Source organism: Cryobacterium sp. SO1 (assembly GCF_004210215.2).
Lineage (GTDB): Bacteria > Actinomycetota > Actinomycetes > Actinomycetales > Microbacteriaceae > Cryobacterium.
The window spans coordinates 3798594-3913547 of the sequence record NZ_CP067394.1 but is presented as its reverse complement, the minus strand read 5'-3'; the positions used below and the strand labels follow the sequence as shown (position 1 = coordinate 3913547).

The 114954-nt window shown below is 67.1% G+C and carries 101 protein-coding genes and 1 tRNA gene (1 of these 102 cut by a window edge); 49 read left to right on the top strand and 53 right to left on the bottom strand.

The window, feature by feature from the left end; genetic code table 11:
- Positions 1-107 carry the end of a phosphotransferase gene (locus BJQ95_RS18590; RefSeq protein ID WP_240694635.1) on the top strand. 649 nt of this gene lie to the left of the window's left edge, so 107 of the gene's 756 nt are visible here — the last part of the coding sequence; its start codon lies off the left edge, out of view; its stop codon occupies positions 105-107.
- Positions 108-277: 170 nt separating this feature from the next.
- Here the strand turns inward: BJQ95_RS18590 and BJQ95_RS18585 are convergent, their stop codons facing one another.
- Positions 278-478, bottom strand: coding sequence for a hypothetical protein (locus tag BJQ95_RS18585; RefSeq protein ID WP_130176712.1), 201 nt, complete (start codon positions 476-478; stop codon positions 278-280).
- Positions 479-691: 213 nt separating this feature from the next.
- On the opposite strand from BJQ95_RS18585, the gene BJQ95_RS18580 reads away from it, so the two are divergent.
- The gene (locus BJQ95_RS18580) at positions 692-1048 is read left to right on the top strand and encodes a hypothetical protein (protein WP_130176713.1); all 357 of its coding nucleotides are present in this window, start codon (positions 692-694) and stop codon (positions 1046-1048) included.
- A 51-nt stretch (positions 1049-1099) separates the two neighbouring features.
- Here the strand turns inward: BJQ95_RS18580 and BJQ95_RS18575 are convergent, their stop codons facing one another.
- Complete coding sequence (locus tag BJQ95_RS18575) at positions 1100-1564, bottom strand: MarR family winged helix-turn-helix transcriptional regulator (protein ID WP_130176714.1); 465 nt, start codon at positions 1562-1564, stop codon at positions 1100-1102.
- Positions 1565-1687: 123 nt separating this feature from the next.
- Between BJQ95_RS18575 and BJQ95_RS18570 the strand changes: the two genes are divergently transcribed.
- Both BJQ95_RS18570 and BJQ95_RS18565 read left to right on the top strand, forming a co-directional pair.
- Entirely contained in the window at positions 1688-2659 is a 972-nt protein-coding gene (locus BJQ95_RS18570; RefSeq protein ID WP_130176715.1) for an aldo/keto reductase, read from the top strand.
- Positions 2660-2700: 41 nt separating this feature from the next.
- Positions 2701-3807 (top strand): Gfo/Idh/MocA family protein, encoded by a 1107-nt coding sequence (locus tag BJQ95_RS18565; RefSeq protein WP_256041463.1) that lies wholly within the window; start codon positions 2701-2703, stop codon positions 3805-3807.
- 197 nt (positions 3808-4004) lie between these two features.
- On the opposite strand, the gene BJQ95_RS18560 is transcribed toward BJQ95_RS18565, so the two are convergent.
- The 3 genes from BJQ95_RS18560 to BJQ95_RS18550 form a co-directional block, all read right to left on the bottom strand.
- Positions 4005-4280, bottom strand: coding sequence for a hypothetical protein (locus BJQ95_RS18560; RefSeq protein WP_130176717.1), 276 nt, complete (start codon positions 4278-4280; stop codon positions 4005-4007).
- A complete protein-coding gene (locus BJQ95_RS18555) occupies positions 4280-4573 on the bottom strand; it encodes a hypothetical protein (protein ID WP_130176718.1) in 294 nt (97 codons plus the stop codon). The genes BJQ95_RS18560 and BJQ95_RS18555 overlap by 1 nt, the downstream gene beginning before the upstream one ends.
- 109 nt (positions 4574-4682) lie before the next feature.
- Positions 4683-5099: a hypothetical protein gene (locus BJQ95_RS18550; protein ID WP_130176719.1), complete on the bottom strand. Its 417-nt coding sequence runs from the start codon at positions 5097-5099 to the stop codon at positions 4683-4685.
- A gap of 127 nt (positions 5100-5226) precedes the next feature.
- Here BJQ95_RS18550 and BJQ95_RS19610 point away from each other — a divergent pair, with 127 nt between their 5' ends.
- The 3 genes from BJQ95_RS19610 to BJQ95_RS18540 all read left to right on the top strand — a co-directional run bounded on the left by BJQ95_RS19610 (position 5227) and on the right by BJQ95_RS18540 (position 7753).
- Complete coding sequence (locus BJQ95_RS19610; RefSeq protein ID WP_205750052.1) at positions 5227-5496, top strand: helix-turn-helix domain-containing protein; 270 nt, start codon at positions 5227-5229, stop codon at positions 5494-5496.
- A gap of 149 nt (positions 5497-5645) precedes the next feature.
- Positions 5646-6305: a protein rep gene (locus BJQ95_RS18545; RefSeq protein ID WP_130176720.1), complete on the top strand. Its 660-nt coding sequence runs from the start codon at positions 5646-5648 to the stop codon at positions 6303-6305.
- Between the two features lie 599 nt (positions 6306-6904).
- The gene (locus BJQ95_RS18540; RefSeq protein ID WP_130176721.1) at positions 6905-7753 is read left to right on the top strand and encodes a GTP pyrophosphokinase family protein; all 849 of its coding nucleotides are present in this window, start codon (positions 6905-6907) and stop codon (positions 7751-7753) included.
- Between the two features lie 352 nt (positions 7754-8105).
- Here the strand turns inward: BJQ95_RS18540 and BJQ95_RS18535 are convergent, their stop codons facing one another.
- Positions 8106-8657: a hypothetical protein gene (locus BJQ95_RS18535; protein WP_130176723.1), complete on the bottom strand. Its 552-nt coding sequence runs from the start codon at positions 8655-8657 to the stop codon at positions 8106-8108.
- Positions 8658-8889: 232 nt separating this feature from the next.
- Between BJQ95_RS18535 and BJQ95_RS18530 the strand changes: the two genes are divergently transcribed.
- A complete protein-coding gene (locus BJQ95_RS18530; RefSeq protein ID WP_130176724.1) occupies positions 8890-9459 on the top strand; it encodes a recombinase family protein in 570 nt (189 codons plus the stop codon).
- An 89-nt stretch (positions 9460-9548) separates the two neighbouring features.
- Entirely contained in the window at positions 9549-10688 is a 1140-nt protein-coding gene (locus BJQ95_RS18525; RefSeq protein WP_130176725.1) for a hypothetical protein, read from the top strand.
- A 67-nt stretch (positions 10689-10755) separates the two neighbouring features.
- On the opposite strand, the gene BJQ95_RS18520 is transcribed toward BJQ95_RS18525, so the two are convergent.
- Entirely contained in the window at positions 10756-13113 is a 2358-nt protein-coding gene (locus tag BJQ95_RS18520; protein WP_130176726.1) for an AAA family ATPase, read from the bottom strand.
- A 9-nt stretch (positions 13114-13122) separates the two neighbouring features.
- The gene (locus BJQ95_RS18515) at positions 13123-17883 is read right to left on the bottom strand and encodes a type ISP restriction/modification enzyme (protein WP_130176727.1); all 4761 of its coding nucleotides are present in this window, start codon (positions 17881-17883) and stop codon (positions 13123-13125) included.
- Between the two features lie 926 nt (positions 17884-18809).
- Between BJQ95_RS18515 and BJQ95_RS18510 the strand changes: the two genes are divergently transcribed.
- Positions 18810-20015 carry a site-specific integrase gene (locus tag BJQ95_RS18510; RefSeq protein WP_130176728.1) on the top strand — a complete coding sequence of 402 codons (1206 nt, stop codon included), beginning with the start codon at positions 18810-18812 and terminating at the stop codon, positions 20013-20015.
- 112 nt (positions 20016-20127) lie between these two features.
- Here BJQ95_RS18510 and BJQ95_RS18505 read toward each other — a convergent pair.
- Positions 20128-20201 (bottom strand) — tRNA-Gly (locus BJQ95_RS18505).
- Between the two features lie 84 nt (positions 20202-20285).
- On the opposite strand from BJQ95_RS18505, the gene dcd reads away from it, so the two are divergent.
- The 3 genes from dcd to BJQ95_RS18490 all read left to right on the top strand — a co-directional run bounded on the left by dcd (position 20286) and on the right by BJQ95_RS18490 (position 22815).
- On the top strand, positions 20286-20891 hold the full coding sequence (dcd, locus tag BJQ95_RS18500) for a dCTP deaminase (protein ID WP_130176729.1): 606 nt from the start codon (positions 20286-20288) through the stop codon (positions 20889-20891).
- A gap of 112 nt (positions 20892-21003) precedes the next feature.
- Entirely contained in the window at positions 21004-21525 is a 522-nt protein-coding gene (locus tag BJQ95_RS18495) for a hypothetical protein (RefSeq protein ID WP_130176730.1), read from the top strand.
- Positions 21526-21597: 72 nt separating this feature from the next.
- On the top strand, positions 21598-22815 hold the full coding sequence (locus BJQ95_RS18490) for a DUF2254 domain-containing protein (protein ID WP_130176731.1): 1218 nt from the start codon (positions 21598-21600) through the stop codon (positions 22813-22815).
- A gap of 4 nt (positions 22816-22819) precedes the next feature.
- On the opposite strand, the gene BJQ95_RS18485 is transcribed toward BJQ95_RS18490, so the two are convergent.
- On the bottom strand, positions 22820-24010 hold the full coding sequence (locus BJQ95_RS18485; protein ID WP_240694636.1) for a haloacid dehalogenase type II: 1191 nt from the start codon (positions 24008-24010) through the stop codon (positions 22820-22822).
- A 27-nt stretch (positions 24011-24037) separates the two neighbouring features.
- A complete protein-coding gene (locus tag BJQ95_RS18480; protein ID WP_130176732.1) occupies positions 24038-24436 on the bottom strand; it encodes a MerR family transcriptional regulator in 399 nt (132 codons plus the stop codon).
- A gap of 187 nt (positions 24437-24623) precedes the next feature.
- On the opposite strand from BJQ95_RS18480, the gene BJQ95_RS18475 reads away from it, so the two are divergent.
- Together BJQ95_RS18475 and BJQ95_RS18470 are read left to right on the top strand one after the other, a co-directional pair.
- Complete coding sequence (locus BJQ95_RS18475; RefSeq protein ID WP_130176733.1) at positions 24624-26144, top strand: SulP family inorganic anion transporter; 1521 nt, start codon at positions 24624-24626, stop codon at positions 26142-26144.
- Between the two features lie 227 nt (positions 26145-26371).
- The gene (locus tag BJQ95_RS18470; protein WP_240694637.1) at positions 26372-27691 is read left to right on the top strand and encodes a TrkH family potassium uptake protein; all 1320 of its coding nucleotides are present in this window, start codon (positions 26372-26374) and stop codon (positions 27689-27691) included.
- Positions 27692-27697: 6 nt separating this feature from the next.
- On the opposite strand, the gene BJQ95_RS18465 is transcribed toward BJQ95_RS18470, so the two are convergent.
- Positions 27698-27814, bottom strand: a complete 117-nt coding sequence (locus BJQ95_RS18465; protein WP_256041462.1) for a hypothetical protein — start codon at positions 27812-27814, stop codon at positions 27698-27700.
- Positions 27815-28078: 264 nt separating this feature from the next.
- Here BJQ95_RS18465 and nrdD point away from each other — a divergent pair, with 264 nt between their 5' ends.
- The 7 genes from nrdD to BJQ95_RS18430 all read left to right on the top strand — a co-directional run bounded on the left by nrdD (position 28079) and on the right by BJQ95_RS18430 (position 37296).
- On the top strand, positions 28079-30328 hold the full coding sequence (nrdD, locus tag BJQ95_RS18460) for an anaerobic ribonucleoside-triphosphate reductase (RefSeq protein WP_240694638.1): 2250 nt from the start codon (positions 28079-28081) through the stop codon (positions 30326-30328).
- A 1-nt stretch (position 30329) separates the two neighbouring features.
- Complete coding sequence (nrdG, locus tag BJQ95_RS18455) at positions 30330-30965, top strand: anaerobic ribonucleoside-triphosphate reductase activating protein (protein ID WP_130176735.1); 636 nt, start codon at positions 30330-30332, stop codon at positions 30963-30965.
- Positions 30966-30993: 28 nt separating this feature from the next.
- On the top strand, positions 30994-31797 hold the full coding sequence (gene heR / locus BJQ95_RS18450; RefSeq protein WP_130176736.1) for a heliorhodopsin HeR: 804 nt from the start codon (positions 30994-30996) through the stop codon (positions 31795-31797).
- Between the two features lie 70 nt (positions 31798-31867).
- Positions 31868-33046 (top strand): ROK family transcriptional regulator, encoded by a 1179-nt coding sequence (locus BJQ95_RS18445; RefSeq protein ID WP_130176737.1) that lies wholly within the window; start codon positions 31868-31870, stop codon positions 33044-33046.
- Between the two features lie 144 nt (positions 33047-33190).
- Positions 33191-34711, top strand: coding sequence for a multiple monosaccharide ABC transporter ATP-binding protein (gene mmsA, locus BJQ95_RS18440; RefSeq protein WP_130176758.1), 1521 nt, complete (start codon positions 33191-33193; stop codon positions 34709-34711).
- 38 nt (positions 34712-34749) lie between these two features.
- The gene (gene mmsB / locus BJQ95_RS18435; RefSeq protein WP_130176759.1) at positions 34750-36060 is read left to right on the top strand and encodes a multiple monosaccharide ABC transporter permease; all 1311 of its coding nucleotides are present in this window, start codon (positions 34750-34752) and stop codon (positions 36058-36060) included.
- 126 nt (positions 36061-36186) lie between these two features.
- Entirely contained in the window at positions 36187-37296 is a 1110-nt protein-coding gene (locus BJQ95_RS18430; protein ID WP_130176738.1) for a sugar-binding protein, read from the top strand.
- Between the two features lie 123 nt (positions 37297-37419).
- Here the strand turns inward: BJQ95_RS18430 and BJQ95_RS18425 are convergent, their stop codons facing one another.
- Together BJQ95_RS18425 and BJQ95_RS18420 are read right to left on the bottom strand one after the other, a co-directional pair.
- Positions 37420-38193 (bottom strand): isocitrate lyase/phosphoenolpyruvate mutase family protein, encoded by a 774-nt coding sequence (locus tag BJQ95_RS18425; RefSeq protein ID WP_130176739.1) that lies wholly within the window; start codon positions 38191-38193, stop codon positions 37420-37422.
- An 83-nt stretch (positions 38194-38276) separates the two neighbouring features.
- Positions 38277-38945, bottom strand: a complete 669-nt coding sequence (locus tag BJQ95_RS18420) for a GntR family transcriptional regulator (RefSeq protein WP_130176740.1) — start codon at positions 38943-38945, stop codon at positions 38277-38279.
- Positions 38946-39157: 212 nt separating this feature from the next.
- Here BJQ95_RS18420 and BJQ95_RS18415 point away from each other — a divergent pair, with 212 nt between their 5' ends.
- From BJQ95_RS18415 to BJQ95_RS18400, 4 genes are read left to right on the top strand one after another with little or no spacing between them, the layout of a single operon-like run.
- The gene (locus BJQ95_RS18415; protein ID WP_130176741.1) at positions 39158-40429 is read left to right on the top strand and encodes an NRAMP family divalent metal transporter; all 1272 of its coding nucleotides are present in this window, start codon (positions 39158-39160) and stop codon (positions 40427-40429) included.
- A gap of 16 nt (positions 40430-40445) precedes the next feature.
- The gene (locus BJQ95_RS18410; RefSeq protein ID WP_130176742.1) at positions 40446-41231 is read left to right on the top strand and encodes a LamB/YcsF family protein; all 786 of its coding nucleotides are present in this window, start codon (positions 40446-40448) and stop codon (positions 41229-41231) included.
- Position 41232: 1 nt separating this feature from the next.
- Positions 41233-42972, top strand: coding sequence for an urea amidolyase family protein (locus tag BJQ95_RS18405; protein ID WP_240694639.1), 1740 nt, complete (start codon positions 41233-41235; stop codon positions 42970-42972).
- Positions 42969-44693: a biotin carboxylase N-terminal domain-containing protein gene (locus tag BJQ95_RS18400; RefSeq protein ID WP_130176743.1), complete on the top strand. Its 1725-nt coding sequence runs from the start codon at positions 42969-42971 to the stop codon at positions 44691-44693. Before BJQ95_RS18405 ends, BJQ95_RS18400 begins: the two co-directional genes overlap by 4 nt.
- A gap of 105 nt (positions 44694-44798) precedes the next feature.
- On the opposite strand, the gene BJQ95_RS18395 is transcribed toward BJQ95_RS18400, so the two are convergent.
- On the bottom strand, positions 44799-45215 hold the full coding sequence (locus BJQ95_RS18395) for a DUF1761 domain-containing protein (protein WP_130176744.1): 417 nt from the start codon (positions 45213-45215) through the stop codon (positions 44799-44801).
- Between the two features lie 567 nt (positions 45216-45782).
- Between BJQ95_RS18395 and BJQ95_RS18390 the strand changes: the two genes are divergently transcribed.
- The 3 genes from BJQ95_RS18390 to BJQ95_RS18380 are packed head-to-tail and all read left to right on the top strand — an operon-like array spanning position 45783 to position 48051.
- Entirely contained in the window at positions 45783-46901 is a 1119-nt protein-coding gene (locus BJQ95_RS18390) for a DNA alkylation repair protein (RefSeq protein ID WP_130176745.1), read from the top strand.
- A gap of 50 nt (positions 46902-46951) precedes the next feature.
- Positions 46952-47551 carry a TetR/AcrR family transcriptional regulator gene (locus BJQ95_RS18385; protein ID WP_130176746.1) on the top strand — a complete coding sequence of 200 codons (600 nt, stop codon included), beginning with the start codon at positions 46952-46954 and terminating at the stop codon, positions 47549-47551.
- An 8-nt stretch (positions 47552-47559) separates the two neighbouring features.
- Positions 47560-48051 carry an FBP domain-containing protein gene (locus BJQ95_RS18380; protein ID WP_130176747.1) on the top strand — a complete coding sequence of 164 codons (492 nt, stop codon included), beginning with the start codon at positions 47560-47562 and terminating at the stop codon, positions 48049-48051.
- Here the strand turns inward: BJQ95_RS18380 and BJQ95_RS18375 are convergent.
- Complete coding sequence (locus BJQ95_RS18375; RefSeq protein WP_130176748.1) at positions 48048-48917, bottom strand: alpha/beta fold hydrolase; 870 nt, start codon at positions 48915-48917, stop codon at positions 48048-48050. The genes BJQ95_RS18380 and BJQ95_RS18375 overlap by 4 nt on opposite strands.
- Positions 48918-49000: 83 nt before the next feature.
- A complete protein-coding gene (locus tag BJQ95_RS18370) occupies positions 49001-49801 on the bottom strand; it encodes an isocitrate lyase/phosphoenolpyruvate mutase family protein (RefSeq protein WP_130176749.1) in 801 nt (266 codons plus the stop codon).
- A gap of 124 nt (positions 49802-49925) precedes the next feature.
- On the opposite strand from BJQ95_RS18370, the gene BJQ95_RS18365 reads away from it, so the two are divergent.
- The gene (locus BJQ95_RS18365) at positions 49926-50198 is read left to right on the top strand and encodes a hypothetical protein (protein WP_130176750.1); all 273 of its coding nucleotides are present in this window, start codon (positions 49926-49928) and stop codon (positions 50196-50198) included.
- A gap of 107 nt (positions 50199-50305) precedes the next feature.
- On the opposite strand, the gene BJQ95_RS18360 is transcribed toward BJQ95_RS18365, so the two are convergent.
- The 5 genes from BJQ95_RS18360 to BJQ95_RS18340 all read right to left on the bottom strand — a co-directional run bounded on the left by BJQ95_RS18360 (position 50306) and on the right by BJQ95_RS18340 (position 55154).
- The gene (locus tag BJQ95_RS18360) at positions 50306-51634 is read right to left on the bottom strand and encodes an MFS transporter (RefSeq protein WP_130176751.1); all 1329 of its coding nucleotides are present in this window, start codon (positions 51632-51634) and stop codon (positions 50306-50308) included.
- Positions 51635-51677: 43 nt separating this feature from the next.
- Entirely contained in the window at positions 51678-52184 is a 507-nt protein-coding gene (locus BJQ95_RS18355) for a GNAT family N-acetyltransferase (protein ID WP_130176752.1), read from the bottom strand.
- Positions 52185-52246: 62 nt separating this feature from the next.
- Positions 52247-52741: a 2'-5' RNA ligase family protein gene (locus BJQ95_RS18350; RefSeq protein WP_130176753.1), complete on the bottom strand. Its 495-nt coding sequence runs from the start codon at positions 52739-52741 to the stop codon at positions 52247-52249.
- A 62-nt stretch (positions 52742-52803) separates the two neighbouring features.
- Positions 52804-54417 (bottom strand): cell wall metabolism sensor histidine kinase WalK, encoded by a 1614-nt coding sequence (locus BJQ95_RS18345; protein ID WP_256041461.1) that lies wholly within the window; start codon positions 54415-54417, stop codon positions 52804-52806.
- The gene (locus BJQ95_RS18340) at positions 54414-55154 is read right to left on the bottom strand and encodes a response regulator transcription factor (protein WP_165384876.1); all 741 of its coding nucleotides are present in this window, start codon (positions 55152-55154) and stop codon (positions 54414-54416) included. The genes BJQ95_RS18345 and BJQ95_RS18340 overlap by 4 nt, the downstream gene beginning before the upstream one ends.
- A gap of 228 nt (positions 55155-55382) precedes the next feature.
- Between BJQ95_RS18340 and dnaK the strand changes: the two genes are divergently transcribed.
- Genes dnaK through BJQ95_RS18320 form a run of 4 tightly spaced genes read left to right on the top strand, consistent with a single transcriptional unit; the run spans position 55383 to position 59311 of the window.
- Complete coding sequence (gene dnaK / locus BJQ95_RS18335) at positions 55383-57251, top strand: molecular chaperone DnaK (protein WP_130176897.1); 1869 nt, start codon at positions 55383-55385, stop codon at positions 57249-57251.
- A complete protein-coding gene (locus tag BJQ95_RS18330) occupies positions 57251-57892 on the top strand; it encodes a nucleotide exchange factor GrpE (RefSeq protein WP_130176896.1) in 642 nt (213 codons plus the stop codon). The genes dnaK and BJQ95_RS18330 overlap by 1 nt, the downstream gene beginning before the upstream one ends.
- Positions 57885-58889: a DnaJ C-terminal domain-containing protein gene (locus BJQ95_RS18325; RefSeq protein WP_130176895.1), complete on the top strand. Its 1005-nt coding sequence runs from the start codon at positions 57885-57887 to the stop codon at positions 58887-58889. The genes BJQ95_RS18330 and BJQ95_RS18325 overlap by 8 nt, the downstream gene beginning before the upstream one ends.
- 8 nt (positions 58890-58897) lie before the next feature.
- Positions 58898-59311: a heat shock protein transcriptional repressor HspR gene (locus BJQ95_RS18320; RefSeq protein WP_130176894.1), complete on the top strand. Its 414-nt coding sequence runs from the start codon at positions 58898-58900 to the stop codon at positions 59309-59311.
- 52 nt (positions 59312-59363) lie between these two features.
- Here BJQ95_RS18320 and BJQ95_RS18315 read toward each other — a convergent pair whose 3' ends face one another.
- Positions 59364-60212, bottom strand: a complete 849-nt coding sequence (locus tag BJQ95_RS18315; RefSeq protein WP_130176893.1) for a helix-turn-helix transcriptional regulator — start codon at positions 60210-60212, stop codon at positions 59364-59366.
- Positions 60213-60313: 101 nt separating this feature from the next.
- On the opposite strand from BJQ95_RS18315, the gene BJQ95_RS18310 reads away from it, so the two are divergent.
- Positions 60314-60994, top strand: a complete 681-nt coding sequence (locus BJQ95_RS18310) for an SDR family NAD(P)-dependent oxidoreductase (RefSeq protein ID WP_130176892.1) — start codon at positions 60314-60316, stop codon at positions 60992-60994.
- Between the two features lie 102 nt (positions 60995-61096).
- Complete coding sequence (locus BJQ95_RS18305) at positions 61097-62038, top strand: LysR family transcriptional regulator (protein ID WP_130176891.1); 942 nt, start codon at positions 61097-61099, stop codon at positions 62036-62038.
- A 20-nt stretch (positions 62039-62058) separates the two neighbouring features.
- Here BJQ95_RS18305 and BJQ95_RS18300 read toward each other — a convergent pair whose 3' ends face one another.
- From BJQ95_RS18300 to BJQ95_RS18270, 7 genes are all read right to left on the bottom strand, one after another.
- Positions 62059-62361: a putative quinol monooxygenase gene (locus BJQ95_RS18300; RefSeq protein WP_130176890.1), complete on the bottom strand. Its 303-nt coding sequence runs from the start codon at positions 62359-62361 to the stop codon at positions 62059-62061.
- On the bottom strand, positions 62358-63227 hold the full coding sequence (locus tag BJQ95_RS18295) for an aldo/keto reductase (RefSeq protein WP_130176889.1): 870 nt from the start codon (positions 63225-63227) through the stop codon (positions 62358-62360). The genes BJQ95_RS18300 and BJQ95_RS18295 overlap by 4 nt, the downstream gene beginning before the upstream one ends.
- Positions 63228-63245: 18 nt before the next feature.
- Positions 63246-64247 (bottom strand): NAD-dependent epimerase/dehydratase family protein, encoded by a 1002-nt coding sequence (locus BJQ95_RS18290; RefSeq protein ID WP_240694649.1) that lies wholly within the window; start codon positions 64245-64247, stop codon positions 63246-63248.
- Positions 64244-65215: an aldo/keto reductase gene (locus BJQ95_RS18285; RefSeq protein WP_130176887.1), complete on the bottom strand. Its 972-nt coding sequence runs from the start codon at positions 65213-65215 to the stop codon at positions 64244-64246. Before BJQ95_RS18285 ends, BJQ95_RS18290 begins: the two co-directional genes overlap by 4 nt.
- An 84-nt stretch (positions 65216-65299) precedes the next feature.
- Positions 65300-66259 (bottom strand): hypothetical protein, encoded by a 960-nt coding sequence (locus BJQ95_RS18280; protein WP_130176886.1) that lies wholly within the window; start codon positions 66257-66259, stop codon positions 65300-65302.
- Between the two features lie 120 nt (positions 66260-66379).
- Positions 66380-67312 (bottom strand): carbohydrate kinase, encoded by a 933-nt coding sequence (locus tag BJQ95_RS18275; protein WP_130176885.1) that lies wholly within the window; start codon positions 67310-67312, stop codon positions 66380-66382.
- A gap of 142 nt (positions 67313-67454) precedes the next feature.
- Positions 67455-68018: a dihydrofolate reductase family protein gene (locus tag BJQ95_RS18270; RefSeq protein WP_130176884.1), complete on the bottom strand. Its 564-nt coding sequence runs from the start codon at positions 68016-68018 to the stop codon at positions 67455-67457.
- Between the two features lie 170 nt (positions 68019-68188).
- On the opposite strand from BJQ95_RS18270, the gene BJQ95_RS18265 reads away from it, so the two are divergent.
- Positions 68189-69859: a carboxylesterase/lipase family protein gene (locus BJQ95_RS18265; protein WP_130176883.1), complete on the top strand. Its 1671-nt coding sequence runs from the start codon at positions 68189-68191 to the stop codon at positions 69857-69859.
- Positions 69860-70056: 197 nt separating this feature from the next.
- On the top strand, positions 70057-70743 hold the full coding sequence (locus BJQ95_RS18260) for a hypothetical protein (protein WP_130176882.1): 687 nt from the start codon (positions 70057-70059) through the stop codon (positions 70741-70743).
- A gap of 38 nt (positions 70744-70781) precedes the next feature.
- Here the strand turns inward: BJQ95_RS18260 and BJQ95_RS18255 are convergent, their stop codons facing one another.
- From BJQ95_RS18255 to BJQ95_RS18245, 3 genes are read right to left on the bottom strand one after another with little or no spacing between them, the layout of a single operon-like run.
- Positions 70782-71189 (bottom strand): hypothetical protein, encoded by a 408-nt coding sequence (locus BJQ95_RS18255; RefSeq protein ID WP_240694648.1) that lies wholly within the window; start codon positions 71187-71189, stop codon positions 70782-70784.
- Between the two features lie 37 nt (positions 71190-71226).
- Positions 71227-72075, bottom strand: coding sequence for a DUF1206 domain-containing protein (locus BJQ95_RS18250; protein ID WP_130176880.1), 849 nt, complete (start codon positions 72073-72075; stop codon positions 71227-71229).
- Positions 72076-72080: 5 nt separating this feature from the next.
- Entirely contained in the window at positions 72081-75434 is a 3354-nt protein-coding gene (locus BJQ95_RS18245) for an SNF2-related protein (RefSeq protein ID WP_256041460.1), read from the bottom strand.
- A 99-nt stretch (positions 75435-75533) separates the two neighbouring features.
- On the opposite strand from BJQ95_RS18245, the gene BJQ95_RS18240 reads away from it, so the two are divergent.
- Positions 75534-76676 carry a class I SAM-dependent methyltransferase gene (locus tag BJQ95_RS18240; protein ID WP_130178930.1) on the top strand — a complete coding sequence of 381 codons (1143 nt, stop codon included), beginning with the start codon at positions 75534-75536 and terminating at the stop codon, positions 76674-76676.
- A 59-nt stretch (positions 76677-76735) separates the two neighbouring features.
- On the opposite strand, the gene BJQ95_RS18235 is transcribed toward BJQ95_RS18240, so the two are convergent.
- The 3 genes from BJQ95_RS18235 to BJQ95_RS18225 all read right to left on the bottom strand — a co-directional run bounded on the left by BJQ95_RS18235 (position 76736) and on the right by BJQ95_RS18225 (position 80896).
- Positions 76736-78394 (bottom strand): HNH endonuclease signature motif containing protein, encoded by a 1659-nt coding sequence (locus tag BJQ95_RS18235; protein WP_256041459.1) that lies wholly within the window; start codon positions 78392-78394, stop codon positions 76736-76738.
- 528 nt (positions 78395-78922) lie between these two features.
- A complete protein-coding gene (locus tag BJQ95_RS18230) occupies positions 78923-79534 on the bottom strand; it encodes a histidine phosphatase family protein (protein ID WP_130179380.1) in 612 nt (203 codons plus the stop codon).
- Between the two features lie 48 nt (positions 79535-79582).
- Positions 79583-80896, bottom strand: coding sequence for a glycosyltransferase 87 family protein (locus BJQ95_RS18225; protein ID WP_130179379.1), 1314 nt, complete (start codon positions 80894-80896; stop codon positions 79583-79585).
- Positions 80897-81103: 207 nt separating this feature from the next.
- On the opposite strand from BJQ95_RS18225, the gene BJQ95_RS18220 reads away from it, so the two are divergent.
- A complete protein-coding gene (locus BJQ95_RS18220; RefSeq protein WP_130179378.1) occupies positions 81104-82384 on the top strand; it encodes an MFS transporter in 1281 nt (426 codons plus the stop codon).
- A complete protein-coding gene (locus BJQ95_RS18215; protein ID WP_130179377.1) occupies positions 82371-83120 on the top strand; it encodes a MerR family transcriptional regulator in 750 nt (249 codons plus the stop codon). The genes BJQ95_RS18220 and BJQ95_RS18215 overlap by 14 nt, the downstream gene beginning before the upstream one ends.
- 3 nt (positions 83121-83123) lie before the next feature.
- On the opposite strand, the gene BJQ95_RS18210 is transcribed toward BJQ95_RS18215, so the two are convergent.
- The 4 genes from BJQ95_RS18210 to BJQ95_RS18195 are packed head-to-tail and all read right to left on the bottom strand — an operon-like array spanning position 83124 to position 89019.
- Positions 83124-84668, bottom strand: a complete 1545-nt coding sequence (locus BJQ95_RS18210) for an APC family permease (RefSeq protein ID WP_130179376.1) — start codon at positions 84666-84668, stop codon at positions 83124-83126.
- A gap of 45 nt (positions 84669-84713) precedes the next feature.
- Entirely contained in the window at positions 84714-85589 is an 876-nt protein-coding gene (locus tag BJQ95_RS18205) for a universal stress protein (protein ID WP_165385041.1), read from the bottom strand.
- On the bottom strand, positions 85586-87559 hold the full coding sequence (locus tag BJQ95_RS18200; protein WP_370688351.1) for a primary-amine oxidase: 1974 nt from the start codon (positions 87557-87559) through the stop codon (positions 85586-85588). Before BJQ95_RS18200 ends, BJQ95_RS18205 begins: the two co-directional genes overlap by 4 nt.
- A 29-nt stretch (positions 87560-87588) precedes the next feature.
- On the bottom strand, positions 87589-89019 hold the full coding sequence (locus BJQ95_RS18195) for a gamma-aminobutyraldehyde dehydrogenase (protein WP_240694967.1): 1431 nt from the start codon (positions 89017-89019) through the stop codon (positions 87589-87591).
- 274 nt (positions 89020-89293) lie between these two features.
- On the opposite strand from BJQ95_RS18195, the gene BJQ95_RS18190 reads away from it, so the two are divergent.
- The 5 genes from BJQ95_RS18190 (at position 89294) to BJQ95_RS18170 (ending at position 97523) form a co-directional block, all read left to right on the top strand.
- Positions 89294-90676, top strand: a complete 1383-nt coding sequence (locus tag BJQ95_RS18190; protein WP_130179373.1) for an LLM class flavin-dependent oxidoreductase — start codon at positions 89294-89296, stop codon at positions 90674-90676.
- Between the two features lie 243 nt (positions 90677-90919).
- Positions 90920-91834: a VOC family protein gene (locus tag BJQ95_RS18185; protein ID WP_130179372.1), complete on the top strand. Its 915-nt coding sequence runs from the start codon at positions 90920-90922 to the stop codon at positions 91832-91834.
- 428 nt (positions 91835-92262) lie between these two features.
- Entirely contained in the window at positions 92263-94425 is a 2163-nt protein-coding gene (locus BJQ95_RS18180; RefSeq protein ID WP_130179371.1) for an ATP-dependent Clp protease ATP-binding subunit, read from the top strand.
- Positions 94426-94543: 118 nt separating this feature from the next.
- Positions 94544-96229 (top strand): cell wall metabolism sensor histidine kinase WalK, encoded by a 1686-nt coding sequence (locus BJQ95_RS18175; protein WP_240694968.1) that lies wholly within the window; start codon positions 94544-94546, stop codon positions 96227-96229.
- 244 nt (positions 96230-96473) lie between these two features.
- Positions 96474-97523, top strand: a complete 1050-nt coding sequence (locus BJQ95_RS18170) for a zinc-dependent alcohol dehydrogenase family protein (RefSeq protein WP_130179369.1) — start codon at positions 96474-96476, stop codon at positions 97521-97523.
- 70 nt (positions 97524-97593) lie between these two features.
- On the opposite strand, the gene BJQ95_RS18165 is transcribed toward BJQ95_RS18170, so the two are convergent.
- The 9 genes from BJQ95_RS18165 to BJQ95_RS18125 all read right to left on the bottom strand — a co-directional run bounded on the left by BJQ95_RS18165 (position 97594) and on the right by BJQ95_RS18125 (position 107675).
- Positions 97594-98169, bottom strand: coding sequence for a nitroreductase family protein (locus BJQ95_RS18165; RefSeq protein ID WP_130179368.1), 576 nt, complete (start codon positions 98167-98169; stop codon positions 97594-97596).
- A gap of 123 nt (positions 98170-98292) precedes the next feature.
- Entirely contained in the window at positions 98293-99987 is a 1695-nt protein-coding gene (locus BJQ95_RS18160; RefSeq protein WP_130179367.1) for a long-chain-fatty-acid--CoA ligase, read from the bottom strand.
- Positions 99984-101054, bottom strand: a complete 1071-nt coding sequence (locus tag BJQ95_RS18155) for a low specificity L-threonine aldolase (RefSeq protein ID WP_130179366.1) — start codon at positions 101052-101054, stop codon at positions 99984-99986. Before BJQ95_RS18155 ends, BJQ95_RS18160 begins: the two co-directional genes overlap by 4 nt.
- A gap of 112 nt (positions 101055-101166) precedes the next feature.
- Positions 101167-102309 (bottom strand): ABC transporter permease, encoded by a 1143-nt coding sequence (locus BJQ95_RS18150; protein ID WP_130179365.1) that lies wholly within the window; start codon positions 102307-102309, stop codon positions 101167-101169.
- Positions 102306-103190, bottom strand: a complete 885-nt coding sequence (locus BJQ95_RS18145) for an ABC transporter ATP-binding protein (RefSeq protein ID WP_130179364.1) — start codon at positions 103188-103190, stop codon at positions 102306-102308. Before BJQ95_RS18145 ends, BJQ95_RS18150 begins: the two co-directional genes overlap by 4 nt.
- 124 nt (positions 103191-103314) lie before the next feature.
- Positions 103315-103821, bottom strand: a complete 507-nt coding sequence (locus BJQ95_RS18140; RefSeq protein ID WP_130179363.1) for a universal stress protein — start codon at positions 103819-103821, stop codon at positions 103315-103317.
- A 112-nt stretch (positions 103822-103933) separates the two neighbouring features.
- Entirely contained in the window at positions 103934-105445 is a 1512-nt protein-coding gene (locus BJQ95_RS18135) for an HNH endonuclease signature motif containing protein (protein ID WP_256041458.1), read from the bottom strand.
- A gap of 131 nt (positions 105446-105576) precedes the next feature.
- On the bottom strand, positions 105577-106296 hold the full coding sequence (locus tag BJQ95_RS18130; RefSeq protein ID WP_130179409.1) for a response regulator transcription factor: 720 nt from the start codon (positions 106294-106296) through the stop codon (positions 105577-105579).
- Positions 106293-107675: a sensor histidine kinase gene (locus BJQ95_RS18125; RefSeq protein WP_130179408.1), complete on the bottom strand. Its 1383-nt coding sequence runs from the start codon at positions 107673-107675 to the stop codon at positions 106293-106295. The genes BJQ95_RS18130 and BJQ95_RS18125 overlap by 4 nt, the downstream gene beginning before the upstream one ends.
- A gap of 125 nt (positions 107676-107800) precedes the next feature.
- Between BJQ95_RS18125 and BJQ95_RS18120 the strand changes: the two genes are divergently transcribed.
- Complete coding sequence (locus BJQ95_RS18120) at positions 107801-108454, top strand: TetR/AcrR family transcriptional regulator (RefSeq protein ID WP_240694972.1); 654 nt, start codon at positions 107801-107803, stop codon at positions 108452-108454.
- Between the two features lie 96 nt (positions 108455-108550).
- Positions 108551-111085, top strand: a complete 2535-nt coding sequence (locus BJQ95_RS18115) for an MMPL family transporter (protein WP_130179407.1) — start codon at positions 108551-108553, stop codon at positions 111083-111085.
- A gap of 182 nt (positions 111086-111267) precedes the next feature.
- Here BJQ95_RS18115 and BJQ95_RS18110 read toward each other — a convergent pair whose 3' ends face one another.
- The 4 genes from BJQ95_RS18110 to BJQ95_RS18095 all read right to left on the bottom strand — a co-directional run bounded on the left by BJQ95_RS18110 (position 111268) and on the right by BJQ95_RS18095 (position 114219).
- Complete coding sequence (locus BJQ95_RS18110) at positions 111268-111945, bottom strand: SDR family NAD(P)-dependent oxidoreductase (protein WP_130179406.1); 678 nt, start codon at positions 111943-111945, stop codon at positions 111268-111270.
- The gene (locus BJQ95_RS18105) at positions 111938-113329 is read right to left on the bottom strand and encodes a DUF6421 family protein (protein ID WP_130179405.1); all 1392 of its coding nucleotides are present in this window, start codon (positions 113327-113329) and stop codon (positions 111938-111940) included. The genes BJQ95_RS18110 and BJQ95_RS18105 overlap by 8 nt, the downstream gene beginning before the upstream one ends.
- A 190-nt stretch (positions 113330-113519) precedes the next feature.
- The gene (locus BJQ95_RS18100) at positions 113520-113864 is read right to left on the bottom strand and encodes a GAP family protein (RefSeq protein ID WP_130179404.1); all 345 of its coding nucleotides are present in this window, start codon (positions 113862-113864) and stop codon (positions 113520-113522) included.
- A gap of 22 nt (positions 113865-113886) precedes the next feature.
- Positions 113887-114219 (bottom strand): GAP family protein, encoded by a 333-nt coding sequence (locus tag BJQ95_RS18095; RefSeq protein ID WP_130179403.1) that lies wholly within the window; start codon positions 114217-114219, stop codon positions 113887-113889.
- Between the two features lie 57 nt (positions 114220-114276).
- On the opposite strand from BJQ95_RS18095, the gene BJQ95_RS18090 reads away from it, so the two are divergent.
- Positions 114277-114951 (top strand): nucleoside/nucleotide kinase family protein, encoded by a 675-nt coding sequence (locus tag BJQ95_RS18090; RefSeq protein WP_130179402.1) that lies wholly within the window; start codon positions 114277-114279, stop codon positions 114949-114951.
- Positions 114952-114954 lie beyond the last annotated feature (3 nt).

The window sequence follows — 114954 nt, the reverse complement described above, 5'->3', positions numbered from 1 at the left end:
CCGACATGTCGAGGCTGAAAGCCGTGGAGCTGGGCAAACCACATCTGCTGGACGAAGCCGAGGGGTACGCCCGTGACGCCCTGTTCCTCAGCGACTGGAACGGCTGACGGCGCTTCCGGTACCACTCCTCATCGACCTGCGAGAGCCGGGAGGGGATTGAGCTCCTCGCCGAGTCCGTAGTAGCGCTGGAAGTTCATGATCAGCGGCCGCCACAGGTCGGGATCGATCCGGTTCTTCGTGCTGCAAAGCCGGATCGACTCGTGCACGTGCACCCGGGTTAGCCGGGCCTTGAAGACGAACGTGTCGCCAGCGCCCGGACGGTGTCGCCGGGGCGCGAGTGCAGCTCGGCGCGGCCCATTTTGTCGGCCTCGTGCCGATAGCCCACGGCCGCGTTGTCGGCCGGGACCGGAAAACGACCGGTGGTCAGGGCCATCCGGTAGACGACGTCGACCTGATGGCTGGCCGGCAGGTTGATCACGCACTGGCCGGTGCTCAGGAGATTCTGCGCGGTGATCGGGCGAACGGATGCGGACAGCTGGCTGAGCCAGCACGGCGCCGACTACGGGCTCTGTCAGATCTACGCTAACGAGATGTGGCACTTCGAATTTGCAACGGAGCCGGGCGGGGACTGCCCCGAGCAGCTGCCGAACGCCGCCGGTTAGCGCTGGGTCGCCTGATAGCGTCGGGGATCATGTTGCCTGAGCACTGGATCGAACACCGCCGCGAGGATCGCGAGCCGGTGGGCTGGATCGTGCCAGAGGGCGACGGCTTCCGCCCGGTGGATCGCCTGGGTCGTTGGGTGACTGCGGAGCCGGTCGACTGGGTGGCGGCCGAGGAGATTCTGGAGGACCTGGGGATCGGCTTTCTCGCCGATCGGTACCTGCTGCGGCTGCCGGACGGCACCGAACGACCCGTGCGCATCAGCGAAGCGAGCGGCGACGGGATCACCGTCGTGGCCGACGAGTACGGTGCCGCGTCTGCGGTGGGGGCCAACAGCGACCGCTACCGGCTGCCCTTCCCCGCGCCGGACGAGCTCCGCACCGAGTGATCGCGGATCTCCCGGGCCGGGGTCACGAGAGCGCCACTACCGGCTCAGAAGTCACCGACCGCTGATGGCGGCATCGACCGCGCTCCCGATGCGGCGCAGGACTGCCAGCTCGTCAGGCTCGAGCCGGTCGATCAGATATTCACGCACCGCTGCGACATGCCCGGGAGCGGCGGCCACGACTTCCGCGAGGCCGGCATCGGTCAGGGTTGCGCTGGTGCGCCTGCCCGCACCGGGGATACGAGCGCGGGACATCAGCTCGCGCTTCTCCAGCCGGCCGACCACGTGAGACAACCTCGACAGCGATGACGCTGTCCGGGCGGCCAGGTGGCTCAACTGCATTGTCCGGTCGGGCTCCTCGGACAGGACGGAGAGGACCATGTATTCGAAGAACGTCATTCCGGACTCGCGCTGCATCCGTGCATCGAGCGCCGCCGGCAGGCTGATCATCAACGCGGAGTTGGCGAGCCAGGCCTCCCGTTCATCGGCGCGCAGCCATCTCGTCCCCAGTTCGTCCATTCCACCACCCTACACAACGTTATTGACGCATCAAGTTCATATATGGTGGTTGTTGATGCATCAAGTTGGGGCGGCTCAGACGAGACGCTCGCAGACAGGCGCCCCACCAGGACCGGAAGAGATATGAACACCAGCAAGCTAGGCAATCTCCGGGTCTCACGCATCGGCTTCGGGGCCATGGGGATGTCCGCGTTCTATACCGGCGCCAGACAGGGGGACGCCAGCTCGATCCGCACGATCCATCGCGCCCTCGACCTCGGGGTCACCCACATCGACACCGCCGAGGCGTACGGCCCGTTCCTCAACGAGGAACTGGTCGGTCGGGCGATCCGGGATCGCCGTGACCAGGTCGTCCTCGCCACCAAATTCGGGACTGTGTCACACGCCGGTCACTCCGGACTCAACAGCACACCGGCCAACATCCGCCTGGCGGTTGAGGGATCGCTGAAGCGACTCGGAACAGACCACATCGATTTGTACTACCAGCACCGGGTGGACCCGGACACCCCCATCGAGGAGACCATCGGGGCGCTCGCCGAGCTGGTCACCGCCGGAAAGGTCCTGCACATCGGACTGAGCGAGCCGAGCGCCACGACGATCCGCCGCGCCCATGCTGTGCACCCGTTGGCTGCGGTCCAGTCCGAATACTCGCTGTGGACGCGTGATCCGGAGGCCGAGGTTCTCCCCGTGCTTCGCGAGCTCGGGATCGGCCTGGTGCCCTACGCCCCGCTCGGACACGGATTCCTCACCGGTCACATCCGTTCGCTCGACGGCCTGGACGACAACGACTGGCGACGCACCAATCCGCGCTTCATCTGCGGCAACCTGGAACGCAATCTGCACATCGCTGACGAGGTGCAGGCGATTGCCGCGGAGGTCGGCGCAACCCCGGCACAGGTCGCCCTGGCCTGGTTGCTCGCCCAGGGCGAGGACATTGCCCCCATCCCGGGCACGACCAAGATCCCGCGGGTCGACGAGAACACGGCAGCGGTCGATGTGCACCTGACCGTGGAGCAGCTCGCCCGACTGGACGCTGTACCGGCTCCCTCCGGTCAGCGCCACCAGGAGAGCGACATGATGACCGTCAACCGCTGACCGTCACGCCCGACACACACCACACCAAACACACCACAGGAATGGAACTGAACATCATGACAGGACAGCAGATTAGGGTCGGCATCATCGGTGCAGATACCAAGGCGAGCTGGGCATCCGCCTCTCACATCCCCGCGCTGGCCGCGCAACCTGACCTCATCCTGGCGGCGGTGGCAACGCGCCACGAGGAGAGTGCCCGAGCCGCGGCCGAGGCTTTCGGCGCCGAGCGCTGGTTCTCCGACCCGCTGGAAATGATCGCCGATCCCTCGATCGACGTGATCACCGTCGCGGTGAAGGTTCCCGCCCATCGCGACCTTGTTCTTGCCGCTCTCGCGGCGGGCAAGGCCGTGTACTCGGAGTCCCCGCTGGGTGCAACACTCGAGGAAGCTGAGGAGATGGCGGCCGCCGCAGGATCCCTGCACACCGCGATCGGCCTGCAGGGCGCGCTCAATCCTTCCGTGCGTCGCGCGGCAGAGATCATCGCCGGGGGAGGTCTCGGCCAGGTGCTCTCGGCACGGGTCACAGGCACGACTTTCGGCAACGGTCCGGAGTCGATGAGCGCGTACGAGTACTTCGACAAGGCCGCGGCGGGCGCCGGCTTCATGCAGATTGCTGTCGGGCACGTCCTGCAGATCGTCGAGACCGTGCTCGGTGACATCACCGACATTGATGCGCGCACGGAACTCCTCTGGCCGGAGGTCACGCTTGCGGACACCGGCGAGACCACTGTTCGCGAGGTGCCCGATCACTTGGACGCGATCGTCAAGACGGTCTCCGGGGCGCCGGTCAACATCCAGATCCTGGCCGGCGTCCCGGTGCCGGACGCCGTTTTCGACCTGCAGGTGCGTGGCGCGGAAGGGTGGCTGAGGTTGACCGGCAACCACCCGGCGGGCGTGCAGGTCGGTGACCTGACATTGACGTCGAGCGTGGATTTCGCCGCGCCCGATGCGCCGGTTGCGAACGGCACCGGTCCAACGGCGGCAGCGATCTGGAACGGCGCGTCGATCAACGTCGGCGAGGTGTACGCCAGCCTGGCCCGTGACATCCGGAACGGGACGTATGAGACCCCAGGATTTGATCGCGCCGCTCACAACAGCCGCCTGGTCGCTCGCGTCCAGCAGGCCGCCACAACGGGCGTCCGGCAATGAGCAGGGGCGTTATGAAGCTTTGTGGAGCGGATGACGGGAATCGAACCCGCGCTATCAGCTTGGGAATTAGATCCAAGCTCTGTCAGGATGCCCTAAGTTCCGCGTGTTTGCAACGAAGCTGAGGGTTCGTATTGAGCGCGGTTTAGCGCTGTGTGCCCCTATTTAGCGCCCTTAGGGGCGCGCGAAGGGCACGGGATTTAGCTGTGGTTAGCGAAGTACTTGTCGCGCGCTTGGTTCAGAGTGGACTGAAGATCTGTGTCGGAGTCAGCCGCGCCCCAGAACATCTGGTGGTTCACCGCTCCCGACTTGTGGTCCACGAAGACGTCCCAGGGGACCTTGGTTCCCTTGGTGCCCGCAATGGCCCTGCCGAGCCCGGCCTGCTGGTCGCGGCCAGGCCAGAAGTAGCTCTGGCCGCCCTCGCTGTGGATGCCGACCGGCTCTCCGACCATTGTTTTCTGAATTAGGTACAGCATCAGAAGTCCTCCATCGCGATTTCTATGGCCGTGGCCTTGGCCTGATCCATTGGCTTCAAGAGGTACCGCCTCTCGTGGGTCGTGAGGACCCAGCCATCGTCCCGGATCTCGATGGCAGTGGGGATGAGAACGATGTCCTTGTTGGGAAGTGCCCAGCCGAGCAGGCCGATAACCGGCTCGTCCTTGACCTCGAAGTGCACGACCTCGAAGTGCTCCTTTCCCTCAGGGAGGACATACGCGGCACGGGCGGGGAAGGCCGCGTAGAAGCCTTCCAGACTCACTTGCTGGGCCATAGTGTCTTCACCTTCGTGATCGTCGTCTTTGAGCCAGCTTGGGAGATGAGCCGCTCCTCAAGGGGCAGTCCTGGGTGGGTGGCGAGAGTGACCGCTTTCAGCTCCTAAATCAGCTCCACTCGGAGGAGACGTCCCAGAACTGACCGGGGGCCAGCTTGCGCTCCGATATTTCTTTGTGGAGGTCAGCGTAGAACTTCTCTACTGCGGCCTGTTCGGCCTTGGGGACCGGGTAGTCGGCGATGAACTCCTCGACAGTGGTCTTCTGCGCGATGGCGACCTGGATCCTATTCATCATGTCTACGGTGAGGAATAGATGTTCGCCGAATGCTCTCGGATAGTCCTGCTTTGCCTTGTGGGCAGTGATCTCGTCTAGATCTACCCGACCGGAAAAGATATCGTCAGCGAGGTGGGGAGCGACATTTATCCATGTGCTGGTGCTGTCGTCCCACCGCTCCTGGCGATTGGTTGCTGGAGCCCACCGAAATAGCCTGCCGATGTCCTCTTTGACGTAGTAATCGAAATCCATGAGCGCCCCCCTGCTCTCATTTCTATTCTGTCGGGTCGGACGGCAATTGACCTAGCAGTTAGTGCTTTGGACCTACGTGCGGGCGACTCGGGATTGTGTCGTGGGGGCTTTGTCGTGGGCATTTTGAATGCTGGACACAACCGCTCGTAGTCACGGTGGTCGATCAAGCTTCAGCGGCGTAGCACTTGATATGAAACCAACTTCTTCTCCGCAGAATCCGAGGCTCCGCGACGTCCCTGAGGCGGCTGAATACCTGCACGTCAACATCCACTTCGTTCGACGCCTGGTACGAGACCGCAGGATCCCCTTCGTTAAGCTCGGCCACCTCGTACGGTTCGACACTCGGGACCTCGATGCCTTCGTTGACGCGGGTCGACGACCGGCAATCTCGGTCTAGCTCTGTCGATGGTCATCCCACCGCCAGAGGGCGGCACGCATCGGGTCCAGTTCAATAGATCCTCACTCTCTGTCCATCTCAATGACAGACCTAAAAGTGTTCTCCCTCTCACTGCAGCTCTTCAACAGTTCATCTTCGAGCACAGCGAGATGGAAGCAATGAAGCACTGCAGCAAACGTAACCCTTGCAAGCGGAGGTTCTGTCCATGGTGCGCTCGCCGCGTCACGGCAAGCACCCGCCGCAGTGTCCAGCCGCTGGCGCTCACCTACAACGAGGCCATCGCCTGGACAAGTACAACCGAGAGCTTTGGCACCTTCGACGAAGGCTGGGAGGCACAGCGTATGGTCGTGACACAGTTTCTCTCCAACCGCTGGCTCACGAAGCGCACGAGCGCCTGGATGCGCGAAACGGAAATCACACACTCTGCTGCCGGTTGGCACGTTCACACGCACTGGTTGCTGTTTCTGGAAACGAGCCGCCACGCAGAGGTTGCGCTCCTGCTCATCGACGTGCCCATCCGCTGGTGCGAAGCGGCCCGGCAGAAGGGCGTAGGAGCGTCCCTGCGGGGTCAGGACGTCAAGGTGCACTCTGACGTACGCGGCAGCGTCAAATACGCCACGAAGGGCATCATGACCGCCTCCAAGCGCGATGGGCACCAGACCCTCGCCGAGATCCTGGCGGAGTACCAGAAGGGCGACGCGGATGCAGCCGATCTCTGGCTGGAGTTCGCGAAGTTCTTCGCACAGAAGAAGCGCCGAAATTGGCGCGCCACCGGCGGTGCCTTCCGTGGCCCCGGTGGGAAGAGTTAGCCGAAGCTTCCGTCCCGCAGAGTTGGTGTGATCGAATTCTGAAGGATGCAGTCGGAGTGCTGGCTGCGGATTCAAACAGGGCTGTTGCTCGTTTTCAAAAAGGAATGTAATCCGAAGGCCAACGATTTGTGTAATCCGCTGATTACATGTGGCGACCTGGAGTCTGCCGTGGGCGGGCGAGACCACTGATGCCCTCCTCGATTGGACTTTGACGCGGTAGCCGAAACATCCACTACATGCATGCCCGTCCAACCACTAGACACGGAGGCAGAAGTTGTGTCGCTGTCTACGACTTAGACACGATCGGTTGGGCTTGATGTCTAGGTGCTGGACGCGCTGAATCCGCTGAATTGTGCCTCCCCTTCGGAGACGACGCAGACCCGCGGCGCTGCCACCTCACCCACAGCCGAGTGTTACCAGCCCCATGCTCCAGGTCGACTAGTGCGCAATGAGGCCGACCGTCTTCGGGAACGTGCTGGCGAGGCGGCTTGCGCGTTCGGGGGACCATTCGCGTGCGCGTCATGTGTCGATTGCGGCACGTTCTTTGCCAGACATCCGAATCGCCATTGCTGCCTGATTCGGCCCGATAGGTTCGAAATATGGATCAACGTCCCTGGTCAAACACCCAACTCAAGAGACTGGGGAAGTCGATTCGGTCCGGCGAACCGCTCCCTGCGAACGTTCCTTCCTTCGACGAAGTCATCGTCTGGTACAACGAACTGAACTCAAGCGTCCAGAAGAAGATTCAGGAGATCGACTGGACACCTCTTCTGGGTGCGCGCGTACCAGAGGTCACATCGAGAGCGAAAACGATCGACACTCTGCGCGAGAAGTTGGTGCGTCACCCTCGAATGTCTCTTGGCACAATTCAGGACCTGGCAGGCGTGCGATTTGAAGCCGAGATGACCCTCAGCGAGCAGGACGCCGTTGCGAATGCGATTGCCGGCCTGTTCAGGCACGAACCGGAGCCACCGTGCTTACACGACCTCCGCAATGATGCTCACAGCGGTTATCGAGCAGTGCACCTTTGGCTAATGCTGAGCGGCCCAGTCGAAGTGCAAATTCGCACTCATTTGCAGGGCGAATGGGCGAATATGTACGAGGCGGCCGGAGACCTATTCGGTCGAGGGATTCGATATCGCGAAATGCCTGAAGAGTCGGTTCCGAAAGCAATCGTTGAAGGTCTACAAAATCTCTCCACGAGTGACATCGCCAATTTGGAAGAGGAAGCGCAAGCGATTCAGCAGCTTGAGCTGCAAATTGCAGAGACCCCTCCAAAAACACTTCCGATTCTGCTGCGGAAGGGCACCAAGTCATACAGGGAGAGCCAAGCAAAGCGGGCTAGATTGGATCAACTACAGCAGAAATACGAAGCGCGTGAGTCACAAGTGCGCCTGGGCCTCTCCAATATTCGCGAAGCTTTGATCAACGCCAAGATAGGGAAATGACATGCCGGGCTATCTCGTCATTTACAACAGAAAGTCGCGAGACTGGAGTGTTCAGGAATTTGAAGGTCCGGACGGTCACAAGCAGGCGCTTTTGCGGAGGCTGGAACTTGAACATGAGCGGACCGATTTCGACATCGAAATTGCGTCCCTGAACAGCGAATCACTCGATAACGTCAAGAGGACTCACTCGCGATACTTTGAGGGACGCGAACGGCTTTTCGCATAGCCTGCATAACAGTCATAACCCTGCAGGCGAGGGTCAGCGCATGTTTCTCGCATTCTGCATGCGCGAGCTGAACTGGGCAGTGAGTAGCGACCGATCTAAGCCAATTAGATTTGACTCGATTCGCCACTAGGCCGTGTTTCTAACACGCACATTCACCGTACGAGGGACATGCCGTGGCCGACACCTCGGGAACCACCAAGAGCTTGGTTGGCTGTCCTCGGAGACAGGTGTCTGAATATCCATCTTTGATAGTCGTCCAGTGATCAGGCCAGATGACTGCCAGACGATATAGGCCAGTGAAACGATCAACCCGAGGTAGAACCACACCTCCACTCCTCTGATCAGGTTAAACAAGCTCCCCTCATCCCCAATTATGAGTACGAGCAGGACGGCCACGAATATCAGCCAGATCACGCTCACGCCGAGTGCAACGCTGGACACTGCAAAGTTCGTTCCGGTCATCTTGGCCCGATATTTGACCAGACGTTGAGCCTGGCGGAGTGCCGAGGCTTCGAACTCCGTCTTCTCGGCACCCGAAGGTAGTTGACTGGCAATCGCTGAATCCGCATTGAGCCGACGAGTCCACCGAACAGTGGGCCGGAAATTCGCGGCCACGAAGATCGCGGCTGCCGCAGCAACTCCCGCACTTGCATCGGCGAAGACGGTATCGAATGTCATACGCACAGGCTATTGGCTCCTGTCGGCGGCATACGACGGTGACCAGCAGAATGGGAAATGCCCTCATCTGGGCTCGATTCATTTCTTCTCAGAAATGGTCGTTTCTCTGCGACAAGGTCGAGGGGCTTCAGACGGGCGGAAACCGTGCGGATCAGTCTCTCAAAACTCATCTCTTTATTCACCGGCCTCTACGGGTTATGATAGACCAGTATTGATAATCCGGAGGAGTCCCATGGTTGATGTTGGATATGCACGGGTAAGCACGGCGGATCAGAGCCTCGCGCTTCAGGACAAGGCCTTCGCTGATGCGGGGATAACGAAAGTTTTCAGGGACCACGGCGTAAGCGGAACACTCGCCTCACGTCCAGAGCTGGACAAGGCGCTCGAATACGTGCGCGAGGGCGACGTACTCGTCGTGTGGAAGCTGGATCGCCTGGGACGAAGTACGAAGAATGTCCTCGAGACGATCGACCAGCTCAAAGCAAACGGAGTGGGCTTCCGCAGTATCACCGAGGGACTCGACACGACAGGTCCGATGGGGCAGGCAATGCTCACCGTCCTCGCAGCCTTCAATCAGTTGGAGCGAGATGTCATCATCGAGCGCACCCGCGCTGGCCTTGCGGCGGCAAGGGCGCAGGGACGAGTGGGCGGTCGCCCCAAGGTCCTGGACGTCAAGAAGACCAACACCGCCAGGACCCTCTATGAATCTGGCAGCCACACGGTTGCGGAGATCGCCGACATGCTCGGGGTTGGCACCGCAACGGTGTACCGATACTTGTCAGCAAATCCGACGGCCTCATAGGGCCGAGCGAGATTCGACCTCCGCGTTGAAATTGCTGGCGCAATCCGTGGCTGGGCGCAATTATGGACACAAGCGATGGGGGATCGTTCATGACGTTGTACGCAGTGCACTATGCCTGGATAGATGACCACGCAACCAAGGCTCCAGTAGGGATCTGGAGCGAGGGTGGTGTGTCGTTCTACCCCGCCGAGATGGAGAGCCATCGAAAAGGGGGCGGTCAAGCCGAGACCGAAGCAGCAAATATGCTGTGGCCCCATTGGGTCCAGAAGAGAGTTGAATTTGGGTCCACGTACGGAGCGAGCTGGCGTGCGATTGAGTCCGACGAGCCAATGGCCACGGTACTCGCGGAGGTGCAGTTCCTATTTTTCGCCGTGGCTCACCCAGTGAAGAAGATTCTGATCCCTGATGGTGAGAAAGAAGGAACAAAAGAAGATTTTGAGAGTCTAGAAGTAGCCCCTGACGCTTCGGAAGAAGAAGAAGAAGAAGGGGAAGGGCAAGGAAGAGAAAATCAACCGGCTCAACGTTTCATTCTCGCCCAGAGCTGGTGGGTAGGTGCCGAACTGGTCAGACGGCATCCTGAACTCATCCTGCACGAGAGCCATCCAGGCGGTGGCCAGTACGACGTTCTTGCGGCTTTCACATTGCCGCATGGCAAGGCCTTGACTCACGTCATGCTCAACAGGGCGGGCACGATTCAGGTGCAGATCCTCGACGGACACAACGGCGCACCGGAGATGACCAGGATCGGAACATGGGCGGAGGCCCTCAGCGCCCCGAATCCGCACGAAATGGTGAAGCGTATTGAGCATGCCGCGCAGTTAGCGACAACGACGAAGGCGAAGAGCGCTCCGCGGGCCCTCGCCTACCGATTCATCGCGACACTTCTCACTATGACGGTGAATGACCGGCATGTCTGGGACGCGAGAAACGACTTCATTGACACCTCCGGCGATGAATGGTGGCCTGGCGATCCCGAGGTGCATGGATTCACCGACGGCTTCCCTGGAGCGCGTGAGGACTTCCCATCCACTCCGGAGATTGGCCTGTGGCAGGAGCCGAATTCACACTTCTGGGCGCTTCTGCGCGATGAGAGTCCTGTGGCCCTCGTGAGCATCGAGGGGCGCGTCTACCGCAAGGGCGCTCGGCTCGACCTCGCCCACGAATATGCAGCGAACGGACGACGGATGCTTCCTCTGGTTGCTTGTATTCTCGGTGATCTCCTGGTCTGAGACGAGAAGGAAGCTGCAGCCATCTGAGCCCCCGAGGGACGGTACGACAGCGATCGATCAGAGTTGGCTAGGCCGCTGGGCGCTTCGCTATATCGGTTCCCAGTGCCGCTAGGAGGGGCGTGTGACCGACACCGACGGCCTTGCACATCTCCTCAAAATGGGAGCCGTCTGCGCGGCGCATGAAATCGAGCGCCGCCCTCAGTTCTGCCTCTACTGAAGGAAAGTCCAGGGCAGAGGTTGGGCGCGGTTCTTCTCTGTGTGACTGACTATGCATGAATTTAACTACTCGGCGGGATAGGACGCTGTCGATTGAAGACGCCCGCGTGATCAAATCGACTTTCTCTTGAAAGCTGCTTCCGTTTGGTGCCCGGAACGAGATGAAACCTTCGAGGAGCCTTCGGGCAGCGTTGCCCAGGAGTGGGAGCGTTTCATGGTCGCCGTCTCGGACGGCCTCAGCCACTTTGAGAAACAGATAGTGGTACTCGCTAGGGTGCTGCAGAAGGCTCGAAGGCATCTTTCGAAGCGTGCTGACGCGACTGTTACTTGTGGGGTCCACCGATGCGCGGATCTCCAGGATGGAGACCGCTGGGAACGCGCGCTCGTTCGAGTTGTTTTCGCGTATCTTCTTCTCTGAGCTTTTCCGGGCGTTCGCGCGCTGTCCGAGTTGGAGACGGAAGTACTCGTAGTCGTGGGTGAGCACGACGACTTGGGCAAACAGGTCTGTGCGTTCCTCGGCGAGAGCAAAGCCTGCGAAGAGCGACTCTTTGTCCATGCTCGACACTGGATCATCAATTACGACGATCGTCTGTGCGGGATCGATGCCTTCGCTCTCAAGCGACCGGAGGAAATACGCGAATGCAATCGCGTTTCGCTCGCCCTCGCTCAGCCGCTTCGCTCCTTTGTTTCCTCTCTGGACCAAGTAGCCCTTCCTATCCTTGGACACTGAGATTCTGAGATGTCCGTGTCCGAAATGCTCCCGAAGATCTGCGTCGATCTCGCTCGCCATACGACCCGTGTCTTCCTGGACTTCCTCAAGTACGCCAGCTCGCGTTTGGAGAGACTTCTCGCGCCGGTCGAGAGCTGAAGCCGCTCGATCCGAGAGCACAAGTCGACTCTCGCAGCGCCTGTATGCAACTCCGTGGGCTGCGCCGAAATGATTCTCTACGGCAGTCTGAGCTTGCTTCTTTCGCTCTGCTTGTTTGCTGCATGCCGCATTGTTCTCGTTGATCAACCGCAGTAGCTCGGTGGCGTTAGCTTCCAGAAAATCGGCGGTGAGAAGTTGTTCAGTGCTGAGGGGTTTGAGAGGGTCGGCCAGCCTCGATTCGATACGAGAGATGGCGGTTTCAATCTGTGTTTGGAGCGCCGTTCCGAGCTCCAGGAGTCTTGTCACTTCATTCTGGATATCGCCTCGGTGGTTTACGAGGAGCGAGTCTGCAGTGGGGAGAGCGTGGAACCAAGCTTTGATTGCATCGCGAATATCAGAGAGGTACACGACTGCATTCTTAAGGCGCTCCCGGAGGGCGTCCAGGGCTTCGCTGAAGTGTCGTGCATACGCGCCCAACGCTTCGACTGTAACGGTCCCGTCCTGACAGAACATGCAAGCGTCGTCCGCCTTGTGCAGTTGCACGCCGGCTTCGATCCAGTCGGCGAGAGTTGTGTTTGCCGCTAGGCGAGGAATCGACTCCGACTCCACAGTTACGCCCAACAACTCGTCGTTGATTGTCTCCTTGAGATTCTCTGCCAGAGTCGGCCAAGCCTCCGGTAAAGCAGCGCGATTCGACAGCGGAGATTTGGCGATCTCAGTTTCCTGCATAAGCTCGCTTGGACTTAGACAGACTGCGGAAGAATTGTGAAGACGAGCCTTGGCCAAGGTGACCTGAAACCTCGTGGGATTGTAGAACGCCGGGTCGCTCGCGCTGAGTGCGGCGATGACCTCACTTTTCACTTCCTTCTCAGTCGTCTCGCGTTGGGCAGCGAGCGACCGTTTCATGATTGTGAGACCCTCCCGGCGCTGCTTTAGCGTGGTGAGGGATGAGCGCACGCGCTCAAGATCGCGCGCAGCGGAGACGTTGGGTGCGCCGAGCTTCAGAATGGTCGGTGACTCGCCTGATCCGTCCAAAAAAAGGCCAAGCGACTCTTGAACGTAGTAACGGTTGTAGACGAAGAGCGCCCAAGGGAATCCTCGATCGCCGATCTGAACTGTACTTGTCGAGCCTTCTCTGCGGATCGACGCGGTCGTCGTTACACCTTCGGTATCACCGCCGCTTGACGCCAGGCGTAGCACTTCCGAAAATGTGGTCTTACCGCTTCCATTGCGCCCGTAGATGACCGTACGTCGGCCCAGCAAGCAAGCAGATCCAGCGTGATCAAAGGGTTTCGAATTAAGTCCACGAAAGGCCGCACTGGTGGTGAAGCTACGAAGCATCTAACGCGCCTACTCGACCAGATCTAGGGGCGGAAGGGACTTCACGATCTTCACTGTCTCGAGACTGACGGTGACGATGCGTGCAAGCAGGTCGAGGATATAGCGAGGGTTGTCCTGCTCTTCGGCCCAGTCGTTAGGGTCGTTGACGATCCCCGACGCCTTGTCGGTCTTCACCTCGTAGCGCTCAATGATCCAGTCAATTGCGGAACGTGAGCCGAGCACATACTCGTGCGCCTCTTCGGGGATTCCCGAGACGGTGATGCCGCTGTTGTAAATGACGGTGGTCTTATCTGCGGCGCGTCCTGACTTCGCGTACTTCATTTTCCCCACGCGGTAGCTTGCATTCACGCTTCGCAGCTCGTCGAGCGGATACGGGTCGACCGTCTCATAGTTGAGGTGCAGTGCCGAGAGCTTGCGTCCGGCATCGCTGAACGCCCTGAAATCTCTGACCTTCGGGATGCGCGGCAGCATTTTCTTCAGGTCGTTCGCGAACTGCTCGCGATAACTCTTGCTGTGCAGTACGCCATACACGTAGAAGAAGACATCGTCTTTCGTGACTTCGAGTCCAAAGCTCTTCTGGTATTCAGCCAGAATTTCGTCGGTGACGTTGTCAATTGGTCGATATCGCGGTCCGTCTTCGTCAAGTGCGGACAGTAAGTCGTCCTCGCTCGGTCGCTCATCGAACGTGTAGCGGGGGAAGAATTGACCGCCTTCAGAACCCCATAGATTCAGATCTGGCGGTGATTCGAGCGCAAGCGTCGAGAACGGTTTGGTTGCTCCCAGGCCAGGTATGTAGAAACCCCAGTTCTCAACCTCTTCGGAGGGGAAGGCTGCATGCATTCGGCCGACCCGATGATTCAGATCTCGATCGAAATAGAGCCACTCACGCGTAAACGGACGGTAACTTGCGATCACTGCGCGGGACGGCTGAAGCTCCAACCGTAGGCCTCTTGCAACTTTGGGAAGGAGGCTCGACGACCAACTTATCTTTCTAGGGTCGCGCCCGACAAAGTCCTGCGCCTGGACGGAGCGATCGCTGTTCGACCACTTCTCCGCTTCCTCGTTGAACGTATTCATCGTCGCTTCAACGTTTTTGAGCAGAGCTTTCTTGCTGAAGTTGTATACCCAAGCGTCCCGAGAAGTCCCAATGCCCATGCTGTAATTCCTCAGAAATGCAGGCTGGGTCTTGTCGCTTGTCGACACAAGGGCGGGGAAGGTGTCAAATGTTGTGCTTCGCTGGGCGATCCAGTCGCCCTGCGTGTTCGGTGAGATCTCTGACCATTCAATAGCGCGATAGGTTCCGAATCGACGAATCGTCTCGAGCTTGTCCTCGCGGCTCAGGCCCTCTCCAATATCTTTGTAGAAGATTCGTCCGGCACCGGTCTGTCCCGGATTCTTTATAAAGAGATAGATGGCGATTGTCGATTGGCTGCCTTCGCCAAAGACCTTCCCACCCTCCTTACGCCAATCACCACGCTGGTTTCCGCGCAGGTTGAATACGTAGAGGGAGCTGAAATCTGACTGGAGCGACTTGCGGATACCGTCCATCGAATTGGTCTCAATGAAGCTGCCGTTTGAAACGTAGGCGACGATTCCTTGCTCCCCGACGCGGTCAGTTGCCCATCTCACCGCCCGGATGTAAGAGTCGTACAGCCCCATCTTGTTGGTAGCGGACGACCTAGCCGCATATGTCGTTCGGATCTTCTCATCAAGGTCCGGATACTTAAAACTTTGGTTCTGATCGTTCTCAGATCGCTGCTTGCCAAAGTAGGGAGGGTTACCCACTACGACGCGAATATCCAGGGCTTTCTGGACCTCGGCGCGTTCGTTGTTCTCCGGGAAGACGCCGTGGTTGTCGAGTTCGTCGTCGGCCTCGTTCATCTGGAAGGTGTCGGTGAGGACGATTCCTTCGAACGGGACATACTCGCCACCGGCGAGGTCGTGGTAAGTCTCCTCGATATTGATCGCGGCGACGTAATACGCAAGCAACACGAGTTCGTTAGCGTGTAGCTCGTATCGGTACTTGTAGGCGAGGTCTTCGGGTTTGATGAGGCCGGATTGTAGTAGACGAACGATGAACGTGCCCGTGCCTGTGAACGGGTCGAGTACGTGGACGCCCTTGTCGGAGAGACTGGCTCCGAACTCAGTCTTGAGGGCGTCATCGACGGAGTGGATGATGAAGTCGACTATCTCGTTCGGGGTATACACGATGCCGAGTCGGTCGCTCGTTCCTGAGAACGCTGTCTGGAAAAACTTCTCGTACAGCTCCTTGACGATCTGCTGCTTCGCCGAGGCATCCGTGATTCCGGCAGCCCTGGTGCGAACGGAATCGTAGAACTTGTTGAGTTTTTCCGTCTCCTTGTCGAGGTTCTGTTCTTCCAGCGCGTCGATCATTCGCTGCATGACCTGCGAGACGGGGTTGTGGTCGCTGAAGGCATAGCTCTCAAAGAGGGCGTCGAATACAGGCTTGGTGATGAGGTGCTGGGACAGCATCTCGATTGCATCGCGCTCCGTGATGAAGGGATTTAGATTATCTTGCAGACCCTTGAGGAACCTGGCGAACTCGTCATGCAAGGCAGCGTCTGAGCCTTCAACCAAGGCTTTGATGCGGGTCATGTGGTCAGATGCGATGCCGGCCACGTCCTTTGCCCAGTTCTCCCAATAGCGGCGCTCGCCGACTTTCTGAACGATCTTGGCGAGGATGGCGTCTCGCCATTGGTCGAGGGCAGGGAAGTCGAGGGTGACCGCCCCGTTGTTTATATCCTCTTTGTCCTTGTCTTCGCCCTTGCCGCCTCCTCCAACGCCGATGACGGAGAGCTTGCCCTGGGTGGACTTGGTCAGGTCAATCTTGTTTACCATCGCGTCGAAGCGTTCGTCATGGGCGCGGAGAGCTTGTAGCACCTGCCAGACGACCTTGTATTTCTTGTTGTCGTTCAGAGCCGTCGCGGGGTCCATGTCTGCAGGGACCCCGATGGGCAGAATGACGTACCCGTACTTCTTGCCTTCAAGCTTGCGCATCACCCGGCCCACCGACTGGACGACATCGACGACGGAATCACGGGGGTTGAGAAACATCACCGCGTCGAGGGCGGGGACATCCACGCCTTCAGAGAGGACCTTGGCATTGGTCAGGATGCGAGCATTGCCCGCCCCGGGGTCCTGCTTGAGCCAGTCGAGTTCCTTGTTTCGATTCAGGACGTTGTAGGTGCCGTCAACGTGGTGAACCTCAACGCTAAGAAGAGAGTCGGAGTCTTCATCAAGCGCGTCGATCTCGGCCTCGACCACCCGCTCGAACAGGTTGGCGATCTTCTTCGATTCCGTGATATTCCGCGCGAAGGCGACTGCTCGCTTCATCGGCTCCGGGTCGAGGGCGAACTCTTCCGGCGTGAGAGAACGCTTTGAGAGACCGTTCCAACAGCCCACGATCTTCGCCGCGTCGTCGAGGGTCAACTCGTTGTTCTCGTCGGCCAGGAGACGCTGGAAGCGCGTGGAGATGTAGGACTCGTCAACGGCGAGAACGAGCACCTTGTAGTCGGTGAGGCGACCCATGGAGACTGCTTCACCGAAGCCGAGTCTGTGGAACTCTTCGCCATAGAACTCAGGGCTGTCCATGTCGGTAAGCACGGCCCCAGCCTCTTCAGCCTTCGACCGGCTTGCATCTGCGTAGATGCGCGGAGTGGCGGTCATGTAGAGCCGCTTCTTGCCTTTCATATAACTCTGGTTGTGAACGCGGACGAACGTCGATTCTTCTTCACCCGCGAGGGTCACGCCTGTGGTGCGATGGGCCTCGTCGCAGACGATGAGGTCGAAATCGGGGATGCCTTTGCCCTGCGCCTGAGCGACCACGTCGATGGATTGGTAGGTCGAGAAGATCACGGTGATCCCGTCGAAGCTCTCGGATACTTCGGAGAACTTTTCCACTAACTTGGTGGTGTTCGTCGTCGCTGGGTAGGCGAGGTCGGCGATAGGGATGTCCTCGTCGTTCTTGCGCTTGCCGACACTGACATCTGAGCACACCGCGAAAGAGCGTAGCGGGATGGCGGACTCGATTGTCCACTCCTTCAGAGTCTGGGACAGCAGCGAGATCGACGGCACTAGAAACAGCACAGTGCCGCCGCGCGGAACCAGCTGCTCGACGAGCTTCAGGCTCGTGAAGGTCTTACCCGTGCCGCAGGCCATGATGAGCTTGCCTCGGTCAGCCGACTTGAAGCCGGTCACGACCTTGGCGATTGCCTTCTCCTGGTGAGGGAACAGCTGCTTGGTAGCCTTCTTCGTTAGCCTCCCCGGCGTGCTGAGAGAGAACTGTCCCCAGTCGATGGATGAATCGTCTAGATCTTGAACGCGCAGGCGTTGCACTGGCGGATTCTGATTCTCGATCGCATCCTCAGCGTTGCTGCCCCAGGTGTCACTCGTCGAGATCACCACTCGCGCGGTGAACTCCGGCTTGCCGTCAAAGTTCTTGCTAGACGCAGCCAAGAACGAGTCGATCATTGGCTTGGTGACCGTTGTAGACGGGTCAAAGAATTTGCACTGGATCGCTGTCAGCTCGCCCGTGTCAAGAGCGCGAGCAACCAGGTCGATGCCGGTGTCCTTCCTGGTACCGCGCTGAGGGTATTGCGTCCACATCCAGACATCGCTGTAAAGCTGCGCGTACTGCGGCTCCGTCGTGAGATACGCCTGCATGAGCCGCTCAAAGCGGTCACCCTTGTCACGCTCGTCGTAAGAGACGGACCTCAGCTCATTAAGGATGTCGTGGATGCTCGCGACCATGTAGCGCCTCTTTCAAAATTGCCTGTACTGCCAAGGTATCGGTCGCTCACGACGACCTTGGTAGCCCCGGTACCCCCGAACGGGCATGGAGCCTTCTCCACAAGTCGACGGCCTGGCCGGCTGTCCACAATCTGTCCAGTGTCGCCATTTAGAGGGACAGGCTTTGGCACCCTGCGTAGAGGGAGGGCTCAATGAGCGAATGGGTTGCGCGCTATGAAGAGGGCTACATCACTGCGGACGGAGCGAGCATCACACTCGTCGACGAGATCCATCATGATCACCTGTGGGAGTCTCCCGAAGACGCAGTGCACCAATGGGCTGCGCGAGTGGACCTCCAAGGGTCGGGGGTCCAGCGCGTTGGAAACGGTCTCCAACAAACCGACGACGTTCGGGAGCGCCCCGAGTTTGACCGGTTCGGCGTGGTCAGCATCTGGAGGCGGGTCACTTTCGAACGAACTGCGGTCCCTGCCTCTACAAAGCAAATGTCCGAGGCGGATGGTACAGATGACCTGGGTGTCCACACGACGGAGGGAGGAGCGAGATGATCGACTGGTCTCAGCTTCGCGGGGTGATGTGGCAAGGACGGTGGGACGGCCTGGTCATGATCTATCAGGCACTAGTCACGAACGTGGCGACGCACTGGTGGTTCGGTCCACTGCTGCTGTTGATTCTTCTCACAACGACTCGCAGGGCATGGATTCGACTTCTTCGTTACGTGGGGTCCACCTTCGCTAGGGGCTATGCCGGAGACGGATGACTCACTCGGCGTAACCCCATCGACGGCTCCGCTTCCTCGGCAACCTTGACGGGCTTAGCTATCGGTCTCCCGGGGTCAATCTGCAACTTCTTAGTGAATTTGGCCTTCGCTGGGGAAAGCCTTGGTTCTCGCGACCTGATAGGCGTACCACCTATCAGGAATAACAGGCATGGAGGGCAATGACATGAACAATCCCAAGACGACACGAGCAAACTTCGGGACCGTGCGCCAGCTCAAATCAGGACGATGGCAGGCGCGATACCCGAGAGAAGACGGCGGCCCACGGATGCCGGGCCCGACCATGTTCAAGACCTCCAAGGAAGCACATGTGCACATCGCCAACGTCCAGTCCGACCGGGCTCGTGGCATCTACCACGACCCCCGCAAAGGAGAGCGCCTCCTTGCCATCTATGCCCAGGAGTGGATTGAAAACGGCGGGAGTCGAGGCAAGCTGGCTATCCGCACGACCGAGCTTTACGAAGACTTGCTGGTTCGCCATATCGCCCCGAACATCGGGAAGAGGGCAGTGGGTCAGATCACTCCTGCAATGGTCAGAGGCTGGTACACAGCGCTCGGAAAGGAACTTGCAGAGCGTGCCGCGCGACCTCGTGCAGACGGTGGCGAGCGCGTGGCATCCGGGAAGACCCGGCAGCGCCAGGCCTACGCCTTCCTGAAGGGCGTGATGAACACGGCGAAGACCGACGGGATGGTGGGCTCGAACCCATGCCAGATCATCGGAGCTGGGATGGTGCGCACCGAAGAGCGTCCATTCATGCCCATGGAGGACTTCACCCGTCTTCTGGAGTCCCATCCAGCCGACCTGCAGCCAGTCATCGCTCTGGCTTTTGGGGCGCACCTCAGGCTCGGTGAAGCCGTTGCGCTCCGACGTTCAGATCTCGATCTGGAGAAGGGCACCCTGAAGGTCGTTCGCCAGGCAGTCCAGACACGTCGGGCGGGGGTGGTCATCACTCCGACCAAGACCGAGGACACCCGTTCGGTGGATCTGCCACTTGTTACAGTCGAGGCCATGATCCTGTACTTGGCGTCGGTCCCTCGGGCTCTGCCTGCAGCTCCACTATTCACACGGTCCACCGGGAAGGTCCTCACGAGGGCACAGCTCCAGCACGCCTTCAAGAAGTCCCGTGATTCGACCGACCTGAGGCAGTATCACTTCCACGACCTCCGGCACAGCGGGCTCACCCTCGCCGCACAGAGTGGAGCCACCGTGCGCGAGTTGATGGCCCGAGCTGGGCATTCAACTTCCTCTGCTGCAATGAAGTATCAGCACGCGGCAGAGGAGCGCGGAAGGATCATCGCCGACGGCATGAGCGCGGCCATGAGAACTGGCATGAACAGGCCTCCGAAAACGGCCTGACGAGCGCCGTCTTCGGGACCTAGGGGCACGCGGAGGGCACGAAATCGACCAACACGATTGCATTCGCTACCAAGCGAAATGCAAAAACCCCGGCTGACCGGGGCTTATGCAGTGGAGCGGATGACGGGAATCGAACCCGCGCTATCAGCTTGGGAAGCTGAAGTTCTACCATTGAACTACATCCGCGCGAACTACATCCGCGCGTCCAAGCCGCCGAAGCCGCATGGAACCGTGCCAGCCTATCAAGACTTGCGCCGATAGGCTGGCAGCGTGCTTCTCTCGGATCGTGACATCAAGGCCCAGATCGACGCTGAGCGCATTGCGCTCACGCCCTACGACCCGGAGATGATCCAGCCGTCGAGCATCGACGTGCGGCTGGACCGGTTCTTCAGGTTGTTCGACAACCACAAGTATCCGTTCATCGACCCGGCCGAGGACCAGCCCGAACTCACCCGGCTGATCGAGGCCAAGGGCGACGAACCCTTCATCCTGCACCCGGGCGAATTCGTGCTCGGCGCCACCTTCGAGGCCGTCACCCTGCCCGATGACGTGGCCGCCCGGCTCGAGGGCAAGAGCTCGCTGGGCCGGCTGGGCCTGCTCACCCACTCCACCGCCGGGTTCATCGACCCCGGCTTCACCGGGCACGTCACCCTGGAGCTGAGCAACGTCGCCACCCTGCCGATCAAGCTCTGGCCGGGCATGAAGATCGGCCAGCTGTGCTTCTTCCAGCTCAGCTCCTCGGCCGAGAACCCCTACGGCTCCGCCGCCTACAGCTCCCGCTACCAGGGCCAGCGCGGCCCCACCGCCTCCCGCTCGCACCTGAACTTCCACCGCACCGACACGACCGCAACGGATGCCGGCAGCCTCGGCGCCTAAACCCCTCGCGAACTGAGAGAAAAGCCCATTTGGGGCGCGTTTTTAGGTGCTTAAGTCACAGTTCGCGGGATGTGGAACGTGGCGTTTACGTGGGGGCAGTAAAATCGGGGGCATGACCGACTCAGAGTCCCGCTTTGCCGAGGCGCTGATCGCCGACGGTCCCACCCCGGAGTACCCCGGACGCATGCGCCGATTCGGCCAGCTTGTGGGCACCTGGGCCGCGCACGGCAGCCGGCTCGACGAGGCCACGGGCGAGTGGACCGAACGCGACTTCACCTGGATCGTGCAGTTCATCCTCGATGGGCGCGCGGTGCAGGACGTGGAGGTCGTGGCCAGCGACACGCATCCGTCGGGCTTCGAGACCGTGGCCACGGCCGTGCGCGTCTACGACCAGCTGGCCGGCGCCTGGCGGGTGAGCTACTTCGCCCCCACGCTCGGGGAATACTGCCACCTGGTCGCCACCCCGTACCGCAACGGCCTGCGCCAGGACGGCACCGGCACCGACGGCCGCCCGGTGCGCTGGAACTTCACCTCGATCACCGAGGACGGCTACACCTGGGAAGGCTGGGTGAGTGACGACGAGGGCGCCACCTGGCACCTCGTGGAGCACAACGAGGCCGTTCGCGTGCACTGAGCCCGGCGACGGCCAGGGGGCTCGGCTAACCTGAACGGACCTCATTCGTCCGCACAGAAAGTCGTGACCCTGATGCGCTCCTTCTTGCTCCGCAGCCGGGAGTCCTTCTGGTTTCTGCCGGGTGTGCTCGGCCTCGCCGCGATCGTGCTGGCCGAAGCCCTCGTGGCCCTCGACAGGATCTTGCTGGCGGACGGGGACGGTCGGGTTCTCTTCCTCGACGTGCTCAGCGCCAGCGGCGGCCGGGCAATCCTCGAGATCATCGGCACCTCCATGCTGACGGTGGCCGCGACATCGTTCTCGATCACCATCTCGGTGTTGGCCACGACGTCATCGACGTACGGGCCGCGTCTGGTGCGTAACTTTCTCGCCGACCGAGCGAACCAACTCGTGTTGGCCTCCTTTACCGCCACCTTTCTCTACGCTCTCGTGGTGCTCCGCTCCGTGCGAACCGTCGAAGACGGCGGCAACGATTTCGTGCCCGTTATCTCGACCAACATCGCCGTCTTGTTGGGCATCCTCAATGTGGCCGTCCTGGTGTTCTTCATCCACCACATCGCCGACTCGGTGCAGATCACCACCCTGCAGCGTCGGGTGCAGGCCGACCTCACCCGCGCAGTCGACCTGATCTATCCCGCCCACCCCGGGGCGCAGAGCGTGCAGGCCGCAGTACCGCCCGTACTGACGGCGCAGGCCGTGCCGGCCGCGACCCACGGATACGTCGAGAGGATCGACCTGGCCGCTCTCTGCGAGATCGCCCGGGCCCACGACTGCGTCATCGATGTCGTCGCCATGCCGGGTGTGCACAGAATTGCCGGCGAGGACCTCGTGCGCGTGTCACCTGGCCACCCCGCCGACGAGGTAGCGGATGCCGTGCGCGCGGCCTTCACCCTCGGGGTCGCGCGCACCCCGCATCAAGACGTGCGGTTCGCCGTGCAGCAGTTGGTCGAGGTGGCGGTGCGCGGACTGGCCTCCGGCTCCAACGACCCCTACACGGCCGTGACCGCTCTGGACCTGGCCGCCACCGCACTCGTGCCTGTGCTCAGTCGCGAGCCGGCCGCCACCGGCCTCACGGACGACGCCGGACGCCTGCGCGTGCTGCTGCACTGGCCCACGCCGGAGGACCTCATTGCAGATGTCTTCGGTGGCGTGGAAACGTACGGCCTGGACCATCCGCTGGTGGTCAGGGCTGCGCTCGGACTGGCCGAACGTCTCGCCGCCGTCGCCGCCACGCCCACGGTCGCATCGGTACTGACCGACACCGTGAGGCGACTCGAGTCCACCCGCGCGTAACGACTCAGGGTCGTGCGGGCGCCGCGTCCTGCACGGTGGTGTGCACGACGATCTCCGAGTGCAGCGTGCGGTGCACGGGGCATTTGTCGGCGATCTCGGCCAGCCGCCGACGCTGTTCCTCATCAAGGTCTCCCTCGAACCGGAGAACCCGTTCGATGTGGTCGATCTGCCCCACCACGGTCTCACAGTCCGCGCAGTCCTTGGCGTGCACCCGGTGGTGCCGGAGGGTCACGGTGACTTTTTCCAGCGGCCACTTCTTGCGCTCCGCGTACATACGCACGGTCATCGATGTGCAGGCGCCGAGGCCGGCCAGCACCAGGTCGTACGGGGACGGCCCGGTGTCGGTGCCGATGGGCCGGGGCTCGTCGGCGGTGAGCCGGTGCGGGCCCACCGTGATCTGCTGGGCGTAGCCGCCCGTTCCGCTCTCGGTCACCACGACGAGACCGTCGGCCGGGTCGTCCGGGGTCGAGTCCGCGTGAGCGTCTGTCGTGGTGTCCCATGCTGCAACCGCGTCCGGCGCATCCGCCAGCACTGTGGCCAGCTCCGCCAGGCGGGTGACCGTGTAGTCGGGGGCCGTGAAGTAGCTCGGGTAGGTGTCGCCGCCGCGGTTCAGCCAAGCGGTGGCCAGACCGGCCTCCGCGGCACCGTGGATGTCCCACGGGTGCACCGCCACGAGCAACAGCTCGGCCGGCCGCACGCCGCACGCCTCTGCCGCGTAGTCGTACGCGGCCCGCATCGGCTTCCACGCCCCGGCCTCCTCGACGCTGAGCAGCGCCTCGAAGTGGCTCTCGAGCTCGGCCGCGGCCAGCAGAGACCTGGCCACCTCGGCGGACCCGTTCGACAGCGTGACCAGGCGCATCCCGGTGCCGGTCAGGGCGCGCACGCCCTCGGGTACATCGGGGTGCAGTGCCAGCAGCCCGAACCCGGCCATGATGTGCTCCACGGCCTCGGTGGTGCTTCGCTGGAGAGGAATGTCGCGCAGCACCTCGCGGAGAAGCTCGGAGCCGATCACCGCGAAGGGGGCCGCGCCGCCCGCCACGGCGAGGGCGAAACCGTCCCGCAGCACCGCGGCGAACCACGCGGTGGCCAGATGGGCGGGTGCGCCGACCTGCACGAACCGGGCCTTCAGGCCCGAGAGATCCGAGAGCGTTTCATTGACGTCGAAGACGATCACGGCGGGGGTGGTGTTGGGCATGGGGCGGTTCCTCTCGTTCGGCGGGTATCACACGGCGCGGCCGCGCCGGCGCAGGAGGTCGAGGAACTCGTCGGCCATGGCGAGCTGCTCGGCCAGCTTCCGCCGACGTTCCTCGGCCTGGGAAACGAATGACGCCAGGTCGGCGAGCACGCCGTCCCTGCCCGATGCGTCCCCGGCATCGAGCGTGTCGATGGTCCTCAGCAAGGCCATCATCTCCTCCAGCGAGAAGCCGAGCGGCTTCATTCGGCGGATGAGGATGAGGCGGTCCAGGTCCACCGCGGTGTAAAGCCGGAAGCCACCATCGGTGCGGCCGGAGGGTTTGAGCAGCCCCACCTCGTCGTAGTGCCGGATTGTGCGCAGCGAGAGTCCGGTACGGTCGGCCAGCTCGCCGATGTGCATCGTGGCTGGTGCGTCATCCGTTGGCATGCTCGAGTCCCTCGTTCGCTCTGGCTTAAACCTACCCTTACGTTAGGGTAGAGTTGAAAATGTTGGCTGACAGAACTACCAGCCCCTCCATCCTCGCCGCTCTGGCGGACGGCTGTGCACCCTGTGCGCCCCAATCTTCCTATCCCGTCCCGGCTCGCCTCAGCGAGCCCTGTCGCTGGAGGCCCCCATGGCTCTCATCGAAAAATCGCCCACCCCCGATCGCTACAAGGCTGACCCCTCGGTCCTGACAGCGCTTCGCACCCCGCGCATCCTCACCCGGGAGGTGCTCGCCGGCCTCGTGGTGGCGATGGCACTCATCCCCGAGGCCATCTCGTTCTCGATCATCGCCGGCGTCGACCCTCGGGTGGGCCTGTTCTCCTCGTTCGTGATGGCCGTGTCCATCGCGTTCCTCGGTGGCCGCCCCGCCATGATCACCGCCGCCACCGGCGCCATCGCTCTGGTGATCGCCCCCGTGGCCCGGGAGTACGGCATGGACTACTTCATTGCCACGGTCATCCTGGCTGGACTGCTGCAGGTGGTCCTCGGAGCACTCGGCGTAGCCAAGCTGATGCGGTTCATCCCACGCAGTGTCATGGTCGGCTTCGTCAACTCGTTGGCGATCCTGATCTTCATCGCTCAGCTGCCGCAGCTGCTCGGGGTGCCGTTCATGGTCTACCCGCTCGTGGCCATCGGCATCATCATCATGGTCGTGATGCCCCGGTTCACCAAGATCGTGCCGGCGCCGCTCGTGGCCATCGTGTTGCTCACCATCGCCACCGTCACCATCGCGATCAACGTTCCCACCGTGGGTGACCAGGGCGAACTGCCCAAGAGCCTGCCCGAACTGTTCATCCCGAACGTTCCGCTGAACTGGGACACCCTCTCGATCATCGCGCCCTACGCGTTCGCGATGGCGATGGTGGGAATCCTCGAATCACTGATGACCGCCAAACTCGTCGACGACGTCACCGACACCCACTCCAACAAGACCCGAGAGACCTGGGGCCAGGGAGCGGCCAACATGCTCTCCGGCATCTTCGGCGGCATGGGCGGCTGCGCCATGATCGGCCAGACCATGATCAACGTCAAGGCCTCCGGCGCCCGCACCCGCATCTCCACCTTCCTCCCCGGCGTCTTCCTGTTGGTCCTCGTCGTCGCCCTGGGCGATCTCGTGGCGATCATCCCCATGGCCGCACTCGTGGCCGTGATGATCATCGTGTCGGTGCTCACCTTCGACTGGCACAGCATTCGCCCGGCGACCCTCAAGCGGATGCCGAAGAGCGAGACCACTGTCATGCTTTCCACCGTCGTGGCGGTCGTCATCAGCCACAATCTCGCCATCGGCGTGATCGTGGGTGTGCTCGTGGCCATGGTGGCGTTCGCTCGCAGGGTGGCGCACCTGGTGAACGTGGAGCGCACCCTCGACCTGGACGAGACGGTGCCCACCGCCCGGTACACCGTGACCGGGGCGCTATTCTTCGCCTCGAGCAACGACCTGACGAACCAGTTCGAGTACGCCGACGACCCCGAGCGGGTGGTCATCGATATGTCTGCCTCGCACATCTGGGATGCCTCCACGGTGGCGGCGCTGGATTCGATCACCAACAAGTACAAACGGCACGGCAAGCGCGCCGTGATCGTGGGCCTAAACGAGGCCAGCACCGACATCCACGCCCGGCTGGCGGGCAATCTCGGCGGCGGCCACTAGCGATCCGGGTCGGTCCGACCGCGACCGTGCGCCCGGACTGTACAGTTGCACGACCGAAACCCGTGAGATCGGAGGTGGCCAGACATGTCGAAGAGCGCTGTCGACCCCGCGATTATGTTCCACAGCTGTTCCCAACACGGAGGCCGGCCGTGGCGGTGACAGGCGGCCCGTTCGGGCGGAAGACGAAAGGGCAGCAGCGCACGACGACCGGGTTGTCGAATCTGGTCGTGCACGATTTCTCAGCGTTGCTGGCGCTGATCGTGTTCCTCTTCGTGGTGCTGCTTTTCACGACCTTGCTCAGCCTTCCGGTGGCGGCTGCGGATGGTCGGGCTACGGCGTTTCACGACACTCTCTTCACCGCGGTTTCGGCCATGACGGTGACGGGTCTCGTAACGGTCAATACGGCCGAGCACTGGTCGCTCTTCGGCCAGATCGTGATCCTGCTGGCCATTCAGATCGGTGGTTTGGGCATCGTCACGATCGCCTTGCTCCTATCTCGAGCAGTGACCCGAAAGCTCGGATTGAAGGGACGTATCCTCGCGCGCCAAGGGGTGGGAACCACCAAGCTCGGTGAGGTGCAATCGCTGCTGCGAGTGGTGATCCTGACAACCCTGACTCTGGAGCTGGCGCTGGCCGTATTCTTGGTGCCACGGTTCATAGTGGTGGAGCAGTCCTGGAGCGGCGGCCTCTGGCACGGCGTCTTCTATGCCGTCTCGTCGTTCAACAATGCCGGCTTTACCGCTCATGCCACGGGTCTTTCCGGGTTCGAGAACGACCCGTGGATCCTCGTGCCCATCATGGTCGGGGTACTTGTCGGAAGTTTCGGGTTCCCGGTGTTCCTGGTGCTGATGATCGCCAAGGCCCATTGGCGCAAGTGGAACCTGCACACGAAGCTCACCCTGACGACGACGGGCATCCTGTTGGTTGTCGGCGCTGCACTGTGGGGCGCACTGGAATGGTCCAACAGCGCGACGATCGGTGACCTCACGGTGGGGGAGCGGGTGATGCAGTCCATTTTTGCTTCGACCATGATGCGTTCGGGCGGGTTCTCCCTCGTCGATCCCGCCGCGTCCACCTCGGCGACCCTTCTGGCGACAGACGCGTTGATGTTCGTCGGCGGTGGGTCGGCGTCAACCGCGGGTGGGATCAAGGTCACCACTATCGCGCTGCTGTTCCTGGCGATCATCGCCGAGGCAAAGGGTGACAAGAACCTGATGGTTTTCGGGCGCACCATCCCCGAGCAAACCATGCGGGTGGCAATCAGCGTGACCTTCTTCGGGGCAACGCTGGTGCTCGGCGCCAGTGGGCTGCTCATGCTGGTCAGCGACGCATCGCTCGATCACATTCTCTTCGAGGTGATCTCAGCCTTCGCCACCTGCGGGTTGAGCGTGGGGCTCAGCGCCGAGTTGCCGCCGGCGGGGAAGTACATCCTCGCCGCCCTGATGTTCGCCGGCCGGATCGGTCCGATCGGGTTGGCGTCAGCGTTGGCGCTGCGCCGACGCAACCTGCTCTACAGGTATCCCGAGGAGCAGCCCGTCATCGGCTGACCGGCGTCACCGGAGTACTCGTCGTCTTCCTCGGCCGACAGTGTGGTGTCGTTGGACAAGCGTGACGATCGTGACGATCAGCAAGATCCCGATCAGGGGACTGGCGAACTGGCGCAGCAGCATCCGCCACCACGGAGTGCGCCTGGCGAACGTCAGTTCGTTCCGACCTCGTGCAGGCGGAGGGCGGCCTCCGCCGACGACAGTCCCGCACTCCAGGCAACACGCCGAGACACGGCAAATGCACACATGTGCATCCGGATTCGGCGCCTGATCCCGTGGCGTGATTTAGGCCTCACGCTGACCTCAACCACTACATGTAGCGGCACTAGGGACCAAAGGCACCCAAATATAGTGATTTTGCGACGGCGCCGTCCCTATGCTGAGAGCGTGAATTCATCCATCAGCGCCCCGGCCCGGATCCCCGCCACCCACGACGTCGTCGTCGACCAGACCAGGCCGGCGCCGGCGCCCAAGACCATCCGGGTCGTCAAACGCGACGGCCGCCGGGTGGACTTCGACGACACCAAGGTTTACGAGGCCCTGGTGAAGGCGGCGGTGGAGATCCACCGCGACATGACGCCGCTGGTGCACCGGGTGATCGCCGACATCGTCGTCGCGGTCAACCGGGAGATAGCGGGCCGCTTCACCACCGACATCAAGATCTACGAGGTGCAGAACATCGTGGAGCACGCGCTGCTGGAAAACCACGAATACGACCTCGCCGAGAAGTACATCGGCTACCGCACCCAGCGCGACTTCGCCCGCAGCAAGTCCACCGACATCAACCACTCGATCATCAACCTGCTCAGCCGCGACTCGAGCGTGGTGAATGAGAACGCCAACAAAGACAGCGACGTCTTCAACACCCAGCGTGACCTCACCGCCGGAGCCGTGGGCAAGGCCATCGGCCACAAGATGCTCCCGCCGCACGTGTCCAACGCCCACCAGAAGGGCGACATCCACTTTCACGACCTGGACTACAGCCCCTACGCGCCGATGACCAACTGCTGCCTGATCGACTTCACGGGCATGCTCAGTCGCGGTTTCCGCATCGGCAACGCCGACGTGGAGCCGCCCCGCTCCATCCAGACCGCCACCGCGCAGATCTCGCAGATCATCGCCAATGTGGCATCCAGCCAGTACGGCGGATGCTCCGCCAACCGCACCGACGAACTCCTGGCCCCCTACGCCAGGGCCAACTTCGCCAAACACCTCGCCGACGCCCAGAAGTGGATCGCCGACGAGACCCAGCACAACTCCTACGCGGAGGAGAAGACCCGCAAGGACATCTACGACGCGATGCAGAGCCTCGAATACGAGATCAACACCCTGTTCACCTCCAACGGGCAGACCCCGTTCGTCTCGCTCGGCTTCGGCCTGGGCACCGACTGGTTCGAGCGGGAGATCCAGCGGGCGATCCTGCAGATCCGCATCGACGGGCTCGGCAGCGAGAAGCGCACCGCGATCTTCCCCAAGCTGATCTTCACCCTCAAGCGCGGCCTCAACCTCGCCGAAGGCGACCCGAACTACGACATCAAGCGGCTCGCGCTGGAGTGCTCGACCAAGCGGATGTACCCGGATGTGCTCAGCTACGACAAGCTTGTCGAGATCACCGGCAGCTTCAAGGTGCCGATGGGCTGCCGCTCGTTCCTGCAGGGCTGGAGAGACGCCGACGGCAACGACGTCTCCGAGGGCCGGATGAACCTGGGTGTGGTGACGGTGAACCTGCCGCGCATCGCGCTGGAGGCCGCCGGCGACCAGGCCAAGTTCTGGAGCATCCTCGAGGATCGCCTGGCAATCACCCGCGACGCCCTGGTCTACCGCATCGAACGGTGCAAACAGGCGACCCCCGCGAACGCCCCGATCCTCTACGTCTACGGCGCATTCGGCCGGCAGTTGGCCCGCACCGACTCGGTCGACACCCTCTTCAGAGACGGCCGCTCCACGGTGTCGCTGGGCTACATCGGCCTCTACGAGGTGGCCGCCGCGTTCTTCGGCGGCGACTGGGAGGGCGACGCCGAGGCCAAGGCGTTCACGCTCGACATCCTCAAATCCCTCGACGCGCACACCAAGGCGTGGACCGCAGAGTACGGCTACCAGTTCAGCGTCTACTCCACCCCGAGCGAGAGCCTGACCGACCGGTTCTCCCGCCTCGACAAGGCCAAGTTCGGCTCGGTGGAGAACATCACCGACAAGGAGTACTACACCAACAGCTTCCACTACGACGTGCGCAAGAACCCCACCCCGTTCGAGAAGCTCGACTTCGAGAAGGACTACCCGGTGTTCTCCTCCGGCGGCTTCATCCACTACTGCGAGTACCCGGTGCTGCAGCAGAACCCCAAGGCGCTTGAGGCCGTCTGGGACTACGCCTACGACCGGGTGGGGTACCTCGGCACCAACACCCCCATCGACCGCTGCTACAAATGCGACTTCGCCGGCGACTTCACCCCCACCGAGCGCGGTTTTGCGTGCCCGGACTGCGGCAACGATGACCCGGCCAGCTGTGACGTGGTCAAGCGCACCTGCGGCTACCTCGGCAACCCGCAGGCCCGCCCGATGGTGCACGGCCGCCACCAGGAGATCGTCTCCAGGGTCAAGCACATGGCCGGCGCCACCGGCTTGAGCGGCTCGCTCTAGGATGCGTCATCCGCAGCCCGGGGAGTGGCTCGCCGACAAGCTCAGCCAGGGCTTCGTCGGCGACTACAAGCCGTTCATGTTCGTCGACGGTGAGGGGGTGCGCTGCAGCCTCTATGTGAGCGGATGCCTGTTCGCCTGCGAGGGCTGCTTCAACCGGGCGACCTGGAACTTCCGGTTCGGCACCCCGTACACCGCCGAGCTCGAGGACCGGATTGTCGCCGACCTGGGGCAGCCGTATGTGCAGGGGCTCACCCTGCTCGGCGGCGAACCGTTCCTCAACACCGGGGTGTGCCTGCCGCTGGCCCGCCGGGTGCGCGCGGAGTTCGGCGCGAAGAGGGACATCTGGTCGTGGACCGGTTACGTCTTCGAGGAGCTGCTGCTGGACAGCCCCGACAAGCTGGAGCTGCTCGGCTTGGTCGACGTGCTCGTTGACGGCCCGTTCGACGAGGCCCTGAAAGACCTGCGTCTGCAGTTCCGCGGCAGCAGCAACCAGCGCATCATCGACGTGCAGAAGTCCCTTGCCTCGGGTCAGACCGTGCTCTGGGCGACACCGGACGAGATGGCCAGCCTCAGCGTCAGGCCGCCCAGCAGCCCCGAATGCCCCGGGAAGTGCCAAGATGACCACACGGGCGCGTGACGCCCACGGGACGCAAAGGAGTTGACCCATGGCCAAGCGGGATTACACACCGGACCAGCAGATCGATCGGCTGCGCATCTACAACGTCGTCGCCGGGAGCCTGCACCTGGTTCAGGCCGTCCTGTTCGCGGTGATCCTCACGATGCTCAGTTCGCAGGTTCTGTTCGCCGTCACCGCGGACTACCTGGCCGGCCCGCCCGGAGTCCCGATCCCGCCGGAACGGGTCACGCTCTTCGAGGTGAACATCGGTGTCGGTGTGGTCGCCTTCCTCGCGCTGAGCGCCTTCTTCCACTTTCTGATCTCGAGTCCCTGGTTCTTCAACCGGTACAAGACCGGGCTCCTGAGCAATCACAACTACTTTCGGTGGGTCGAGTACTCCCTGAGTTCATCGATCATGATCTGGCTGATCCTGGCGATCAACGGCGTCACCGACATCGGAGCGCTGTTCGCCGTCTTTGCGGTCAACGCGGCCATGATCATGTTCGGAGCGCTGCAGGAGAAGTACGAGCAGCCGGGGACGGGTGGGATGCTGCCCTTCATCTTCGGTTCCATGGTCGGCATCGTCCCGTGGATCTTGATCCTCATCTACTTCCTGCGGCCCGGCAGCGCCAGCGACGTTGCGGCCCCCGGCTTCGTGGTCGGCATCGTCATCTCGTTGTTCGTGTTCTTCAACACCTTCGCCATCAACCAGTGGCTGCAGTACAAGCAGGTGGGCAAGTGGAAGAGCTACCTGCAGGGCGAACGCACCTACATCACGCTGAGCCTCGTGGCCAAAACGGCACTGGCCTGGCAGGTTTTCTCGGGCGCCATCATCCCGGCGATCGCCAGCTGAGCCTTTCGCTGGGCCGCTCTAATGTGTTCACTTGTTGACGGCACCAGTGAAATGCTGCACTCTTGTATACATGCCGGTGCGCCAACGAAGCAATCCAGGGTCGCAAAGCGCCCTACGGCTCTCGAACCAGCAGCGAATCCTTTCCACGGTCTCCGGCGGACCAACGACGCAGGCTGAAATTGCCCGTGCCACCGGGCTTTCTGCCGCGACTGTCTCGAACATTGTGAAGGTCCTCGTTGATCTCGGTCTGGTCGCGACATCACCGACCTTGAGTTCCGGCCGGCGAGCCCGGCTGGTGAGCCTGTCTTCTACCGATGGCGCGGTGTCGGTGGGCATGGACTTCGGCCGCCGTCACGTGCGCATCATTGTGGCCACGCTCGACTACCGGGTGATCGCAGAGAAGGAGGTCGAGATCCCCGTCGGGTACACGGCCGCCGAGGCGCTGGACATCGCGGCCAACCTGCTCACCTCGACCCTGAACCACGCCAGGGTGCAGCGCGCGTCGGTGCTCGGCGTCGGCGTCGGAGTGCCCGGTCCGATCGACCGGCGCACCGGCACCGTGCTCGACGGCGCCATTCTGCCCGAGTGGGTGGGCGTCACCGTCGGCATGCTCGAGGAGATCCTCGAGGTGCCGGTGTATCTGGAGAACGACGCGAACCTGGGCGTGCTCGCCGAGGTCACCTGGGGATCGCATGCAGGCACCCCTACTGTCGTGTTCGTCAAGGTGGGTACCGGAATCGGCGCCGGGTTGATTCTGAACGGCGTTCCGTATGCCGGGAATATCGGTCTGTCCGGGGAGATCGGTCACACACCCATTTACGAGCACGGGCTGTTGTGCCGCTGTGGCAACCGCGGATGCCTTGAGACCGTGGCCTCCACCACCATCATGATCGAACTGCTCTCGCGCACCCTCGCCCGCCCGGTGCGAACGAGGGACATCGTGCGGTTGGCACTCGAGGGTGACGAACGCGCCATCCGTGTGGTCGAAGAGGCCGGCCTTGCCGTGGGTCGATCTATCGCTGCGATCACCAACCTCATCAACCCGCACACGATCATCGTCGGCGGCCCGCTGACCGGGCTGGGCGAAATGCTGCTCGGCCCGATCCGCAGCGCGCTCCAGCGCTATGCAGTGCCGATGATCATGGAGACCACCGACCTGGTGATGTCGTCGTTGGGGGAGCGGGCCGAAGCGCTCGGTGGCGCGGCTCTTGTGCTGCAACAGGCGGGGATAAAACCCACCGTTAGCTGATCGTTGCCAATTCCCTGCGTTAACAAGTTGACGACAACCCTGCGCCGGGTCTAGCGTTCAGATCAGGGCCGCTCGACAGGGCCTGATCAGACGAGGAGGTCAGACGTGGAGACGGCTCACAGCGCTCACCCCACCATCCTGGAGATGCGGTCCATCACCAAGGAGTTCCCGGGTGTCAAAGCCCTCGACAAGGTGTCACTCACCGTGCGGGCCGAAGAGATCCACGCGATCTGCGGCGAGAACGGGGCCGGCAAGTCCACGCTGATGAAGGTGCTGTCCGGCGTGTACCCCTTCGGCACCTACGACGGCGACATCGTCTACGAAGGCCAGGTGGTGCGCTTCCGTGACATCAAGCAGAGCGAGGCCGCCGGCATTGTCATCATCCACCAGGAACTCGCGCTCATCCCCGAGCTCTCGATCACCGAGAACATCTTCCTCGGCAACGAGCCCGGCCGCCGGGGCATCATCAACTGGGTCGACGCCCAGCGCCGGGCAGTCGAGCTGCTCGCCCGCGTCGGGCTCGACGACGACCCGGACACCCAGGTGAAGAACATCGGTGTCGGCAAGCAGCAGCTGGTGGAGATCGCCAAGGCGCTGAACAAGAACGTGAAGCTGCTCATTCTGGACGAGCCCACCGCCGCCCTCAACGAGAGCGACTCGCAGCACCTGCTCGACCTGATCCGCGGCCTCAAGGGCAAGGGCATCTCGTCGATCATGATCTCCCACAAGCTCAACGAGATCGAGCAGATCGCCGACCAGATCACCATCATCCGCGATGGCAAGTCCATCGAAACTCTCGACGTGGTGGCGGACGGAGTCGACGAAGACCGCATCATCCGCGGCATGGTCGGGCGCACGCTGGGCAATCGGTTCCCCGAACACACCGCCAAGATCGGCGAGGTCTTCTTCGAGGTGCGCGACTGGACTGTGCAGCACCCCCTCACCGCCGAGCGCCAGGTGGTGAAGAACTCGAGCTTCACCGTTCGTCGCGGTGAGGTCGTGGGGTTCGCCGGCCTCATGGGCGCCGGGCGCACCGAGCTCGCGATGAGCCTGTTCGGCCGTTCGTACGGCAAGTTCATCTCCGGCCAGGTGTTCAAGGACGGCGAAGAGATCAAGCTGCGTACCGTCGCCGAGGCGATCGGGCACGGGATCGCCTACGTCAGCGAAGACCGCAAGTCCCTGGGCCTCAACCTGCTCGACACCATCAAGCGGTCCATCGTCTCGGCCAAGCTCAGCAAGATCTCTCGCGGCGTCGTCGTGAACGAACTCGAGGAGGCGCAGGTCTCCGAGCAGTACCGCAAGAGCCTGCGCATCAAGACGCCCACCGTTGAGGAGGGGGTGACCAAGCTCTCCGGCGGCAACCAGCAGAAGGTTGTGCTGGCCAAGTGGATGTTCACCGATCCCGACCTGCTGATCCTGGACGAACCGACGCGCGGCATCGATGTGGGTGCCAAGGCCGAGGTGTACCAGATCATCCGCGACCTCGCCGCACGGGGCACGGGCATCATCATGATCTCGTCAGAGCTGCCTGAGCTCCTCGGTGTCTCTGACCGCATCTACACGATTTTCGAAGGCAAGATCACCAACGAACTCCCGGTCGCCCAGGCCGATCCCGAAACCCTTATGCGGAGCATGACCTCCTCCTCACAGAAAGCAGTCGCGTAATGAGCGCACCCGATACTGACAAGCGCAGCGGATTCGACATCCGTGACCTGAAGAGTCTGTTCGGCGGCGGTGGGTCGCTCAAGCAGTTCGGCATCCTCGGCGCCCTCGTCGCGATCATCATCATCTTCCAGGTCTGGACGGGCGGTAAGACCCTCCAGCCCGGCAACATCATCAACATCGTGCAGCAGTACTCCTACATCCTGATTCTGGCGATCGGCATGGTGATGGTGATCATCGCCGGCCACATCGACCTCTCGGTCGGTTCGGTCGCGGCGTTCACCGGCATCATCGTTGCTCTGGCCATGAAGGACTGGAACTTTCCGTGGTGGGCAGCCATCATCCTCGGACTTGTTGTGGGTGGCCTCATCGGCGCCTGGCAGGGGTTCTGGGTGGCCTATATCGGCGTTCCGGCGTTCATCGTGACGCTGGCCGGCATGCTCATCTGGCGCGGCGGCAACCAGTTCATCGGCGACTCGGCCACCGTGCCGGTCGACGCAGGGTTCCAGGTCATCGGCAAGGGCTACCTGCCCGAATTCGGCCCCAACCTGGGCGTGAACAACCTCACCATGCTCCTGGGAATCGTTGTCGTGCTGATCCTCATCGGCCTCGAGGTGCGCGGACGCCGCACCCGCGCGGTGATGGGAGCGGCCTCCGCGCCGGCCTGGATCAGCATCGCCCGCATCGTCATTCTCGGCGGGGTGGTCCTGGTGGCGGCCTTCCTGTTCGCCACCGGCCGCGTCGGTACCAGCTTCCCGGTCTCCGGCATCATCCTCGCCGTTCTCGTCGTGGCGTACTCGTTCCTCACGAACCGCACCACCATCGGCCGGCACATCTACGCTGTCGGCGGCAACAAGCACGCTGCCGAGCTGTCAGGCGTCAACTCGAGGCGGGTCAACTTCTTCGTGATGATGAACATGTCGGTGCTGGCCGCGCTTGCCGGCATGATCTTCGTCGCTCGTTCCCAGGCTTCCGGCCCGTTCGACGGCACCGGCTGGGAGCTCGACGCGATCGCGGCCGTGTTCATCGGCGGTGCGGCGGTCTCGGGCGGCATCGGCACCGTCGCCGGCTCCATCATCGGTGGACTGGTGATGGCTGTGCTGTCGAACGGACTGGCGCTCAAGGGCATCTCGTCCGACCTCGTGCAGATCATCAAGGGCCTCGTTCTCCTGATCGCCGTGGGCGTCGACGTCTTCAACAAGTCGCAGGGACGCCCGTCGATCATCGGACTGATGACGCGTAACCAGGGTGGTCGGGGCGGCCAGAAGCTGGCCGAGGAGCCCACATCCAGCCAGGTCACCCCGGGTGGCGGAACCCCCGACACTGTGGTGCCGGCCGACCTCAAGAATTAGCTTCCACGCTGATCCCCGCCGCGCTCAGCCGCTCAGCGGGCGACCAGCACTACCCACAGCACTACCCTTCAGCACCACCCTTCAGCACCACTCACAGCACCACATACAGAAAAGAAAGAGATCCCAATGAAGAAGATCCTTTTCGCCACGACAGCCATCATGGCAGTCGCGGCGCTCGGCCTCACCGGCTGTTCCTCCGACACCGGTCGCGGTGCCGAGACCGGGACCGAGGAAACCACCAGCGGCTTCGACGCCGGTTCGCTCATCGGTGTCGCCCTCCCGGACAAGACCAGTGAGAACTGGGTTCTGGCCGGCAGCCTGTTCGAGGAAGGGCTCGCCGACGCCGGATTCGAAGGCGACGTGCAGTACGCCGGTGCCAGCAACGCTGTCGCCGACCAGCAGCAGCAGATCTCGACCATGGTCACCAACGGTGCCAAGGTCATCATCGTCGGCGCCAAGGACGGCGCGCAGCTCGGCACCCAGGTGGCAGAGGCCAAGGCAGCCGGCGCGATCGTCATCGCGTACGACCGTCTCATCCTGAACACCGACGACGTGGACTATTACGTCGCGTTCGACAACTTCAAGGTCGGCCAGCTCCAGGGTCAGGCCCTCCTCGACGGCATGGCGGCGAAGTTCCCGGACAAGACCGCCTACAACGTGGAGCTCTTCTCCGGCTCCGCCGACGACTCGAACTCCGCGGTCTTCTTCGACGGCGCCATGGACGTGCTGCAGCCGAAGATCGACGATGGCACCCTGAAGGTCGTCTCCGGCCAGACCGACATCGCCCAGACGGCAACCGATGGCTGGAAGCCGGAGAACGCCCAGCGCCGCATGGACACCCTCATGCAGGGTACCTATCAGGCCGAGGCCGTCGACGGCGTCCTGTCGCCGAACGACACCCTCGCCCGCGCCATCATCACCTCGGTGAAGGATGCCGGTCAGGCCGTCCTGCCCGTCGTGACCGGTCAGGACTCCGAAGCGGCGTCCATCCCGCTGATCATGTCCGGCGAGCAGTACTCGACCATCTACAAGGACACCCGCGCGCTGGTCAAGGAAGCCATCGCCATGGCCACCGCACTGCAGGCCGGTGACGAGCCCACAGTCAACGACACCGAGTCGTACGACAACGGCAACAAGGTCGTCCCGGCCGACCTGCTCACGCCGGTCATCGTGACCGCGGACAACGCCGCCGAGGCGTACGCCGAGAACCCCGACCTGGTAGCACTCACCAAGTAGCGGACCCTTCTCACAACGAAACCGGCCGGCCCCGTGGGGCCGGCCGGTTTTGCGTGTGCACCCACGGTGGGCATCCCCGCGGTCCGTCGGTGATGATCCTCGTCCCAATTCGGTGTGACGCCGTTACTCGCTGAAGCCCTCGAGGTGGGCCTGCATCTCCCAGTAGGACGTCGCGGGCGGCGTCCGCTTGTTGTCGCGGAGCAGGGTGGCGACGTTCACCGCCGCATCGACGGCTGCACGGTACGGCAGCGACCCCGAACTCACGCGGCGGATGCCCAGGGCGCCCAGCTCCGCCACCGTCAAAGTGGGGTGCGCCAGCACGTTGACCGGCAGGCCGATGCCGGCGGTGATGCTCCGGATGTCCACCGGGTCCGTCACTCCGGGGACGAAGACCCCGTCGGTCCCGGCGTCGGCGTAGGCGAGGGCGCGGAGCAAAACGGCCTGCACCGTGGCCTCCTCGTCGAACCAGAAGTTGTCCACCCGGGCGTTCACGAAGACATCCGGGCTGTGTCGCTTGATCGCGGCGACCTTGGCGGCAAGCACCGTCGGATCCACCAGGTGCCCGTCCCTGCTGTCCTCCAAATTGACCCCGACCACACCGAGGGCGGCCAGCTCGGCCACGACGTCCGCGACCTCGGCCGGGTCGTCGGAGTAACCGTCCTCGATGTCGGCGGTGATGTGCACGGGAAGGCGACACAGGAGCGCCGCGAGGGCCGCGGTTGCCGCCCGGGTGGAGCCACCGCCGTCGGGCAGGCCGGCGGCGGCGGCCAGACCGAAGCTGGTGGTGCCGATCGCGGGAAAACCTGCCGCCACGTAGGCCAGGGCGGAGCCGACATCCCAGGCATTGGGCAGCAGCAAGGGCGCATCGGCGTGGTGGAGTTCCCGGAAAGTGTCCATTCTCGTTCCCGTCCCGTGGCGGCTATACCTGCTGCCACGCTACTAGCGTGCAGCCCGCGCGCAAGAGGGGCCGCAGCGCGGGCTCAGGCCGGAAGCTGCCGGGCGTAGGCGGCCACGATCGTGCGCTCGGAGAGCAGCAGGTAATCCTCCAGAACGGCTGCGGCCTGCGCCGCCTCGCCCGCCAGGTAGAGCTTGAGCACGGCCGTGTTGCGGTCCACATACGGCCGGTGCAGGTAGTCCGGGTCGTCGAGCAGCCCGAAGGCCAGGCGCAGCTCGGCGGAGATGTTGGCGTACAGCCGGTCGAGGTGGTCGCTGTCGGCCAGGGCCACGATCGCGGAATGGAACTCCATGTTCGCCGTGCCCACGGCGAGCCAGTCGTCGGCCTCGCGGCTGGCCTGGGCTGACTCCACGGCGGCGCGCATCCGGCGACTCGCGGGGTGCCGGGCGGGGGAGGAGCGCAGCGCCTGGCACTCGATCATTCGGCGCACCCGGTAGATGTCGATGATCGACGCGAGCGACGGCACCGCCACGAACACACCGGCGTGCGGCTTGTGTACGAGGAGGCGCTCGTGGGTGAGCATGCGAAAAGCTTCGCGCAGGGTATTGCGGGAGACGCCGAGCCGCTCGCTGACGGCGGTTTCGGACAGGCGTTGGCCGGGCACCAGGTCCCCGGCGATGAGCAGGCGGCGCAGCCTCTCGGCGGCCTGGTCGGCGCGCGAGTTGCTGTCTTCCGCATCATCGAGTTGAGCCACGACGACACTCTACCCAAACCGGCCCAGGCCCCGGCAGCGATGCTCTGGCCTCCGTTCACCGAAACATGACTGAAACACACTATTTACTCGATTGATTGTTCAACAATCGCTAACCTGTCGTTCACGCGCTTAGGCTCGTTGCGTGGGGTTCCGATCCCCGCGAGTAGCAATACACCCGCAGGATCCTTCCCCCCGACGAAACGGATGTGCCCGTGACCGACCCCACCCAGACCACCGCATCCGCGGAACCCACCGAAAAGGCCGGCATCCGCAGCGTCGCCAAGAGCCGCCGCACCGCCCTGATCGGGGCCCTGTTCCTGATGGCCACCTCGGCCATCGGCCCCGGCTTCATCACCCAGACCGCCACCTTCACCGCGCAGATGGGCGCCGCGTTCGCGTTCGGCATCCTGGCCTCGATCCTGATCGACTTCGCCGTGCAGCTGAACGTCTGGCGCATGATCACGGTCAGCGGCAAGCGCGCCCCCGAGCTGGCCAACCTCGCGATCCCGGGCAGCGGCTTCGTGCTCGCGTTCCTCGTGATCCTCGGCGGACTGGTCTTCAACATCGGCAACATCGCCGGTGCGGGTCTGGGCCTGAACGTGCTCACCGGACTCGACGCGAAGATCGGCGGGCTGCTCAGCGCCCTGTTCGCCATCGCGATCTTCCTGGCCAAGCGGGCCGGCGCTGTCGTCGACCGGGTCGTGGTCATCGCCGGGCTCGTCATGATCCTGCTCACCGTGATCGTGGCGTTCATCTCCCAGCCGCCCATCGGGGATGCGCTGCGCCAGACCGTGCTGCCCGACGAGATCAACTTCGCCACCATCACCACCATCGTGGGCGGCACCGTCGGCGGCTACATCACCTACGCCGGCGCCCACCGTCTGCTCGCCAGCGGCACCGCCGGGGTGGAGCACGTCAAGGAGGTCTCCCGCGCGGCCTTCAACGGCATCCTGGTCACCGGCATCATGCGCTACGTGCTGTTCCTGGCGATCCTCGGCGTGGTCGCCGGCGGCGTGGTCATCGACACCTCCGGTGCCGCGGCCAACCCGGCAGCCCAGGCGTTCCAGGCCGCAGCCGGCGAAGCGGGCCTGCGGATCTTCGGCGCGATCTTCTGGATCGCCGCGATCACCAGCATCATCGGCGCCGCGTACACCTCGGTGTCGTTCCTGCCGGTGTTCTCCCAGAAGATCGTCGGCCGGGCCGCCGACTTCGCCACGATCGTCTTCATCGTCGTCTCCCTCGCGGTCTACCTGCTGATCGGCACCGCCCCGGCCACCCTGATGGTGTTCGTCGGCGGGTTCAACGGCCTGATCCTGCCGATCGGCCTCACCATCTTCATGTACATCGGCTGGTTCCGCGGCGACCTGATGAACGGTTACCGCTACCCGAAGTGGCTGCTGATCATCGGCACCCTGGCCACGCTGGTCACCTGGTACATGGCCGTGATGGCGGTCGGCCCGATCTTCTCGCTGCTGGCCGTCTAACCGAAAAGGGCACCTCATGAGCATCATCGACCTCAACAGCGACCTCGGCGAAGGCTTCGGCCGCTGGAGCCTCGGCGACGACCTGGAGATGCTCGGCATCGTCACCAGCGCCAACATCGCCTGCGGCTTCCACGCCGGCGACCCGCAGGGGATCCGCAAGACCGTCCTCGGCGCCCGGGACGCCGGGGTGTCGATCGGCGCGCACGTGGGCTACCGCGACCTGGCCGGCTTCGGCCGGCGCAACATGGACGTCTCCAGCGCCGAGCTGATCTCCGACGTGATCTACCAGATCGGCGCGCTGCAGGGCATCGCCCGGGCGGCCGGCACCACGGTCACCTACGTGAAGCCCCACGGCGCCCTCTACAACACGATCGTGCACGACGCGCGTCAGGCCCAGGATGTGGTGACGGCGATCCGTGAGATCGACCCGGCCCTGGCCATCCTGGGGCTGCCCGGCTCTGAGGTGCTGCGGGCGGCGGAGAAGGCGGGCCTCCGCAGCGTGACCGAGGCCTTCGCCGACCGGGCCTACACCCCGGCCGGCACCCTGGTGTCGCGGAAGGAGCCCGGCTCGGTGCTGCACGACGCCGAGCTGGTGGCCGCGCGCATGGTGCAGCTGGCCACCGAGGGCACCCTCACCGCCATCGACGGCAGCACCATCACCGTGGCGGCGGACTCGATCTGCGTGCACGGCGACAGCCCGGGCGCCACCGAGCTGGCCCGGCAGGTGCGTGCCGCCCTCACCGCGGCAGCCATCAACATCACCGCGTTCGCCCCACGGTCGGGCGCCGGGCGAGCCTCCTAGGGTGAGCGGCACCATGCGGTTCCTCCCCGTGCGCGACGACGCGCTGCTGATCGAGCTGGACGACCTGCCCACGACCCTGGCGCTGTTCGACTCGCTCAGCAGCGATCCGGTGCTCGGCACCGGCGAGCTCATCCCGGGCGCCCGCACCCTGCTGGTGTTCTACCGGCCGAGCGCCGTGAGCCCGGCGCAGATCGTGCGGGCCGTGCGCTCCCGCGACCTGGGCGGCCGGGTCGCGGGCGAGGGCTCGCTCATCGGGCTCCCGGTGACCTACGACGGAGAAGACCTCGACGAGGTCGCCGGGCTGCTCGGAATCGGCGCCGCCGAGGTGGTGCGGCTACACACGGCGGCGGACTACGCCGTGGGGTTCACCGGGTTCGCCCCAGGCTTCGCCTACCTCTCCGGCGGCCACCCGGCCCTGGACGTGCCGCGCCGCGGCTCACCCCGCACCCGCATCCCCGCCGGATCGGTGGCCCTCGCCGGCACCTTCAGCGGCGTCTACCCGCGCGAAAGCCCGGGCGGCTGGCAGCTCATCGGCACCACCGAGGCCCGGATGTGGGACCTGTCGCGCGAGCGCCCCGCCCTGCTGTTGCCCGGCGACCGGGTGCGCTTCGTGGACGTGGCCGGTGGCGGGCGGGCCCGCGTGACGGTCTCCGGCGAGACCGCCGTTGGTGACTTGGCTTCGGCCGCGCCAACCCACACCTCCCCGGCTGCGGCCGAGGCCGGGCACGCTCTCGAGATCCTCGACCCCGGTATGCTCACCCTGCTGCAGGACCTCGGCCGGCCCGGCTACGCGAGCATGGGCGTCTCCAGCTCCGGCGCCCTCGACCCGGTGTCGCTGCGCACGGCCAACCGGCTGGTCGGCAACGACAGCGGGGCGGCCACCCTCGAGACGACCTTCGGCGGGCTCCGGCTCCGGGCGCGCGGTGAACAGGTACTCGCCGTCACCGGGGCGCCCGTGCCGCTGAGCATCCGCACTGTTCTGCCCGCCGGCGCCGGGAGCGACGCTGCCGACGAGCGCGCTGCCGCCACGGATTCCGGCGCCGAGACCCGCACCCGCACCGCCCCGTTCGGCGCCCCGTTCGCCCTCGGTGCGGGCGAGGAACTCGTCGTGGGCCGCCCGGCCGCCGGGCTGCGCAGCTACCTCGCCGTGCGCGGCGGCTTCGCCCTCGAGCCCGTGCTCGGCAGTCTCTCCACCGACGTCCTGGCCGGGCTCGGCCCGGCGCCGGTCACGGCCGGAACGGTCCTCCCCGTCGGCACTGCCGCGCGCGGCCTCGCCGCGGTCGCCCTGCCCGAAGGCGGCACGGCCGACCCGGTCGGCAGCGCGCTCGGCACCGTGCCCGGCAACGCACCTGCCGAGGTGGTGCTCGACGTCGTGCTGGGCCCCCGCACCGACTGGTTCTCCGGCGACGCCATCGGCGCTCTCACCGGGCAGAGCTGGCTGGTCAGCTCCCGCTCCAACCGGGTGGGCCTCCGCCTGGACGGCGAGTCGCTCACCCGCGTCGTCGACGCCGAGCTGCCCAGCGAGGGCACCGTGTCCGGCGCCATCCAGATCCCGCCGAACGGGCAGCCCGTGCTGTTCCTCGCCGACCATCCGCTCACCGGCGGGTACCCCGTGATCGGGTCGGTCGCCACCCACCACCTGCCGCTCGCCGGGCAGCTTCCGCCGGGCGCGCGCATCCGGTTCACCCCCATCGGTCCATTCGACGAGTACTCCGCAGACACCCCCGAGGTCACACCATGAAGAAAGTCCTGATCGCCAACCGCGGCGAAATCGCCGTGCGCATCATCCGCGCCTGCGCCGACCGGGGCCTGGCCACCGTGGCCGTCTACGCCGACAGCGACGCGGACGCGCTGCACGTGCGCCTCGCCGACGAGGCCTGGGGCCTGAACGGCGACAGCCCGGCGGCGACCTACCTCGACGCCGAGAAGCTCATCGCCCGTGCTGCCAGGAGCGGCGCCGACGCCGTGCACCCCGGTTACGGATTCCTCTCCGAGAGCGCGGTCTTCGCCCGTCGGGTGATCGAGGCCGATCTCACCTGGATCGGCCCGAGCCCCGAGGCCATCGACCTGCTCGGCGACAAGATCGCCGCCCGCCGGCTGGCCGCCAGCGTGGGCGCACCCCTCGTGGCCGGCACCCCCGACCCGGTGGCCACCGCGGCCGAGGCCGTGGCGTTCGCCGAGGAGCACGGTCTGCCCATCGTGATCAAGGCGGCATTCGGCGGCGGCGGCCGCGGCATGCGCGTGGCCCGCAGCCTCGACGAGGTGGCCGAGCAGTTCGACGCCGCCGTGCGTGAGGCCGTCACCGCGTTCGGCCGCGGCGAATGCTTCGTCGAACAGTTCCTCGACGCGCCCCGGCACGTGGAGGTGCAGGTGCTCAGCGACAGCCACGGCAACGTGGTGGTGCTGGGCACCCGGGACTGCTCGCTGCAGCGCCGCAACCAGAAGCTCGTCGAGGAGGCCCCCGCGCCCTTCCTCACCGACGAGCAGCGGGACCGCCTGCACGGCTCGGCCGCCGCCATCTGCGCCGCCGCGCACTACCGGGGCGTCGCCACCGTGGAGTACTTGCTCAGCGTCGACGGCACCATCTCGTTCCTCGAGGTGAACACCCGCTTGCAGGTGGAACACCCGGTCACCGAGGAGACCACCGGTGTCGACATCGTCGCCGAACAGTTGCGTATCGCCGAGGGCCTGCCGCTGTCGGTGCAGGCCACTCCGGCGCCCACCGGGCACTCGATCGAGTTCCGCATCAACGCCGAGGATGCCGCGCGCGGCTTCCTGCCCACCCCTGGCCTGCTCACCCGGTTCGAACCTCCCACCGGGCCCGGCATCCGCGTCGACTCCGGGGTGGAAACCGGCACGCTGGTCTCCGGCCGCTTCGACTCCATGATGGCCAAGCTCATCGTCACCGGGCCCACCCGCGAGATCGCCATCCGCCGCGCCCGCCGCGCCCTGGACGAGTTCGTGCTCGAGGGCGTCGCCTCGGTGCTCCCGTTCCACCGGGCGGTGCTCCGCGACGACGACTTCACCGGGGAGGCCCTCAAGGTGCACACCCAGTGGATCGAGACGGTCTTCGCCGAGCGGATCCCGGCCGACACACTCCGGCCCGAACCGGTCGAGCCCGGCGTCACCAGCAGCTGGATCGAGATCGACGGCCGCCGGCACACCCTGCGGATGCCCGCCGGCTCGACCCCGGCCGCCCTCCCGGTCGCCGCGCTCGCGAGCGCCAGAACCCCCGCGGCCCCCGCGGCATCCGTTGCCGGGCTGGTGGCCCCGATGGCCGGCACGCTGATCACCTGGCTGATCGGCGACGGCTCCGAGGTCGCCGAGGGAGACCCTGTGGTGGTGATGGAGGCCATGAAGATGGAGACCACCATCGTGGCCACCGGTCCGGGCACTTTGCGCCACCTCTGTGTGCCCGGGGACTTCCTCGCCGCGGGGCAGCAGCTGGCCACGCTCGACTGACCCGGGCTCGCACGCGAAAGAGGAGAAAGTGAGATTGCAAGGATGCTTTCGGCAATTGCGTCCTAGAAAACTCACTTTCTCCCAATAAGCGGGCGCCGTGCGCAGCTAGCCGGCGAACGCGCCGAGGATCACTCCCACGAGAGTGCAGCCGACGAGGTGATAGCCCGCCGTGATCGCGGCGAAGAGGTAGGGCCTGGGGGTGTGCGGCGTCAGCGCGTTCGTGAGGGTGGCGCCGGCTATCGCCACGCCGATCCCCAGCCCGACCGCGGCTGAACCCACCACGGCGTCCGGTTCGATCAGTGCCGTGAAGACGGCGACGACGAGGGTGCCGATCGCCGCGCCGATCAGGGGAACCACGTAATAGGCGGGTGGGAACCGGCCGGTGTCGGCCGATCTGTCGTAGCCGATGGAACGGTCCCAGACGCGGCCGAAGAGCGGGGTGAACCACAGTGCCCCGAGTAGGTAGTATCCGAACGCGGCGAGCAGCACGGCCCACCAATTGATGTCGATGAGAGTGATCATGCTCGTTCCAATCTGCAGTCGGGAGTGACACTTCTACCTGCTCAACGTTTCTCTCCCGAGCCCGCCCGGTATTGCAGAATCGCGCCACGATGAACGACATGACCCGCAGGATCGATGCAGCCGAGCGCTCAGGCGTGCTCTTCCCGTCGAACCCGTCCAGGTTTTCGGCCGAATGGGTTGCGCCGGCTGGCGCGGTGAGCGACGTCGTCGAGACCTTTTGGTCGGTGAATTGGTCACTGCCCCATCGGGCCCAGATGTCGAACACCGCGAGGATACGGTCGACGCTGCCGGCACGCGGCTGTTCGTCGACCCGTTCACGCCCGCCACCCTCGCGGGGCTCCTGCTCGGAGCCGGCGCGATCGGACTGGTCATCGCGCCCGGCCGCGGCGCTCGAGCGCCGGAGCGTAAAAGCGGAGTTTTTCGGGAAACACCGCCTGCGCGGCCCGAAAACACGGCGAGTCGTGAAAAACTCCGCCGAAACTGACCGGCCGCTGGCAAGCACCGCCGGTGCCGGTCAGCCGGTGTGCCACGCTGGAGAGAACCGCGCCGCCGAGTATCTGGAGTCCCATGCCCTTCGCCGACGAACTCATCGGAGTAGCCACCGCCCGCGCGCTCGCCGCGGCGATCCAGGCCGCCGCGCCGGAGGCCCCGCTCGCTGCCCTGCCCGGCGCCGCCGATGCGCTCGGCCCGCTGTCGCTGCGGGAGCGGAGCGACCTGCTGCGGGACGCCCTGCTGGCCGACCTGCCCGGCGACTACGACTCGTTCGCGGCCACCATCCGCACCGCCGCGGCGGGCGCCCTGCCGTTTGGCGGCTGGCTGATCTGGCCGGTCACCGGCGCGATAGCGGTCAAGGCCATCGACGCCGGCACCGACGCCGCGTTCGATGACGGTCTGCGGATGCTCGCCGAACTCACGCCGCGGCTCACCTCGGAGTTCGCCATCCGGCTGCTGCTTGCCCACAACCTCGCCCGGGCCCTGCCGATCGTGCTCGGATGGACCGGTTCGCCCGACCCTGATGTGCGCCGACTTGCCTCAGAGGGCACCCGGCCGTTCCTGCCCTGGGCGATCCGGGTGCCCGCGATCCTGGCCGAGCCCAGCCTGACCCTGCCCGTGCTGCACGCGCTCTACCGCGACGAGAACGAGGTGGTGCGCCGCTCGGTGGCCAACCACCTCAACGACCTCAGCCGTCACCAGCCCGAGCTGGTCACCGCCACCACCGCCGCCTGGCTGGAAGCGCCCGACGAGAACACCGCCCGGCTGGTGCGGCATGCCCTCCGCACCCTGGTCAAGAAGGGCAACCCGCAGGCGCTGGCGCAGCTGGGCTTCCACCCGGCCGAGGTGCACGTGGCGGGCCCGGTGCTCGACGCCGACACGCTCGTCTTCGGCGGCACGATCGGCTTCACCGTGGACATTCACAACACCGGCGCCGAGCCGGCCCGGCTGGCCGTGGACTACGTGATGCACCACCAGAAGGCCAACGGCAGCCTCACCGGCAAGACCTTCAAGCTCACCACGGTGACCCTGGCACCCGGCGAGGCCGTGCAGCTCACCCGGTCACACTCGTTCCGCACGATCACCACCCGGCGCTACCACCCGGGCGTGCACGCCCTCGTGGTGCAGGTGAACGGGGTGGCGTCCGGCCGGGCGGAATTCGTCCTGCTGCCGGATCCAGACGCGCCGGCCTGACGTTTTTCCTATAGTGTGTAGTTTATTGACTACAAACCATAGGAGTGTTCGTGAAGCGCCCAGGAGTGACCGAGGCCAAGCTGGTGCAGGCCGCGGCCGACCTCGCCGACGAGGCCGGCCTGCCGGCCGTGACGGTGTCGGCCCTAGCCCGCCGATTCGACGTGCGCCCGGCCAGTATCTACTCACACATCACCGGGCTCGACGGCCTGCTCGACCTCACCGCCGCCCTCGCGCTACAGGAACTGGCCGATGACCTGGCCGAGGCGCTGCCCGGCAAAGCCGGTCGAGAGGCGCTGTTCGCCTTCGCCGACACCCACCGCGACTTCGCCACCGCCCACCCCGGCCGGTGGCAGGCGGCGCAGCGGCGTGTTTCGGCGGCGGCCGCCGACGGCGGCGCGGGCCGGGTCATCGCCCGGGCAGCCCGGGCGATCGTGAGCGGCTACGGCCTCTGCCCGAACGACGAGGTCCACGCGGTGCGGCTGCTCGGCAGCGCCATCAACGGCTTCGTCGCGCTCGAGTCCGGCGGCGGCTTCGACCACTCCGAACCCTCCGCGGCCGCCAGCTGGAGCAGAGTGCTCGACGCCATCGACACGTCGCTGCGGAACTGGCCCAGGGCCCACCCGCAGCATCCAGACCCCACCACCGATTGAGACCCCACATGCTTCCCCTCAACACCTCCATCATCAAGACCACCTTCGTGAACGCCTCCCGCAAGGTCGTGTCCGACATCACCCTGCCGGCCGGCCTCGACACGACCGACTGGGCCCAGCTGGACTACCTCGGCTGGGTGGACCCCAAGATGAAGCGCCGCTCCTACGTGGTTGTGCCCGTCGACGGCGAGCCGGTTGGCCTGGTTCTTCGCCAGGCGGATGCGTCTCCGCCGCGCCGCGCCCAGTGCTCGTGGTGCCGCGATGTGAAGCTGCCCAACGACGTGGTGCTCTTCAGCGCGCAGCGGGCCGGTGCGGCCGGTCGCAACGGCGACACCGTCGCCATCTGGATCTGCGCTGAGTTCCAATGCTCGGTCAACGTGCGGAAGCTGCCGTCCATGGCCTACATCGGCTTCGATGTCGACGCCGCGCGCGAGGAGCGGATGACCATGCTGCGGGAGCGTTCCGCGGGGTTCGCCAAGGAGATCCTCGCCCCGAGTTAAGCAGCCGCTGCGGCCGCGGGGTAGAAGCCGGCCAGGGCCGCCGTGAACGCGGCGGGCTGCTCCACCCACGGGTAGTGCCCGGCGTCGGCGATGCTCACGGCCCGGCCGTCGGCGAACAGCCCGGCCAGCGCCAGCACCGGGGCGTGCCCGGTGAGCCCGTCCGCGGCGCCCGCGATGATCAGCACCGGGCAGTGCACCTGCGCCAGGCCGTCGACGATGCCGGTGGTGTCGGCATCCGCGAAGAAGCGGTCTTGCGCGGCGGGATGCCAGGCGCCCGTCGCCTCGTGCTGCCGGGCGGCCGGCGTCCACCGTGCCCAGGCGATCGGGGCCAGATAGGGGAAGAGGTGGTTGAGGGCTGAGGCGCTCTTCGCGGCCGTCGCCGCCAGTCGGTGCGCCACGTAGTCGGCGTACCAGGGCTCGTCCCGGTGGGCGGCGATGATGCCTGGACTGTCGTCGGGGCTGGAACGGATCCACTGCACCGGCGGGGTGATGAGGCACAGACTGGTCAGGTGCTGCGGGTACCGAGCGGCGTAGGAGAGCGCCACCCGGGTGCCGGCCGAGTGGCCGAGCAGCTCGATCGCCGGCAGAGCCAGGTGGCGGCGGAGGGCCTCCACGTCGTCGGCGAGTTCGGGCCAGGTCGCGGCGGCCGCGGTCGGCGACGGCGGCGAGTCGCCCACGCCCCGCTGGTGCAGCACCACCAGGGTGCGCGCGTTGCTGAGCCCGGCCAGATCGCCCAGGTAGACCGGATGCCGCGCCGGCCCGCCGGCCAGCACGATCACCGGCGGGCGGTCAGCCGCGCCCGGCGCCGTTTGGCCGAGCAGGTCGTAGTGCAGGGCGGTGCCGTCGTGGCTGGCGAAGGTGGGCATGCCTCACCCTAGCCACCCGAGATTGCCGATGGGCGTCCTGTCACTTCCGCCCGTTGGGCGGAACGGGCGGCGGCGGAACGGGTCTAGAGCTCGAACGGGAAGCCGAGGTCCTCCGGGTAGTCGCCCAGGCCGGTGAGGGTGGTCGCCGCACGCTGCAGGGCGGCCAGCGCGAGGCCGAGGGTGCCGGGGCCGAAGCTCACCCTGGAGACGCCGAGTTCGGCCAGTCGGCTCAGCGGCACGGCGCCGGGGTGCCCGATCACGGAGATGCGACCGTTCACCTCGTCGAGGGCGCGCTTGACTTTGTCTTCGTCGGAAAGGCCGAGGAAGAAGATCACGTCGGCACCGGCGTCGAGATAGGTGTTTGCGCGCTCGACGGCCTCGGCCCAGTCGCCGCCACCGGCGAGGGTGTCGACGCGGGCGTTGATCACCAGAGGCACCCCCGCCGCCTGAGCGCCCTCACGCGCCGCGGCAACCCGGGCGGCCGCGGTCGGGATGTCGAACTGCGGGGCCTTCGCGGCGCCCACCGAGTCTTCAAGGTTGATGCCGGCTGCCCCGGCCTCCTCGATCAGGCGGCGGACGTTCCGGGCCACCCCCGCGGCATCCGCGGCGTAGCCCTTTTCGTAGTCGATCGAGACAGGCAGGTCGGTGGCGCCGGTGATGATCCGGGCGGCGATGATGGCCTCGTCGACGCTGAGTCCTTCGCCGTCCTGCAGGCCGCGCACGTTGGAGACCGAGTGCGACGCGCTGGCCAGCGCCTTCACGCCGGGCGCTTCTGCGACGATCTTCGCGGTGATCGCGTCCCACACATTGGTGACGATGAGCGGTGTGCCTGGCACGTGCAGGGCGTTGAGGAATTCGGCTTTCTGGAGCAGTGTGGTTGTCATCGGTCCAGTGTGCCCGCTGCGGCGGGGTGAAAGCTGGAGGTTTTCAGACAATGACGGTGTCCCGTCAACGTGTATACACGTACGGACTCTAACCCTCGCCCGAGGGGCGACCGAGGGAGGCTTCATGCAGGCGCATACCCTCACACTCGGCGAGCGCCTGTTTCGTCTGCGTTCCTCGTGCGATATCGCAGAGCTCGCGGCCACTCTCACGGCCGCCGTGCGTCAGGGCGGCGGCATGGTCGACCTGCCCGTCGTCGGCGAGGTGAGCGTTCAGGTGCTCGTGTCGCCGGGCCTCAGTCTGGTGTTGGAGACCCACGTGGTGGACCCGAGCGCGATCATCGACCCGTCGGTGCCGGTGCCGGTGCCGTGGCTCGCCGCTGACGATCTCGACCTCTAGCCGGGCCGGTCGTCGTCGCCGGTGTATGCAATTTGTGCCGTGTCCACCGTGTTCGTTTGGGGACCGGCGGCCGGAACGCATCCGCCGCCCACTTGACCGAGCCCGGCTCAGCCCATCTGGTTCTGCCTGGCCTTCACCGGTAGCAGCAGGAGCAGGCCGATGACAAGTACCAGCACGATGCCCAGGATGCCCCAGTAGGTTGCGCCGAAGAACGTCACCATCAGCGCGAACGCCGTGGGCGCCAGGAAGCTCGCGGCGCGACCGGTGGTGGCGTACAGGCCGAAGACCTCGCCCTCACGGCCGGCCGGGATGATCCGGGCCAGGAAGGTGCGGCTGGCCGATTGCGCCGGGCCGACGAACAGGCACAGCGCCAGGCCGGCGGTCCAGAACACGATCTGGCCGCCGTCGTGCAGCAGGAACACCAGGCTGCCGCTGATGATGAGGCCCACCAGGGCGGTGACGATGACGGGTTTGGCACCCAGCCTGTCGTCGAGCACGCCCACGCTGATGGTGGCGATGCCGGCGACCACGTTCGCGGCGATGGCGAAGATGATCACCTCGCCGGGAGAGAAGCCGAAGACCGAGGCCGCGAGCACGCCGCCGAAGGTGAACACGCCGGCCAGGCCGTCGCGGAAGATGGCGCTGGCGACGAGGAAGTAGACCACCTGGCGGTTCGTCTTCCAGAGCCTGGCCACGTCGCGGCCGAGCTCGACGTAGGACTGGAAGAAGCCCACCTTGGCGCGCGCCGCGGCATCCGGCGCCCGGTACTCGGGCACCCGCAGCAGCAGCGGCAGTGCGAACAGGCCGAACCAGGCGGCGGCGATGAGCATGGTCACCCGCACCGCCAGGCCGTTCTCGCTGGTGACGCCGAACAGGCCCACCTCGGGGCTGATGAAGCCGAAGTACACGATCAGCAACAGCACGATGCCGCCGATGTAGCCCATCCCCCAGCCGAAGCCACTGACTTTGCCGATGGTGCGCGGCGTGGACACCTGGGCGAGCATGGCGTTGTAGCTCACCCCGGCGAGTTCGAAGAACACGTTGCCGGCGGCCAGCAGCACCAGGCCGAGCAGCAGGTATTCGGGGCTCGGCAGCACGAAGAACATGCCGGCGGTGAGCGCCACGACGATGCAGGTATTCACTCCCAGCCAGAATTTGCGCCGGCCGGAGGAGTCGGAACGGGCGCCGGTGACCGGTGCGAGCACGGCGATGATCAACCCGGCGATCGCGAGCGCCCAGCCCAGTTGGGCGGCCACGGCGTCCTCGTCACCGAACGACGACCCGGTGAGGTACACCGCGAAGACGAAGGTGGTGACCACGGCGTTGAACGCGGCCGAGCCCCAGTCCCACAGGCTCCAGGCCAGCACGGCGCCGCGGGTGGGAGTCGGCGCTGAGCCGGTGTGGGTGGCTCCCTTGCCGTCGAGTGTCTCGGTCATGCGTTCACCCTACGGCCGGGCGGTGAACAATGGGCGTCGGATGTTAGGCGCCGTGCGTCTCCGCCTTGAGGGACCGGTGCATGACGTGCAGCCCCACGAAGCCATGCACCGGGTGCCGGAAGGCGCCGGGAACCGTGGTGAGGACGCTGAAGCCCAGCGACTGCCAGAGGCTCACGGCGTTGTGGTTGGTCTCGACGACGGCGTTGAACTGCATGGCGCGGAAGCCGGCGTTCCGGGCCTCCTGGAGAACATGGTCGGCCAGGGCCCAGCCGATGCCGCGGCCGGCGGCCTGCTGGGCCACCATGAATCCGGCGTTGCACACGTGGCCGCCGGCCGCCGGCTGGTTGGGGTGTAGCTCGGCGGTGCCGAGCACCCGTCCGGCGTCGTCGGCCACGAAGACCCGGCCGCCAGGCTTGGCCATCCACCAGGCCTTCGCGGCCTCCTCGGAGGTGTCGCGTGGCCAGCAGTAGGTCTCGCCCGCCGCCACGACGTCCCGCAAGAACGGCCAGATCTGGGACCAGTCGCCCTCGCGGGCCTCCCGTATTTCCATTCCCCCAAATTACCGTTCCGCGAACCGTGACTTAAGCACCGAAAACCCGGGTTTTTCGGGGCTTAGCTCACAGTTCGCGGGGCGGAGAAGGCGTGGGTGGCGAGGACCGTGCGGCCGGAGGTGTGCGCCCGGGGGAGCATGTCCACGAGGGCGAGCTGGGTGAGGGTGACGTGGGCGCCGGGGTGGAGGCGGGCCGGCGGTTTGTGGGTGACGTGGGCGCGGAAGCCGCTGCCGGTGCACGCGCGCTCGTCGGGCTCGGCGGCGAACGGGCGGAGGGCCGCGACGAGGGTGCGGTGCAGCCCGGTGAGACCGTCGTGCGGCAGCATCAGCGTGACGGGGATGTTGTGCCGCCGGCCGAACAGCGCGTCTTCGCCGGCGACGACGGTGAGGGATTCCCGGCCGAGAACGGCGGCGCGGATGGCGTGGATGATGTCGCCGGGGGCGGCATCCGTGAGAAACGGGGGCAGCACCGTCACGTGCAGGGGCCACTCGGCCACAGTGAAGCGCTCACCCACCCGCAACGGCTCGACCGGGAGCACTACAACCAGGCGGGGCATGCCCCAAACGCTACGCGAACTGTGACTTAAGCCCCAGAATCCCGCGCTTTTCGGGGCTTACCTCACAGTTCGCGGGAGGGGGAGGGAGGGGATGAGGGATGAGGGGCGGGGGTGGGCAGGGTGACCGTGAAGGTGGTGCCGGCGGGGGTTGTGCCGACGGGGGCGGTGCCGGCGGGGGCGGTGCCGGTGGGGGCGGAGTAGGCCCGGATGGTGCCGCCGTGCGCCTCGGCGATCGACAGGGCGATGGCCAGGCCGAGGCCGGTGCTGCGGGTGCCGCCTGAGCCCTGGGCCCTGGAGGCGTCGCCGCGGGCGAATCGCTCGAAGACCACCGCTAGCAGGGCGTCGGTGATGCCCGGCCCGTCATCCTGCACGCTCAGCTGCAGGGGCATGCCCGGTGCGCCCACCCGGAGCCGGGTGGACACGGTACTGGCGGGCGGGGTGTGCACCCGGGCGTTGGAGAGCAGGTTCGCCACCAGCTGGTGCAGCCGCTCCCGGTCGCCGCGCACGACCACAGCGCTGTCCGGTACGTCCGCGAGCCAGGTGTGCAGCGGCGCCGAGACCCTGGCGTCGTTCACCGCGGTCAGCAGCAGGTCGGCGAGGTCCACGTCTTCAACGTGCAGGTCCTGGCCCTCGTCGAGGCGGGCGAGCAGCAGCAGGTCGCTCACCAACGAGCTCATCCTCCTGGCCTCGGATTCGATGCGGGCCAGCGAGTACTCGGTGATCTCGGGCAGCTCGGCACTGTCCTGGCGGGTCAGTTCGGCGTACCCCTGGATGGCCGCCAGCGGCGTGCGCAACTCGTGGGAGGCATCCGTCACGAACCGGCGCATACGCCGGTCGGTCGCGGCCCGCACGCTGAGCGCCGTGTCGACGTGGTCGAGCAGCTGGTTGAGGGCTTCGCCCACCATGCCCGCTTCGGTGCGCGGGTCGGTGTCGGCGGCCGCGACGCGGGTGGAGATGCCGTGGTCGCCCACGTCCAGCGGCAGCGCGGTCACCTCCACGGCCGTGTCGACCACGCGGGCCAGCGGGCGAAGTGCCAGGCGCACCACCAGGATCGTGCCCACCACGGTGCCGGCCAGCGCCAGCACTGCGAAGATCGCAATGCCCAGGCCCTGGCGCAGCAGCGCCATTTCGGCGGCCTCAAGCGGCACACCGGCCACCAGCAGCTCGCCGTCGTTGACGACCGTGGCGACCCGGTAGGTCCCGAGCTCGCCCAGGTCCAGGCTGTGATTGGCCTCGGTGACGTCGGGGTCGGCGGCCACCAGCTCGATCGCCCGGGTCACCTCGGTGGTCAGCGCGACGGCACCGGTATCCGAGAACAGGGCGGAGTCGGCGACCGTGCCATCGGACACGACCGCAATCACGGTGCCGCGGCCGTGCCCGACGAAGTCGACGAAGCTCTTGACCGAGCCGTCGACGCTGTGGTCGTGCACGTGCTCGCGACCGCCGGCGGTGGAGGGTCCGCGGTACTTGTCGACCGACCGGCTCAACGCCGACAACGAGGCGGTGAGCTGGGTGTCGGCCACGGTGTTCGTTGAAGTGCTCAGCACGACGATGCTCAAGAGGCCCGTGCCGAGAAGCACGGCGGCCACGACGCCGGCGATTCCCACCACCAGGCGGCGGCGGAGCGTCCAGGGCGCCGGGCCGCGCTCGGGCGCCGCCGACCCGACCGTGCTCACTCCGCGGGCCGCAGCATGTAGCCGACGCCGCGCACGGTGTGCAGCATCGGCGTGCGCTCGGCGTCGATCTTCTTGCGCAGGTACGACACATAGAGGTCCACGATGCTGGCCCGGCCGGCACAGTCGTAATTCCAGACCTCGTCGAGGATCTGGGCCCGGCTGAGCACCCGCATGGGGTTGCGCATGAAGAAGCGCAACAGGTCGAACTCGGTGGTGGTGAGCATGATGTCGGTCTCGCCGCGACGCACCTGGTAGCTGGTTTCATCCAGGGTCAGGTTGCCCACCATCAGCGCGACCTGCTCGTCGGGCACGGCCCGCACGGCGCGGCGGAGCAGCCCGCGCAGCCTGGCCACCAGTTCCTCCAGGCTGAACGGCTTGGTCATGTAGTCGTCACCGCCTACGGTCAGTCCGATGATGCGGTCGTCCACGGAGTCCCTGGCGGTGAGGAACAGGGTCGGCGTGGTGGAGCCTGCCGAACGCAGGTGCCGCAGCACGCTCAGGCCGTCGGTGTCCGGCAGCATGATGTCGAGGATCACCACGTCCGGCCGGTTGTCCCGGTAAGACTGCAGGGCCGCCTGCCCGGTGTGAGCCACGTCGACCATCCAGCCCTCGTAACTCAGCGCCAGGCTGACCAGGTTGGTGAGGGTGTCTTCGTCGTCGACGAGCAGCACCCGGATGGCCGAGCCGTCCAGCCTGGAGATCCGGGGCAGCTTCGCCAGCACCGCCCGCCGGCGCACGGAGTCCGCGGAGGGATCGGAGGAGGGGGACGGAGAGGGCGGCACACGTTATTGTCCCACCATCTTGTCCTCCCCCTTACTTGGGAGAATGCTGAGAGTTGAGCCTCCGCGGCTCAACTTTGCCGGCCTCAGCTTGACTCGGTTTTCGGGCGGTGCCACACTTGAGCCAGCAACACTCAAGTCTTAGAAATAGGTCTTGAACCCACACTTTGAAGGAGATACTCTCACATGGCTCGTGCAGTCGGCATTGACCTCGGAACCACCAACTCGGTGGTGGCCGTTCTCGAGGGTGGAGAACCCACCGTTATCGCAAACGCTGAAGGCTTCCGCACCACGCCTTCCGTCGTGGCATTCACCAAGGACGGCGAAGTACTCGTCGGCGAGACCGCCAAGCGTCAGGCCGTCACCAACGTGGACCGCACCATCTCGTCGGTCAAGCGCCACGTCGGCACGAACTGGACCGTCGGCATCGACGACAAGAAGTACACCCCGCAGGAGATCTCCGCTCGTATCCTCGCCAAGCTCAAGCGCGACGCCGAGCAGTACCTGGGCGACAAGGTGACGGATGCCGTCATCACCGTTCCCGCGTACTTCAACGACGCCGAGCGCCAGGCCACGAAGGAAGCCGGTGAGATCGCCGGCCTCAACGTGCTGCGCATCATCAACGAGCCCACCGCGGCAGCCCTGGCCTATGGCCTGGACCGTGGCAAGGAGGACGAGCTCATCCTGGTCTTCGACCTCGGTGGCGGAACCTTCGACGTCTCCCTCCTCGAGGTGGGCAAGGACGACGACTTCAGCACCATCCAGGTGCGTTCGACCGCCGGCGACAACCGCCTCGGCGGCGACGACTGGGATCAGCGCATCGTCGATCACCTGATCAAGCGCTTCAAGGACTCCACCGGCGTCGACGTCTCCAAGGACAAGATCGCCAAGCAGCGCCTCAAGGAAGCCGCGGAGCAGGCCAAGAAGGAACTCTCCTCGAGCATGTCCACCAGCATCCAGCTGCCCTACCTCTCCCTCACGGAGAACGGCCCGGCCAACCTCGACGAAACGCTCACCCGCGCCCAGTTCGAGAAGATGACCGAAGACCTGCTCGACCGCACCAAGAAGCCCTTCCAGGACGTCATCCGTGAAGCCGGCGTCAAGGTCGAGGACATCGCGCACGTCGTTCTCGTCGGTGGCTCCACCCGCATGCCCGCCGTCTACGAGCTCGTCAAGGCCGAGACCGGTGGCAAGGACCCGAACAAGGGCGTCAACCCGGACGAGGTCGTCGCCGTCGGCGCCGCACTCCAGGCCGGCGTGCTGAAGGGCGAGCGCAAGGACGTTCTGCTCATCGACGTCACCCCGCTGAGCCTCGGCATCGAGACCAAGGGCGGCATCATGACGCGCCTCATCGAGCGCAACACGGCCATCCCCACCAAGCGCAGCGAGACGTTCACTACCGCCGACGACAACCAGCCGTCCGTGGCCATCCAGGTCTTTCAGGGCGAGCGCGAGTTCACCCGCGACAACAAGAACCTGGGCACCTTCGAGCTCACCGGCATCGCACCGGCGCCGCGCGGCATCCCGCAGGTGGAGGTCACCTTCGACCTCGACGCCAACGGCATCGTGCACGTGTCCGCCAAGGACAAGGGCACCGGTAAGGAGCAGTCGATGACCATCACCGGCGGCACCGCGCTGGGCAAGGAAGACATCGAGCGCATGGTGCGCGAGGGTGAAGAGCACGCCGCAGAGGACAAGCGCCGCCGCGAGGCCGCAGAGACCCGCAACGGTGCAGAGCAGCTCGCCTACTCGATCGAGAAACTGATCAAGGAGAATGACGAGAAGCTCCCCGAGGAGGTCAAGTCCGAGGTTCAGGGTGACGTCGACGCCCTCAAGTCCGCCCTCGCCGGCGACGACGACGACGCGGTCAAGACCGCATTCGACAAGCTCACCGAAAGCCAGGGCAAGCTCGGCGAGGCCATCTACGCCTCCAGCCAGGCGGATGCCGCGGCCGGCGCGTCCGAGCCCACCGAGCCCACCGCCGAGTCGGCCAACTCCGACGAAGACGTTGTCGACGCCGAGGTTGTCGACGACGAGGACGAAGCGAAGAAGTAATGACAGACGCCAACCGTCCGGACAAAAACCGTCCTGAAGACGCCGCTGCTGCTGCGGGAGCACCCGAATCGGGTGCCCCCGCGGCGGCCGGGGCGGACCCGGCCGCCCCGGCCGAGTTCGTTGACGCGGAGGCCACCGACGCCGCCTCTGCCGAGGGCATCGAGGAAGACGAGTTGACCGTGCAGGACATCCTGGACGCGGCCGACCTCGAGGCCTCAGACCCCTCCAGCGAGCATTTGGCAGACCTCAAGCGGGTCACCGCCGAGTACGCCAACTACCGTAAGCGCACCGAGGCCAACCGGGAGATCGAGCGCGAGCGCGTGACCGGCGAGGTCGTCAAGGTGCTGCTTCCGGTGCTCGACGACCTCTACCGGGCCGAGAAGCACGGCGACCTCGAGGGCGACACCGCCTTCGCGACCATCGCCGCGAAGCTGCGCGCCAGCACCGAGCGCATCGGCCTCAAGCCGTACGGCTCGGTCGGCGACGTGTTCGACCCCACCGTGCACGAGGCCATCTTCCAGATGCCCACTCCTGACATCGACGTGGAAACCGTCGGCGACGTCGTCGAGACCGGCTACTACCTCGGATCCTCGCTGTTGCGGGTAGCCAAGGTCGTCGTGCAGGTACCGAGCGATGGCTAGCCAGGACTGGTTCGACAAGGACTTCTACAAGGTTCTCGGGGTGTCAAAAGACGTCTCGGCGGCCGAACTGAAGAAGGCGTATCGCAAGCTCGCCCGCAAGTACCACCCGGATTCCAATCCGGGTAACCCTGCGGCGGAGGCGAAGTTCAAGGAGATCAGCGAGGCCCACTCGGTCATCGGTGACCCCGAACAGCGCAAGGAGTACGACGCCGTGCGCGCCATGGGCGGTGGAGCTCGCTTCACCGCCCCCGGCCAGGGCGGCCAGCAGGGCGGCTTCGACGACGTCTTCGGCGGCATGTTCGGCGGGGGAGCCCGGCAACAGGGCTACTCCTACGAGCAGGCCGGCTTCGACGACATCCTCGGCGGCATGTTCGGCCGCGGGGCTCAAGGCGGCGGTGGCCGGTTCGGCACCTCCACCGGCGGCTTCCGGGGCGCCGGCGGGCCGACCAGGGGGCGCGACGTGATCGCGTCGACCACGGTCGACTTCATCACCGCCACCCACGGCGATCAGATCACCCTGCAGACGCAGGAGGGTCGGCCGATCAAGGTCAAGATTCCCGCGGGCGTCGCCGACGGTCAGAAGATCAAGCTGCGCGGGCAGGGGCAACCCAGCCCGGATGGCGGCGAGCATGGCGACATCGTGCTCACCGTGACCGTGCGCAAGCATCCGGTCTTCGAACGTGATGGTCTCAACCTGCGCGTGAACGTGCCGGTGACCTTCGCCGAGGCCGCGCTCGGCGCGACCATCGAGGTGCCCACCCTGGGTGGGCCCCCGGTGAAGCTGCGGGTTGCCCCCGGTACCCCCAGCGGGCGGGTGCTGCGGGTCAAGGGCCGCGGCGTGGTCACCCCGAAGGGCACCGGCGACCTGCTCGCCGAGGTTCAGGTGGCCGTGCCGTCACACCTGTCGAAAGACGCCGAGGAGAAGTTGCTCGCGTTCAACGAGGCGCTGCCCAAGGAGAACCCGCGCGACGAACTCCTCGCCAGGGCCAAGGGCTGAGCTCAACCATGGATGAGAACACCCGCGTCTTCGTGATCAGTACTGCCGCGGAGTTGGCGGGGATGCACCCGCAGACCCTGCGGCAGTACGACCGGTTGGGGCTCGTGAGTCCCGGGCGCACGCCGGGCCGTTCGCGTCGCTATTCGATGCGCGACGTGGCCCGGCTGCGGGAGATCGCGGACCTGGGCGCCGAAGGGGTGAGCCTGGAAGGCATCCGTCGCATTCTCGCGCTGGAAGACACCGTGCGGGCGCTGGAAAGCCGGGTGGGGGACCTGGAAGCGGCCCTGGCCGACGAGCTGCTCAACCGTCCGGGCCGGCGCGTCTTCGCGGCCGGCTCGGCCGGTGACGTCATCTCGATGCGCGCCGGCACCCGCACCCGCCGCTCCAACCAGATCGTGATCTGGCGCCCCCTCGACAAGTAGCCCCGCGAACTGTGAGCTCAGCACCTTCCCGGGGCGTTTTTGAGTGCTTTTCTCACGGTTCGCGGTGCGCTGGCATCAGCGACTGCAGGCCCGCCACGCGCAACAGATCGAGTTTCTGCTCGTCGGTGCTGCCGGGTACGACCGAATAGACCACGATCCGCAGGTCACCGCCGGGCACCGTCAGCACATCGCAATCGACGGTGATGGTCCCGACCGCTGTGCTGGTGATGCTCTTCCGGCTCGAGCGGTGCTCGGCGACGCGCGCCTCACCCCAGCGGCGTTCGAAGTCGGGTGACGCAGAGCGCATCCGGGCCACGAGCTGAGCCAGTGCGCCGTCGTGCGGGTACCGGCCAACGGCCATGCGCAGGTCCGCAGCGAGATCGCTGGCGAAATCCTCCTCGTGCTCGGCGTCGAATTCGACCCCCTCATGTCCCCACATGAAATGACCCCAGACCAGATTGCGTTCGATTCCGATGTAGCGCGACGGGTCGCCGGTCAGGGCAGCCCAGAGCGGATTCCACAGCAGGATGTCGTGGGACGCGGTGAAGACGGCCATCGGCACGTCCCCGAGCCTGTCGATGATCCGCTGCACGCCCGGGGTCACGTGCTGAGGCACCATTCCTCGGGCCGGCGGGGCGACGCCGGCGACCCTGTAGAGGTGGTCACGCTCGGCCGGGGTCACCCGCAGGGCGAGAGCCAGGGCGCCCAGCATCTGGGGGGACGGATTCACCGCTCGGCCCTGCTCGAGACGCACGATGTAGTCCACGCTTACGCCGGCGAGGGCGGCGAGCTCCTCCCGGCGGAGCCCGGTGGTTCGGCGCCCCGCGCCGGCCGGCAACCCGACATCCGCTGGGCGCACTCGGTCCCGCCACGCTCGAAGCACGCTGGCGAATTCACTCATGGCCCCATTCTGCCCGCGACCGCACAATTCAGCGTGGTACTGGCAATCCCACCGTCGAGCGATGCCTGGGTGGAACCCGGCGCGGGCCGCAGCATGGATCTATGACACTCACACTCATCACCGGGGCCAACAAGAGCCTCGGACTCGAAACCGCCCGCCGCCTCATCGAGGCCGGCCACACCGTCTATGCCGGCATGCGCGACCTCGCGAACGGCCAGGCCGCCCGCGAGGCGGGTGCCTACCCCGTGCAGCTGGACGTCACCGACCAGGCGAGCATCGACGCCGCGTTCGCCTCCCTGCCCGCCCTCGACGTGCTGGTCAACAACGCCGGCATCCTCGGCACCTCCTTCGGCGTTGATGACCTCTCGACCCAGAAGATGGCCGACGTGCTCGACACAAATGTGCTGGGGCTGGTGCGCGTCACCCAGGCCGCGCTCCCGGTGCTGCGCCGGTCGGCGCATCCGGTGATCGTCAACGTCGCGTCGGGAGTCGGGTGGCCGCGTTTTCTCAGCACCGAGGGACACGACGAGTTCCCGGTGCCCGCCATCCCGTACGCGGCGTCGAAGGCTGCCGTGATCGCGCTCACCGTGCAGTACGCGAAGAACCTGCCGTCGTTCCGCGTCAACGCGAGCGACCCCGGGTACACCGCCACGGACTTCAACAACCACGGGGGCCACCAAACCGTGACCGAGGGCACGGATGCGACGGTGGCGCTCGCCCTGCTGGGCCCGACCGGGCCGACCGGTCAGTTTCACAACCGTGCCGGCCGCATCGAGTACTGAGCGTGTCGCCAGCCTCCGCGAGCCGTGAGTTAAGCACCTTCCCGAGGCGTTTTCGGGTGCTTTTCTCACGGTTCGCGGACCTGTTGCGCCTACGCTTGCACAATGGAACTGCGCCAGCTTGAGCATTTTGTGACCGTCGCCGACGAGCGGCACTTCACCCGGGCGGCCGAGCTGCTGCACATCTCCCAGTCGGGTCTGTCCGCCTCCATTCGGGCACTCGAGATCGAGCTGGGCACCTCCCTGTTCATCCGCAGCACCCGCCGGGTCGAGCTCACGGCCGCCGGCCAGGCCCTGCTGACGGATGCGCTGCGCACCCTGGCCAGCGCCGCGGCGGCCCAGAACGCGGTCGCCGCGGTCCGCGGGCTCATGCGCGGACGCCTCACCGTGGGCGCCGAGCCGTGCCTGGGCTCCGTGGACCTGCCCGCCGAGCTGGCCCGCTTCCGCACCGCCAACCAGGGCGTGGAGGTGCGGCTGCGCCAACTGGGCTCCGTGGACCTGATCGAGGGTGTGGCCAGCGGCACCACCGATGTGGCCCTCGTCGTGGTGACCGGGGACACCCCGCCCGGGGTGCGGCTGCACCCGCTGAGCAGCCAGAAGATGGTGGTGCTCTGCCACCCGGACCACCCGGTCGCGGCCCTGGCCGAGGCCGACCTGGAGACCCTGCGCGCCGAGGAGCTGATCGGCTTCCAGGCCGGCTGGGGCGCTCACATGCTCGCCCGGCGGGCATTCGCGGCGGCCGGCTTCGAGTACCGGGCGGCCATGGAGGTCAACGACGTGCATCCGCTGCTTGACCTGGTGGGCTACAACTTGGGCGTGGCGATCGTGCCCACCAGCTTCGCGCAGAAACGCCCCGACGATCTGGTGGCGGTGCCGCTGCCGCCGAGCGTGCCCGAGTGGGCGGTGGCCGTGGCGGTCGCCGACGAGCCGAGCCCGGCCGCGTCGGCGTTCCTCGCGCAGCTGCTCGAGGACGTCGCCGCCGCACAGGCGGCCTCCGAAGCGCTCGCGACCGGCCTGCCGGCAGACGCCATCGGCACGGCGGCCTGACCGCCCGGCAGCTGAACGGCCTAGAAGTCCAGCGGGATACGCCCGGAGAAGACGGACTTCACCCCCGGGGCAGCGAGCACTTCGCCCAGCCGGCTGACACCCTCGGGAGTGTTCCGCCAGGCGGCGTACGCGTCGTGGTCGGCGGCGGTGGCCCACCGCTCGACGACGATCACATGGGCGGGGTCGGCGTCGTCGATGATGACCTCGAGTCCCTCGTTGCCCGGCCACGCGTGGGTCGCGGCGAGCACCTCATTGAGGAGAGCCGGGACGATGTCGAGCCTGGCCGGGTCCAGGCGCAGGTCGAGGTGCACGATGGCCGTCATACGGTCACGGTTTCGGAGAGCGCGGCGAGTTCCTCCGCCGACAACGTCAGCTCCGCCGCCCGCACCGAATCACGGATGCTCTCCGGCCGGCTCGCCCCCGGGATGGGGATCACCCGCGGCGACGCGGCCAGGTGCCAAGCCAGCGTGACGACCTGCGGGCTCACGCCGTGCGCATCCGCCACCCGCTGGAACGGGGCGGACCTGGTGCCCAGCTCGGCGGCGGACTTGATGCCGCCCAGCGGGCTCCAGGACAGGAACGCAACGCCGAGTTCGGTGCACAGGTCCAGCTCGGGCTGGCTGCTGCGGAACGCCGGCGAGTACTGGTTCTGCACGCTGGCGAGCCGGCCGCCGAGAATCTCGTAGGCCTCGCGGATCTGCTCGGGGGTGGCGTTGGAGATGCCGGCCAGGCGGATGACGCCCTCGTCGAGCAGGTCCCGGATAGCGCCGATGGAGTCGGCGTAGGGCACCTGGGGGTCGGGCCGGTGGTGGTGGTACAGGTCGATCGCGTCGCCGCCGAGCCGCTTCAGCGACGCGAGCGCGGCCCGTTTGAGGTACTCGGGGCGGCCGTCGACGTACCAGCTGCCGTCGCCGGGGCGCAGGTGTCCGCCCTTGGTGGCCACGACCACCTGCGCGGTGTCGCCGCCCCAGGACGCGATGGCCTTCGCGATGAGGGACTCGTTGTGCCCCACCTCGTCGGCGTGCAGGTGATACGCATCCGCCGTGTCGAACAGGGTCACCCCCACCTCCAGGGCGGCGTGGATGGTGGCGATGGAGCGGGCTTCGTCGGGCCGGCCCTCGATCGACATGGGCATGCCGCCCAGGCCGATGGAGCTGACGGTGCGGTCGCCGATGAGTCGGGTCTTCATGGGGTGTCCAATCTGGGGTCAGGAAAGGGTGGAGTGGGCGCTGACGAGCCGGTCCAGGGTGGCGTTCAACGCCGCATCCACGACCTGCTGCTCCGGATGCGCGTCGTACCAGGCGATCGCCTCACGGAAGCCGAGCGCGACGGGGGTGGTGCAGACGAAGTCGGGCACGAGCGCTTTCACCTTGGTGTTGTCGAAGATCACCGAGTGCGACCGGTCGCCGAGCAGCCCGCCGCTCCACGCCGGGTTCTCGGCGGCCAGGGTGTCGCTGGCCACGTGCACGATCTCGGGCGCGGGGGCGCCGGCGGCGCGGGCGTACTCCGCGTAGATGGCATCCCACGGCAGGTACTCGTCCGAGGTGATCGTGAAGCTGTCGCCCACGGCCTGCGAGCGGCCGAACAGGCCGACCAGGGCCTTGGCCAAGTCAGTGCTGTGCGTGAGCGTCCACAGCGAGGTGCCGTCGCCGTGCACCACCACCGGCTGGCCGGTGCGCATCCGGTGGATGTCGGTCCAGCCGTTCAGCAGCGCGATCTGGGTGCGGTCGTAGGTGTGCGAGGGGCGGATGATCGTGACCGGGAAGCCCTGCTCGCGGTAGGCCTCCATCAGAACGTCTTCGCAGGCGATCTTGTCGCGGGAGTACTGCCAGAACGGGTTGTGCAGTGGTGTCGACTCCCGGATCGGCAGCGCGGCCGGCGGCTTCTGGTACGCCGAGGCCGAGCTGATGAACAGGTACTGGCCGGTACGACCGGCGAACTGGGCGATATCGGCCCGCACGTGCTCGGGCGTGAACGCCACGAAGTCCACGACCACGTCGAAGTGGCGCTCGCCGAGGGCGGCCCGCACCGCGGCGGCATCCCGCACGTCCGCGGTGAGCAGTTCGGCGGCGTCGGGCACGGCCCGCAGGTCGGACTGGCCACGGTTGAGCACGGTGAGACGGTGCCCCCGGGCCACGGCCAGCTCCGCGGCGGCGGCGCTGATGACGCCGCTGCCGCCGATGAAGAGAACGTTCAGTGCGTGGCTCACCAGGCGTAGTCTTCCGGCGCGGTCTTGTAGCCGGGGAAGATCTCGTCGAGCCGCCTCAGCGCGGCGTCGTCGAGCGTGACGGCGACGGCGCGGAGGCCGGCGTCAAGCTGGTCCAGGGTGCGCGGGCCGATGATGGGCGCGGTCACCGCCTTCTGGTGCATCAGCCAGGCCAGACCCAGGTCACCCGGCTCGGTCCCGAGTTCGGCGGCGAAGTCCTCATACGCGCCGATGGCCACCCGGTTCTTCTCGAGCTTCTCCGCGTTCGCCCCGGAGACCCGGCGGCTGCCGTCCTGCTCCTTGCGCAGCACACCGCCGAGCAGGCCGCCCTCCAGCGGCGACCAGGGCAGGATGCCCATCCCGTTGGCCTGCGCCGCCGGAATGACCTCACGTTCGATGTCGCGCTTGAGCAGGTTGTACAGCGACTGCTCGCTCACCAGCCCGGTGAAGCCGCGCGTGCGGGCCTCGGCCTGGGCCGTGGCGATGTGCCAGCCGGCGAAGTTGCTGCTGCCGGCGTAGAGGATCTTCCCCTGCGTGACCGCTGTCTCCATGGCCTGCCAGATCTCGTCCCACGGGGTGTCCCGGTCCACGTGGTGAAACTGGAACAGGTCGATGTGGTCGGTCTGCAGGCGCTTCAGGCTCTCGTCGAGCGAACGACGGATGTTCAGCGCGCTCAGCTTGCCGTCGTTGGGGCGGTCGGACATGGTGCCGTAGACCTTGGTGGCCAGCACGGTGTCCTCGCGGCGCTCGCCGCCCTGCGCGAACCAGCGGCCCAAGATGCTCTCGGTGGCGCCGCGCCCCAGCTTGGAGCCGTAGACGTTGGCGGTGTCGAAGAAGTTGATGCCGGCCCCGCGGGCGGCGTCCATGATGGAAAACGAGGTGGGCTCGTCGGCCTCCGGCCCGAAGTTCATGGTGCCGAGGCACAGGCGCGAGACTGACAGGCCGGAGCGGCCGAGGTGTGTGTATTCCATACCCTCAGGCTGCTACGCCTGGCGGCCACTGTCCAACAGGAGAACCGGATGCTATCCAGCACTCCACCTTCTCAATCCGGCTTCTCACTGCGTGTCGAGGTCCCCGCGTCGCCCGGGTTCGCTCGGCTGCCGGCTGGCCGTGACCGCGAGCAGGTCGAGCGACAGCCGGGGGTCAAGGCGCAGGGGCAGGTCGACGATCGCCCGAATCTCCCAGCGCACGTGCAGGTTGCCGATGGACAGCGACGGGGCGGGCAGGCCGGCGGGCGTCTCGACGGTGAAGGGCAGATCGACGACGTTACCGGGTGTGAGCAGGCCGGCCGGTCCGAGCGTCACGGCGGCCGTCACGGCCTCCGAATGCCGGTAGCCCTCCGACTCGCTCGCATCCGGGTCGGCGACCTGGCCGGGTCCGCCCCAGACCTCCTCGCAGCGCACCAGTTGCACGCGCACGCCCCTGGTCGTGACCTCCTCGCGAGGGCGCACCCGCAGGATGCCGGTGAGCGGGGTACCGGGTTCCAGCACCCGGGAGGACAGCGCGATGAACTCCAGCGCGACCTGGCCGAGGTGTTCGCCCACCGGGGGATGGCCGATATCGGTGGCGCTGGTCTGGCCCCAGGACTGCACGTCGATCAGGCGTTCGCGCTTGATGATCTGGCCGCCGGCGGCCCGCAGGACGCAGCGGACCGACCAGCCCACGTCGATCAGGTCGCCGCGCACCGATGCCGGGCCGTCGCTGGGGATGCTCAGGCTGCCCGACAGCACCCGGCTCTCACCGGCCGGAATCGCGCCCGGCGCCGGCACGGTGACCGCGGAGATCAGTTCGGTGCTGCGTTCCCGGGCGGGGAAGACACCGCCGTAGATGTTGCCCCGACCGTAGGTGTAGTTCACCTTGCGGATCAGCGTCAGCTCGGCGTGCTCGATCGACGCGGGTCGGAGTGCCCTGATCCGGATGGTGACCCCCAGCGAATTTCCCTCGATCACCACTCCGTCCGCGGGAGTGAGTTCCACCGAGACCTGCACGGCCGTATCGGTTGTTGTGACCACCATGTCGCACCAGACTTCCTATAACCCGCTGCCAGAGACCCACTCAATGGGGACAACGTACGCACAGTAAAACCAGAGAGGGTGCCGTGTTCAAGGGGATTGACTTGCCGAACCCCTTCTGAGTCAGCCCGGGAACAGCTCCGCCATTGTGGGCGGGTTTGCGCCCGCTCGGGACACCGTGAGCGCGGCGCTCGCCAGTGCGGTCTGGCCCACCCGGTTCAGGTCGTCGGCGCCGACGGTGTTGTGCAGCACGGCCTCGGTGGCCTGGCTGGCGAGGATCGCGTAGAGCAGGCCCGACATGAACGAGTCGCCCGCCCCGATGGTGTCGACCACCGTCACCGGCTGCGCCGTCAGCTCGGTCGTGACCCCGCCGGCCCTTAACAGGGCGCCGTCGCCGCCCCGGGTGATGGCGACCAGCGCCACCCCGGCCGCAACGTACTCCCGCAGGACCTGGTCGAGGCTCCGTCCCGGGTAGAGCCAGGCGGCATCCTCGTCGCTCATCTTCACCACGTGCGCGGCTCTGGAGAGGTCTTCGACGGCCCGCACCACGTCGTCACGGTGGCCCATGATGCCCGGTCGCACGTTGGGATCGTAGCTGAGCAGGGTGCCGGCCGGGGCGCTGGTGAACGCGTTCAGCACGGCCTGCCCGCCCGGCTGCAGGATCGCGGCGATCGACCCGGTGTGGATCAGGGTGCACGGGGCGGGTAGTACCACCGGAGGCAGCTCCCAGCGCAGGTCGAAGTTGTAGCTGGCGGCTCCGGTCGCATCCAGGATGGCGGTGGCGCTCGAGGTGGCGCCGGGCGTGACCGACCCCGGCAGCAGGTCCACGTCTGCCGCGCGCAGGTGCCTGGCGATGATCTCGCCGTACGGGTCGGCTCCGATCTGGGTGACCAGGGTGGTGGGCACGCCCAACCGGCCGAGCCCATAGGCCACGTTCATCGGGCTGCCGCCGGCGTGGCTGACCGGCTCGGCGCCGGCATGGCGCACGATGTCGATCAGGGCCTCCCCGATCACGAGGGCGCGGGTGGTGGCGGGGAACGAACGGTCAGGCGTCATCGGCTGGTCCTGTCGGTGGTCTGCGGGCGGTGGTGTGCGGGGCGGTGCTGTGTGTGTCGGTGCTGTGTGTGTCGGTGCTCTGCGGGTCGATTCTCTGCGCGGCACCGGGGCTCCGGCGGGAGCCCCAGGATAGCGCCCGGCGCTACCGGCGCACCCGGTAGCCGAGGTACACCACGCCGTTGCGGAAGGCGTACTCGTCCTTCAACTCGAGTGACAGCGACAGATGGTCGGGCAGGAACCTCGTGCCACCGCCCACCACCACGGGCGACACGAACAGCTGCACCTCGTCGACAAGCCCGGCCGTGAAAGCCTGCACGGCCAGGTTCGGGCCGCCCACCGACAGGTTGCCGGATGCGGTGCGCTTAAGCTCCCGCACCGCCTCAGGGTCGAAGGCGCGCACGATGCGGGTGCGCCGGCTGGGCGCCTCGGTGAGGGTGCTGGAGTAGACGATCTTGTCGGCGGCCTGCCAGATCGCGGTGTAGTCGCGCATTACCGCGGGCTGGTTATCGTCGTGCAGGTGCATGGTCTCCCACGCCACCATCACCTCGTACAGCCGCCGGCCGTAGAGGTAGGTGCCCACCGACCGCTCCAGGTCGTTGACGAAGGTGTGCACCTCCTCGCTGGGCACGCTCCAGTCAAAGTTGCCCGACTCGTCGGCCACGTAGCCGTCGAGTGAGGTGATGCCCGTGCAGATCAGAATGCCCATGCGTGTGCTCCTCCCGCGGTGATGCCGAGCCCGGTGAGGTGCTCACCGCGGCGTGGCGCATCCATTCTGCTCGCTTCTGGAAGCGACCGGCTCGGGTACTCTGGTCGCCTCCGCGCCCAAATAGCCCAGCGCACCAGCGCGGCGTACCGCACTCTCCAGGAAGGCCACCGATGGACACCGTCGACGTCAGCACCACAGCCGGGGTCGTCCGCGGCCGTCGGCGATCCGGCTCCGCGGCCTTCCTCGGCATTCCCTACGCGGCCCCGCCGGTGGGTGAGCTGCGGTTCGCCGTTCCCGTGCTTCATCCGCCGTGGCAAGGCGTGCTGGATGCCGGCAGTCCCGGCGCCACCCCGCAGCGCATCGACGGCGGCGACACCACCCTCGTGCCCGAACCCAGCTTCCCCGGCGATTCGACGCTGAACGTGAGCGTGTTCACGCCCGATCCCGTGGAGGTGCCAGCCGGGCAGGGCCTGCCCGTGCTGGTCTACATCCACGGCGGCGGCTACACCTCAGGCTCCGCGGCCAGCCCCTGGTACGACGGCTCTGGCTTCAACGGGCACGGCGTGGTCACGGTGAACGTGTCCTACCGGCTCGGCTTTGACGGCTTCGGCTGGATCGAGGACGCGCCGCTGAACCGGGGCGTGCTCGACTGGCTGCTGGCGCTCGAGTGGGTGCAGCGCAACATCCGTTTCTTCGGCGGTGACCCGGCCCGGGTCACCATCGCCGGCCAGTCCGCCGGTGGCGGGGCCGTACTCACCCTGCTGTCGATGCCGCGCGCGCATCCGTTGTTCGCGCGGGCCATCGTGATCTCCGGGGTGGCCACCCACCTCACGCCGGCCCAGGCCGAGCAGACCGGTCGCCGCCTCGCCGGGCTGGCCGGGGTGGCGCCCACCCGGGCCGGCCTCGGCGCGCTCACCGAGGAGCAGATCCTGGCCGAGCAGCCGCGGGCCACGGCGCTGCCCGCCGGCAGCCCCGCCGGGCCGCTGGGCGAGATCGCGAACACCCTCATGGGCGGGTTGCCGTTCGGCCCCGTCGTCGACGGCTCCCTGATCCCGCTGGCCACTCTCGACGCCGTTCTGGCGGGCATCGGCGCCGACAAACCGTTGATGCTCGGCAGCACCGACCACGAGTTCAACTTCGCCATGAACGATCTCACCGACGAGCTCGCCGGTGAAGACGCCGCCGAGATGCTGGTCCGGTTGGGCGTCGCCGGTCCCGCTGCGCGCGCGTACGCCGTGGCGCACGACCAGCGCGGCACCGCCGATGTCCTCGGCCAGTTCGCCTCGGACCGCGCCATCCGCGGCGTGATGCTGCAGGTCGCCGAGGCCCGGGCCGCGGTCGCGGTCGACCGGGCCGCCGCCGCATCCGTCGCGCTGGGCGTTGCCGCCTCGGTCGGTGTCGCCGTGGGCCGGGCAGCGGATGCCGCGCCCACCTGGCTGTGGGCGTTCGCCTGGCGCTCGCCCACGCTCGGCGGGGCGCTGCACTGCCTCGACCTGCCGTTCTTCTTCGACGCGCTCGACGCCCCACGGGTTGAGGTCCTGACCGGCCCGGCGCCGTCGCAGCGCCTGGCCGACGAGGTGCACGGCGCCGCGGTGAAGTTCATCGCCGGGGGAGACCCCGCCTGGCCGGCCTGGGCTGCGGGCGATCCCGTCGACGCCCAGCCGGTGATCAGCTACGACGTCGCCCCGGCCGGCCCCACCGTGGCCGCCATCCGGGTCGCGACCGAGCTCACGACCGAGGTCACGACGCAGGTCACGACGCAGGTCACGACGCAGGTCACGACCGTGGTCACGACCGTGGGCGCCACCTACGCCGGCGCCCTGCTGGCCTTCGCCGGCTGACCCGCCGCTCGCGCAGGTCGAGCCGGTCCGTCGCCCTGTTCTGACGCAACTGTTCCCCATGCGGACTTCTGCACCCGGTGCGCCGGGTGCAATCGTCCGAAGCGGGAGCACTTCGGTCCACCGGCGCAGGAGCGAACCGGGGCCAGCGGCGTTCCGCGATTGTGGGGTAGCGTCGGCGGCAGACGACGGGAGCCGGCATGGCAGGCATGACACGGATACGCCTGATGATCACGGCGGCGGTCGTGCTGGGAGTGGTGGGTGCCGCCGGGGCCGCCGTGCCATCGCTCTTGGCCTCGGCCGAAGCTGACCCCGCTGACGTTCCGGTGCCCGGCTCGTCGGCCGCGCCGGTGATTTCCGCCACCCCGGTCCCCGAGCCTCCTCCCCGCGATGCCTGGGCGGGGGACTATTCGGTGGAGCATGAAATGGAGATCGGCGAGCGGGAGGGCCCGTGGGGCAGTGCCGTCGACGCGGTGCGCACGACGTTTCCCGACGACTACGCCTATGGCTACATCACCGATGAGGGCTTCGGCATCAGCTTCATGGGCACGGCGCCCCCGGAGGCGCTGGCGATCGTGGACGCCGCCGGTCGCCCCTATGACCTGCACGAGAACGTCGGCTTCACCGAGGTTAACATCCAACCCCAGCTCGAGAGGGTGAGCGCGATCATCAAGGATGCGGTCGGGAAACAGAGCTTCATGGCCGCTGCGAATGTCTTCACGGTCACCCTCGAGGTCGAGCTCTACCCCGGCTCGGAAGCCGGCACCGACTCCACCTCGCTGGATGCCGCGGCCATCAAGCGGCTGGAGGACCGCATTCGACCCGAACTGTATCCGGGGTTCGATATCGAGATCACCTCGATCCCCGGCGTGGAGGTGGGCTGGTAGCGCGTGTCCGGTCGGGGACCAGTTGAGTCCGGAGAGCGTTACGCGGCGGGCTTCAGCTCGGCCAGGCCGGACTCGATCGCCGCGATGGCCTCGGGGGAGTCGGGGAGCGTGGTCGGGCGGAAGCGGGAGATGGCGCCGGAGGGCGAGATCACGAACTTCTCGAAGTTCCACTTCACCTTGCCGGCCTTGCCCGCGCTATCCGGCGTCTGGGTGAGCTCGGCGTAGAGCGGATGCTGCGAGCCACCGTTCACTTTCGTCTTCTGCATCAGCGGGAAGGTGACGCCGTAAGTGGTGGAGCAGAACTCGCTGATCTTCTCGGCGCTGCCGGTCTCGCCGAGGGCGAACTGGTTGCACTGGAACCCGATCCAACTCCCAGCCTGACCGGTCGCCCAACTGGTACCGAAGCGGACAATTGCGCCCGGTACGCCGGGCGCACTTGTCCGCACGGGGACCAGTTAGCCGCTCCTGGGCCGAGCCGACCCGTCAGTGCCGCAGGAACGCCGCCCGGGCCACCAGGTAAAGGCCGAAGGCGATGAGGCCGGCGGCCACGACGTTCAGCAGCACCGGGCCGGATTGCAGCGTGAGCAGGTAGCGTAGCCCGGCGTCGAGGCCGCCCACCCAGCGTGAGTCGGCGAATACGGCCGCGGCGACCAGCAGGGAACCCGTGACCAGGAAGGCGAGGCCCTTGGCCACATGGCCGAAGACGCCGAGGGTGAGCACCACGACCTTGGTGGGACCCCAGAGGTAGCGCAGCTCCTCGCGGAAGTTGCGCCGCAGTCCACGCCAGACCAGGCCACCGCCGATGATGCCCACCGTGGTGCCGACGACCAGCAACAGGAACAGGCCCGCCGGGCTCTCGACAACGGCGGCATCGGCATCCCGCACGACCTCGCTGCCCCCGGATCGTGCACCGAGCGCCACCGCGAAGGTGACCAGGCCGAGCAGCGCGAAGCCGAGGGCCTTGCCCACATTGAGCGCACGGCGGAACACCAGGATGCGCCGGTTCGGTGCCACGCTGAACGCGGCGTTGGTGCCCTGCCAGAGCGCCAGGCCCCAGAGTGACACCGTGGACAGCCAGAGCACGGCGAGACCGCCGGGGCCGTTGGCGATGGCGCTCAGCGCGCCGAGCTGGTCGGCCTCGCCCGGCTGGCCGTTCGCGATGCGCAGCCCGATGCCGCCGATCAGCGCGTGCACCAGGCCGTTGGCGAGCAGTCCGCTCCGGGCGGAGGCCCGCACCGACCGGTTGCGATGGGCGCGCTGCGCGGCCTGCTTCATGCGTTCACGCGCCTCAACAGTCCGGTCGGCCACCGGGTCTGCGGAAAGGTCGGTCACCCGGGCTACTCGAGCAGTTCGCGGATGTCGGAGGCGGTGAGCCCCTGGCCGGTTCCCTGGGCGCCGCCATCGGTCATGACGCTGTCGAAGAGTTTGGCCTTGACCGCCTTGAGGGCCATCACCTTCTCCTCGATGGTGTCGGTGGCCACGAGACGGTAGACCATCACGTTCTTGGTCTGCCCGATCCGGTGGGCCCGGTCGACGGCTTGGGCCTCGGCCGCCGGGTTCCACCAGGGGTCGAGCAGGATGCAGTAGTCGGCCTCGGTGAGGTTGAGGCCGAACCCGCCGGCCTTGAGGCTGATCAGGAACACCGAGGTGTCACCGTTCTTGAACCCGTCGATGGCCGCCGCCCGGTTGCGGGTGCGGCCGTCGAGGTAGGAGTAGCTCACGCCGGCGCCGTCGAGACGCGCCCGCACCTTGGCGAGGTAGCCGGTGAACTGGCTGAAGATCAGGGTGCGGTGGCCCTCGGCGACGACGTCTTCGAGCAGCTCCATGAGCACATCCAGCTTGCTCGAGGGGATGTCGGCGTACTTGTCGTCGTACAGGCTGGCATCCAAGCTGAGCTGGCGCAGCATGGTGATGGACCTGAAGATCTCGAACCGGTTCTGGTTGAGGTCGCCGAGCAGCCCGAGCACCTTTTGACGCTCCCGCTGCAGGTGCATCTGGTACACCCGGCGGTGCCGGGGGTGCAGCTCGAGTTCGAGCACCTGCTCCTGCTTGGCGGGCAGGTCGCTGGCCACCTGGTCCTTGGTACGGCGCAGCATGAACGGGCGGATGCGGCGGCGCAGCTGGCCGAGCCTGTCACCGTCGGCCTGGGTCTCGATGGGGCGCTGGTAGTAGTCGGAGAAGCGGGCGGCACTGGGGAACAGGCCCGGAGCGGTGATCGAGAGCAACGACCACAGTTCCATCAGGTTGTTCTCCAGCGGGGTGCCGGTGATGGCGAGCTTGAATGGCGCCTGCAAGCGCTTGGCGCACTGGTGCGCCCTGGACTTGTGGTTCTTCACGAACTGCGCCTCGTCGAGCAGCAGCCCGGCCCAGCTGACGGCGTCGTACTCGTCGAAGTCCAGCCGGAACAGGGTGTACGAGGTGATCACGACATCCGCCGTGGTCACGGCCTCGGCCAGCGAGGCGCCGCGCTTGGCGGTGGTCTCGGTGATGGCGGCGACCGAGAGGTCGGGGGCGAATCTGGCACACTCGGTGGCCCAGTTGTGCACCACGCTGGTGGGGGCGACGACCAGGAACGGCCGGCGCTCGGCCTGCCGGGCGCGGGCGTCGACGATGAGGGCGATGGCCTGCAGGGTCTTGCCGAGTCCCATGTCGTCGGCGAGGACGCCGCCCAGGCCGGTGTCGTAGAGGAAGCCCAGCCAGTCGAACCCGGTCTGCTGATACGGCCGGAGCGACGCGTGGACGCCGGCGGGCAGCTCTCGGTGGGCGATCTCGGCGCCCTCGGCCAGACCGGCGAGGGTGTCCCGCCAGGCCGCGGCTTCGGCTTCAGCACTTCCGAGATCCTGCAATTCTTCCCAGAGGTCGGACTGGGCCCGGTTGATGCGCAGGGAATCGTTCGGGGAGTCCTGTAGGCCGCGGGCCTCCTCGATCAGGTGGCGCAGCTGCTGCAGTTCGGGCCGATCCAGGCTGAAGTAGGTGCCGTCCTGCAGGATCATCAGTTCCTGGCCCGTGGCCAGGGCGCGGAAGACCTCGTCGAAGGGCACATCCTCGCCGTCGACGGTGACCCGCACCGAGAGGTCGAACCAATCCCGGCTCTCGGCCCGTGCCGAGGTCGCGAAGGTGAGGGTGGGCGGCTCGGCAGCCTCACGGTACTCCGGGGCATCACCGACGAACTGCACCAACAGGTCGTCCGCCGCCTCGAGCGCCGGCAGCACGTTCTCCAGGAACTCGATCATGCGGGCGCCGTCGAGCGTGGCGTCCGCGCGCAGGATGCCCGGGGAATCGGCGACGCTGGTGGACCCGGTCAGCTCCGCGGCGAACAGCGCCGGCAGGTGGGCGGGGAATCCAGCGAATATGCCGCTCGCGGCATGCAGGATGCGGGCCTCGTCGGCCGTGTCCCGATAGCCGGCCGGGGCGTCTTCGGTGGCCGGACCGTAGAGCGGCGCGATGGCCGGTTCGCCGGTGCTGCCGGCACCGCCGGTGTACTGCCAATCCCAGTGCAGGCTGATGCGGGCATCCGCCTGGGCGCTGATCGAGAGGGCCAGGACCGGCCGTGCGGTGTCGGGCAGCTCGAACGACTCGTCGGTGCTGGTCAGCGAGAGTTGGCCGCGCAGGAACGGGTAGAAATCGGCGAGGAAGACGTTCTCCTCGTCGGGCGGAACCGTGATCGGGGTGTGCGCCGAGGCGAGTATCCGCAGGTCGCGGCCGAGCTGGCGGGCGAGCGGGGCGAGGGTGAGGCGCACCTCGGTGCTGCTGGTCGTCCAGGTGAACAGGCCGTGCGCAGGGTCCCCGATGTAGCCCAGGGCGCTGCGGTCGAGTACCCGGCCGTCGAGGGAGACGAGGGGGGAGAGGGTGAGGCCACCGTGATCGCGGCGGATGTCGAGGGACAGGTCGGCGGGTTCGTCCAGGACCGTCACCGGGTCCTGGCCCGGGGTGGTGCTGATGAACGGGATGCCGGCCTCGCGGGCCTCGCCGAGCAGGCCCCAGAGGGCGCGGTTGGCAAAGCCGTCCAGGTGCATCCACGGGTCGGTGGTCACGTGGTAGCGCTGGCCGGAGGAGTAGAGCTCGAAGATGGCGGAGAGCACTCGCAGCTGGGCCCGGTTGAGCATGCCGCGGGAGTAGGAGAGGCTGTCCCAGGTGAGGTTGCCCCGGATCCACTTGCCCTTCTTGCCGCGCACCATCGGACGCACGCCCAGGCGGGCCAGCGACACGGCGGGGGTGGGCAGGCGGGCGGCGCGTGGCGGCGGAAGCAACTCGAACTGCAGGGCCAGGGCGGTGCCCGTGGTGGGCTCGGCTTCCGGCGCTCTGGTGAGCGGAGCGAGTGCGCTCTGCCAGGTGGCGGGGGCAGGCGTGCGGGATTGCTGGGAATCCGCCGCACGCGGCGAGCGGGCGAGGTCGGCAGCCGTGGACCGGCTGGACAGCAGCAGGGCGACGACGTGCTTGCAGTTCAGGCGCATCGGGCAACTGCAGGTGCCGGATGCGCGCACCACGGTGCCGTAGGAATCCTGCTGGAAGGTCACGATGACGTCGTAGGGCCGGGCCTGGGTGCCACCGACGGTGCCGAGCAGGCGGCTGCCGCCCAGCTGCCAGACCTGGTCTTCGACCCGGCCCTCCTTGGCGTAGCGCACCCCGCGCGAGTACGCCTGTGGCCCGACGAGGCGCGCGATCTGCAGATCGCTGAGGTTGTGGGCCATGAGGTGCGGTGTCCGAGACGGTTGGGTGAAGGGGTCTCTTATTGTCCCACGTCACGCCGGCCTCCCCGAGCCGATTCGCCGGGCGGCTATTCTGAGCGGATGCCTGAGTTTCCGTTCGAGCGTCTGCGCCGCTGGCCCGACGTTGAGGCGACCAATCTCTTCGCCGTCGACGCGAGCGACCGGCTGATCCTGGATGAAGCAGCGGTCTGGCTGGCCGAGGCCGGTCCCGGCGAGGTCGTGGTGCTCGAAGACCATTACGGCGCCCTGACGCTCGCGGCGGCGGCGCAGCTGAGCGGTCGGCCGGATGTTCGCGTCTTCCAGGATGCGCTCTCCGGCGAGCGTGCCCTCGATCACAACGCGGCCGATCTTGAGAGCACTGTCGCCGGGTTGGCCGGGGCGTACCGGCACCTGCCGCTCGACGCCGATCTGTTCGCCGGGGCCCGCCTGGTGCTCATGCAGCTGCCGCGCAGCCTGGCCGCGCTCGACGAACTGGCCGGCGCCATCGCCCGCTTCGCCGCCTCCGACGTGACCGTGGTCGCCGGTGGCCGGGTCAAGCACATGAGCGTGGCCATGAACGAGGTGCTGCGCCGGCACTTCGGCGACCTGAATGTGACCCCGGCGCGCCAGAAGTCGCGGGTCCTGATCGCCACGCGGCCGAACGTCTCTGGGGGCTCTCCCTGGCCGCGCACGGTCGAGCACCCCGACCTGGGCCTCACGGTCTGCGCCCACGGCGCCGCCTTCGCCGGTACCACCATCGACATCGGCACCCGCTACCTTCTCGAGTTCCAGGGCCGGATGAAGCCCGATGCCAGCACCGCGATCGACCTCGGTTGCGGTACCGGCGTCCTCGCCGCCGCCCTCGCCCGGCGCCGCCCGGGTCTGCAGCTGCTGGCGACTGACCAATCCGCTGCGGCCGTCGCCTCGGCCTCGGCCACCATGACGGCCAACGCCGTGGCGGACCGGGTGCAGGTCCTCCGCGACGACGCCCTGAGCGCACAACCGGATGCCTCCGCCGAACTGATCATGCTGAACCCGCCGTTCCACATCGGCTCCTCGGTGCATGCCGGCATCGCCCTGAAACTCTTCGAGGATGCGGCCAGGGTTCTGCGTCCCGGGGGCGAGCTGTGGACGGTGTGGAACACCCACCTCGGCTACCGCCCCGCGCTCACCCGCATCGTCGGCCCGACCCGCCAGGTGGGCCGGAACACGAAGTTCACCGTGACGGTGTCCACCCGCCGCTAGCCCTGCCTTTTCGGGGTAACGCACGTGCGCGGCGTGGCTGGGCGTCTGCATGGCCGGGTCTACTCGTTGTGCCGTCGGGTTTCGGGGTCGTGGGCGCGGTGTTTTTCGGGTGTGCGCCATTTCCCGGTCGGGTCGATCCAGGGTGGTGCTTGCACCTGGGGTAGCCCGGCGACCATCCGGATCTTCCATCCGGCGGTGGTGATGGTGTGGTGGTGGTACCAGCAGAGCAGCACCCCGTTGGACACGGTGGTTTTGCCGCCGGTTTGCCAGGGGGTGACGTGGTGCACTTCGGTCCATTGGGGTGGGCAGTCGCAGCCCGGGATGATGCAGCCGCCGTCTCTGGCGGTGATCATTTTGCGTTGCATCGGGCTGAAACAGCGGGCCTTGCTGCCCAGGCCGAGGACGGCGCCGGTGCTGCCGAAGAAGATGGGTTGGAAGCCGCCGTTGTCGATCATCTGGGTGATGGTTCTCATCGAGATCGGCCCGTCGACCCCGTCGATCCAGCCCACCCCGGCCTGCTTGAGCAGGTCGGCCGCGTTCACGTGCACCATCACGGTGGGTGGCATGCCGCCCATGGTGGGGGTGCGGGGGTCTTGGGCGACCTGGACCAGGATGCCGCGGAGGATGTCGGCGCGCTTTTCGCCGCCGGTGCGTTCGTCGATCAGCTCGCCCGGCACCAACTCTCCGGCCTCGATGCGCCGTTGTTCCTCGGCGGAGGGGAAGGCGGGTGCGGAGCGGGCGGATTGGAAGGTGTTGAACAGGTTCTGGATCACACCCTTCAACTCCGGCGTCACGCCACCGCGGAGCGGGTGGAGGCCCCGGGTGAGCTCACCGAACGAGAGGGTCGATCTGGCTTCGAGGGTGGTCTCGTTCGGGGCGAGCCCGTCGGGGTTGAGCAGCGCTTGCATCCGCACGGCCAGGGGTCGGAGGTCATCGGCCGGGTAGGTGAACCCGTCGGAGTCACGGAGCCGGCGGATCGGACCGGTGAACCCGGTGCGGTAACCGTCAGCGCCGGACTCAGCGTCGGTGCCTGTGCCTGTGCCTGTGCCGGTGCCTGTGCCGGTGCCTGTATCGGTGTCCGGGCCTGAGTCCGTCCCGGTTTTCGGGTCGCCAGGGCCGGGGATGCGGTCGAAGACCGACCCGGTGGCCCGTTCGACGAGGGTGATCTCGGCGGATTCGACGTCGGCTTGGTCGGCGTCGAAGCGGCCGTGCACTTTGTAGTCGGTCAGCCCTTTCACGATGGCCTCCGCTGCATCTACCCCGAGTTCGCCGGCATTGAGCGCGGCGGCGACCGCGGGGAACTCCGGCTCGAGGACCTGACCGCCCAGAACTCTCGGGGCGACCTTCTCGCCCAACGCCAGGCGCCGTTTCATCTCCTGCCGTGACGCGAGGGTCAGTCGGGTGAGCAGGTCGTTTTGGTGTGACGCGCCCAACCGCCAGGCCATCGAGTCCCGGCCCAGCCCGGGCCGGGACCGGTAGCCGACCACGGTCGCCGCACCGATCCGCGCCGCGTCCACGGGACGCCCGGCGTGTTCGACCATCTGGGTGAACGCCACCACCTCCGCGTCGCTGAGAGCGTCCAGGTCGATCGACGCCAGCACGGCCTGCACCATCCCCGCGGCGTCTTCGAGGACCCGGAGTTTGTCACCGAATACCCCGGCATACGCGCGCAGCACCCCGGGAAGTTCGGCCGGATCCCGCCACACGGGCTGCCCCACGCTCGGGCCACTCCGCGACTGACCGGGGTGGGTTCCGCGGGAACTCCGGGCTCGCGTGCGACCCGCACTACCGACCCCCATGTCGGTGCTGCCGCCTAGGCTGGCGGCGTCTCGGACAGTGACATCCAGCCCAGTGGCATCCAGCCCAGTGCTATCCAGCCCAGTGCTATCCAGCCCAGTGAGATCCGGCGCCGGAGCGGCCAGAGCGGTGTTCCAGTCGTGGAGATTCGGGCCGGCGGGAGGAGTTTCCGTCGGTGCGGTGGAGCCAAGTAGCTCGTCGTCCATAACCCCATTCTCTCACGAATCACAGACAAATGTGAAGAAATGTCAAGTTTTGCACAGGGCAGTTTCAGAGATTTCTGCGAGTTGCAAGGTCGGCTCCCGGGGTCTACTTCGACACGCTCAGCACGGCGTCGACAAACTCGACCAACGAGATGGCTGGACTGACGAGATGGCTTGCCCACGAGATGGCTCGACCGACGGGTTCGCGGTTACGGCGCCAAGGGCCAAGCGCCAGGCGCCGGGCGGCTACAGGGCGGCGACCGCGTCCAGGGCGTCGTCCACAAGGACCTCGTTGTTGATGACCGAGGCGGTCCAGCCGGCCTCGGGGCTGAACTGCACCACCGACATGCCGGCGTTCAGAATCGGCGGGATGTCTCGCTCCAGGGCGGCCATCAGGCTCAGGCGGATGAGGGTGCCGTGGCACACGACGATGATGCGGGCGCCCGGGTAGTCCTCGGCGAGCAGGCGGAGTGCGCCCAGGCCGCGGTCGGACACGCTGAGCTCGGGCTCGGCGCCGCGGAAGGTGCCGTAGCTGCCCTCGATCCGCAGCGCGTCGAGCTTCGCTCCGGCGGAGAGCCCCTCGGCCGGTCCGTAGTTGCGCTCGACCAGACCGGGCAGGTGGCGGGTGACCTCCAGGCCGAGGTCCACCGCGATGATGTCGGCCGTCTCGGCCGCCCGGGAGAGCGGGGACGCCACAACGAAGTCCCATTCGAACTGTGAGAGCGGCTCCACGGCCTCGGTGGCCTGGCCGCGACCCACGTCGTTCAGGGGCACATCGGTGGCCCCCTGGATGCGCCCGGCGGCGTTCCAATCGGTCTGGCCGTGGCGGACGAGGGCGAAGGTCGTTGTAGCAGTCACCTCCCCATTCTGCCGTGTGCGGTCGGTCCGCCCCGCAAACGGGTGCCGTCAGTTGGCCGCCAGGCCGCGTGAACCGGCGCGCTGCCGCACCGAAACGGATGCCGGGGAGCTCGCGAACGCCGCCCGCCAGAGGGCCAGCACCGACCAGCCGAGCAGCACCAGGAGCAGAGCGTTCCGCAGAGTGAGCACCAGGATCGCACCGGCATCCCCGTGCACCAGCGGCAGGTAGAAGATCGGGAAGATCAGCGTGGTCAAGCCGCCGATCACGAGGGTGAGGTACGCCGGAGCCCGCCAGCGCGTCCAATCGTGGGCCACTCCGACGGCAACGACCGGGGCGATCCAGAGCATGTACTGCGGGGAGCCCACCTTGTTGAGCACCACGAACGTGGTGACCAGCGCCACCGCCCCCATCAGCACCAACTGGGCGTGGTCACGGCTGCGCCGCAGCGCCACCAGGAGCAGCACGAAGATGCCCGAGATGACCAGGAACATCAGCGGTGTCATCGCGGCGGCCGCGAACGCGGCGCCCGGCCCGCTCACTTCGCGGGTGGCGATGGCGTGGTTCTGGTAAACCGTGGTGCCATACTGGCCCATCGCGGCCAGCCACACCCACGGGGTGGTCACCGGCGCCTCGAGCTGCAGGGCCCGGTCGGACTGCATGGTGACGAAGCCGGTGAGAAAGCGCAAGCCGCCCGCGGCCCAGACGGCGGCGGCGATGCCGGCCGTGATCAGTCCGCCGGTGATCAGCACGCTCACCCGGCGGCGACTGGCCGCCACGACGGCGAGCATCACCGCGGCCGGCCAGACCTTGATCCAGGTCGCCGCGGTCAGCAGGGCAGCGGCCACGATGGGTCGGCGGGCCACGAGCACCAGCCCCATGATCACCAACGGGGCGCTGAGACCCTCGAGGCGCAGCAGCCCCACCGGGCTGAGCACCAGGCTGAACGCCAACCAGAACCAGGCCGCCCGGTAGCCGGCCCGATCGCGACCCCAATCGGTGAGGATGCCGATGGCCGCGCCGTTCAGCGCCATGGTCAGCACGAACCAGAGCAGTTGGTAGAGCAGCGGGCCGGCGGCATCCGCCAGCACGATCGGCACGATCGCGCCGATGGGGTACACCCACTCAACGTCGATGCCCTGCCACACGTTGTTCACCAGGGCCTGCTCGGCCCAGACCCGATAGAGCGGCAGGTCGCCCAGCACCCTGCCGGTGAGGATGGTGGGCAGCAGCGCGAACAGGAAGAGCACGTGCAACCCGAGGAAGCCCAGCAACAGCGTGCGGGGGCTTCGCAGCCAATCCCGTCTGGCCGGGGTGAGCAGCCTGGTCAGGCGGTGATCGACCAGCTCGACGAAATACGACATCGCACACACCACTTTCGACAGACACAAGTTGTTGGAGCCCGGAGCGCACCCGCACGGGACGGATCACTGGGGAGTGTACGAATTCAAGGTGAAAGGCAAACAACCAGGAGCTGTCTTCGAGGCGCCGGCGCCTGAGAGTGCGTTCAGGGGGGGGGCGGATGGAACCGGGCTTGACCCCTTCGTAGCGTCATAGTTTTGACTGGCACCATGAGACCCGTTCCCGTGCTGTACCTTGCGTCGTACACCCTGTCCCTGCTGGGCAACTCGATCGCCGCCGTCGTGTTCCCCCGGATCGTGCTCCAGCTCACCGGCAGTCTGCTGTCCACGGGCGTCCTGGTGGCCGCGACCGCTCTTCCGGCCTTCCTGGCCGGCCTGTTCGCGGGCGTCGTGATAGACAGAGTCAACCGGCGCACCTCCTCGGTCGTGGCCGACCTGATCTCGGCAGCATCCATCGCCGCCCTGCCGATCGTGGACCTGATCACCGGGCTCGACCTGGGCTGGTTCATCCTGTTCGGCATCCTGGGCGCGTTCGGCGACGTGCCCGGCATGACGGCGAGGGAGGCGATGCTCCCGGCGATCCTGCGCCACTCCACCCTCACGGCCGAGAGGCTCATCGGCCTGCGCGAAAGCCTGGCCGCCCTGGTGATCATCGTCGGGCCTGCCGCCGCCGGCACCCTGATGGTGCTCTTCGAGGGGTCGACGGTGCTCTGGATCACCGCCGCCACCTCCCTGGCGGCCGCACTGCTGACACTGCTCATTCCGCGCGGCGTCGGCGCGCAGCTACCGTCCCCGCAGCGGCGCGACCAGAATCCCCTCGCCGGGCTGTCGGTCTGGGCGCAGCTGCTGGCCGGGTGGCGGGTGCTGTTCCAGAGCAACCGCGCCCTGCGGGCGGTCACACTGCTCAGCCTGGCGATGGTCGCCGTGCTGACCGCGCTACAGGGCATGCTGCTGCCCGCGCACTTCGCCTTCATCAACAAGCCGGGACTGCTCGGCTTCGTGCTCACGGCCATCGCCGCGGGCACCATCGTGGGCGGCAGCCTCTACGCCGTCTTCGGCGCCAGGGGCAGGCGCCGCGGCTGGTTCGTCGTGGGGCTGGTCGGCACGGTGGCCGGCATCGGCGTCGTCGCCGTGTTGCCGGTGCTGCCGGTGCTCTTCGGCGGCGCGTTCCTGTTCGGGCTGTCGTCTGGGCTGTTCTCCAGCCTGATCGGGGTGCTGATGCTCGAGGGCATCCCCGAGCAGATGCGCGGCCGCATCATGGGTACCCAGAACTCTCTGATGATGATCGCCGCCCCGCTCGGCATGGTGGCGGTTGCCCTGGCCGGTGAGCAGTTCGGCCTGCGCGCGGCCGGCATCGGCGTGGCCGCGGTGTGGCTGGTGGCCGCCATTCTCGCCCTGATCGCGCCCGCGCTGCGTACCCTGGAGGCAACGCCACCCGAGCCCGCACCCGCACCCCAGAAGGAAGAAACCCTGGTCGATGAAAAGCCATGACCTCGCCACGCTCGCCCAGGTGAGCGTGCGCGCCCTGCGCCACTACCACCAGGTCGGCGTGCTTCCGGAGCCGCCGCGTACCCGGAACGGCTACCGCGACTACACGGTGCACGATCTGGTGCGCCTGCTGCGGATCAAACGGCTGGCCGCGCTCGGCATCCCCCTCGACCAGATGCCCGCCATGTTCGAGGCCGATCCGGCCGACCAGGCCTCGATGCTCAGCCAACTCGAGACCGACGTCGACGCTCAGATCGGGAGGCTGCAGGCTCAGAAAACCCTCATCCGGTTGATCAGGGACAACGGGGGCGCCGCCGATTTCCCGCCCCGACTGGCCAGGGCCATGGCGATGTTCGCCGGGTTGGGAGTGTCGCCGGCGATGACCAGGATGGACCGGGACCAGGTGCTCCTGCTCGCTCACCTGGTGGGGGAGCCGGGCATGGATCGGCTGGTCGAGGTCTACGACCGCGTCTCCGAAACCCACCTCCAGGACGATACCGCCCGGCTCGCCACCCGATTCGATCTGTTGCCCGCGGATGCGACCGAGCCGGTGATCGAAGGCCTCGTCACCGATTTCGACGGCTTCTTTGCTCCGCTCACCACGGAACTCAGTGCCGCCCCCGGCTTCGCCTTCCTCGACGAGGCGGCGGCCACCGCCCTCCTCGACGCTTATCAGGCCGACACGCTCAACCCTGCCCAGCGCGCGGTGCTGGCACGCCTGACCGAGAAGCTCGGCTGAGGGCTACTGGTCGCGCGAGGTGCCCTTGGTGAGTGTCTTGCCCTGGAAGAACGCCGGGTCGACCCTGCGCATGATGAGCATCAGCACGATGCCGGTGAGGAAGAGCACCATCGCGAGGATGAACACCAGGCCGACCCCGCCGATCTCCGAGCCGCTGCCGTAGTCGGGGTTGGTGCTGTCGATCAGGGTGGTGGCGAAGATCACCGCGAGGATGATGCCGCCCAGAAGCGGCGCCAGCAGCTTGAGCAGGAACGCCCGGGTGCTGGAGAACGCCTCCCGGCGGAAGAACCAGACGCAGGCGAACGCGGTGACGCCGTAGTAGAAGCAGATCATGATGCCCAGGGTGAGGATGGTGTCGGTGAGCACATCGGTGCTCAGCACCCGCATCACCGCGTAGAAGCCCCAGGCCACCACGCCGGCGATCACGGTGGCGAAGCCGGGCGACTTGAACCGCGGGCTGATCGCGGCGAACCGCTTGGGGAAGGCCCGGTAGTGACCCATCGAGAGCATCGTGCGCGCCGGCCCCACGAAGGTGGACTGCAGCGACGCGGCCGAGCTGGACAGCACGGCCAGCGACATCAGGATCGCGAACGGGCCCATCACCGGCCCCGCCAGCGCGGCGAAGACGTTGCCCTGGATATCTTCGTTCCCCAGGCCGAACTCGCCGGTGCCGACCCCGGAGAACATCAGCGCCGAGACCGCGACCAGGATGTACAGCACGAAGATGAGTCCCACCGTGAGGGTGGCCGCCCGGCCCGGTGTGCGCTCAGGGTCCTTGGTCTCCTCGTTCATGGTGAGGGTGACGTCCCAGCCCCAGTAGATGAAGATCGACAGCGACACCCCGGCGGCGAACGCCGAGAACGACGGGGTCAGGAACGGGTTGAACCAGCTGGCGCTGAAGCCCAGCGCGTCGAACGCGGTGCCGTCGGAGAAATGCACGAGCGCCGCAACGCTGAACCAGACCAAAACGAGCAGTTGGAACGCCACGAGCACGTACTGCACCATCTTGGTGGCCTCCATGCCCCGGTAGGACACGTAACAGGCGAGAACCATGAAGACCAGACAGGTGAAGATGTTGATCCAGGCGTTGCCGGCCAGGTCGGCCAGGGAGGGGTTGTCGAACAGCTGCGCGAGCATCAGGTAGAAGAAGTCCACCGCCACCCCGGCGAGATTGGACAACACCACCACCGTGGCAACGATCAGACCCCAGCCGCCCATCCAGCCCAGCCACGGCCCGAACGCCCGGGTCGCCCAGGTGAACGAGGTGCCGGCATCGGGCATGGCGTTGTTGAGTTCGCGGTAGCCGAGCGCCACGAGCAGCATCGGGATGAACCCGACCAGGAAAATGCCCGGCATCTGGGTGCCTACAGCGGCGACGGTGGGGCCGAGCGAGGCCGTGAGGGTGTAGGCCGGGGCGATGCAGGAAATACCGATCACGGTGGCGCCGAGCAGACCGACCGAACCGGCGCTCAGTCCCTTTGCGGAAAGCCCGCCCGCGCTGGTCGATGTGGTGTCCGGCGTGGCGCCGGATGCGGATGACTGTGCCATGGACCTGTCCTTTGATCGGATCGGCTGCGCGTCGAAATCGGCGGGTTAGCTGCGGGCGGGGGAGGTCGGAACCACGATGAGGGGAACCGGCAGGGCGTGCAGCATCCGGTGCGCGGTGATGCCGAGGAAGATCGTGCGCGGCGCGGCCAACCGGCTGGAGCCGACGAAGGCGAGTTCGTCCGGGCGCCAGTCGAGCGCCTCGACGGCGTCCTCGACGCTCTTGCCGGTGCCGACCTCCGTGGTGATGATGCCGTGGCTGGTCGAGTGCCGCTCGTAGTAGGCGAGCACGGCGTCGAGGTGGGCGGTGCTGCCGGCGGCGGTCGGCGAGTGCTTCTCCCTGGCCGCGTCGACCTCCACCAGGGTCACGAAGCGCAGTTCAATGCCCAGGCCGTCGGTGAACGCAACCAGGGAGTCGAGCAGGGTCTCCCAGCCCGGCCGGGTGCCGATGGCGCAGGTGATGCGGGTCAACTGGGCGGGGGCGTGGTAGCCGTGTGGCGCGAGCGCCACGGGCACCGGCGAGGCGTGCAGCAGCGCATTGGCGACGCTGCCGATGGTGAACCTGTTGAACAGACCACCACGGGCGGCGCCCACCACGATCCGGTCGGAGTCGAGGTCCGCGGCGGCCTGGATCAATCCCTCAGAGGTGGAGTCGGCCCAGAGCATGTGCGTCGTGGCCGTGATGTCAGCCGGTACCCAGCCGGCGGCCTGGTCGAGCCACTTCTTGGCCTGGTCCGCCAGGAGAACCTCGAAGTCGCCGCTGGCGGCGTGGATCTTCGCGGGAGCGGCGGTGAGGCGCTGCAGCACCAGGCAGATGCGCAGTTCGGCCGCCGTGATCCTGGCCATTGCGATGCCCAGCTCGAGGGCCTCGCGGCCCTGGGCGGTGGCTTCGTAGGCCACCACGTAGTTCGCTACTCGGGTCACGCTGTTCTCCTCGGTTCCGTGCCGGCGGCATCCGGCTCGTGGTCGTGTCCGGCATGGTCCATGCCGGGGGCGCAGTGCAGGGCGCTCGGCTCCACATCGAGCGACGGGTTGCGGTCGAAAAAGCCCACCGGCTTGAGCCAGAACGACACGATGTCGGCCGACATCACCGGCCATTCCTCCGGCCGGGTGATGTGGTGGATGCCGAAGGTGTACCAGAGCACCAGGTCGGTGTCACGTACGTTGCGGCCGGCCGTGATCCACTCGGGCAGGCCGTGGTCGACGCCGCTCTGGTTCACGAACTCGCCGCACGGCCAGCGCTGGGAATCGTCGTTGGGGGTGACCCACACGGTGTGGCCGATCACCTGGGCACGCTGCAGCGCGGGCGCGGTGGGCGAGAAGAACGACGGGATGGCGCCGCCAGGCACGAGCTTGTACGACACCGGGGTGCCGAGACCGTTCCTGGTCTGTTCGTTGACCACCTTCCACGCCCGCTGGGTGTTCCAGTCGAAGTCATCGAAGCCTTCGGTCTCGATCGGGGTGTTCTGCTGCGTGATCGCCAGCCCGAGCGGGTTCGCCGCGTCGATCGGTTCGATTCGGGTCTCACTGCGGTACACGGTGTTGGCCGGGCCGTCGATGTCGAGGTCCATCCGGGCCACGATGAAGTGCTGGTGGAACGGCGCGTAGGTGCGCTCGTCGACCAGGGTGCCGTTGGGGTGCGGCTGGCCGGGGTCGAGGCGGGTGACCACCATGATGCCGGTGGCGCGCACCTCGCATTCGATGTTGCCGTCCTGGTAGAACCGCCAGTAGACGAGGTATTCGTAGTTGGCCACGGTCACGTGGAACGACACCACCAGCCGGCGCATCCGCCGAACCTCGGCGCCGCCGTCGTGGTCGACGTGCTTCCAGAGCACGGCGTTGTCCTCCTCGTGGATGCAGAACGCGTTGGGGATCGTGTACGGCTCGCCGGCGCTGTTGTGCAGCACCGCGTCGAGGTAGCGGATCTCGCCCAGGCAGTCGCAGCCGAGCTCCAGCGAGGTGGTCATGAAGCCCAGGCCCCACTCGCCGATGTCGAACGCGGTGCGGCGGAAGTGGTCGACGCTCGGGTCGCGGTAGGGCACCACCATCTCGGCGAACGACAGCCGGTTGGCGATCGGGCGCTCCCGGCCGGCATCCGTGTAGGTCACCCGGTGCAGCGTCATGCCCTCGCGGTAGTTGAAGCCCACCCGCAGTGACCAGTTCTGCCATTGCACCCGGTTGCCGTCGACACTGAAGCTCGGGCCCTCCGGCTGCACGATGTCCAGCGGCTTCAACGGCGGTCGGGTGCTGGCGGTGCGGATGCGCTCCGGCACCAGGTGCGGAACGTACTCGCCCATCCCGTTCGGCGGGTCGACGGTGAAGCTGTCCTCGATTTCGAGCAGGTTCATGGTGTTCACGTCGATCACGAAGTGCAGCCCGCTCACCGGCCCCGCATAGGGGTTGGCTCCGGCCTGGGCGCGCACCCACACATCCGCCCACCCCAGGCGGAGCCCCCGGTAGACGTCGGGGATCACGGCGTCGCCGTAGGTCCAGGTGTCGATGAACACGTTGTCGAGGTCGGTGATGCCGCGCTTGGCCAGCGCCTCGATGACCTCCGGATGCGCCCGCAGCGCGGCGTCGGCTTCCTCCCACTCGTCCACGGTGAAGTTCGCCTGCACACCCGCCACCTGCCCCCACTCGAGCAGAGTGTCGGTGTCCAGGGAGACCACGGCCACCCAGGTGCGGTTCTCGGCGCGGTGCAGCACCACCAGACGGGCGCGGCGCTCGGGGGCCACCCCGGTCGACTCGAATTCGGCCAGGGCGGCCTTGGCCGGCTCGACCAGTTCGATCGAGGCGAACCGCCACCCCTCACCAACGCCGTGCTCGCGGGCGAGCACGGCCGCCGCCTGGGTGAATTCGGGGCCGGTCAGGGGGTCGAGGGGATGAAAGGTCATCGGGTTCCCGTTCTGTCGATGTGAGCGAGCTATTCGAGCGAGCTCATCACGTGCTTGATGCGCGTGTAGTCCTCGACGCCGTACATGGAGAGGTCCTTGCCGTAGCCGGAATACTTGAAGCCGCCGTGCGGCATCTCGGCGGTGAGCAGGATGTGCGTGTTGATCCAGACGGCCCCGAAGTCCAGGTCCCTGGACACCCTGAGGGCGCGGGCGTGATCCCGGGTCCAGACGCTCGAGGCCAGGGCGTAACGCACGTCGTTGGCCATGGAGACGGCCTCCTCCTCGGTGCCGAAACTCTGCACGGTGATCACCGGGCCGAACGTCTCGTCCTGCACGATCGCATCCGTTTGACGCACCTGGGTGACCACGGTGGGCTCGAAGAAGAAGCCGGCCTCGCCCACCTGGTGGCCGCCGGTGCTGACCACCGCATGCGCCGGCAGGCCCTCAACCTTCTCGAGAACGTCGGTGAAGTGCCGCACATTGTTGAGCGGGCCGAAATAGTTCTCGGTGTCGTCGGCCGACCCCGTGGTGCGCAGCTCCGCCTCGGCCGTGAACGCCGACACGAATTCGTCGTGGATCGATTCGTGCACGAGCACCCGGGTGATGGCGGTGCAGTCCTGCCCGGCGTTGTAGAACGAGAAGTCGGCGATGGCCGAGGCGACCTTGGCCACGTCGACGTCGCCGAAGACCACCGCGGGGGCCTTGCCGCCGAGTTCGAGGTGGGCGCGCTTGAGGGTGTGTGCGGCACCGGAGGCCACGGCCATGCCGGCGCGGACGCTGCCGGTGATCGACACCAGTCCCGGTAGCGGGTGCTCCACGATGAACGCGCCGGTGGTGGCGTCGCCGAGCACGATGTTCATCACACCGTCCGGCAGGATGCCCTGGCTGATCCGGGCGAGTTCCAGGGTCGATTCCGGGGTGGTGTCGCTGGGCTTGAGCACCAGGGTGTTGCCCACGGCCAGGGCCGGGCCGATTTTCCAGATCGCCATCAGGAACGGGAAGTTCCACGGTGTGACCTGGCCGACCACGCCGATCGGCTCCCGGCGCACCCAGGAGGTCATCCCCTCGAGGTACTCGCCGGCCGACTTGCCGTCGAGCAGCCGGGCGGCGCCGGCGAAGAAGCGCAGCTGGTCGGCGCCGGCGGCCACCTCGTCGGCGGCGATCGTGGCGCGCGGCTGGCCGGTGTTGCGGTGCTGGGCCTCAACCAGGCGCTCACTGTTGGCCTCGACGGCGTCGGCGAGCAGCAGCAGGGCCCGCTGGCGTTCCCCGGGGGTGCGCCGGCTCCAGACCGGGAAGGCGGCCTTCGCGGCGCGCATGGCGACGTCGACGTCCTCTGCGGTGGAGATCGGAGCGCGCGCCACGATGTTCCCCGTGCTCGGATCGACGATATCCAGCAGCCCGACGCCCAGCGGTGTCACAAATTGGCCGTTGATGAAATTGGACAGTATCGGGGTGCTCACGGGACTCCTCTTCGATGAGTGGTCGTGCCTGGCGCCCGCGTCTGGACGGAGCGCCGTTTCTCGGCCAGTATGGCACCTGGCCGGGAGAAAAGGCACCCCTGGGCGTGACGGCGCTGCCGACGCCGAGGCCGGCCGTGGCCGCCCGCCGGTTGCAGGATCTTGCATGTCCGCATCCGCTCGGCCGCAGGCCTCGAAGATGCTGCGCCGTACGCGACTGTGACGCAGTGTTTCGTGCGGGGGTGTGCCGGGCCCGCGAAAAGGTGAGCATAGGTCCATGCCCAGACAGATTCGCTTCAACGCCTTCGACATGAACTGTGTCGCCCACCAGTCCTCCGGCCTCTGGCGCCACCCCGACGACCGGTCGCAGAGCTACACCGACCTTGCCTACTGGACCGAGCTGGCCAAGCTGCTCGAGAAGGGCCGTTTCGACGGCATCTTCCTCGCCGATGTTCTCGGTACCTACGACGTCTATGGCGACACCAACGAGGCGGCGATCCGCAACGGCGCCCAGATCCCCGTCGCTGACCCGCTCCTGGTCATTCCCGCAATGGCATATGTCACAGAGCACCTCGGTTTCGGCGTCACGGCCGGCACCGCGTACGAGCACCCGTACCCGTTCGCGCGCCGCATGTCCACGCTCGACCACCTCACCAAGGGCCGGGTCGGCTGGAACGTCGTCACCGGCTACCTGCCCTCCGCCGCCCGCAACATGGGCCAGGACGACCAGCTCGAGCACGACGACCGCTACGACTATGCCGACGAGTACCTCGAGGTGCTCTACAAGCTGTGGGAGGGCTCCTGGGAGGACGACGCCGTCGTGCGCGACACCGAGACCGGCGTCTTCACCGACCCGAGCAAAGTGCACTCCATCGGCCACTCCGGCAAGCACTTCCAGGTGCCCGGCATCCACCTCTCCGAGCCCAGCCCGCAGCGCTCGCCCGTGATCTACCAGGCCGGCGCGTCCAGCCGCGGTATCGCGTTCGCGGCCGGCAACGCCGAGGCGATCTTCGTGGCCGCGTCGACCAAGCACGTGCTCAAGGACACCGTCACCAAGCTGCGCGACGCCCTCGAGGCTGCCGGCCGGGACCGCTACAGCGCCAAGATCTACACGCTGCTCACGATCATCACCGACGAGACCAGCGAGAAGGCTGCGGCCAAGTACCTCGACTACCTCAGCTACGCCAGCGAAGAGGGCGCCCTGGTCTTCATGTCCGGCTGGATGGGCGTGGACCTGTCCGGCTACGCGCTGGACGAGCCGATCGGCAACGTCAAGAGCAACGCCATCCAGTCCACCGTGGCCAATTTCCAGGCCGCGAACCACGACGGCACGGAATGGACCGTGGGCGACATCGCCCGCGCCGGCGCGATCGGCGGACTCGGCCCGTTCATCGTGGGCTCCGGTGTGGAGATCGCCGACCAGCTCGAGGAATGGGCCGCCGAGACCGACGTGGACGGGTTCAACCTCGCCTACGCCATCACGCCCGGCACCTTCGAAGACGTGGTCACCTGGGTGGTGCCCGAGCTGCAGAAGCGCGGCGTGTACCCCACCGAGTATGCCGAGGGCACCCTGCGGCAGAAGCTGCACGGCCGCGGCGACCGCCTGCCCGACGAGCACCGCGGCGCGAACTACCGCGTCGGAGTGCCTGTTCAGGGATAGAGCCCCGATGATCAGCCTTGAACAGCTGACCGAGGTCTACGGCCATGGCGACGCGCAAACCGTGGTGCTCGACCGCCTCGACTTCAGCGTCGACGCCGGTATCCTGCTCCCTATCGACGCAAAATAGCCCCCACACGGCCGCCTTCGCGGGCTGTGCCAAGCACATTGGTTGCAGCTACAAGTAATTGCTGTATAGTTGTAGATGCAAGCAATGGACCAGCCATCACGACCGGGAGCCAAGCCATGAGCGTCGACCTGAACGAGCAGATCCTCAATGCCGACACGTCGATGGGCGCCGTGACGCTGCGGGTCGGAGACCTCGAGGCCATGTCGGACTATTACTCCGGCGCGTTCGCGATGGAGCCGCTCGAGGAGCAGAGCCGCGCCCGTGAGGTGCACCGCGTGCTCGGCCGCGGCAATACACCGCTCGTGCGGCTGATTCACACCCCCGACCTGCCCGGCGTCGACCCGCGCCAGGCCGGCCTGTTCCACACCGCGTTCCTCTTCGAGACTCCCGGTAGCCTCGCGGCCACGGTCTACCGCGCCGCGCAGGACCCGCGCAGCCACTTCATCGGCTCCAGCGACCACCTCGTGAGCGAGGCGTTCTACTTCACCGACCCGGAGGGCAACGGCGTCGAGCTGTACACCGACCGTGACCGCAGCACTTGGATCCACGACGGTGAGCAGATCCGGATGGCCACGGAGTACCTCGATCCCAATGCCTACCTGCAGAGCCACCTCGACCGGGTGCTGCTGGATGCCGGCGCTGCCCTTCCCGGCGTGGTCGGGCACGTGCACCTCCAGGTTGGTGACATCCCGACCGCTCGCGCGTTCTACGTCGACGCACTCGGATTCGCGGCCACCCAGGGCGGCTACCCTGGCGCGCTCTTCGCCTCGGCCGGCGGCTACCACCACCACATCGCCATGAACACCTGGAACAGCCGCGGTTCCGGCCCCCGCGCGGCGAGCCTCGGCCTCGGCGACGTGGCCGTCACCGTGCCCGCGGCCGCGGACCTGCAGGCCCTCACCGCGCGCCTGACGGCCCGGTCGATTCCGTTCGCCGGTGACGGGCGCTCGGTCTCGGTCGCCGATCCGTGGGGCACCCAGGTCACCGTCTCGCTGCCCGACCTCTCCACCGACGAACTGATCGCCCGATGAGCGCCCTGCTCGCCGACATCCGCTCGCCCACCTGGGCCGCCGACGCCACGGGCGCGAATCCGCGATTGCACGGACGACGGCGTACCTGCGGGAGCACTCCAGCCGGGTCGAACGGGTCTACCAGGGACTCGCCCACGGCATTGACGCGGCCGAGGCCGGCGACGTGCGGGACTTCCTCGCTCTCCACGCCAGCGGGGGAGCGCTGGTCAGCGACTCACGTGTGTCAGGAGATCGGTCGGAAAAGAGGACGCTCGGGCCGATCCCGTCCTAGTGAAGTCACTTTCTCCCATAAACCACGTGGGGGATCGCATAGGCAGCCCGGAGCGGGGATCGACGCGGCTGCGGGCAGGCGGCCGCGGTAGCGCATCCGCCGCCCGCGGTCTAAACTTGAGTCGAGTCCACTCAAGTATCGCGAAGGATGTGTGTACATGGCCAACATGCAGGGCGCCCCCGGAACCGACGAGAAGCAGAAGACCGCGCTGGAACAGTACGGCGTGAACCTCACCGAGATCGCCAAGAGCGGCAAACTCGACCCCGTGATCGGGCGTGACGCCGAGATCCGCCGGATCAGCCAGGTGCTCACCCGCCGCACCAAGAACAACCCGGTGCTCATCGGCGAACCCGGCGTGGGCAAGACCGCCGTGGTGGAGGGTCTGGCCCAGCGCATCGTGGCCGGCGACGTGGCCGACTCACTCAAGGACAAGCAACTCGTGGCACTCGACCTGGCCGCCCTCGTGGCCGGCGCCAAGTACCGCGGCGAGTTCGAGGAGCGCCTCAAGGCCGTGCTCAAGGAGATCAACGACGCCGACGGCCAGATCATCACCTTCGTCGACGAACTGCACACCCTGATGGGCGCCGGCGGCGGCGAAGGGTCCGTCGCCGCATCCAACATGCTCAAGCCCATGCTCGCCCGCGGCGAGCTGCGCCTGATCGGCGCCACCACCCTCAACGAGTACCGCGAGTTCATCGAGAAGGATGCCGCGCTCGAGCGCCGCTTCCAGCCCGTGCTCGTGGACGAACCCAGCGTCGAGGACACCGTCGCCATCCTCCGTGGGCTCAAGGAGCGCTACGAGGCGCACCACAAGGTCTCCATCGCGGATGCCGCGCTCGTGGCCGCCGCCGCGCTGTCGAACCGGTACATCACCGCCCGGCAACTGCCCGACAAGGCCATCGACCTCATCGACGAGGCCGCCAGCCGGCTGCGGATGGAGATCGACTCCTCACCGGTGGAGATCGACGAGCTGCGCCGCAGCGTGGACCGGCTCAAGCTCGAGGAACTGGCCCTGAAGAAGGAGAAGGACGACGCCTCCAAGGCGCGGCTGGAGAAACTTCGCGCCGACCTCTCCGAACGCCAGGAGAAACTCGGTGAGCTGCAGGCCCGCTGGGACAAGGAACGGTCCTCGCTGAACCGGGTCGGCGACCTGCGCAAGCGCCTGGACAGCGCCCGCAGCCAGGCCGAGGTGGCCGAGCGACGCGGCGACCTGGAGAAGGCCTCCCGGCTGCTCTACGGCGACATCCCCGTGATCGAACGGGAACTCGCCGAGGCCGAGCAGACCGAGCAGGAGGGCCCCCGGATGGTGAACGACCAGGTCACCGCCGAGGACATCGCCGCCGTCGTGGCCGCGTGGACCGGCATCCCGGTAGGCCGGCTGCTGCAGGGGGAGACCGAGAAGCTGCTGGGCCTCGAGAGGGAGCTCGGCCACCGTCTGATCGGCCAGAAGCGGGCCGTGCGTGCCGTGGCCGACGCCGTGCGCCGCTCGCGCGCGGGCATCTCCGACCCCGACCGGCCCACCGGCTCGTTCCTGTTCCTCGGCCCCACGGGCGTGGGCAAGACCGAGCTGGCCAAGGCGCTGGCCGAGTTCCTCTTCGACGACGAGAAGGCCATGGTGCGCATCGACATGAGCGAGTACGGCGAGAAATTCTCCGTCTCCCGCCTCGTCGGCGCGCCTCCCGGCTACATCGGCTACGAGCAGGGCGGCCAGCTCACCGAGGCCGTGCGCCGCCGGCCCTATTCGGTGATCCTCTTCGACGAGGTGGAGAAGGCGCACCCCGAGGTGTTCGACGTGCTGCTGCAGGTGCTCGACGACGGCCGGCTCACCGACGGCCAGGGCCGCACGGTCGACTTCCGCAACACCATCCTGGTGCTCACCTCCAACCTCGGCTCGCAGTACCTGGTCGACCCCACCCTCAGCTGGGAGGAGAAGGAGCAGGCCGTGCAGCTGATGGTGCGACAGGCGTTCAAACCCGAGTTCGTCAACCGGCTCGACGACATCGTGGTGTTCTCCGCGCTCTCCACCGACGACCTCGCGCAGATTGTGGAGCTCTACGTGGACCGGCTGCAACGCCGCCTGGGCGAACGCCGGCTCGAACTGGCGGTGACCCCGGATGCCCGCGCCTGGCTCGCCGAGCGCGGCTACGACCCGATCTACGGGGCCCGGCCGTTGCGGCGGCTGATGCAGACCGAGATCGACGACAAATTGGCCACGGCGCTGCTCGGCGGCACCATCCGTGACGGCGAAACGGTTCTGGTGGACCTCGACGAGCACGGCGACACGCTGACCGTCTCGGCCACCCCCATCGGGCACGCCTGACCCCATGGTGCGACAGGTGCCCGCAATGGGGGCCATTGTGGTGCGGACCTGCTTGAATTCAGGGGAGGGCCGGCAACTGAGCCTGTGACGCCTCACAGAACGTGAGGATCGTCGAGTGATGCAGCTACGCGAGGGACCCGCGCCGGTCCGTCCGCGGAGTATCCGGGAGTTCCCGTACTCCCAGATACCGTTCCTGGCCGGGGTGTCGGTGCTGCTGGGCTTCGTGCTCGCCGGGGCGCCGGACACTCTATTCGAGACCGGCTTCCAGGTGGGTCTCGGCCTGGCTGTCGTCGCCACCCTGGTGGGCATGTTCGTGCCTTGGCGACAGCACGGGCACCAGTGGCTGGTCGTCGTTCCGCTGCTCGACGTCGTGGTGGTCGCGTTCCTTCGTGACGGGGTGCGCGACATCTTCCCCGCCGTGGGGATGCTCATCGTGCTGCCCGTGCTCTGGCTGGCCTACGGCTTCGCCTGGTGGGCGCTCGGCCTGGCCCTGATCGGCGCGCTCTTCGTGAGCGCCTTCCCGCTGGTTCAGGCCGGCGCCTGGCCCGCCGACGCCGTCGGCTGGGGCTCGGTGCTGTTGCTGCCCATCTTCACCGGATTCATCGCCATCACCGCCCGCGTCGCCGCCAACGCCCTGCGCGCGCAGCAACGCGAACTGGTAATGGTGTCCGCCGAGCTCCGCGCGGCGCTGCTGGAGAGCACCGACCGGCAGGCCACCTTCGAAGCGGTGATGGAGACCGTGGATGCCGGCATCGAGCTGTACAACCCGCAGGGCGAGGTGATCCTCAGCAACGCGGCCGCCCGCGCGCTGGCCGTGCGCACCGACTCGGCCACAGGCTCGTACGGCCGGGATGCGTCGCTCGTGTTCGACGTGGACCGCACCACCCTGGTCGCCCTGGACGATCAGATCGCCGCGAGGGCCATGCGCGGCGACCTCGTCGCCGGGCGGGTGTACTGGGTCGGCGGCGATGACGACCAGAGCGCCATCATCGCCTCGTCCCGCGTGGTCGAACGGGAGTCCGGGTATCCGCTGGGCACCGTCGTGGTGGCCACCGACGTCACCCCGCTGGTGGAGGCCATCGCGGTGCGGGACGACTTCCTGGCCACGGTGTCGCACGAGCTGCGCACCCCGCTGACCTCGATCATCGGCTACCTCGGCCTGATCGACGCCGAGGAGCTCGGCATCACCATGGAGATCCGCGTGATCGAGCGCAACGCCGAGCGCCTCCTGTCGGTGATCGCCCAACTGCTCAGCGCCACCGACGGCCAGCCGCCGATCCGCCGGGTGGACTCCGACCTCGGCCAGATTCTGCGCGCGAGCCTGGACACCGCCCGGCCGCGCGCGCAGGCCGCCGGCATCACCATCAGCGCCTGCGACGACGCGGTCGTGCGCGCCGACATCGACCCGGTCGCGATCGAACAGGTCATCGACAACCTGCTCGCCAACGCCATCAAGTTCTCCCGTGAGCAGGGCACGGTCACCCTCAGCGTCGACCACGATGGTACGGATGCGGTGCTGCGGGTCTCCGACGACGGCATCGGACTCAGCGCCGAAGATCAACGTCAGGTCTTCGACAGGTTCTTCCGCGCCCGCAACTCCACCGAACTGGCCATCCCGGGGATGGGCCTGGGCCTGGGCATCGTGCGGTCCTTCGTGAAGGCGCATTCCGGCACCGTCGAGCTCACCAGCGCGCTGGGTGAGGGCACCACGGTGACGGTGCGGCTGCCCCTGCGCGTTCGCGACGAGGTCAGCGCCCGGTCCACGTCGCCATGGGGATGTCGGCCCGCGCAAAACAGGAAATAGTGCGCAAAAAAGGAGGGGATCCCCGAAAACGTCCTTGTGAAGTGACTTTGTCCTTTTTTGCTGACGTCGGGCGGCTGGGCCCGCACATCCGTCACCGGGCGGCGTGGCTGCCGGCCGTGTTCCTGCACCAGCGGGGTGACGTGGTGCCCACCACGCCGGGGTGCCGCTGGGCTGTGAGCACGGCGAGGTCCCGCGAATTTTGGGGGCAACGCTCACAGTCGGAGGAACGGCGTAGGCTTTTGGGATGCGTGCAACAGTAATTTACGGCGAGCGGGATATCCGACTCGATGAAGTACCCAACCCCGTCCTCTCCACCGGCGGTGACGCCATCGTGCGGGTCGTCGCGGCCTGCGTCTGCGGCTCAGACCTCTGGCCCTACCGCGGCGTGACCCCCACCGACGAACCGCACCGGATCGGCCACGAGTTCGTCGGCATCGTCGACGAAATCGGCCCCGACGTGCAGACCATCAAGGTGGGCGACTTCGTCATCGCCCCGTTCTACGACTGCGACAACACCTGCGTCAACTGTCAGAACGGCGTCAGCACCTCCTGCCTGAACGGCGGCTGGTGGGGCTCCGACGACAGCCTCGGCGGCTTCGCCGACGGCGCCCAGGGCGAGCGCGTGCGGGTTCCGCACGCCGACGGCTCCCTCGTCGCCACCCCTGTGCAGCCCACGGATGCCCAGGTTCCGGGCCTCCTCACTCTGGCCGATGTGATGGGAACCGGCCACCACGCCGCCGTCTCGGCCGGCGTCACCACCGGCAGCACCGTCGTGGTGGTCGGCGACGGGGCCGTGGGCCTCTGCGCGATCATCGCCGCCAAGCGGCTCGGCGCCTCCCGCATCGTGGCCATGTCCAGGCACGCGGACCGGCAGGCCGTGGCCCGCGAGTTCGGCGCCACCGACATCGTGGAGGAGCGCGGCGATGCGGGCGTTGAGCGCATCCACGAGATGTTCGACGGCGTCGGCGCGGACTGCGTGCTCGAGTGCGTCGGCACCGAGGAGTCGATGGACCAGGCGATCCGCTCGGCTCGCCCCGGCGGCATGGTCGGCTACGTCGGCGTGCCGAACGGCGGCGCCGAACTGCCGATCAAGGCCCTGTTCGGCCGGAACGTCGGCGTCAACGGCGGCGTCGCCTCCGTGCGCGCCTATGTGGAGGAGCTGCTGCCCGAGGTGCTCAGCGGGGCGATCAACCCCGGCCGGGTGTTCGACCTGCAGCTGCCTCTCACCGAGGTGGCCGAAGCGTACGCCGCCATGGACGAACGCCGCGCCATCAAGGTGCTGCTGCGCCCGTAGCCCGCACCCCTCACATGACGAACGCCCCCTCGCTCGAAGCGAGGGGGCGTTTGTGCGACACCTGGGATGCTCAGTCGTTGACGAGCAGGACCTCGGTGAGCGGCTTGCGGGTGCGCGGGGCGATCTCGCGCTCGAGCAGCTCCGGGGTGAGGTCGGCGGCATCGCCGAGCACACCGAGCACGGTCACGGTGACGGCATCCTGGTTGGCCTTGAGGCGGAACGCGTCGGCCAGGGCCTTGCGGTCGATGCCGCCGAGCTGGTGGGTGGCGAGGCCCTCGTGCTGCGCTTGGATGGTGAGGTGCGCGACGGCCTGGCCCAGGTCGTACTGGGCCCAGGGGTTGTCACCCTCGGCGATGTTGAGGATCAGCACCGACGCCTTGTCGGCCCAGGCCTGGTTGAAGCCCATCAGGTTGGAGTGGATCTTGCGGAAGCTCTCCGAACCGCGTCGGGCCACGATGAAGCGGGCCGGCTGGTTGTTGTTGCCGGACGGAGCCCAGCGGGCGGCCTCGAGCACGGTGGTGAGAGTGTCCTCGTCGATGACGGCGGTCGGATCGAAGCCGCGGGGGCTCCAACGCTCGGCCATCGCCGGCAGGATCGGTGCCGTGGTGTCGGCGGCGCGGCTGTGGGTGTCTGTGATGAGGGTCATGATGCCCGGCTTTCTCTCGTGCGTGATTCCGATATCGGGGCGGGGCATCATCGTCCCAGTCGGGTCAACGCAGAGCGCGCCGAGATATTCCATGCATCCACATATTTGAGGCGGGGGTGCTGCTCAGACGGCCGGTTCGAGGTTGTCGCGCACTTTGCGGCGCAAGACCTTGCCGATCAGCGAGCGGGGCAGGTCGTCGACCTCGACGATCTTGCGGGGCACCTTGTACGCGGAGATGCGGGTGCGGCAGTACTCCCGGAGCCCGGCCACGTCCAGGGTGGCGCCGGCGATGAGCACCACAGCGGCCACGACATCCTCGCCGCCGTGCTCACTCTTGAGGCCGACAACGGCGGCATCGGCCACGTCGGGGTGCGACAGCAGGGCCGCCTCCACCTCCGACGGCGACACGTTGAACCCGCCGGTGATGATCAGTTCCTTGATGCGGTCCACGATGGTGACGAAGCCATCCGGCGACACCGTGACGATGTCGCCGGTGCGCAGCCAGCCGTCCGGGAGCAGTGTCTGGGCGGTCTCGGTGGGGCGATCCCAGTAACCGGAGAAGACCTGCGGTCCGCGGATGAGCAGTTCGCCCTCCTCGTCGAAGCCTCGGTCGACCGACGGGTCCGCCGGGTCGACCACCCGGATCTCGGTGCTGGGGAACGGCACCCCCACGGTGCCGGGTCGGCGGCTCGGGCCCATCGGGTTGCCCACCGCGATGGGGGAGCATTCGGTCATACCGTAGCCCTCCACGAGCAGGCCCCCGGTGGCCCTCTCCCACAGCTCAACGGTGGTCAGGGGCAGGCTCATCGCCCCGGAGATGGCGTATTTGGTGCCGCGCAGGCTGATGTTCTTCCTGGCGGCGGCGGTGACGAGCCTGTCGTAGATGGGCGGGACCGCGGGCAGGAACGTGGGTGGGGTGCGCTTGACGGCGTTGAGCACCAGGCCCTCGTCGAACTTGGGGAACAGCACCAGGCGGGCACCGATCGACATTGCGACGGTGAGGCAGAGGGTGAGGCCGTAGGCGTGGAACATCGGCAGGACGCCGTAGAACACCTCATTGCCGCGCTCGAGGCCGGGCACCCAGGCCTCGCTCTGCTGGGCGTTGGCCTGCAGGTTGAAGTGGGTGAGGATGGCTCCCTTGGGCGAGCCGGTGGTGCCGCTGGTGTACTGCAGCACCGCGGTGTCGCCGAGCAGCGGGCGCGGATGCGCGGTGCGCAGCCGGCGGGAGCCCACCAGGGCGCTCCACTCGATGGCTTCCTTGAGCGGCTGGGCCACGGTGAGGGCGGCCCTGGCGGTGCGGGACTTGGAGATCGGCAGCCGCAGCGCCAACCGGGTGGCTAACGGCATCGACCGGGTGACGTCGACGGCAACGACAGTGTGCAGGCCCATATCGCGCGGGAAGTCACGCACCATGGAGTAGACCTTGTCCCAGACGATGGCGACGCTCGCGCCGTGGTCTTCGAACTGGTGGCGGAGTTCCCGTTCGGTGTACAGCGGGTTGTGCTCCACGACGATCGCGCCGAGGCGCAGCACCGCGTAGAACGCCACGATGTGCTGCGGGCAGTTCGGCAGCACCAGGGCGACCCGGTCACCGGGCTTGACGCCCAGGCGGCGCAGGCCGTTGGCCACCCGGGAGATCTCCTCGCCCAGCTGGCCGTAGGTCATGGTGCCGCCGAAGAAGTCCAACGCCACCAAGGCGCCGAACCGACGGGTGGAGCCCTCGATCATGTCGACGAGGGTCTCGGTCGGGTCCGCGATGGTGTTGGGCACGCCAGCGGCGTAGGAGCTCAACCAGGGCTTGGTCGTGAAGACGTTCATGCGCTGACCAGTTCCTTCTTCAGGGCGGCGACGAAGTCGTCGACGTCGTCGGTGGTCGTGTCGAAGCCGCACATCCAGCGCACCTCGCCGGTGGCCGGGTTCCAGTCGTAGAACCTGTAGAACTCGCGCACCTTGTCGGCGACGCCGGCGGGCAGCACGGCGAAGATGGCGTTGGCCTGGGTGGGCTGGCTGAACGAGAGTCCGGTCACCGAACCATCCGCCAAGCCCTCTTCGAGTGCGCCGCGCAGACGCGCGGCCATGGCGTTGGCGTGATCGGCGTTGCGCAGCCACAGGTCGCCGTCGAGCAGGGCGATCAGCTGCGCCGAAATGAACCGCATCTTCGACGAGAGTTGCATGTTGATCTTGCGCAGGTACTTCAGGCCGGTGGATGCGTCGGGGTTCAGTACCACGATGCACTCACCCAGCATCATGCCGTTCTTGGTGCCGCCGAAGCTGAGCATGTCGACGCCGGCGTCGCTGGTGAACTCGCGGAACGGTACTCCCAGGGCGGCTGCGGCGTTGGAGATGCGGGCGCCGTCCATGTGCAGCAGCATGCCCTTGGCGTGCGCGTGGTCGGCGATGGCGCGCACCTCGGCCGGGGTGTACAGGGTGCCCAGCTCGGTGGTCTGGGTGATCGACACGACCAGCGGCTGGGCGCGGTGCTCGTCGCCCCACCCCCAGGCCTCCTGGTCGATCAGGGCCGGGGTGAGCTTACCGTCGGGGGTCTCGACCGGCAGCAGCTTGAGCCCGCCGACCCGCTCTGGGGCGCCGCCCTCATCGGTGTTGATGTGCGCGGTGCTCGCGCAGACCACCGCTCCCCAGCGCGGCAACATCGATTGCAGGCCGGTGACGTTGGCGCCGGTGCCGTTGAACACCGGGTACGCCTGAACCCCCTCACCGAAGTGCCGCGCGAAAACCCGCTGCAGTTCCGCGGTGTAGACGTCGTCGCCGTAGGCGATCTGGTGGGCGCCATTGGCTCGCACGATGGCGTCGAGGATCTCCGGGTGAATGCCGGAGTAGTTGTCGGATGCGAAGCCGCGGGAAAGCAGGTCATGGAGGGAGGTCACCCCTCCATCTTGGCGTAAACCGCTGTAGCGAATCTGTGCGTCTGCCCCGGGATGCCGCACGGATAGTGTGTGGGCACCCCGGGTCAGGACCGGATCCGCTCGCGCGGGTCGATCAGCCGCGCAAGGCCTGCTTGATGGTGACGCGGCCGCCCATTCTCAGCAGCGAGTTGCGGTAGATGCGCGAGCCGAGAACGATCACCCCGGCGGTGGTCACCGCGAGGATGACCAGGGCCAGCACCGGCTCCCACCACTCGGCCGAGCCCAGGAAGACGCGCACCGGCATGCCCACCGGAGCCGAGAACGGCACGTAGGACATGATGGCCATCACAACCGGGTTGTCGTTGAAGAAAACCACCAGGAAGTAGGGGATCATCACCAGGTAGGTCACGGGTGCCGTGGTGGAGCCGACGTCTTCCTGACGGGACACCATCGACGCCGTCGCGGCGAACAGGGCCGCGATCATCACGAAGCCGAAGGCGAAGAACACCGCGAACCACCCGATCGCCGGCCCCAGATCGGCCAGCAGAACCCGTTGACCGGTGACGGCCATGCCGATGCCCACCAGGAGTGTGATAGCAACGATTTGGCCCAGCGCCATGATGGAGTTGCCCACCACCTTGCCAGCCAGGAGGGCACGCACCGGAATGGCGGACATCAGAATCTCCACTACCCGGGTCTGCTTCTCCTCGACGACGCTCTGCGCAATGGTGGAACCGAAGGTGAGTGCCGACATGAAGAACACCAGGCCGAATCCGAGCGCCACGATGTAGACGAGGAATCCGCCCTGTTCGGCCGGCTCGAGCAGCTCGACGGTGGGGGCGACGCTGAGCGCGTTCATGACCGCGCTCGGCGGCGAGTCCAGGGCGATCACACTGACGCCGAGCAGCGAGTCGCTGGGAACCACGGCGGCTTCGACGGTGCCGTCGCGCACGAGCTCTTCGGCGGCCGCGACGTTGTCGGCGGAGACCATGGTGAGACCGGCGGACTCGCCGACGACGGAGCCGGCCGACCCGACCACGGCGACCTGGGTTGTGGACGGGTTGGCGCTCATCAGGCCGCCGGCGACGACGGAGCCGACCGCAATCAGCAGCAGTATGCCGGTAGAGATGAGAAACGCCTTGCTGCGCAGGCGCGAGACGATCTCCCGGGTGGCGACCAGCCAGACGCTGGCCCAGAAGTTGGGCGCGGTGTGGGCGGCCCTGGTCGAGGCGGGCGGGGACCCGGTGTGAGTGCCCGGCGTTGTTTCGGTGCTCATTGCACGACCTCCTTGAAGATGGTGGCGAGTGAGGGCCTGAGGTGGCCGAAGGAATGCACGGCGCCGCGGGTGAGGGCCTCGCGGAGAACCAGCTGGCTGGCGGCGTCGGACTCGGCTTCGAAGACGGCCTCGCCGCCGTCGAAGTCGATCACGGTGATGCCGGTCATGCCGCGGATCCAGCCGGCGTCGGCATCCGTGTGGATCTCGAACCTGGGGGTGCTGAACTGGTCGCGCAGACGCTCGCGGGACCCATTGGCGCGGATTTCGCCGGCGGCGATGATCACGAGGTCGTCGCAGAGCCGTTCGACCAGGTCGAGCTGGTGCGAGGAGAACAGCACGGGGGCGCCGGCGGCGGCGCGCTCTTTGAGAACCGTGAGCACGACCTCGACGGCGATGGGGTCAAGGCCGGAGAACGGTTCGTCGAGCACCAGGAATTCGGGGTCGTGCACGAGCGCCGCCGCGATCTGAGCGCGCTGCTGGTTGCCCAGCGACAGCGCCTCGACGAGGTCGTTGGCGCGCTCGCCCAGGCCGAGGCGCTCGAGCAGCTCGTTCGCGTTGCGCTTGGCGGCGCTGGTGGTCAGGCCGTGCAGTCGGGCCAGGTAGACCAGCTGTTCGGCGACCTTCATCTTGGGGTAGAGGCCCCGTTCCTCCGGCATATACCCGAACCGGCGGCGATCGCCGTCGCTGAGCGGGCTGCCGTCGAGCAGCACGCTGCCGGAGCCGGGCGAGAGCACGCCCAGAATGATCCGCATCGAGGTGGTCTTGCCGGCGCCGTTGGCCCCGACGAAACCGGTCATGCGGCCGGCACCCACGTTGAAGCTCACGTTGGTGAGTACCTGATGGGTGCCGTAGTGCTTGTTGATGTCCCTGATCTCGAGCATGTCTGCCCCTTCTGTGCGTAATGTCCACGCTAGGCATGCGGCGCCGGTGCCGCATCCGCCTGCGGGGTGAGCGGATGCCTCCGCCCAGAGGGTGAGGCAGCCACCGAGTGAGGCATCCGCCGGTCTACTCCTCGTTCCAGGGTAATTCGGTTCCGAAAGGCATCGGGTTGAGCGGGATGATGACCACCGGTCGTTGTTGCCCGTGGGCCAGGCGCACGGCCACTGACCCGATGAAGAACGTGCGCAGGGTGTGCCGCACGGACGGTTCGCGGGAGCCGACGATGATCATGAGGGCGCGCACTGTGCGGGCGAGGTTCCCGAGGGCCTTGGCGGGTTCGCCGGCGAGGGCTCTGGTGGACCAGACCACGGGTCTGCCGTGCAGGACGCGTTCGATTTGCGCCCGCAGGCCGGGATCGAACTCGGCCTCGGCCGTTTCGAGGGCGTCCGGGTCGAACGACGCGCTGGTCATGCTGCCGTCGGGCCGTTCTTCCAGCCTGTAGCGGCTGGGATCCACCGATGCGCAGATGAGCTCGGCGTCGAACTGGGCGGCGAATTCCGATGCGGCCAGGACCACGGCATCAGGCTGACCTGGCGTGACACCGACGACGACTGGCGGGGGTGTGCGCACCATGGCTGCTCCTTTGCGACGGAGGGCTCCGGCGCCGTTCCCAGGTGCCGGGCTCTTCCTCCGACCCTAACCGGGATACCTGCTGGGAACGCCGACGAATCGTCGACAGGATCGGTCAGAACGGGGGAGGGGTGTCGGTGCTGCCTTGCTGCGGTGCGGAGGGCGCTGAGTTGATCGGCTTGGGTGGCGGGCTGTCGTGGGCGGTGGGGTTCAGGGTGGCCGGGTCGTTGGCGGCGGTGCAGAGGGTGGCTTGGTCGTAGGTGGCTGGGTCGTAGGTGGCCGGGTCGGTGTTGGCGGGGGCGGAGGCGTATTTTCTGCCGGCGGGGGTGGTCCAGGTGAGGGCGCCGCCGGGGCCTTGGTTGGTGGTGAAGCTGGACTGGTGTTTGAGGCGGTGGCATGATTTACAAAGTTTCACGAGGTTATCCACGTCGGTGGGTCCGCCGGTGTTCCAGGGCCGGGTGTGGTCGATTTCGCTGAGCGTGGCGCGGCGGGTGCAGCCGATGCCTTGGCAGGTTCGGTCGCGGGCGTCGAGGTAGCGGCGCATGTCCGCCGGTGGGGCGTATTGCTCGCGGCCCATGCTGAGTCGGCAGCCGGTTTCGGGGTGGGTGAGGATGCGACTCCAGCTGGTCGCGGTGCCGGCGATCCGGCGGGCGGCCTCGGGGTCGATCGGGCCGTAGCCCTCGAGGATGGCGGGTTCGTCGCTGCGGCCCAGCAGGGTCAGTGCGGGCACGGTGACGTGCACGGTGCCGCGGATGCCGTGGCCGAGCCCGGCGGGTCCGACGCCGTCGCGGAGCAGGTCGCGGTACGCGTCCGCGCGGCGCTGATCCTTGGTGCGGGGCTCGCCGGTGCCGGCCGGGTCTGCGCCGGGTGTCGAGGCCTCGGCGCTCGCGTCGGTGTCGAGGGTGGCGGCGATGCGGCTGAGCCGGTCGTAGATCGCCTGGGCGTCTTCGGCTTTGAGGTAGGCGTTCAGCCACGCCATTCCGTCGGCGTCGGGCCGCAACACCACCCGGCGTGTGATGAAGCCGGCGTCGGCGCGGGTCTGCAAGGGCACCGGGTGCATCCGCTCCAGGATTCGGCCGGCGACCCGGACGAACTGGGTGGAGGTGAGTTTCTCCGCTGCGGGCAGCACCTTCGCTTCGAACGCGGGCAGGATCTCTTCGGGCACCCCGTCGGTGAGATCGAGCATCTTCACCGCGTGACCCCAGGTGATACTGCCCCGGCGAAGCGCCTGGTGGAACTGGGGCAGCTGGTCGGTGAGGCGGACGGCGTTGAACACCATCATCCCCGCCGTGCTCGCCTTCAACCGCAACGCCCCCGCAGCCTCGGCGGCCATGCACCGGCGGGCCAGTTCCTCGTCGTCCCAGGCCGGGCCGTGAGCGCCGGTGTCGGGGTCGTTCCGGCCGGACTCGACCGGGTCTCCGCACAGGCCCGCGATGATCCGCGGGTCGTGGCCGAGCCGGTCCAGCTCGGCCAGCAGCCGGGTGCGTTCCGCGTAGCCGGCAGCGATGACCTTCTCGTTGGCGATCAGCGGGTCGATCACCGCGTTGATCGCCGCCGCAACCGGGTCGACCGTCGGGTCGAGAGCGACGCCCCGGGGCTCTTTCGGTGTGGCATCTGAGGTGGCCATAGGGACAGTGAATCACCCACCACCGACACTCCCCGGCCCGGAAAGAAAGCTGTGGAAAGGTACTTGGAGACTCGCCTGTGGAGGAGGGGCGCGCCCTGACAACCGTGCGCCAAGCGCCATCACAATCGTGGTCAGCGCTGCTGCGCCGCCCCCGGCACGACGATGCCGTGTTCGTACGCGTACACAACGGCCTGGATGCGGTCGCGCAGTCCGAGTTTCTGCAACACCTTCGACACGTGCGTCTTCACCGTGGCTTCACCGAGGTACAGCCGCGCGGCGATCTCGGCGTTGGCGAGGCCCAGGGCGATCAGCTCGAAGACTTCCCGCTCCCGGTCGGTGAGCTCGCCCACCTCGGCGGGCTCCGGCAGGAGCGCCCGCGCGCCATCCGGCGCACCGGTTGGCGCAGACGACGGCAGCGCGCCGCGGGCGAAGCGTTCGATGACCCGCCGGGTGATCTCGGGCGAGAGCAACGCATCACCGCGGGCGAGCACCTGCACGGCCTCTACGAGCGCCTCGGGGGTGGCGTTCTTGAGGAGGAACCCGCTGGCACCGTGCTGCAGGGCGGAGAACAGGTAGTCCTCCCGGTCGAAGGTGGTGAGCACCAGCACTGCGGCGCGGCTGGCCGGGTCCGCGACGATCGTGCGGGTGGCGGTGAGACCGTCCATGCCCGGCATCTGCACATCCATGCAGACCACGTCGGGTTGCAGGGCGGCGGCCTGGCTGATCGCGGCGGCCCCGTCCGCGGCCTCGCCGACGACCACGATGCCCGGCTCGGACTCCAGGATGATGCGGAACCCGGCACGCACCAGAGCCTGATCGTCGACGAGGAGCACCCGGATCAGCGCGCTCATTCGGCAGCCTGCTCGGTCATCGGCAGAAGCCCGTCGGGTGTGCTCGGCGCGGAGGCGCCGGCGAGCGGCACCCGGGCGCGCACCAGGTATCCGCCGCGCGGCCGGTTGGCCAGGACGAGAGTGCCGCCGACCGCGGCGACGCGCTCGCGCATGCCCTGGTGGCCGAGCCCGCCGGCTGCCCCGGCCCCGGCCCCGGCCGGCACGGATCGCGCGTGCGCTCCCCGGCCGGTGTCGGTGATCTCCACTTCCACGGCATCCGTTTCGTAACGCAGCCGCAGGTCGGCTGTCGCGCCGGCTCCGGCGTGCTTGCGGGTGTTGGTGAGGGCCTCCTGCGCGATACGGTACAGGCTCAGGCCGATGGTGCCGGGCACCTCGCGCGGGTCGCCGATCACCTGATGCCGCACGTTCAGGCCGGCGTCGGTGTTCTCCCGGGCCAGCTCGGCCAGCTGGTCGACCCCGCGGGTGCTGGTGCTCTGATGGGTGGGCCGGGCGGCGTCGCAGTCTGCGTCGTCGGCGCGGAGGGCGCCGAGCATCGTTCGCAGCTCCTCCACAGCGGTGCGGGCGCTCACTTCGATCACCCCGATCGCTCGGCCGGCGCCGACCGGGTCACGGCTCAGGATGCGTCGTGCCGCGCCGGCCTGCACGCCCATCACCGATACGTGGTGGGCGACCACATCGTGCAGTTCCCTGGCAATGCGCAACCGCTCCAGGGTCACGGCCTGCATGGCGGTGCGTTCGCGTTCCGCGGCGAGTTCTTGGGTGCGGGCCTCGAGCGCCGCGGAGCGCCGGGCGGCATTCCACGCGGCATCGCCGAAGTAGAACGCGGCCCAGAAGTAGACCAGGTTGAGCAGCACCTGGAGCAGACCGAAGGCGGCGTAGGGCGAGAAGAATCCCTCCCTGGACATCTCGGGAATGGTGGTGGCCTGGTTGGCCTGTTCGATCAGGCTCCAGAACAGCCAGATGAACATGCCCGCGATGATGCCCAGCCGGGTCCACCTGGCCACCGCTCGGTGGTGGCTCCACGCCCCCACCGAGTAGATCGCCACGTAGAGGCAGATGCTCGAGAAGAGGGCATCCGTAAGGCCGATCGAGCCGAAGACACCGAAAACGACCGCAACCGACAGCGCCACGATTTCGGGGAAGCGCCGCCGTGCCGCCAGCGGCAGGGCGATCAGTGCCACCCACAAAACAGCGAGCCACGCGGGCGAGTCGTCCATGATGCCGGCGCTGCGGGTGAGGGTGAGGCTGAGCGCGGTGCCGCCGGCCAGCGCCACCGCCACCCAGGCATCCGCCCGGTAGCCGGAGCGGGGGCCGCGCGGCCGGAGCCAGCCGTCGGCCAGCGGGTCGGCGGACCTGGAGGTGCGGACGTCGGTACTCATGTCACCACGCTAGCGCCGCACCCGAACGGGCGCCTCAGCCCAGCGGTGGATCCGGGACGAAGGGCCGCACGAATTCCGGACCATTTCGCTTGCACGTCGTGCGTCGTTGCACTTAGTGTAATCACGTGACAACCGTGAACCTTGCCCCGAACCTTGCCCCCGATCGCCGCGCCGAGCTCAAGGCTCGTCACCGCGAGGCGATTCTGGATGCCGCTGACGCGCTCATTCGCGAGCGCGGCAAGCCGCAGTTCAGTGTTGATGAACTTGCCGAGCGAGCGGATGTCTCCAGGCGCACGGTGTTCAACCACTTCGGCTCGCTGGATGACGTGATCATGACCACCTGCACACGGTTGCTCAGCGCCGTCGTCGACGAATTCCGGGCGGCGACGCAGGCGTCCCCCGCGGGAGACGGCAGCCTCGTTGCCCTCTTCAACGAGATCACCGCCGCCGTGCGGGCCATGGACCTGCCCACCGTGGTCGCCTACCTCTGGGAGGTGCTCGACGCCGATTGCGAGATCGCACGCTCGCCGCACGCCCTGGGCGATGTCTTCACCCGGGCGACCGAGCAGCTGTCCACCGAAATCGCCGAGCGCAACACCGCGATCGACGAGTTCGAGGTGGCGATCCTGGTCAGCTCGCTGATGAACGGTGTCGCCGTGGTGTCCGGCCACTGGATCGCCCGCACCCAGGGGACGCTCGACGAGCGCTCACGGGCCGTGTGGGACGACCTGCTCGACCGCCTCATCACCTCGGTCCGTGCCGGCTACACCGCGGCCTGACCGCGTCGTTTCCCCGCTCCACCACCAGCTCTCTTCCCGATGACGCGATGCGAGACACCGTCAGTAACCCGACCTCAAGAAAGAACCTCTAGGACTATGGCATCCCTCCTGTACCGACTCGGCCGGTTCTCCGCTCGCCGAGCCTGGCTGATCATCGTCGCCTGGGTGGTCATTCTCGGCCTCGCCGGCGGTGCGTTCGCGCTGTTCGGCGGCACGCTCACCTCCTCTGTCAGTATCCCGGGCACCGCCACCCAGGCCGTCAGTGACGAGCTCGCCGAGAAGTTCCCCGCCGCAAGCGGCGGTCGGGGGACCGTCGTCTTCACCACCACCGACGACTCGGCGTTCACGGCCGAGCAGAAGACCGCGATCGGCGACCTGCTCACCGACACCGTCGGGCTCGACAACGTGAAGTCGAGCACGAACCCCTTCGACACCCAGGCGCAGATCGACGACCAGGCCCAGAAGATCGTGGACGGCCGCGCACAGATCACCGACGGCACCGCCCAGATCGACGCCGGGCAAGCGCAGATCGATGCGGCCACGGCGCAGCTCACGGCCGGCCAGGCGCAGCTCGACGCCGCTCGCAGCCAGGCGGAGGCCGCCGGACAGCTCGCCGCCGCCCAGCCGGCACTCGAGGAGCAGCGGGCCCAGCTCGCCGCGGGTGCCGCGGCGATCGCCGAGCAGCAGGCCACGCTGGATGCGAGCCGCACCGAACTCGAGGCCCAGAGTACCGCCCTCGAACAGGGCTCCGACCTGCTCGACCTGGCCGCAGGCATCCGCCAGGTCTCGGTGGACGAGACGACCGCCGTCGCGAGCCTGCAGTTCGACACCTCGCTCAACCAGGTGCCGGCCGAGTCGAAGGAGGCGATCGTCGAGGAGATGGACAACGCCGGCATCGACAACGTCACCGCCGAGGTCTCCAACGACATCGCGGCCAGCATTCCCGAGATCCTCGGCCCGGGCGAGATCGGTGGCGTGATCATCGCCGCCGTCGTGCTGTTCGTCATGCTCGGCACCCTGATCGGTGCGGGTCTCCCGCTGATCAACGCGCTCATCGGCGTCGGCGTCGGTGTGCTCGCGTCGCTCGCCCTGTCCGGCTCCGTGGAGATGCTCTCGGTCACTCCGGTCCTTGGCGTGATGCTCGGCCTGGCGGTCGGGATCGACTACTCGTTGTTCATTCTCAACCGGCACCGCACCCAGCTGCGAAACGGGGTGCAGATGCAGGAGTCGATCGGCCTGGCCAACGGCACCTCCGGCAACGCCGTGGTGTTCGCCGGCGCCACCGTGCTCATCGCGCTGCTCGCCCTCAACCTCACCGGCATCCCGTTCCTCGGGCTGATGGGCACCGTCGGCGCCGTCTGCGTCTTCGTGGCGATACTCATTGCGATCACCCTGACGCCGGCGTTGCTGGGCCTGGTCGGCACGAAGATCCTCACCAAGAAGGCCCGCGCGCACATCGGCACCCCACACGCGAAGGTCGTGGCCCCCGACAAGCCGATGAACACTGTGCGCGCGGTCGTCACCGTGATCGCGGGCATCGTCGTGCTGCTGATCGTGGCGATCCCGGCGCTGTCGATGCGTCTGGGCCTGCCCGCCGGTTCGTCCGAGCCGCTCGACTCCAGCGCGTACCGGGCCTACAAGCTCGTCGACGACAAGTTCGGCGCTGGTATCAACGGCCCGCTGCTCGTGGTCGCCGACCTTGACGCTGCCATCACCGACGACGACCTCATCGCCGAACAGGTGCGCATCGGAACCGCGCTCAAGGCGGAGAACGACGTCGTCGCGGTCGCACCGATCGGCGCGTCGGATGACGACCTGCTGCTGGCCTTCCAGGTCATCCCCAAGGAGGGGCCGACCAGCGAGTCGACCGAGCAACTCGTGCGCGACCTGCGCGGCCTCGACATCGACGGCGTCAGCTCCCTCGGCGTCGCCGGCAACGCATCCGGCAACATCGATGTGAGCGAAAAGCTCGCCGACGCGTTGCCGCTGTACCTGCTCGTGGTTGTGGGGCTCTCGTTGATCATCCTGATCTTCGTCTTCCGCTCGATCCTGGTACCGGTCACCGCCACGCTGGGCTTCGTGCTGTCGCTGTTCGCGTCCTTCGGCGCCATCACGGCGGTCTTCCAGTGGGGCTGGCTCGGCTTCCTGTTCGGCATCCACGATCCCGGGCCCATCCTGAGCTTCCTGCCGATCCTGGTGGTCGGTGTGCTGTTCGGGCTGGCCATGGACTACCAGCTGTTCCTGGTCAGCGGGATGCGCGAAGCGTACGCGCACGGCGCACCGGCGCGGCTGGCTGTGCAGCGTGGTTTCCACGCCGGGCGCACCGTGGTGATCGCGGCAGCGCTGATCATGGCGTCGGTCTTCTCCGGCTTCGTGTTCTCGAACTCGGTGATGATCCAGTCGATCGGCTTCGGCCTGGCCATCGGCGTGCTGCTGGATGCGTTCGTCGTTCGGTTGCTCATCATCCCCGCCGTGATGCACCTGCTCGGTGACGCGGCGTGGTGGCTGCCGAAGTGGCTGGACCGCATTCTGCCCAACGTGGATGTGGAGGGGGCGTCGCTTGAGCGCACGCACCCGGTGCACCCGGTGGCCGAGCCCGAGCGTGAGACCGTGGCGGCTCCGCGGCGCTGACTGCCCGGCCGCGCACCGCCGGTGCCGGGTTCGGGCAGCCCGATGCCGTCGCGCGGGGCAGGCGCCGGTAGGCGGGTGGCGTGCCACCCGCCTACCGGCGCCTTGCCCGCGCATCGCGCCGTGGGCATCCGTGGGCGGCGAGCCTGGGCGGCGAGCCTGGGCGGCGAGCCTGGGCGGTGAGCCTAGGCGGTGAGGATGCGGCGGGTGTTGTTGAGCTCCGCGGCGGGGGAGTCCCAGAGGGACACGACCTCGGCGGCAAGCCGGGATTCGAGGCCCTCGAGGGCGCGCACCGCGAAGATCACTGCGGCGGCGGTGTCGCCGGACTTGGCGAAACCGTGCCCCACCGCCCTGGTCCAGGTCTCGGCGGCGGCCTTGGCGCTGGCATAGTTCGCGCCGCCGGGAGTGGGGGCCGTCACCGACACCGACGACACGATCGCCAACCGGCCGGCGAGGGACGCCAGCAGGTCAGCGTTGAACGCCCGGGTGGTGTTCCGCAGCGTCTGCAGCACCCGCCGGTGCAGGAAGTCCCAGTCCTCGTCGGACTGGCCGTCGAGTCCGCCGCCGCCGCGCCAGCCGCCGACCAGGTGCACAAGAGCGTCGATCGGGCCGTGCTCGGCGTGCGCCGTGGCGGCCAGGGCCGTCACGGCGGTGAAATCGGCCAGGTCGCACACATACACGGATGCGTCCGGCGCCACCGTGCGCACCCGCTCCAGGCGACCGGCGTCGGAACCCACGGCAAGCACCCGGGCGCCGGCGCCGGCCAGGGCGGCCGCGACGGCCACCCCGGCAGCGCTGGTGGCCCCGGCGACAAGCACGGCGTGTCCGGCGACGGCGCGCGCATCGTTCACGGGATCAGGCATCCGCGGTGATGCCCACGGTCGACTCGATGACCGGCTTCATCTTCTTGTCGAGCGCCTCGAAGAACATCGAGAGCGGGAACTCGTCATCGAGGACGAGGTCGGTGTAGCCCTTCGGCGGCCCGGCGAGCACCTCCAGCGGCAGCCCGCGCGCCCAGGTCGACGCCGGGTTGGGCGTGAGGGTCTTCGTGAGCATCTCGTACGCCGCCAGCCAGTGCGCCTTCTTCGGCCGGTCGATCGACTCCCAGTACAGTTCGTCGATCTGGGCGCCGAGCGCGATCACCACGTCGGGCACCGCGTCCCAGTCCAAGGAGAGTGCCGTGTCGGTCCAGTGCAGCACGTGGTGCTGGTGCAGCCAGGCGAACAGCAGCTGGCCGCCCAGGCCGTCGTAGTTCCGCACCCTCGTGCCGGTGATGGCGAACCTGAAGATCCGGTCGAAGATCACCGCGTACTGCACGAGCTTGGCGTGCCGGCGCGCCTCGGGGCTGGCGGCGTCGTCGCGTTCGATCTTCACCGATTCGCGGAACGCGGTGAGGTCGCAGCGCAGCTCCTCGAGCGAGTAGAGGAAGAACGGCATCCGCTGCTTGATCATGAACGGGTCGAACGGCAGGTCACCTCGCATGTGGGTGCGGTCGTGGATGAGGTCCCACATCACGAAGGTCTCTTCGGTGAGGTGCTGATCGTCCAGCAGCGCCGCGGCGTCGGCGGGCAGCTCGAGCCTGGTGATCTCGGCGGCGGCCCGCACCACCCGGCGGAACCTCGCGGCCTCCCGGTCGGCGAAGATCGCACCCCAGGTGAAGGTGGGGATCTGCCGCATCGCGACGGTCTCGGGGAACAGCACAGCCGAGTTGGTGTCGTAACCGGCCGTGAAGTCGAGGAACCGGATGGGCACAAACAACGTGTTCGTGTACTCCAGTTCCAGTTCGGCCACGAACTCCGGCCAGATCACCTCGATCAGCACCGCCTCGACGAGTCGGTTGGTGCTGCCGTTCTGCGTGTACATCGGGAACACCACGAGGTGTCGGATGCCGTTCGCCCGCTTTTGCTGCGGTTGGAAGGCCATCAGCGAGTCGTAGAAGTCGGGCACGCCGAAGCTCTCGGACGCCCAGCGGTCGAAGTCGACCACCACGGCGGCCAGGTAGTCGGCGTCATGCGGGAAAACTCCGGCGAGCTCGGTGATCGCCGAGGTGATCTCGGCGACGGAAGCGCGGGCAACCCGGTGAGCGCCGGGCTCGGGGATCGAGCCGTCCTGCGCCTGCACCGATTGGAGGGCGGTGGCGGCGGTCTTCAGCCGCAGCCAGGCTGGCGAGTGCACGAGATCTGCGGTGCGGGTGTCCTCGAGAACCTCGGGCTCACCGACCAGTGCGTTTGCAATGTAATTCGACATGGGAACCTCCCGTCCTCGTGAGTGCCGCGGGCGCGACGTGCGTCGGCGCACCGCGTGGGTTGATGCCGGTGTGCGCCGACACCAGAGTAACCGGGGGCTGACGGCGTTTTCATGCGGGCCGCCGCAGTGAATCGCCGTCTTCGCCGGGTTTCGCGCCGGTTCGCGTCGCCGAACGCGGTCTTCCGGATGCTCAGAGGCCGGACAGGACGCCACCGATGAGAGCCGCTCCGATGACCAGCAGCAGCACGCTCATGATCGCGGCGTTGTGGCGCACCAGGAATTGGCGCAGGTCCTCCAACCTGGCCCTCAGGCCGTCGCGGGCCACGAAGGCGGAGACGACCGGCACCAGGACGCTGGTTGCCGCGATCAGCGTGTAGGCCGCGGCCACCGTGATGGTCGACCCCAGGGGCAGGCCGGCGCTGCCGATGGTGATGCCCGCGCCCACGCCGAGCAAAAGCTCCTTGGGATTGGCGACCGACAGGAGCACTGCCAGTCGTGCTGCTGTGGCCGGTGTGCTGTCCTCGATCGAGGCCATCCAACCGGGGAGGCTCGCGTCTTCACCGGTCAGAGGTCGCCCCCCGCCACTTGCTCAAGCCGAGCACGATGAGCGCGAACCCCACCAGTATCCGCACCACCGAGGCGGCCGGTGACGCCTCGGCGGATCGTTCGAGCAGGTCCGAGACCGCGGCAACGGTGCCGACGACAACGGCCACGCCCAGCAGGCGGCCGGCCAGGAATGCCGCGGCCGCCGGCCGACCGGTCTGTGACAGTAACACCAGCACGACAGCGATGATCGGGAACGGACTCAGCTCAACCGCGACGGCGACGGGCAGCACCGCACCGAAAGCCTCGATCATCGCAGTCCCGTCTCCACTTGAAGTCAGGGTCATCGTGGCACGATCCGGTCCGGGCCGGACAATGGGCTCATCCACCTGGATAGTTGACACATGGACATCGAAGAAGGTACCTTCACCCGGCCGGTTCTTCTGGCGGACTTGGCTCGGCGGGTGCTCGCCCTGCTCGGTGACCACGGCCGCATCATCGTGGGTATCACCGGAAGCCCGGGCGCGGGCAAGACCACCCTGGCGAAGCAGCTGGTGGATCGCCTCAACGACGGCGGCACCGGCTCCCGGGCGGTGTACCTGCCGATGGACGGCTTCCACCTGGCCAACACCACCCTCGACAGGCTCGGCATCCACGACCGCAAGGGCGCCATCGACACCTTCGATGGGTGGGGCTTCGTCGCCCTGCTGAACCGGGTGCTCAAGGAGCAGGACCACACCGTCTATGCGCCGAGCTTCGAACGCACCGTTGATGAGGGCATCGCGGGCGAGATCGAGATTCCGGCCGGCACCCGGATCGTGATCGTGGAGGGCAACTACCTCCTCGTCGACCAGGAACCGTGGAACCGGATCCCGGGCCTTCTCGCCGAGACCTGGTTCTGCCAGACCGCCGCTGAAGAAAGGCACTCCCGCCTGGTCGACCGGCATATCCGGCACGGCCGGAGCCCGGAGGCGGCCGACGCGTGGGCGAGCTCGGTGGACGGCGCGAACGCGATCCTGATCGAGCAGACCAGGGCGCGGGCCGATCTATCGGTCTCCGGGGCAGTATGCCGAGGGTGATGC

Coding starts and splice junctions, on each gene's coding strand:
- BJQ95_RS18350 (WP_130176753.1), bottom strand. CDS start 52,741: ATGCCCCGCCTGGTTGTAGTGCTCCCGGTCGAGCCGTTGCGGGTGGGT.
- BJQ95_RS18325 (WP_130176895.1), top strand. CDS start 57,885: ATGGCTAGCCAGGACTGGTTCGACAAGGACTTCTACAAGGTTCTCGGG.
- BJQ95_RS18105 (WP_130179405.1), bottom strand. CDS start 113,329: ATGTCGAATTACATTGCAAACGCACTGGTCGGTGAGCCCGAGGTTCTC.
- BJQ95_RS18275 (WP_130176885.1), bottom strand. CDS start 67,312: ATGACGCCTGACCGTTCGTTCCCCGCCACCACCCGCGCCCTCGTGATC.
- BJQ95_RS18310 (WP_130176892.1), top strand. CDS start 60,314: ATGACACTCACACTCATCACCGGGGCCAACAAGAGCCTCGGACTCGAA.
- BJQ95_RS18545 (WP_130176720.1), top strand. CDS start 5,646: ATGGAAGCAATGAAGCACTGCAGCAAACGTAACCCTTGCAAGCGGAGG.
- BJQ95_RS18090 (WP_130179402.1), top strand. CDS start 114,277: ATGGACATCGAAGAAGGTACCTTCACCCGGCCGGTTCTTCTGGCGGAC.
- BJQ95_RS18270 (WP_130176884.1), bottom strand. CDS start 68,018: ATGGGCATTCTGATCTGCACGGGCATCACCTCACTCGACGGCTACGTG.
- BJQ95_RS18315 (WP_130176893.1), bottom strand. CDS start 60,212: ATGAGTGAATTCGCCAGCGTGCTTCGAGCGTGGCGGGACCGAGTGCGC.
- BJQ95_RS18540 (WP_130176721.1), top strand. CDS start 6,905: ATGGATCAACGTCCCTGGTCAAACACCCAACTCAAGAGACTGGGGAAG.
- BJQ95_RS18140 (WP_130179363.1), bottom strand. CDS start 103,821: ATGGTGCGCACACCCCCGCCAGTCGTCGTCGGTGTCACGCCAGGTCAG.
- BJQ95_RS18520 (WP_130176726.1), bottom strand. CDS start 13,113: ATGCTTCGTAGCTTCACCACCAGTGCGGCCTTTCGTGGACTTAATTCG.
- BJQ95_RS18285 (WP_130176887.1), bottom strand. CDS start 65,215: ATGGAATACACACACCTCGGCCGCTCCGGCCTGTCAGTCTCGCGCCTG.
- nrdG (WP_130176735.1), top strand. CDS start 30,330: ATGCGTCATCCGCAGCCCGGGGAGTGGCTCGCCGACAAGCTCAGCCAG.
- BJQ95_RS18365 (WP_130176750.1), top strand. CDS start 49,926: ATGCAGGCGCATACCCTCACACTCGGCGAGCGCCTGTTTCGTCTGCGT.
- BJQ95_RS18495 (WP_130176730.1), top strand. CDS start 21,004: ATGACCGACTCAGAGTCCCGCTTTGCCGAGGCGCTGATCGCCGACGGT.
- BJQ95_RS18555 (WP_130176718.1), bottom strand. CDS start 4,573: ATGGCCCAGCAAGTGAGTCTGGAAGGCTTCTACGCGGCCTTCCCCGCC.
- BJQ95_RS18580 (WP_130176713.1), top strand. CDS start 692: ATGTTGCCTGAGCACTGGATCGAACACCGCCGCGAGGATCGCGAGCCG.
- BJQ95_RS18370 (WP_130176749.1), bottom strand. CDS start 49,801: ATGACAACCACACTGCTCCAGAAAGCCGAATTCCTCAACGCCCTGCAC.
- BJQ95_RS18475 (WP_130176733.1), top strand. CDS start 24,624: ATGGCTCTCATCGAAAAATCGCCCACCCCCGATCGCTACAAGGCTGAC.
- BJQ95_RS18410 (WP_130176742.1), top strand. CDS start 40,446: ATGAGCATCATCGACCTCAACAGCGACCTCGGCGAAGGCTTCGGCCGC.
- BJQ95_RS18330 (WP_130176896.1), top strand. CDS start 57,251: ATGACAGACGCCAACCGTCCGGACAAAAACCGTCCTGAAGACGCCGCT.
- BJQ95_RS18260 (WP_130176882.1), top strand. CDS start 70,057: ATGGCAGGCATGACACGGATACGCCTGATGATCACGGCGGCGGTCGTG.
- BJQ95_RS18225 (WP_130179379.1), bottom strand. CDS start 80,896: ATGTCGTATTTCGTCGAGCTGGTCGATCACCGCCTGACCAGGCTGCTC.
- BJQ95_RS18280 (WP_130176886.1), bottom strand. CDS start 66,259: ATGGTGGTCACAACAACCGATACGGCCGTGCAGGTCTCGGTGGAACTC.
- BJQ95_RS18240 (WP_130178930.1), top strand. CDS start 75,534: ATGCCTGAGTTTCCGTTCGAGCGTCTGCGCCGCTGGCCCGACGTTGAG.
- BJQ95_RS18375 (WP_130176748.1), bottom strand. CDS start 48,917: ATGCCCACCTTCGCCAGCCACGACGGCACCGCCCTGCACTACGACCTG.
- BJQ95_RS18425 (WP_130176739.1), bottom strand. CDS start 38,193: ATGGACACTTTCCGGGAACTCCACCACGCCGATGCGCCCTTGCTGCTG.
- BJQ95_RS18135 (WP_256041458.1), bottom strand. CDS start 105,445: ATGGCCACCTCAGATGCCACACCGAAAGAGCCCCGGGGCGTCGCTCTC.
- BJQ95_RS18125 (WP_130179408.1), bottom strand. CDS start 107,675: ATGAGTACCGACGTCCGCACCTCCAGGTCCGCCGACCCGCTGGCCGAC.
- BJQ95_RS18465 (WP_256041462.1), bottom strand. CDS start 27,814: ATGCTGCTGCGCCAGTTCGCCAGTCCCCTGATCGGGATCTTGCTGATC.
- BJQ95_RS18165 (WP_130179368.1), bottom strand. CDS start 98,169: ATGACCCTCATCACAGACACCCACAGCCGCGCCGCCGACACCACGGCA.
- BJQ95_RS18380 (WP_130176747.1), top strand. CDS start 47,560: ATGCTTCCCCTCAACACCTCCATCATCAAGACCACCTTCGTGAACGCC.
- BJQ95_RS18245 (WP_256041460.1), bottom strand. CDS start 75,434: ATGGCCCACAACCTCAGCGATCTGCAGATCGCGCGCCTCGTCGGGCCA.
- BJQ95_RS18575 (WP_130176714.1), bottom strand. CDS start 1,564: ATGGACGAACTGGGGACGAGATGGCTGCGCGCCGATGAACGGGAGGCC.
- BJQ95_RS18210 (WP_130179376.1), bottom strand. CDS start 84,668: ATGGCACAGTCATCCGCATCCGGCGCCACGCCGGACACCACATCGACC.
- BJQ95_RS18185 (WP_130179372.1), top strand. CDS start 90,920: ATGAGCGTCGACCTGAACGAGCAGATCCTCAATGCCGACACGTCGATG.
- dnaK (WP_130176897.1), top strand. CDS start 55,383: ATGGCTCGTGCAGTCGGCATTGACCTCGGAACCACCAACTCGGTGGTG.
- BJQ95_RS18110 (WP_130179406.1), bottom strand. CDS start 111,945: ATGCCTGATCCCGTGAACGATGCGCGCGCCGTCGCCGGACACGCCGTG.
- BJQ95_RS18565 (WP_256041463.1), top strand. CDS start 2,701: ATGGAACTGAACATCATGACAGGACAGCAGATTAGGGTCGGCATCATC.
- BJQ95_RS18100 (WP_130179404.1), bottom strand. CDS start 113,864: ATGGCCTCGATCGAGGACAGCACACCGGCCACAGCAGCACGACTGGCA.
- BJQ95_RS18355 (WP_130176752.1), bottom strand. CDS start 52,184: ATGGAAATACGGGAGGCCCGCGAGGGCGACTGGTCCCAGATCTGGCCG.
- BJQ95_RS18490 (WP_130176731.1), top strand. CDS start 21,598: ATGCGCTCCTTCTTGCTCCGCAGCCGGGAGTCCTTCTGGTTTCTGCCG.
- BJQ95_RS18530 (WP_130176724.1), top strand. CDS start 8,890: ATGGTTGATGTTGGATATGCACGGGTAAGCACGGCGGATCAGAGCCTC.
- BJQ95_RS18190 (WP_130179373.1), top strand. CDS start 89,294: ATGCCCAGACAGATTCGCTTCAACGCCTTCGACATGAACTGTGTCGCC.
- BJQ95_RS18130 (WP_130179409.1), bottom strand. CDS start 106,296: ATGAGCGCGCTGATCCGGGTGCTCCTCGTCGACGATCAGGCTCTGGTG.
- BJQ95_RS18095 (WP_130179403.1), bottom strand. CDS start 114,219: ATGACCCTGACTTCAAGTGGAGACGGGACTGCGATGATCGAGGCTTTC.
- BJQ95_RS18220 (WP_130179378.1), top strand. CDS start 81,104: ATGAGACCCGTTCCCGTGCTGTACCTTGCGTCGTACACCCTGTCCCTG.
- BJQ95_RS18360 (WP_130176751.1), bottom strand. CDS start 51,634: ATGACCGAGACACTCGACGGCAAGGGAGCCACCCACACCGGCTCAGCG.
- BJQ95_RS18305 (WP_130176891.1), top strand. CDS start 61,097: ATGGAACTGCGCCAGCTTGAGCATTTTGTGACCGTCGCCGACGAGCGG.
- BJQ95_RS18485 (WP_240694636.1), bottom strand. CDS start 24,010: ATGCCCAACACCACCCCCGCCGTGATCGTCTTCGACGTCAATGAAACG.
- BJQ95_RS18390 (WP_130176745.1), top strand. CDS start 45,783: ATGCCCTTCGCCGACGAACTCATCGGAGTAGCCACCGCCCGCGCGCTC.
- BJQ95_RS18175 (WP_240694968.1), top strand. CDS start 94,544: ATGCAGCTACGCGAGGGACCCGCGCCGGTCCGTCCGCGGAGTATCCGG.
- BJQ95_RS19610 (WP_205750052.1), top strand. CDS start 5,227: ATGCTGGACACAACCGCTCGTAGTCACGGTGGTCGATCAAGCTTCAGC.
- BJQ95_RS18395 (WP_130176744.1), bottom strand. CDS start 45,215: ATGATCACTCTCATCGACATCAATTGGTGGGCCGTGCTGCTCGCCGCG.
- BJQ95_RS18515 (WP_130176727.1), bottom strand. CDS start 17,883: ATGGTCGCGAGCATCCACGACATCCTTAATGAGCTGAGGTCCGTCTCT.
- BJQ95_RS18400 (WP_130176743.1), top strand. CDS start 42,969: ATGAAGAAAGTCCTGATCGCCAACCGCGGCGAAATCGCCGTGCGCATC.
- BJQ95_RS18295 (WP_130176889.1), bottom strand. CDS start 63,227: ATGAAGACCCGACTCATCGGCGACCGCACCGTCAGCTCCATCGGCCTG.
- BJQ95_RS18445 (WP_130176737.1), top strand. CDS start 31,868: ATGCCGGTGCGCCAACGAAGCAATCCAGGGTCGCAAAGCGCCCTACGG.
- BJQ95_RS18170 (WP_130179369.1), top strand. CDS start 96,474: ATGCGTGCAACAGTAATTTACGGCGAGCGGGATATCCGACTCGATGAA.
- mmsA (WP_130176758.1), top strand. CDS start 33,191: ATGCGGTCCATCACCAAGGAGTTCCCGGGTGTCAAAGCCCTCGACAAG.
- BJQ95_RS18180 (WP_130179371.1), top strand. CDS start 92,263: ATGGCCAACATGCAGGGCGCCCCCGGAACCGACGAGAAGCAGAAGACC.
- BJQ95_RS18525 (WP_130176725.1), top strand. CDS start 9,549: ATGACGTTGTACGCAGTGCACTATGCCTGGATAGATGACCACGCAACC.
- heR (WP_130176736.1), top strand. CDS start 30,994: ATGGCCAAGCGGGATTACACACCGGACCAGCAGATCGATCGGCTGCGC.
- BJQ95_RS18215 (WP_130179377.1), top strand. CDS start 82,371: ATGAAAAGCCATGACCTCGCCACGCTCGCCCAGGTGAGCGTGCGCGCC.
- BJQ95_RS18160 (WP_130179367.1), bottom strand. CDS start 99,987: ATGAACGTCTTCACGACCAAGCCCTGGTTGAGCTCCTACGCCGCTGGC.
- BJQ95_RS18550 (WP_130176719.1), bottom strand. CDS start 5,099: ATGGATTTCGATTACTACGTCAAAGAGGACATCGGCAGGCTATTTCGG.
- BJQ95_RS18145 (WP_130179364.1), bottom strand. CDS start 103,190: ATGCTCGAGATCAGGGACATCAACAAGCACTACGGCACCCATCAGGTA.
- BJQ95_RS18300 (WP_130176890.1), bottom strand. CDS start 62,361: ATGACGGCCATCGTGCACCTCGACCTGCGCCTGGACCCGGCCAGGCTC.
- BJQ95_RS18430 (WP_130176738.1), top strand. CDS start 36,187: ATGAAGAAGATCCTTTTCGCCACGACAGCCATCATGGCAGTCGCGGCG.
- BJQ95_RS18570 (WP_130176715.1), top strand. CDS start 1,688: ATGAACACCAGCAAGCTAGGCAATCTCCGGGTCTCACGCATCGGCTTC.
- BJQ95_RS18265 (WP_130176883.1), top strand. CDS start 68,189: ATGGACACCGTCGACGTCAGCACCACAGCCGGGGTCGTCCGCGGCCGT.
- BJQ95_RS18510 (WP_130176728.1), top strand. CDS start 18,810: ATGGAGGGCAATGACATGAACAATCCCAAGACGACACGAGCAAACTTC.
- BJQ95_RS18535 (WP_130176723.1), bottom strand. CDS start 8,657: ATGACATTCGATACCGTCTTCGCCGATGCAAGTGCGGGAGTTGCTGCG.
- BJQ95_RS18480 (WP_130176732.1), bottom strand. CDS start 24,436: ATGCCAACGGATGACGCACCAGCCACGATGCACATCGGCGAGCTGGCC.
- BJQ95_RS18320 (WP_130176894.1), top strand. CDS start 58,898: ATGGATGAGAACACCCGCGTCTTCGTGATCAGTACTGCCGCGGAGTTG.
- BJQ95_RS18115 (WP_130179407.1), top strand. CDS start 108,551: ATGGCATCCCTCCTGTACCGACTCGGCCGGTTCTCCGCTCGCCGAGCC.
- BJQ95_RS18200 (WP_370688351.1), bottom strand. CDS start 87,559: ATGACCTTTCATCCCCTCGACCCCCTGACCGGCCCCGAATTCACCCAG.
- BJQ95_RS18150 (WP_130179365.1), bottom strand. CDS start 102,309: ATGAGCACCGAAACAACGCCGGGCACTCACACCGGGTCCCCGCCCGCC.
- BJQ95_RS18560 (WP_130176717.1), bottom strand. CDS start 4,280: ATGCTGTACCTAATTCAGAAAACAATGGTCGGAGAGCCGGTCGGCATC.